This window comes from Bacillus sp. CCNWLW194, assembly GCF_037120585.1.
In the GTDB taxonomy this organism is placed as follows: Bacteria; Bacillota; Bacilli; order Bacillales; family Bacillaceae_G; genus Bacillus_A; species Bacillus_A basilensis.
Genome location: NZ_JBBBBL010000021.1, coordinates 1 through 91,479, shown reverse-complemented (window position 1 = coordinate 91,479; position 91,479 = coordinate 1). Strand labels below are relative to the sequence as shown.

Genomic DNA, 91,479 nt, shown 5'->3' with positions numbered 1-91,479 from the left:
CGGAAGGCAACAAAGTTGCTTTCAAAAAGAATTCAGCAGGAGAAATCACATATTTTCACTACACCTCTCCTAAAAGCTTTGATTTTGTAGCAGATGCTCAGAAAATTAACAACAAACTACCTTTTGATGACGTGCCACCAAAGAGTAAATATAGAAGTCACATTGATAATCTTCATGCTCTAAATATTATGGGTGCTAAGACAGATAATCTATTTAATCCGATGGACACCATGACACAAGGAGAATTTGCGGATATGCTGTTACTTGCTCACGGATGGAACGGTTTTCCAGACGAATCCAAGGAGGCAAGGGGAAAAATGATGAATGGAATTCCAGAGTATAACCATGCTACTCCGATTACCCGACAGGTCGCAGCAACCATGATTCAAAACGTAAAGCAAATTCAAGATTTGAAAATGATTCAAACTGATAAAACTATTAAAGTTAAATTACTTGATGCCGCAGATGATTGGGCAGTCCAATCTATTCAAGCACTTGCCTCCCAAGGAATTCTAGACCCTGATACTTCCATCAATGCTGATGGGTCCTTTATGTTCCGTCCGAAAGATCTGTTACTGCGTCAAGAAGCAAGTGCCTTGCTGGATTTATCTTTTGATTATTATGCACTGCCTATCAAACGACAGTAGATATTCATCCTAAATTGAATCAAAATAATTGGATGATGGTATCTCATCAGCATCAGGTAAAGAATAACAAGAAATTCAACTTTATAAGAGCTTTCTGGAAACGGTAACGATTTGAAACATAACCTGACACACTTGTAGTTTTTGCATTTAAAGAAGGAACCTATCATGAAGTATGATAGGTTCCTTCTTTGTTATATAAATAATTTTAACTTTGATATAAGAGGTTAATAATGCCAATTATCCGAGAAAAAGATCAACTTCCCTACCTTAAAACCATTATAAAATTGTGAAATAGTAGCTTTAGAATAAATGAAACGAGAAATAACCGCCATTATTTCTCGTTTCATTTACATATTTATTTTTGGAAAAACAATCTAACTCCAAATACTAATAGTACTGCGCCCGTAATACCCTCTATTGTACGGTTCACTCGTTCTTTTCTTAAAAAAGTTCTTAATTGACGTATGAGTGAGATATAAAGTAAATACCATATTGCTGTCAAAGCCGTAAATGTGACTCCTAACAAAAGAAATTGAAGGAAATGATTTTGATTACTCACAATAAATTGGGGTAGAAAACTAAGGAAAAACACAGCCGTTTTTGGGTTTAAAATTGCCGTAGTAAATCCTTGTCTAAAGCTTTTAAGCGTTCCACTATCCTTAGCATTCATTTCCACTGAAACTGACAAATCTTCTTTTTTAGAAAAAGCACTTTTAATTGACTTTACAGCTAAGTAAATTAAATAAAAAGCCCCAGCATATTTTATAAATATAAATAACATAGAAAATTTCATTAGGATGGCAGAGAGTCCTAGCGTCGCCATTATTGTATGAATCATCATTCCAGACATCGTTCCTAAGACCGTCTTTATTCCACCATTTTTACCATACGATATAGTATTTTTTGTAACTAGTGCAAAACCAGGGCCAGGCATTATTATAATTAGCATTGCTGTAAGGATAAATAATAAATAGTTTTCCATGTTCTAATATTTCCTTTCCAATTTTTAGTTTTGCTTACAGTATAGCTTTTTTCATTAAAACATTACATATAAAAAGCTTGATCAGAAGTATATCTAGGTTATTAATATCAATTTGGCTAAACATTCCCCCAAAGCCACATTGATAAAACACAGGGCAAACTTATATATCAAATTATAAGCTCAACTCTCACAAAAACAGGATAAAAAAAATAAACAGCAGAACTAGTCCACTGTTTATTTCACCACGCCTTCATGTAATTTTTCTGTATAATCTTTTACATCTTTCCAGCTATCTTTCGCTGTATTCAAATCTTCTTTTATAAACGTAAATTCTTCAGGACTGATTCCTTTTACGTTTTGTAGTAAATTATTATATTTTGCACCTACTGTATACCATTGATTTGATATATTTTGCAGTGCTGTAATCGCTGCATCAATTGTTTCTGTCATGTTTGTTGTTTTATTTTTTACATCAGTCAAAATTACGACTTCTGCTTGTGCTCCCGAAATTCTATCTTTTAAATTAGCTATTTCTCTTTCTGCATTTGCGATATCTTTTTTCGCAATCGCAATCATCGGTCCGCCAGCAAGACATGTTATTAATGCTACGCATAGTACACCACCAGCAATGACCATATCATTACTCTTTTTGATTGAATCGTTATATGTATTAATTTGTTGCTCTAGAGCTGGAATACCGGCATTCGTACTTGCCAAAATCGATGTTAATTGATTTGTATCCTCTTTAAAGCTATTTGTGTCTTTCGCCATTCTATCGCGAAAGGCTTTCAAATTCCCTAATAATACATCTACCTCATTTTGATTCTTTACAATATCCGCATACAATTTTTCTAAATCCGCTTTTAACTTTACGCTATCTTTTTGATCAATCGCAATTAGCATACTATTATAATACGCTTGAAAAGTATTATTGTAATTAATAATATTTTGATCTGTTTTCATAATTTGCGGCTTCATATGATCTAACCAATACGCCGCGTTAATTTTTGCATCTCTTTGGTGCTGAATCATATTCCCTTTAAACTCACTATTAATGGAACTTATTTTGCTCAAATCAGTCTCTTGTTGATTTTGAATTAATTTTGCATATGAATCCATTGCGAATATGCTCGATGTCGTTTGTGCCATTACATCTTGGAATCCTGCTGGTCCGAGAGAATAATTTTTGGCATTTTCTTGTAACACCTTTACATGTTGTTCTGCTGCAAAAGGATGTAACGGAAATGCATTACTCGTTGCTACTCCAGCAATCATTAACGTTAAAAGACATTTTTTATAAAATCTTTTCTGCATACTTTTCACCTATTTTCTTTATAAGGATATAAAAAGCTCCTGCTCACTACTGAACAGGAGCTCTCTATTATTTAAAAATCTCTTATCTATACGTAATGCTATAACCGTTTAATTGTTATTATGCTTTTTTCGTATCTACTACTTTAATATCTTCAGCATAGATCTTTTCTGCATAGTCTTTAATGTTTTTCCAGCTATCTTTCGCAATGTTTAAATCTTCTTTAATGAAAACAAGGTCGTTTGGACTAATTGATTCTACATTTTGAAGTAAAGAATTGTATTTTGATCCCATTGTATACCATTGATTTGATATATTTTGCAACGCTGTAATTGCAGTATCAATTGTATTTGTTAAATACTCAGTCTGTGTTTTAATGTTCGTTAACCCAGCTACTTCTAATTGAGCAGTTGTAACTTGTCCTGTTATTTTTTGAATTTCAGCTTGTGCATTATCAAGTTCTTTCTTCGCTAATACGATACCAGCTGTACCACCGCCTACAGCTGCTGCACCACCTGCAATTAATGCGACTCCTAGCGGCGTTCCTGCACCTGTAGCAATAACTACTGCACCACCGATAATTGCAATTGGCCCTAGAGCTGTCGCAACTGATGAACCGATAATAATTGCATTATATTTACTAATCGCTTCATTGTACGTTGTAATTTGATTTTGCAGAAGCGGAATTCCAGCATCTTGACTAGCTAATATAGATGTAATTTGATTCGCATCTCCCTTGAAGTTTTGCGTATCCGATGTCATTTTATTTCTGAATTTCTTCAAGTCTTCTACTAACTGATCTACTTGCGCTTTATTTTCATTAATACTACTTGATAATCTAGTTAAACCTTTCGTAAGAGTTGCTTTATCCTTTGCATCTACCGCAGTAACTAAAGTATCATAATAGTTTTGGAATTTTGTATTGTAGTTAATGATATTTTGATTCGTTGAAATAAGCTGTGGCTTTAATACATCTAACCATTGCTTCGCATTTCCTCTCGCTGTATCCTGGTGCTGAATCACTTTCCCTTTTAAAGCCGCATCAACAGACGATACATTACCAAAGTTAACATTCCCTTGTTTAATAATTGTTAAAGCGTACAGATCCATTACTAATGCGTTTGAACCTGTTCTTTCCATTGCATCTTTTAAGCCTTCTGGTCCTAATGAATATTCTTCATAGTCATTATAAGCTTTTGCTACCGCGTGAACTGGAGCTTGTTTCACTGTACTTTCAGCTGCATACGTATGGGCCGGCATAATATTTCCTGCTGCAAATACTGCCATAAGTGCTGATAGAGCCATTACTTTATAAGGTTTTTTTGTCATTTTTCTTCTCTCCCTATATCGTTACTTATTTTTAATGTACTTCAACGTTTGTAACGTAATCTTCAAATTGATTCGTTTGTTTATTCATTTCATCACTAACTTTTTTAATTTGATTGAAATGTTTTTGAAGTAAACTACTGTCTGTATACGTGCCTTCTTCAACATTCTTTTGAATTTGGATCATATTGTTGTTTAAAACTTTCCAATCCGTTAATAACGCTTCTAAAGTTGTAATTTGACGATCAATTAATTCTGTAAAGCTACTTACTTGATCTTCAACGAATGTAATTTGTGTCGCCTCGGCTTCAGTTTGTGATAATTTTTGAATAAGTGGTAGTAGCTCTTTTTGCTTTTGCTGAATGCGAAGAGCTGCTTCTCTCGTTTGACTATCTGCAGCATTTACAATTTCATTACTTAAAGTACCGATAGAAACGAAATCGATTGTTTTCGTCTGCGCAGTTTGATTTGTAATTGTAAACACTTGTTTACCAATATTAATAGAACCTTTAATAATTTCTTGGGGTCTATTCAAAATAGTCGTTAATTCAGCTTGAATTTCCCCTTGAATTCTTTTAATATCTTCTCTTAATTTCACAATATCTCCACTTGATCCTTGCAGTGTTTTTATTGCTTCATCAGCTTTAATTGATAAGTTGCTACTATCTTTGTCTAATACCGTTTTAAATCGATTTAACTCTAATAAATCTTGCTCCATACTCTCTTGGATGCTTTGTACTTGCAATTGTAATTTTCCATATGCACTTGTAAAATCTGCTTTTGACTGTTCATCTTCATTTATGTTTCCTGCTAGTTCATAGAGCTTACTATAATAACTATTAAATCTAGTACTATATCTCATCATCTCTTGATTTAAGTCAATTAGCTTCGGATTATATTCATCAATCCACTCTCTTACATTTGCCTTTGCAAACTTTTGATGATTCGTCAAACTACTCATCGCATTCACCTTAATATCTGGCTGTTGTAAAATAACTAGTCCATATGCTTGTATAAGTGGTGACTGTGATCCTAACATTCTAATTGAATTGGATAATGTATTTGGAGCAATTACATTTTGTGCATATACTGTTTTCACTTCTGTTTGCCCTTCCTTAGCGTAAGCGCTTACAGGAATAAAACAACTCGTAGATACTGCTGTAACCAATAACCCTGTAATTAAAGTTTTTTTCACTTTAACTCCTCCTATGTATTAGCAACTATTACTATCGCATTTTATTATTCTATTTTCTTGCACATAGTTTGAGATGGTTAAAATAGAGAACGTTCTCACCGCGATTCACGTACGAACCATCTCTCCTAATTTTTATTGCCACAGTACTTACTTATTGTTATAAAACATTTCATAACTTTTCACATATGCTTAGTATGAATAACACTGCATAAATTTTCTGTCGGATCTCATTTTCCACATTGATACAGTGAATATATTACATAAAAATATTATTCATTTTAAACTAAATAACGTAAGTAAATATGAAATTCCGTTTTGTTTTCATATAAGTTTTGTACTGTAAGGTCATTTAAACACAGCTATTTATCTATCGTAAAGAAGTATTTTCATTCCCTTTATTTTCAAGCTTTCCTGTCCTTATTTCAAAATATAATCCGCTTCACTTTTACAATTGAAATATCCATATATCACAACAAAAACCTCTACTTATTCATAGACACAAAAAATATATTAATATAATTTTCAGACCCATATGCAATTATGCATAGTGTATACACAAAAAGGATAGCTTCACTTTCGTAAAGCTATCCTTAAAAACCTTCTTATTTTTTCAAATGATATGGAACTGTCGTAATAACAACATTTCTTTTATAGAGTAAATACGCACGAATGAGTAAACTAGACTGATTATGAAGAATGTTATGCCAACCTTTTTTCGGAATGAACTGTGGTATAACTACAGTAACCCGGTAATTTGACTCACTCGCTTTATATTGTACTGTATCAATAAACTTTGTTAGTGGCTGAATAATACTTCTATAATGAGAATGTAAGGTAACAAGCCTTACTTCAGGTTGCCACTTCTTCCATTTCTCTTCAAATTTCTTTTCCTCTTCTCTGTCAAAAGCAACATATACAGCAATAACTTGATCTGCCGAAAGAGCCTTCGCATAGTTCAATGAATTTTCCACCACATGAGTCATACCAGCTACAGGAACAACAATTACATTTCCCTCAATTGGAACAAGTGGTTCACAAGTTTTTAAACTTAATTGATCACCCACCGCGTCGTAATGCTTCTTAATTCGATGGAACAAGAAGATGATGGCAGGTAAGAAAATAAGGATCGACCAAACTTGTGCAAATTTAGTTAAAAAGAACATGCTCATTACGATAAAACTAATAACTGCACCGATTAAATTAATCGTTAATCTCAAAGCCCATCCTTCTGGTTTTTCACGAAGCCATTTTAATACCATCCCAGTTTGAGAAAGTGTGAATGGAATAAATACACCTACTGCATATAACGGGATTAAATGTTCTGTTTGCCCTTGGAAGGCTACAATTAAAATAATCGAAGCGATTCCAAGTATAATAATACCGTTTGAGTAACCTAGGCGGTCTCCTCTAATCGTAAACATTCTCGGTATAAACTTATCTTTTGCAAGGTTAACTGCTAATAACGGAAATGCAGAATATCCTGTGTTAGCAGCAAGAATTAATATTAAAGCTGTTGTACCTTGTATGAAATAGTACATGAAATTACGTCCAAATGTTTGTTCAGCAATTTGAGAAACAACTGTTACTTCTTTACTTGGAGTAATTCCGTAATAATAAGCTAAGAAAACAATCCCTGAAAATAACACTGCAAGTAATGCTCCCATTGCAAGCAATGTTTTCGCTGCATTGTTAGGTGCAGGATCCTTAAAGTTTGGAATTGCGTTAGAGATCGCCTCTACACCTGTTAAAGCCGAACTACCCGATGCAAATGCTCGTAACAGTAAAAACAAACTAATTCCTGCAACCGGCGTTCCAATTGGCGTGTGTAAAGTCGGTGAAACGTGTCCCGTTAAAATATTATATATCCCTACACCAATTAATATAAATAGTGCTAAAACGAATAAATAAACAGGATATGCTAAAACGGAAGCTGATTCCGTTACCCCTCTTAAATTTAAAATAGTAATAAATATAACAAATATAATCGCAATGATTACATTATGTGCATGTAAACTAGGAAAAGCAGATGTTAGCGCATCTGTACCAGCAGACACACTTACCGCAACCGTTAAAATATAATCGACTAATAAAGATCCTCCAGCAATTAAGCCTGGGTTCATCCCTAAATTTTCTTTTGATACAACATACGCGCCCCCGCCATGCGGATAAGCAAAAATAATTTGTCGATAAGATAAAATAAGGGCTGTCAATAATACTAATACCCCAACAGCTATCGGAATAGAATACCAATAAGCGATTGCTCCAAGACCTGCTAAAGCAATTAATATTTGCTCTGGACCGTAAGCAACCGATGATAAAGCGTCAGAAGACAAAATTGCTAACGCCTTCGTTTTATTGAGCTTTTGTTCTCCAAGCTCAGTTGATTTTAACGGTCTTCCAATTAAAAATCTTTTAATAGATGAAACCACTGCTGTCCACTCTCCATTAATTTTGTACGAACTTTTCTGCTAGTTACAGCGGATAAACTATTTCTTCAGAAAACAAAAAATGTCTACAAGCCATAACGAAATAGACTTGTAGACATTATATTTTTTGTCGCACAAGCTCCACCTTCCTTCTCAATATAACGCTTACGAGGTTAGCTGTCGGATTCGGGCCTATGAGTAGCCCTACCTTTTTCAAGGATTCACCCCATTGGATTAAGTATTAATCCATAAGAACGGGTCCCCCGCACCATGCGGTTTCAGCGATTTAGAAAATTGAAACTGTGGATTATAATACTCCTTTATTTTCAAAATGTAAACAAAAATTTTGAAAAAGAAAAAATTTAAAATGATTGCGCATAATCCGCCGATAAATATACATAATGAATACTAAAAAATCGATAAAGGAGACCCATATGTCTAAAGAAAAGAAGCCTATTTTTTCCGATTCCTATTTAGATGCGTTAGCAAATGAAATTAATCAACTATACAGTAAACGTGAACAGGAAATAAATTTGACAGATAGAACGAAAAGAAATAAATAAATTGTCATAAAAAAGAAAGCAATACACTTATATATTGCTTTCTTTTTTATTTTTTCATACATCCAATTCTATTGCTGATCTGTTAAAGGTCATTTCTTCATACACTTTCAAATTTTGATATACTGCTTCTAATAATGGTGCTTCTATAGAAAATTGTTCTGCTACATCTAGTAAATATCCTTGTAAGTGCTTTCCTTCTATAGACGAACCTTTTTCCATATCCCGCTGCATCGATGACTTCATGTCATATGAAATTTTATCAATTGTTTTCATATGTTCCTTGGAAATCTCATCCTTAACTGGTGCCCCAATATATCTCATAATTTGCACACATTCTTCAAATAAGCTTCGGATAAAATCACGTCCACCTTCACTTTCACGGATTGGTCCTATTGGTGCACGCATTAATGTTGTCACACCTGACATTACAGTAATAAATAAATATTTATGCCACATATCTTGCGTAATATTTTCACTTAAAACAAAACTAGATTTCGTATCTGCAAATGCTTTAGAAATATGCTTTATTCTCTCTGGATCTTGAGACTTAATTTCTCCAAATACAAGTCTGTTGGCAGCGCTAGTTTGTACAATTTCTCCTTGATCGTTTAACGTCGTCTCGATAAAGCATAAACCGCCAATTACTTTTTCCTCGCCGAATTCTTTTTGTAATAATGATAAATGAGCGATACCATTTAACAATGGAATGATTACAGTATTTTTACCTACAAACAGCTTCAAATCTTGAATTGCCTCGTTTAAGTGATACGCTTTTGTTGAAAATAAAATAACATCAAATGGAGAAGTTCTATCTTCTTTCGTTATTAATTTCGGTTGGAAGGAAAAATCCCCGTTCATACTTCGGATTACAAGTCCTCCTTCCTCTAATTGTTTTTTCCGTTTACTACGAACAAGAAACGTAACATCTTCTCCCTTTTCAACTAATCGGCCACCAAAAAAGCCTCCGACGCCACCAGCTCCTAGTACTAAAATACGCATACAACATCCCCCTTTTCAAAATATAATCTTATACCTTTTAGTATACATAACATTATACATGTCCCCTACTAAATAAGCTGAATTTTCATTCTTTATATAGTATAAAACAGTGGTTATTTTCAAATGAATTTGGGCATGTTGTTTTTATAGCACATATGGAAAGGAAACAATGTAAATGGAGGCAATACAAACAATCGAGGAAAAAGATGTAACAACAGCTATATTTCAATTTATATTCCCGTTTTCTTTTAAAACTGGATATGAACAAAATATGTTCCCTTTCTTACAGAAAAATGATTTTCGCCCTTTTCGACTCGATCATCTTGAAAATGAAAATACATACTACGGAAAGTTTCAAGTTTCACATCAAAATATGGAAGCATACTATCTTTCATTTACAAATAAAATTCTATTTCCTCATTCAGCGCATCAAAAAGGATTACAGCGCTATTCTAAAGACCTTAATTCAAATGGATATTTAATAACAAATCTTATTTCTGTTCCATTCAAGATTCATTCTATTGACATAACACTTTGTCCTTATGAACTTGGCTTCTTAACCATTCGGACAGAAGTAGAAACAGCTCCAAAAATGTCATTATCAGAAGCAATCGAATTTGCCGCCCGCTTCCGTGTACTTGAAACTAAAAATGATACAAACGAAACGATTTGTATTGAGTGTAATGGAAAAAGATATTCCCAAGTGGAAAGGTTCATTTTCGGTTATTTATTTCATGGCGTAACAGACTTCTTTGAGAAGAAGAGATTAAGAAGCTCTTACTTTCAAACCTTTCCATTCTTTGAAGACCAAAGAATGTACGTTCAAACATTATTATCTATAAAAGAAGATATGGAACTTAATGAAGTGGATGTTTATCGTACTTCCAGTCTTTCCGGGTTAACAAGTGATGGTAGAGCATATGTGAGTGCAAATAATCTTCCTTATATTCATGATTATTTAAAACAACACGCTTACCAGAGATGGGCACCCAATCGCTATTTCATAATGGAAGAACATATTTTCACATGTGTAACAAATGAGGGAGAACACGAAATTACTAAACTTGCCAGTCAAATGTACGGGGAATTTTATTACGCTTTGTTATTAAATCTATTTCATAAAATCGTTTTATTAAAAATGGCAAACGCTTATGCTGAACTAAACATTGAACAAGATACAAATGAAATAGAGAAATTAATTTATTCAATCAATTCATTTACAGCGAATTACTTTTCTTTAGAGCTAGTATCCCAATCACAGAGTGAAGATATTTTCTTTCGCTTAAGAAAACTTTTTAACATCGAAATTTTATACTCGAACGCAAAACAAAATCTTGATAGTTTGTTTAAATATCAAGAAAATGTCGCTTCAAAAAAAGATAGCCTTTTGTTATTAATTTTAACCCTCTACTCTGTAGTAGGCCAAATGTTAGGATTTACTATGATTGATCTTTTAAGAAACACCGATTCAAACAAAATATCTTCGCCCCTTGAATTTTTCGCTCTTTTAATAGCAATTAGCGGTATAGTCATTTCACTTATTTTAGGTGCACAAGGGTTATATCAATGGGGGGTACAGCATAGAAGAAGAAAAGCATGGGTCAAACAAACAGTGTTATCTGCTGTGAAAGAGAAAGATGATGAGAATTAAAAAAGTTTATTTTCAAATTATCCATCTGTAGCGCGCTTCAGTACATGAAATTTTTACCAGCGATTTTTCAAATATATCAGCGAAACTCGAAATATATCAGCAAAACTCGAAATATATCAGCGATTTTTCGAACATATCGACTTACCGACAAAAACTGACAAAAAGAAGAAGTTACTCCAAAATGAACTTTGGAGTAACTTCTTCTCGTTTTGCTATACTCATTCGACTTACTTTCCTGCTTCGATTTGTTCTAACGCAGCAGCTACTTGTTCTTCAGTTAATTCATGTTGTATTACGTAGCGGTTACGTGGGCTTACACGGCATTCATGAGAACATGCACGTAAATATTTCGCTTCGTTTTCTTCAGAACATAAAATTTTCTTGTTACATTCTGGATTTGAACAGTTTACATAGCGCTCACAAGGTTCACCTGTAAAGTGGTCTTTACCAACAATAACATGTTCTTTTTGGTTTACTGGTACAGCGATACGCTCATCGAACACGTAACATTGTCCATCCCAAAGCTCACCTTGTACTTCTGGGTCTTTTCCGTATGTTACAATTCCGCCATGAAGCTGACTTACATCTTCATAGCCTTCTCGAACTAACCAACCAGAAAACTTCTCACAACGAATTCCACCTGTACAGTACGTTAAAATCTTTTTACCTTCAAGTGTTTCTTTGTTTTCTCTAATCCAGTCTGGTAATTCACGGAATGATTCGATATCTGGTTTGATCGCACCTTTGAAGTGTCCTAAATCAAACTCATAATCATTTCGTGCATCAATGATAACTGTATCTTCTTGTTTCATTGCTTCATAAAAATCTTTTGGCTCTAAATACTTCCCAGTTATTTCGTGTGGGTTAATGTCATCTTCTAGACGAAGTGTAACTAACTCTGGACGAGGACGTACGTGCATTTTCTTGAATGCGTGCCCTTCTTCTTCATCTATTTTAAATACGATACCGTCAAAACGTGGATCGTTGTTCATTGCTTCCATGTATTTCTCTGTTTGCTCTACAGTACCAGAACAAGTTCCGTTAATTCCTTCTTTAGCTACAAGGATTCTTCCTTTTAATTCAAGTGAATTACAAAATGCTAAATGCTCTGCCGCAAATTCTTCAGGATTTTCAATTGTTGTGTACATGTAATATAGTAATACTCTGTATGGTTTTGTAGTTGCCAATGTATTTCTACCACCTATCTAATTTTTAAAATCATGTATAAGTTAACGTTCATATCAAAACATATATAATAAGAAAATGTATCCAAAGTTTTATGCATCCCATTTTCTTCTCTTTATACTATTTTCTATCAGTTAACAAAAATAAAAAACAAGATTACATACCAAAACACTGTGGTTATGTTGTAATCCCAATATATTATATATCATACAAATTCATTTCCATCAATTAATATGCTGTATTATAGGCTTTATGTTCACATAAATTTCAAAAATAGCCCTTTAATTTATTATCTTCCCCCTTACACATCAACCATAAACTTCCAAAAAGATTTCGTATCTTCACACCATCGATTGCACAAAGTCATATAATTTGCATTAAGGAAACATTTATGTTCAAATGAAAATACACATATTATATTTAAATGTATTGAAATAATAAGTAAGAATAAATACAATAATTTCATCAAGTTAACATTTTAAAGGGGAAAACTACTATGAATAAAGATATATCAAAAGATGAACAAGTCCCTTCTCAAAGTACAACTGTTCAATCAGCGCATTTAGCATTAAGCGGGCAAACGAAAGGCTTAAAAAGACTATTACCATTCTTAGGTCCTGCTTTCATCGCTTCAGTTGCTTATATTGATCCTGGCAATTTCGCCACAAATATTGCTGCTGGATCACAATATGGGTATTTATTACTCTGGGTAATACTCGCTTCTAATTTAATGGCTGTATTAATCCAAACTTTATCCGCTAAATTAGGAATTGCTACAGGTAGAAACCTTCCTGAAATTGCTCGAGAAAACTTCCCGAAACCTGTTTCCATCGGTTTATGGATTCAAGGGGAGCTCGTTATTATGGCGACTGATTTAGCTGAATTTATTGGAGCGGCACTCGGATTGTACTTATTATTCGGGATTCCAATGTTACCAGCCGCTTTAATTACAGCCGCTGGATCATTTATTATTCTTGAATTTCAACGCAGAAGTTTCCGTCCATTAGAAGCTATTATAACAGGAATGATTTTTATCGTTGTTATCGCTTTTGGTGTACAAGTTTTCTATGCAAAACCGGAATTAAGTCCTTTACTTTCAGGACTATTCATTCCAAAATTCCAAGGCGTGGATAGTATCTTATTAGCAGCTGGTATTTTAGGCGCGACAGTTATGCCACATGCAATATATTTACATTCCGCCTTAACGCAGCGCCGCGTAGTCGGAACAAATGATGAACAAAAGAAAAAGATTTTCCGCTTTGAGTTTATTGATATTATTATCGCAATGGTTATCGCTGGAGCAATTAATGCAAGTATGTTAATTGTTGCTGCCGCACTATTCTTTAAAAACGGCTTACATGTTGAAGATCTTGATGTTGCTTTTAATCAATTTAGCAACTTAGTTGGACCTGCATCCGCTGCTTTATTTGGAATCGGACTTTTATCAGCTGGTTTATCTAGCTCTTCAGTCGGTACAATGTCTGGTGACATTATCATGCAAGGATTCATTCGAATGCATATTCCGTTATACTTACGCCGATTTATTACAATGATTCCACCATTAGTTATTATCGCTTTTGGTGTAAATCCAACTTACGCTCTAGTCATGAGCCAAGTCGTCCTATCATTCGGTATTGCTTTTGCATTAGTACCACTTATTATGTTTACAAGTAGTAAAAAAATTATGGGTGCACTCGTTAATCACCGCATAACTACCTTTATCGCTTGGATCATTGCTGCACTTGTTATCGTTTTAAATATTTTCTTACTGTATCAAACATTTGTGGGTTAATAAAAAGGGTATTCCAATTTCAATTTGGAATACCCTTTTTGTTTGAATTACTTTCCTTCTACTTACCACTCATGTATGTCCCTCTTTCTGGCATCATCGTACCTTTTTCAGTTTGAAAATACAGTGGCAATCCTTCCGCAAAAAACATACTTACCTTTGATGGATCCTGCCTTTGATGATGAATATGTAAATGTGGCTCACTTGAACTTCCTGAGTTACCAACTTGAGCAAGAACCTCTCCTTCATTTACATGTTGTCCTTCCTTCACTTTAATTGATCCTTCCTTTAAATGGGCAAGAATCAAAAATGTCCCTGTTTCATCTACTCGTAAATATATGTGATTCCCCGCCATCGACTGAAAATTATCCGATCCAGGAACTAAATCGTGGTCATTATTATTAATAGATACAACCGTCCCAGAAGCTGGTGCCATTACTTTCGCTCCGAATATTCCATAATCCTCTAACTTATTACTTTTTACTTCAGCAGGTGGAATGAGAATATCATATGCCCATCGTTCATTCGGCTTTATAACGTGATAGTTCGTTTCTAACCGATCACCACCCCAGCCTACTAGTGCTCGTTCATTTAAAGGAAAACGAACGACTATTTTAGGGTTCATAGACTGTACATCAGCTGGGTAAGCAAGTCCGCCTATGTTAGCGAACCATCCTAAGGGCCAAGCTCCAATTATAGAAAAAAGCACAATGAAGAGTAGCGTTCTATCTATTCGCTTTCTGAAAATACCTTTCCACACAAATAGTAATACTGATGCTATTAAAATAAAAATTGATACTAGGCTAAATGCTTGTATACTCCACCAAAAAACGATTGATATAACACCATCAGCTAAATAAATTACACTCCAACTTATAATTAAAAAAGCAACTACAATTACTAATACATATTTCTTCCACATGTTGTATCCCTACTCTCATATCTTTGTTCTACATGATACGAAGTGAAAATTACGGCATATAAAAGAAATACTTACGACTTTCTTACATTTCTTTATACTGTGGTAAAACGATAGTGAAAACTGTCTCTTTATCGTTACTACGTACAGTGATATCTCCTTTATGAAGTTCTGCTATACTTCTCGCAATTGCAAGTCCCATTCCTTTTCCACCAGTATGAGAACTACGTGATTTTTCACCCCGATAAAACTTCTCAAAAACGTAAGGAAGGTTCTCATTCGGAATACATTGTCCAAAGTTTTTAATTTCTATTTCAACATTCATATCTCTTTTAGAAACTTGAATAAGAATCTCCTTTCCGTCTTTCCCGTACATAATACTATTACTAATTACATTTTCGAATAACCTCACCATAAGCGCTACATCCATTTCCACATGTAACTCCTTATCACCCTTAATACAAAAGCTCATATCAGCATCATCTAGTTGTGGCACAAAATCAATCATAATTTGTTCAATAAAAGCTTTCATATTTGCTACACTTTTATGTAATTCAATCTCTCTATAATTTATTTGACAATATTCTAATAAATCATCTACTTGATTTTTTAATTCATAACTCTTTCGCTTTAATATACTTACATACTGTTCACATTCTTCTCTATTTGAATGAAGCTGATTTCCTAACAGGTCCACGTAACCGATTAGAGATGTTACAGGAGTTCGTAAATCATGAGAAATATTACTAATCATTTCATTTTTCATTTCCTGTGATTTTTTTTCATTCTCGATAGCCTCTTTTAAACTTTTCACCATTCTATTAACATTCGTCGCTAATTCACCAATCTCGTCATGTTTTGAAATAGGTATATGTATTTCAAAATTACCATTACTTATTTCCTTCACATTCCTATTAATTTCAGATAATCTTTTCATCATTGTTTTTGTCATACATGCAAAATATGTCGTAGTAAAAATCAAAAAAACTATAAAATATAAAAATGAATACTTTTCCTCTAACGCAGTAACATGACTATATATATTTCCAATTAACATTTGAAACGCTATTATGCTTACAGTTGCTAACAAGATGCTACATATGAATGCAATAAAAAATTTAGCTCTAATGCCTTGTAATGATTTAATCTTCAATTTTATATCCGACTCCCCAAACATTTTGAATAAACTTCGGTTCTTTTGGATTCTCTTCAATTTTATTTCTCAATCTTGCGATATGAACCATTACTGTATTATTACTTTCATAGGCTCTTTCTTTCCAAACACTCTCATATATTTCTTCAATAGTAAACACACGATTCTTTGCAGCTGCCATTAAGTATAAAATATCATATTCAGTTTTCGTAAGATTGATTGTTTCTCCATATAACATTACTGTTCTAGACACTTCATCTATTTCTAACCCTCTAATGTTTATTTTCTTTTCTATTTCTTGGACAGCATTTTGATTGAAATATGTATACCTTCTTAATTGAGCTTTCACCCTCGCTATAAATTCAATTGTACTGAATGGCTTCACAATATAATCATCTGCTCCAGTACTAAATCCTATTACCTTATCCACGTCCGATGATTTTGCACTTAAAAACATAATTGGTAAACTATGTTTCTCTCTAATCCTTCTACACAATTCTATTCCATCCATTTGTGGCATCATAATATCCAAAATAGCAAGTTGAATTCTGTTATTATTTATTATTTCTAAAGCCTCTTCTCCGTTATAAGCACTAAAAACTTTAAAACCTTCTTGCATTAAATTCACATGAACAAATCGAACAATATCTTTATTATCATCTACAATTAAAATTGAGTATGTCTCCATATGTAAACCTCTTTTTGTAATTTATTCCACAATCAATTTTATCATATATCAAAACCATACTTCCCTCTTGAATAATCTTTATTTTCAGACTAAATTATATAATAACAACACATTCTAGTTTCAGAAGAAATGGAGTGAAAGTATGTTTCCTATATTGAAAACCGACCGACTCATTTTACGAGAACTTACCGAAGAAGATGCACCGAGTATACTACAATGCTTTTCTAATACTGATGTACTGCGCTACTATGGCCAAAAACCATTACAGGATGTTGATCAAGTGAAACAAGTCATTCATAACTTTAAGTTGAGTTACCATGCAAGGAGCGGTATAAAGTGGGGAATCGAATTAAAAGATAAGAAAGAACTCATTGGAACAATCGGATTTCATGATTGGTCTTCCGAGCATAAACGAGCTAATTTAAGTTATGCCTTTTTCCCTGAATACTGGGGAAAAGGATATGCGACTGAAGCTGTTTCTGAGGTTATATCATACGGTTTCCATACCATTCATTTAAAGCGTATCGGGGCCATTGTATTTCTTGAAAATGAGGCTTCCAATAAAGTTCTATTAAAATTAGGTTTTGAAAAAGAAGGAGTTCTAAAAAATTATATGTATCAAGATGATATCCCCTATGACACGAATTATTATTCTTTATTAAAATCGGTTTAATAGAATTCATGTGTAAAAAACTTGTTTCAGAACAACAGATATAGGTAGTAAATTTTTAATGAAGGATGCGAAGTACTATACATTATAAGACATTAAAAAAGGGATATGGGCAAGCTCTTACTCATGTCCCTTTTTTACGTTCTTTTTCTGTTTTCGCAATGCTTTTGGAATGTATACACAGAAAGGTTCGCTTTCCATGTAATCCCCCGTCATTGCATATGCTCTAGAACGAGATCCCCCACAAACATATCGAAACTCACAAACACCACACTTCCCCTTATACTTGTCAGGATTACGAATATTTTGAAAAACAGGGGAGTTTCGATAGATTTCAGCTAGCGATGTTGTTCTGATATTCCCGGTTTTAATCGGCAATAACCCACTTGGATATACATCTCCAATATGAGAAATAAATACAAAACCGTTTCCATCATTCACCCCTTTTGGAGCACGCCCAAGCCCATCAACTCGCCCAGTCGTCCCATTCATCAATACATCCTGATATTGAATGACCTGATTTTCCTTTTTATGTTCTTTCATTTTTTCTTGAATCACAACACGTCTATAGTGCTGACCAGCTGTTGTTTTAATATCAAAAGAAACCTTTTTACTAAGCTGATATAGCCAATGGAATACCCTTTCATGTTGGGCTGGTGAAATCATATCTTTTTCCTTACCTCGCCCTGTTGGAACTAAGAAAAATATACTCCAAAGTACACATTCTAATTCTTCTATTAACATTGCCATCTCTTCAAGTACATCCACATTATAATTAGAAACAACAGTATTAATTTGAATAGGAATTTTTAATTCATGCAAATAACGAATCGCATTCATCGTTAATTGAAATGAGCCTTCTGTCCCTCTAAAATGATCGTGTATTTCAGCTGTTGGTCCATCTAAACTAAATGCCCATCTAGCAAGTCCTACTTCTTTTGCTTTTTGAATCGTTTCTTTCGTAACGTTCGGAGTAGCGCTTGGCGTCATAGATACTCGAACACCTTTTTTCACTGCATATTCCGCAATATCATATACATCTGGACGCATTAATGGATCTCCACCAGTAAATACAAGCATTGGATTTTCCATTTCATATATATCATCGATTAGTTTTTTTCCTTCTCCGAATGTTAGCTCTAGAGGATGACGATGATACTGTGCTTCTGCACGACAATGCAGACATTTTAATTGACATGCTCTTGTCAACTCCCATATTACAATAAATGGATTTTTATTAAAATCACGATTCATCAAGATTAACCCCCCCATCAATTGATATTCTAATTGTAAAGTTATATATGTATTTATGGTGTGAGATGCATCACATATCATACTCTTCCTGCCCTGTTGTTGATCTAATGTCTCTACCTTCCTCTTCAACAATTACAGAATCTCTTTTTTTCAATATAAATACCCCTTTAGACTAAATTATCTAAAGGGGATAAAACTATACAACTTTTTATAAACATCGCGGCTTTCTTCAACACATCAAATTTAAATTAAGTTTTTTAAAATTGTATTTTTAAAGGTTTTCAACAGCATTACCTCTTTTCTAAAACCATAAAGAACGTACTATCTGGCAGCGCAACTGCATTCCCAGACTCATCTGTAAAATCGATTTTCTCGCTAAGATGATTTGTATATCCATCCTGCAAATAGTTCATAGCTTGAACAATGTTTACTTTATCTCCAAAAATCCCCTTTACGAAATCCTTATAGTCGTTTGGTGTAAAGATTCCAAACTGCTCCTGCACTTCATGAACGAAGGAGTCCTCGCCCCAAGTATACGTATATAAAAACTCCATTGCATCATTAACAGGCATTTTGACTGTATTGTCTGCAAGTACCTCATAATGGATTATACGCCCCTTAAATTCTTGGACATACTGCTCTAAGAACTTCATTCCGCCTGCATCTTTAAAATGAATCACCCGCATTAACCTTTTATCTTCGGTCATGATGCCATCACGAATGATAATACGACCTCCTGGCTTTAACACCTCATAGGCACTCTGCAACCCTTTTTTAATTACTTCATGATTGAATTTCTTACCTTCATACTCGATATAAGAGAACAGCTCATGAAGGATAGAAGAATATACAATCGTATCAACCGATTCTTTTTCAAACGAGCTGCTTAAGTTGATTGCATCCCCTTTAATGACGTCCCAAGAACGCCCCTCGTTCTGCTTCTTCTTTTTCAACGTATCAATCACGTTTTCGGAAATATCGATACCGTAGATTCGTTTATCCTCGTTCTCTTCTTCGATCATGTCTAACATGACACCACCACCGGCTCCGACATCTACAATCGTATCTCCCTTTATATAATCAAGAATAATTCGTTTATCATCAGCTGAGCTATTCATATGTCCCAGATACACTTCTTCGTTATGGAATCTATCATATGCATCCTTACGTAATCCGAAGAAATCAAACAGCAGCACATTTGCCCGAGCATGCATCATATCTATCTTTTCTGCCTCTACACAGAAGGTAATTAAAGCCTCACCTACAGCAGAAAACTGAAACGACACATACGCAGTCTTCATATCTTCATCGACTTTAACCTCAAAAGAAACATGTGTTGTATTCGGCTTCTCGTTCTCACGGTACTCCCGTAGATACTTCTCAATAACCCGCTTACGATACACATTGTCCTTTTTCTCGCCTTTGAAATCATAGTGCAACTGCTGCATCAATTTCTCGAAATGTATATGCTGAACCTTTCTAGTGCCTATCTCGTTCTTTAACATAACAAAAACTGTCCAAATATCCTCAAAGCTAAGAGCATGCATAGACGGTTCTACATACCACAAATCCTTATCGGATAAGAATGTTTGAACGTCACCCTTCTCGCTCCCCATAATTATATCTTTTTCAAATGCTGACTCCTTATGTTTTGGCGTGAGTCTATGTATACGAGAAGTAAATGGCTCCACATAACCATCAAATAGACCATCAATTGTAATCTTCACATCGTTCTTTACTTCACTCCACAAGGATTTTGATACGCCCTCAATAATACATTGGTTAAGATAGTATAGAATATCTTTTAACCTAACGTCCCCGTACTCTTCTTTATACGTGTTAATCAAATCAACATGAGAGCCCAAACGAGCCTCCCCGCGTATATACTGCCCGATTAATCCATGTGTTCTAATTAAATCTCGAACAAACAAATACTCAGTAGAGTTTAAATTTGTCTCTATACGTTCGTTAAACTGAATATCACTAAAGATATCAGCAGAACCCTCGTTATGTACCAATAGATTAATCCCGCTTTTCTTCCATTGCTCCCGCTGTTTTAAAGATCCTACCTTTGCAAGCTCACTATACGTTAGTACCCTTTCAATAATACGATACGCTTCTTCATCTAAAGGCAACCCATCTAACACTTGCAGCGTACGGTGTACATAGTACAACACCGCATCTGTTTTTAATGCACCAAGTACTTGTACATTCTCATAGTTTTGATGTATCTCCTCTGCCTCGATTAGATGCTTTAACCACGTAGGGAGAGCATCAGAAATCCCTTTAATGTATGTATTTAGAACTTCAATGTTTTTCAACTTATTTACCCCCATATATAATCAATATCTGTAGTTAGTTCTGAGACACCTTCTCCAAAAAGAGCGTCACCTTATGTCCCTCCCCCTAAATGCTACTACTTGCTTTTTACCATCTACACCTCTTTCAAATACAAATGCATCAAACCCAGTCTTTTTATTATGTAAAAGAGAGTTATCAATTTCGTTACTAACATGCCAAGGTTGTAACACATTCTTTTGTTTATCTCTTATTTTATCTTCATTAGGAATTTCGGAGGATCACTTCTTAAATTGATAAACGTATGTTGTAACAGAATCCACTGAAAATTGAAACGGCAAGCGGGTGCACTCCACTTGCCGTTTTTTCATAGCTTAGTATGTACTTGAATTTCTTTTGCTTTCTCTTTTTCACCCTTCACGCGTACAATTAAATCATATGATCCGGATTTTGGCGCTTCAAAAGAAAGCAAGCCTTCTTTTTGAGAAGTGACTTCTTCTTCATAAATAACCTTATCACCTTTTGTAACTTGCAATAAAATCGTACCTTCTTCAACGGCTGCTTCATAAGGGATTTCCACATTTCCTTTTTCAGCTTTAAGCGTTTGTACATCGTAATACCCTTGCAGGGAACCAATTTTCAAAGTCGTTTCGCCATTTTTTTGAACCTTTGTAACTTGTGTTGCTGTATTGCACGCGCTTAACAATACAACAAGAGTGAGGATCATAAATACACGTAGTGATTTCATAGAAATTCTCCTTTTTTATGTATATGAATTAAGATTCATTCTTTAACTATTTCAAAAATACCAACATCTTAAAAGAATCGCTGCTTTTCTTCAATTTCTTTTTTAAATAATTTTTGAAACTCTAATTCTGTTTCATTAATAAAACCAAGATGTAACACACTAGAAATATCTTCATAATTCAAAAAGAAATTGCACTCTGAAGAAATATTACCACGAGGGGAATAACAACATACATAATCCCATGTTTTTTTGTTTCAGAATCCATCCGTCTTCTTCCTTAAACCATTAATGGATGTTCCCAATCTTTAAACATTACAACAGATCCTATTGGAAGTAATTCTAACTCTAAATTTTGTCCCATCTTATTTCCCACCTCTTAAAATAGCTTTTTTTACAATAAAATAAGTTATAGAGAATAGTAAACAAGCTCCAATTGTACCGAAAGTTGCAATTGAAATTTTCCCTGCTAATGATTCATTTGGATCTAATGCATTAGGTAAAACTGTCCCAAAAATTGCAATGCAAGCTAATATAACCATAAAATATTTTAAATTTTTCACTTTCTTATTCATACTAATTTTCCCCTTTATTCCTTAACATTAACTTCTAAACCAAATCACCGATATCCCCAAATTAATATCCCTCCAAGTATTATACATACCAATTAATTCATATAGAAAAAGCCCCGTTCCAATCGAACACTTAAGCTCCCATTATTTTTTATAATACTCAAATAATTACAAACAAACTTCTCTATCAATTCATCTTAATACTCCAAATTACCTTTTAAGTATACCAAGGACAAAATATATAATCTAATATTTTTTTTATATAATTAAAAACAAACATAGTTACAGCAAGAGAATGCTTGTATGCTGATTTGTACTGCATTCCCTTATTCCATGTATGCTATATTTCTATTCTTCTTCCGATATTAAAACCCTATAAAGAATAGCAACCATATTCAAGTAACTTCTTATGAATACGTACCTACAATTTTGCATTTATCTTCTTTATATACCGGGAACACTACCAAAGGATTTCCCTGCCCCTCTGTAAAAAACCTTACTTTTAAAAAGTAAGGTTTTTTGTATTTATTCATTAGCGATATAAGCATTCTTATAAGTATAAACACCACCAAATTGATGCTTTTCAATTCCCTTTACGTAATCCTTTTGTACATATGCTGAACCAATATGATACAGCGGTGCTACAGCTGCATCTTCTAATAATATCTGCTCAGCTTCTAGCAATGCTCCCCATCGCTTCTCTGGTTCTAGTACAAAATCAGTTTTCGCTTTCTTTATTAATTCATCGAAACGAGAATTAGAGTAATTCATTTTATTATTCTGATTACCCGTCGTAAATAGCTCTAAATAACTAATTGGGTCTTTATAGTCAGGTCCCCAATTTGCCATAGTTATATCGTAATCACCTGTTTGTTCTAACTGTAATTTTTGCTTAAATGGCTGTTGTTTAATTTGTATCGTTAATCCATGCAAATTCTTTTCTAAATCACCTTTTATATATTCTGCCATACGTTTTGCATTATCTTGTTCAAATGTTAAAAACTCGAAGTTTACTTGCTCTACTCCAAGTTCTTTTTTCGCTTCTTCCCAAATCTTTTTCGCATTTTGTAAATCGTATGAAGAAAGATCTCCGTTTTCTTTTCTAAAATCTTTACCAGTCTCTTCATTTACATGACCAACTGGTACAAGTCCGCTTGCAGATTTTGCCCCGTTATTAATAAAGTGAGCAACGAAGTCCTCTTTATTTAACGCTAATGAAATAGATTGACGTACCTTTTTATTTGCTAATGCATTATTTTTTTCATTAAAACGTAGCATAGCAATTCCAGGATCACTCGACATATGTAATTCCTTATTCCCTTTATACTTGTCTACAAATTGAGAATTAATAGGCACCCGGTCCAAATTACCAGCTTCGTATAAATTAACAGCCGTCATTGTATCTTTTACAATTTGAAAATTTATTTCATCTAATTTCACTTTCTTTTGATCCCAATATGTAGCATTCTTCTTTAGTTGAAACTCTTGTTCATGCTTCCATTTTTCTAATACAAATGGGCCATTATATATGAGATTACTAGATTCCAATGCATAATTCTTTCCTTGTTCTTTCAGAAATGATTCATGCTGTGGTAAGTATATAGGTAGTGCTAACAACTGTAAAAAATAAGGAATTGGCTGTTCTAGTTCAACCTCTAACTTATAATCATTTATAACCGTAACCCCAAGTTCATCAAGAGGCATCGTTCCCTTATTGATCTCTTTCGCATTTTTCACATAAAAGAGCATGGACGCATATTGAGACGCTGTTTCAGGGGTAATTGCACGTTTCCATGCAAACATAAAATCATTTGCTGTTACATTGTCACCATTTGACCATTTTGCATCTTTACGCAAATCAAATGTATATTTTTTACCATCTTCACTTCTTTTAAACGATTTTGCTACCGCTGGAATAGGCTGATCTTGATCATCTAATACATACAACCCTTCAAATATGTTTTGCATAACGTGCGCTGACGTACCATCCATCGTTTTCGCAGTATCAAGAGAAGGAATTTCTTCTGATACTGTTACATTTAATACTTGTTTTTTTGCCTCTGCATCACTTTTATTTTCCTTATTATTACAAGCTGTTAATAATAAAGATGTAACAAGTGCCATTACCATTAAATGGCTCTTTTTTAGCTTCATGAATTGTTCTCCTTAAATATAAAATATTATAAAGCGTAATATATTATAGCAGAAATACTAACAGAAAGATGCGACATTCTTTTGAATATTTATTCGTTCAAGAAAAAAGCTACCTGTCTAAAAAGGATAGCTAAAGATTGAATGTATAATCTGCGCTGTAAGCTCAAGTATTTATAACAAATCTCCTATTGTATACCTCCCTTTTTGCTTTAACTTTTCTTCTGTTTCATATAAATCCCCCCATAATTAACTTAATAGGCGTATAGGGTACAGTTTGGTTGGGATATCTTCGTATCTCCATTCAGCAATGCCGTTTTGTTTTTTGGAATCCAGGTCAAGTTATACACTTAAGGATTTTGTAAGAATCAAGTAAGAAAAACGAGAACTTTGTTTCGTATAGTCAAAATATAATGCGAAGGAAGAAAGAGAGATTAGGAGTTGCTAGAGCGATTACGACAAAACCAGAACTGTTGGTTTTAGATGAACATATCAATGGTTTAGACGTTTTTACAACAGAACCTTAATTATCATACCTGTTTTTTACCATCACATATTGGAGGTTAAAACATGAATAAAAAAAAGAAAATACAAAAATCAGTACTTTCCTTTACCCTACTCTTTTCTTTAGGTATTTCATCTTTTCCGCTTACAACAACAGCTATTCACGCAGATACACGTGAGAAACAACCTGTAGAAAAGAAACGAGTCTCTTTAACAGAGCGTACATCATTATTTCTTGAATATCTCCAGCAAGGTAAGTATGCAGAGGCACTTCAGTTAACGTCTGCTGCTTTTCAATCCAAGTTTACAGCAAACACATTACAAAACTGGTGGATACAAAGTGGCTGGAGCGGGATAAAAAGCATGGAACCCCCCTTGATAAAAGAACGAAACCTGGTCCATCAGACGGTGGAAATTTCAGGAACTATTGAAGGAACTACCATACCATTACTCCTTAAATTCACACCTGGCGGGAAAGTAGATGAAGTTGGGGTAAGGACGCCTCCGGAATCTTATATTATCCCGCATCCTAGATATGATCAACCTGCTTCCTATCAAGAACGTGAAATCGTCATTGGAAATTCTACCTATCCGTTACCAGCCTCATTAACAGTTCCAAAACATAAGCCTGGTGAAAAGGTACCCGTAGTTGTTCTTGTTCATGGTGCTGGCATCCATGATCGCGATAGTACATATCTGGGAACAAAAATCTTACGAGACCTTGCGGTGGGCCTTTCATCCAACGGAATTGCAGTGTTGCGCTATGAAAAACGCACCTTAGCACACACATTAAAGATGAGTGCAGAACCTGTTACGTTAGACCGTGATACTACAGATGATGCCATACATGCAGCAAAATCAGCAGCGCAGCAGGAAGGCATTGATCCAAATAACATTTTCATTCTTGGACATAGTCTAGGAGCTGGCGCAATGCCGCGTATACTAAGCAAATCACCTTCCTCACTTGTTAGAGGAAGTATCTTACTCGCACCACCTGCACGCCCATTGACTGACATTGCCATTGATCAGAATCAATACCTAGGGGCACCAAAGGAAGTAATCGATGAACTAAAAAGACAGGTCGCTTTTATCCAAGATCCTACTTTCAATCCTGACCATCCTCCATCTGGCTACAATTTTGGGTCGCCTCATTTTATGTATGATGTTTCTAGGTGGCGTCCAGTTGAAGAGGCAAGATCACGAAAAGAGCCTTTACTGATTCTGCAAGGAGCACGCGATTATCAAGTAACAGTAAAAAATGAATATACAAAATGGCAGGAAGGGCTTTCAAACCGCAGGAATGTTCAGTTCAATGAATACCCAAAATTGAATCATTTCTTCACGGAGGGTGATGGGGAATTAAGTCTTCCTAGTGAATATGAAATCCCTGCTAATGTTCCTGAGTACGTCATCCAGGACATTATTAAATGGGTCAACGAGACAAAAAATAAGTAGCATCAAAATACTTCATATAATCATTATTACGTAAAGGGTTTTTTGAAACTAGTGATTTTATCTAAATCATTCTCTTCTGTTTTATTAATCAACACTGATAAAAAATCTATCCTTTCCCTCTTTTTATCAATGTCGACACATAAAAAAAGTTCACACACAAAAACAGGATGTGGAGAAGACTTTCTCCACATCCTAAAAATACCTATCTTTGCAAACCTCGTTTATATCGACTTGCTTCAAATATAATACGCTCTTCATCTAACGTTTTACATTCGCCATTCCAAACGACACGTTTTCCGTTAATAATTACATCGCTTATATCTTTTCCACTTGCAGCATATACAAGGTGTGATAACACTTCATCCGCTGGTTGTAAATGCGGCTTATTAGATGGGTCAATCGTAATAAAATCAGCACACTTTCCAACCTCAAGTGATCCTGTTTGTTTCATACCGATTACTTCAGCAGCTCCTTTAGTCGCAAGTGAAAGGGCTGTTTCAACCGGTAACGCTGTTGCGTCTTGGTGAATACCTTTTTGTAATAATGTTGCTATGCGCATTTCTTCAAACATATCTAAATTGTTGTTAGATGCCACACTATCTGTTGCAATTCCTACTTTCATTCCTGCTTCTAGCATCGCTTTTACATTCGCTATACCAGATCCTAGTTTTAAATTACTATTCGGATTATGAGCTACTCGAACATCATTTTCTGCTAAAAATGCACGCTCATCTTCATTTAATACTACACCGTGTGCAATAACTGTTGGTCGTTTAAACAACCCGCAACTTGCCGCATACTCTACTGGACGTTTTCCATATTGTGCTTCAATATCACGTACTTCACGCTCTGTTTCCGAAAGGTGAATATGAACCATCGTTTGATTTTCTACTGCAATACGTGCACACTCTTCTAACAGTTCTGTACTGCATGTATATGGACTATGTGGTGCAACCATCGTAGTTAACATACCACTTTCGTTATAGTAACGCTTCACATATTTCTCAGCTTCTTCAATTGCTTTCTTTTCATCTTCTTTCGTTCCAAAGCTAAATAAAGTTCTTGAAACAGCAGCTCGCATTCCGCTCTTTGATACCGTTTCCATAATTGCATCTTGATCTACTCCAATTGGATTAAACATATCAGAGAATGCTGTTGTACCACTTTTCACCATTTCAAGTAATCCTAATTCCGTACTAGCGACCGCAAGCTCTGGAGTAAATTGACTTTCAAGTGGCCAAATTCTCGTCTCAAGCCACGGCTGTAATAACATATCGTCGCCAATACCTCTTAAGAGACTCATTACAACGTGTGTATGTGTATTTACAAGCCCTGGTAAAACCCACTTTCCTTTCATGTCAATTACTTCATCTACTTCAAAATTATTAGCAAATTCCCCGCTATTTACATCTATAATTTGATCATTTTCTACAATGATATATCCATTTTCTATCACTTCATTTTGTTCATTCATCGTTACGATTGTAGCGTTTACATAAGTTGTTTTCAAAAGTATTTCCCCTTTCAACTCTATGAAGTTCCCTTTAATAAGTTACCACCATTATAGTAACTTATTAAAGATTAAGAGTCAAAAGATAATTTGAATTCTTTCGTTATCTTTTTCTTCAAAATGCTATATTGTTTTTCATTTGTATCTGCAAATGCTTCTTCTCGCTTTGATTCTACATCCGTATAATTCAGTTTTTCATTAAATTGAGCCTCTGTAAAATCAAAGCGCTGACCATCTATACAGTTATAAAAGTGCCACGCCTCTCTTACTTTTGTCTTTTTAATCTCTCCTCCGTATATGTCTTGAGCGACTAGAGCTGTAACACCACATTGTCCCTTTGCTGGATTCTCAATTGTCCACTTTGAGCTTGTTTCAATCGACCACGATCTTATTAGTGCTTCACATATTTGCTTTCTCTTTACATTATCCATTCTCATCTTCTCCTGCTATTAATAGTTTTACACATCATATTTCAAAAGAGGCAGTAAACGACCCTTAAAAACAGTGGATGGTGTCTCTCCTATTAACTCTGCTCCCATTTTCAAGTAATATCCTTTTGCATTTGGATCACTATCAATCGTAAAACTTTTTAACCCTAGTTCATTTGCTTTTTCTATTACAAACTCCCAAAGTTTTTTCCCGTAGCCCTTCCCTTTGTAACGAGGATGAATGTATAGGAAATCGAGAGCTTTATCATTGCGTAAAAATGAGAAAAAACCAATCTTCGTATTATCATTTTCTAAAACATATACAAAATTATTATTTATATACTCTTCTGTAATTGTTAAATCTTCCTTACAAGCAAGTATGAATTCTTCGCTATAATTCCACGTTGCTTTTGAATGTAGTGCGAGTTCACTTAATTCATTTGCTTCACTAAATAACGCTTCTCTTATCTTCATGATTCTTTCTCCCCACCTTCGATATGTAAACTACTAAATTGATTCGGAAAGCACTTCAAAAAACCTTTTATTTTTATAAATTAGAGATTACTTTTATAAATCTTTATTATAATCAGTACGGTTTGTAACAATTTTTTTAAAGAAAAAGAACGCCATCTCTGAAAATTGGCGTTCTCTTTTTCTAAATTTCATCTTCAAACTCAGTCTTTCGTTTTTCTATTTCTTACGATACACACCTATACAGTTTCTACTACTGCTTCGAGCATCGTTCCATTTTTAGCATAATTCGTATGCCAAGAAAAAGCTTTCTCTAAAATATGAGGAGTTTGTCCGCCTCTTGTTTTTGCTTCCTTGTAATAAGCTCGTAGCTGATCACGATACATTGGATGTGCACAATTCTCAATAATGAGTTCCACTCTTTCACTTGGCGCAAGTCCTCTTAAGTCAGCAAACCCTTGTTCAGTGACAATAACATCTACATCATGTTCCGTATGATCTACATGAGAAACGAAAGGAACGATACTTGAAATGTTACCACCTTTCGCAATCGATTTAGTAACAAAGATAGCTAGACGGGCATTTCTTGCAAAGTCACCAGAACCACCGATACCGTTCATCATTTTTATACCTAAAACATGAGTAGAGTTTACATTTCCATATATATCTAATTCTAAAGCAGTATTAATCGAGATTAATCCAAGGCGACGAATGATTTCAGGGTGATTTGAAATCTCTTGTGGGCGCATCATTAATTTGTGACGATATTTTTCAAAGTTAGAAAATACTTTTTGCATTTTCTCCTCAGAAAGTGTGATTGAACAGCATGAAGCAAAATTGACTTTTCCAGCATCCATAAGATCAAATACCGCATCCTGTAAAACCTCAGAATACACTTCTAAATCTTCAAACTCGGAATCTAACATTCCATGAAGAACTGCATTAGCCACTGAACCAATTCCCGATTGTAACGGTGCTAAACGATTTGTTAATCGGCCCACTTTTACTTCTTCTCGAAGGAACTCTATTAAATGCTGTGCCATAATAACAGTTTCTTCGTCCGGAGGAACAATTGTTGATGGCGAGTCTAGTTGGTTCGTAAACACAATCCCCTTCACCTTTTCAGCATCGATAGGAATACCAATCGTTCCAATTCGATCATTCGTTTTCACAATTGGAATTGGAAGCCTTTCTCCTTGTTTACCTGGTTCATATAAATCATGTAGTCCTTCTAGCTGCGCGGATTGTGCCATATTCATTTCAATAATGATAGACTTAGCATTTAAAGAAAACGCTAAAGAATTTCCTATTGAAGTCGTTGGAATAATCATGCCGTCCTCAGTAATCGCAACCGCTTCCAAAATAGCAAAATCTACATCCATAACGTCAGCGCGAAGTAACTCTGCTGTATGAGACAAGTGCTGATCCACAAATAAAAAGTCTCCATTATTAATCCCTTTTCGCATAGTCGCATCTGCTTGGAAAGGCAATCTTTTCCCTAAAATTCCTGCTTCCGCAAATAATTTATCTACATCAGAACCTAAAGAGGCACCAGTATACACATTTACTTTAAAAGATTTATCATTCTTAACTCGGTTTACAAGCGCAAATGGGACTGCTTTCACATCACCTGCACGTGTAAACCCACTTAAGCCTAAAGTCATTCCACTTTCAATCCATGAAGCTGCTTCTTCAGGTGTAACTACGTGATCTTTCAGACGTTGATCCCTAATTCTATCCAAATTATTCTCCATATGTAATCCCTCTCCCTGTGAATATTCATAATTATTTTACACTTTAACAGTATCCAAATAGGGATTTCAGTATACAATGCCGAAAATTCAGATAAAACAGCGAATCTAGGTTCTAAAGCAGAATAATTTAGAATCCTAGAAGCTTACGAAAATAACTGGCGTATGATTGACTAACTGGTACCCTCTCTCCGTTATCCATCGAAAGTACAAAAGTAGAATGCGTATCAGGATATATCGCTTTAATATGATTTACATTTACAATAAAGGAACGGTGGCATCTAATAAATGAATCTTTCGGAAGCAAGTATTCGAATTCTTGTAGCGAGTATTTATGTGTTCCTGTTAACTCTTCTGTATTCACATACGTCTTTTTATCTTTCGCCTCTAAATACATGACCTTTGAAAATGGAACCGGAATCCAGCCATCTGTTGTTTTTAAAGTAACGACTGACTTTCCATCCGATAAAGCTGGATAAATAGCCGTCACGCACCCTTCAAGCTTTCCATTGTTTGAAAATGGTACGGCCATCCCATGATAAGGAATACCAAAAACATCCCGATTAATAAACTCAGAAGTTTTTTGGTTCGTCACCATTGCTTTATGAGCAATCGTTCCTTCCTTAATAGGATCCCCGGTGCTTATCTTTAAATCAATTCGTTTACTTGGCCGATAGTATATATATTCTTTCGTATTTGATACAGCAATTGAAATTTCATCTGAAAATAATTCCCCAACAACATCTAGTAGTAAACCTAATGTTTTATCTTCCATTCTATTAACACCTCATTCACTATTATACTACTATTATGAATAGACAGCTGTTGCCGTGTATAAAAAATGTGATTAGAAGTTCATCTTATAATATCGCAACTACAACTTTCAAAGCTATATCACATTTTAAAAATAGTTTCCTCAACTATTACTCCATTACCTTAAAAAACCTCACTTCAAAAAGTGAGGTTTCTTCTCATACGATATTTCTTTACTGTTTCACTAATGCTAATAACTTCTTAACAAAATGAATGGAATGATGAGAAGCAGAAACACAATTATCTTCAAACACTTCTATGCCAGACGCTTCTTCTGTATCTGTTATTGATCTCACTGCTAAAAACGGAATTGTATTTGCATAACAGACGTGAGCTATACTTGCAGTTTCCATATCTACACAAAGTGGATTGTATTTAGAGATTATTTCTGTACGGCCGCTTTCACTAATAAACGCCTCCCCAGTAACAACTTTTCCAAAATAAATATTTTGGGTAAATTGAGTGTTCTCAATCACTTCACGGCTCAATTCAAGAAGTGTACTATCTGTATTAAAGTACACACTTTCCATCCATGGATGATATTCAGTTAAGATCTCTTCATCAACATCGTGATATGCTATTTCTGTTGAAATTACTGTATCTCCAATTTTCAATACTTTATCAATCGCTCCTGCAACACCTGTTACAATAATATGAGTTACATCAAACTTATCGATTAATATTTGAGTTGCAATAGCTGCGTTAACTTTACATACACCACAATACAATGCAACAACTTCCACATTTTCATATTTCCCACTATGAAACGTTAACATCGCAAGGTTCGTTATTTCCTTATTAGTCATCTCTTCAATAAATGGCATAATTTCATCTTCTGATGGGCCGATAATTCCAAATTTCATATATTCATCTCCTTGAAACTATTTCTATATTTGTTTGAAGCAATTAAAAAAAACACTTTGTCCTTATCTCTAACGAATATATAAATACAAGCCCAAACTACAAACAGTTTGAGCTTAACTTTCTTATCTACTATGCGCATCTAACCACGAAAGCAAATCTTTAAATACTTCATCTCTATTCACTTCATGGAACATTTCATGTCTTCCATTTTCATACAAACGTAGTGTCACGTCTTTCACACCACATTTTTTATAGTTTTCATATACTTCTTTTACGCCTTTCCCCATATCTCCAACAGGATCACGGTCTCCAGAGAATATATGTATTGGAAGATTGCTTGGCGTCTTCTTGTATTCTTCTAGTTTATTTACTTCTAATACACCAGAAAATAATTCTCGATAGAAACTCGTCGTACAAATGAATCCACATAACGGATCCGCAATATATTTATCAACTTGATTATTATCTGAAGATAACCAATCAAAACTTGTACGATTTGGCTTAAAGTTCGAATTAAAGTTTCCGAAAGATAAAAAGTTTAACATCGGACTTTTCGTTTTTGCCCCGCGTAATTTCATTTCGATTGTTGCTACTTTATGACCAATGACTCCTAAAAATCCTGGACTCCCACCAGTTCCTGAAATAAGAAAACCATCATATAATTCGCCTCGAAGTTGCACTGCTCGTCTTGATAGAAAAGACCCCATACTATGACCAAGTATAAATAGTGGACATGTCTGCTCTTCTTTTATCATTTCCGAAACAAAGACCACATCAGACACAGCCTGATTCCATCCTATATCCGGTTCAAAATGACCATAATCTTCTTCTCTTTTTACTGTTTTCCCATGACCTTTATGATCATGCGCATAAACCCCATACCCTGCTTCTAATAACGCATCAATAAAGTCAGTATAAACACCTGCATGCTCTGTCATACCATGTGCAATTTGAATAATCCCTCGCGGATCTCCTTCTGGTAACCACTTGCGTAGATAAATTTCCGATCCATCCAATGCCGTAACGAAACTTTCCTGTACGTTCATTTCGTCAGCCCCCAAATCTTTTATGTATCTATTAAAAAAATGAATATACATTCATTTTTCTTATTATGTATTATATGCAATTGCTTTCATTATGACAAATGCCGCACTTTATCGATTAGCTGTCAAACTATTATGTTGACGAATAGGAAATAAAATTATATAGTTACTTACATAAAGTAACTATTATATTTTTAGGAGGTTTCTATTATGATGCCATCATTATTTTTAGCACATGGTTCACCAATGCTCGCTATTCAAGATACAGATTATACACGCTTTTTAAAAACACTTGGAGAAACATATAAACCGAAAGCAATTGTTATTTTTACTGCTCACTGGGAAAGTGAAGTATTAACGATTTCCTCCTCAGATAACGAATATGAAACAATTTATGATTTTGGAGGTTTTCCTCCTGAGTTATACGAAATTAAATATCGCGCAAAAGGTTCTTCTAGCATTGCATCTATGCTAGAAACAAAATTTAAAAATAAAGGTATTCCAGTCCATCATAATATGACGAGAGGTTTAGATCATGGCTCATGGACACTTCTGCATCGTATGTATCCAGAAGCGAATATTCCTGTCGTACAAATATCAGTTAATCCATTTCTTCCTGCAAAAGAACAATTTAAGATTGGAGAAGCATTAAAAGGACTTGGGCAAGAAGATATTTTAGTAATCGGTAGCGGTGTTACCGTTCATAACTTACGAGCTTTGAAATGGAATCAAACCACACCCGAACAATGGGCAATTGAATTCGATGATTGGATTATTAAACATATGCAGACTACTGATAAAGATGCATTGTTTAATTGGGAAAACAGTGCGCCTCATGCACAATTAGCAGTTCCAAGAGCAGAGCATTTTGTTCCTTTATTTATCGCTATGGGAAGTGGTGATAATAAGGGTGAAGTCATTCACCGTAGTTATGAGCTTGGTACATTAAGTTATCTATGTCTTACATTTTAAAGAAAAGGATGAAGCAATCGTTGCTTCATCCTTTTTTCATTCACTTAGTTAACTAACTTCCAAATGTCGTTTCTCTGATACTTCTTCGTTCTTATTATGAAAATAAACCCAAATGCACGCGATAAATAATAGTGATGAAGTAGAGAAGAACACATATTGGAATCCTGCATGTGCTGCAATTTGTCCACCAAGTACTGGTCCAATCATATTTCCTAAAAACTGAAACGATTGATTATATCCAAATATTCGTCCCGTTACATGGGTTGGTGTATGTTGTTTTAGTAGAGTTTGTACGGAAGGTAATAATCCTGCTTGTGCGATACCTAATAAAAATCGAAGAATTAATAGTTGCCAAGCTGAGGTTACAAATGCTTGCGGAATAAAGATAATTCCTGCAGCAAACAACGCTACAACTAATGTTTTTTGAGGACCGATTTGATCTGATAATCTTCCTAGTCTTGGTGCTGCCAAAATAACTGCTAGCCCTGTCGCTGACATGACTGCCCCTGCAATCATTTCGATATGAGATGTCCCTGCCCCTTCCAAATTCTTTACGTATAACGTAATAATAGGTTGAATTGACATATTCGCAAGTTGAATAATAAATGTTGTTACAAATAAACTAATAATTAAATGCTTTGCTGGAACCATCGTCCATACTTTTTTCGGCTGTGCTTTTTTTGCCTTGGCAGAGTGATTTTCTTCATGTAAGAAGAAAAAGACGATTAGAAAAGAAAGGAATAAAAAAGCTCCTGTAACAAGAAAGACATGGCGCATTCCAATCAATTCAGATAAATAGCCTCCAAGTAATGGTCCAAGTAATGAACCGCTCACGCCACCAGTTGAAATTGTGGAAATCGCCCAACCTGAATGCTCTGTCGGAGTTTCTGCTGCAATAAATGTCATCGCCGTTGAAAGGAATCCAGATACTGCTCCCATCAAAAATCTTAGTGCGACTAATTGATATACATCCGTTACAAACCCCATAAGCGTCATAATAATCGCCATACCAAGGCTCGCGCGAATCAGCATCAATTTCCGTCCATGTATATCACCAAGCTTTCCCCATATCGGTGATACGATCGCACCCATTAAAAACGTTACACCAAATGCCAGTCCCGACCACTGTGCAATACTAGAAGTGCCAGTCACCCCTAATTCCTCAATATAAAAAGATAAGAAAGGAATTACTAGGCTCATACCGGCCGCAGTGGTAAAACAACCTAGCCAACAAATCATTAAATTTCGTTTCCAGCTGGCCATTTTCACACCTTCTTTCATTCGATACCCATTCTACACCCTTTCTTGTAAAAAGTTTAGTAATTTGCTTTATTTGTAAGACTTACTACAAAACCCGCTATTTTCCAGTAAGAATCACTACATCTCTACATTATTTTCATAATAAAACCAACTCCCATATATGGAGTTGGTTACTTATCCAATATTGGTATTAAACGAGCATCACAATTTCTCTCGTAAAACTCAATCGGACCCGCTTGTCCAATAATTGCATATGCATATCCATCTTGCTTCATACTATGTAAACAACGATGTAACAATTGCTTTCCTACACCTTTCACACGATTTTGTTTCGCTGTGCCCATCGGACCAAACAATCCCTTCTTTCCTCTCACTACATCATAACAAGCAAAACCTACTATCACTTCTTCTTGTTCTGCTATGTAAATAGGTAAATTTTCTTTATATGTACGAAACCCATACGCTACCGAATGTAACCAACGTTCACCAAATTCCTCATTGACAAAGCTTGCTAATTTTTCAAAATCAGAAGAGTTAGCCTGTCTAACATGACAAGTTAAATGATTATAAGTAGGAACAAAACATTTTAAATCGACCGCTAAATCTCTTGGCTCAGCTATAATGCGTAATATATCTTTTTGTATTTGTGGATTTTCAATAAACGTATCCGTGCGAAATAGTGCATATATAACATGTCCTTCATTCATTAATACTTGCCGGAAACTTTCCATACGTTTCTTCGCTATTTGTAAAACTTCTAGCATCTTATAAGATAACTTATATTGCCCTATTTTTTTATACTCTTGATTCGTTAAATCAGTTTGTTTTTGTATTGAAAGTTTTTCTAAAAAATCCGTACCTATGTTACGAAACAAATACATATACAACTCGCCACAAATGCCAGTACCTTCTTTACACATACCGATAAACAGATGAACTGGTTGAATGATATTACATTCTGCTTCTTCTGCTGCAATCTTCAATATGTTATGCACACGTTTTGTAAATTGAAATTCCTCCATACGTATCTCCATCCCCTACTACTTTACTATTAAACCGTAACTATAAATAAGTGAAACAATGATTCCAACTACTAATATACCTGGAAGTAAATTTGCCACTTTAATTTTAATAAATCCTAGTAAATTCAATCCAATAGCGGCTATCATAATACCGCCTGTAGCTGTCATTTCCACTATAAATTGATTCATTAATTCTTTCGGGACAACACTATTAATTTGTGTTGCAAAAACTGCAATACCACCTTCATATAAAATGACTGGAATCGCTGAAAACACTACGCCAATCCCTAGAGTTGTCGTTAATATAATAGAAATAAATCCATCGATAATCGCCTTTGTAAATAAAATATCATGATTTCCGCGAATCCCACTGTCAAGTGCACCAAGTATCCCCATCGCACCAATTGCAAAAATAAGAGTAGCTGTTACAAAACCTTCTGATATGCTTCCTTTTCCTTTCGATCCAACTTTATGTTCTAGCCAATCTCCTAACAGTTTTAACTTTCCCTCTAATTGTAGCCATTCTCCGATGACAGTACCAATCACTAAACTTAAAATGACAACAAGAAAATTTTCACTTTTTAATGTCATTTGAAGTCCAAGCACAGTAACCGCTAAACCGATTGCGTGCATTATGGTTCCCTTCATACTTTCTGGAATCTTACTAAATAATTTACCAAGTAAAGTACCAAATATAATACAAATCCCATTTACAACTGCCCCTAATATAACCATATCTCGTTCTTCACCCTTCTAATTCTTTATTTCTATATTTTGGTTTATACATTGATTTACAGGTTATCTATATGTTAACTTAATATTGAGAATATTAACAAATGTTTTTCACTACATAATCCGCATTTTTTTGTATCTGCACATAAACCAATTACTTTTTATAGACTCATTGCTAATTTAATTGCGGGATAAACTCAAAAGGGAAGGTATTTATGAAAACTTTACTAAAACGATTTTTGTTAATAGCCTTTTGCATTACACCAATTGTTGTATTAATTAACCACTCTTTTACTTCAAAAGCGAACGACAAACCCGATTTCCAAAACAAATCTAACAAAACTGCTTCAACAAGCGAGAAGAAAATAGAAGACCCGGAAATTACACTCACCTTTTCTGGTGATACAATGTTCGATTGGCAATTACGTCCGGTAATCGAAAAAAACGGAGCTGACTACCCATTCCAACATGTAAAAGAAGAAATAAAAAAAGCTGATATTTCTTTCGTTAATTTAGAGTCAGCATTTACAACGAAAGAAAAGAAAGCACCTGGACAGCTATTTTGGATTAAAAGTGATCCATCCACACTACAAGCGATTAAAAATACTGGATATGACATCGTAAATATCGGGAATAATCATACACTTGATTATGGTCAAGAGGGATTATTAGATACAATCTCTCATGTAGAAAAATTAAAGTTCCCTTATATTGGCGCCGGAAAAAATGCAAAAGATGCATATACCGCACGAGAAATGACTGTAAAAGGAAAAAAATTTAAATTCCTTTCCTTCGTCCGATTTATGCCTGATTTTACTTGGGTAGCTGATGACAATAAACCTGGTGTTGCGAATGGATATGATTTAAATCTTGTAACAAAAACAATTAAAGAGCAAAAGAAAGATGCAGACTATTTAATTGTCTATATGCATTGGGGTGTCGAAAAATCAAATCGTCCGGTAGATTATCAAAAACAATATGTAAATAAAATGGTTACAGCAGGAGCCGACGCGATTGTCGGAAGTCATCCACATTGGTTACAAGGGTTTGAATATTATAATAACGTTCCTATTGCCTACTCGTTAGGAAACTTTTTATTCCCAAGTTATGTGAATGGAAAAAGTGCCGAAACTGGCGTATTAACTTTAACTTTTAAAGGAAAGGATGTCCAAATGTCATTCAACCCTTACATCATTCGTAATAATCAAATTTTCCCTGTAAATGAGGAGGAAAAGAGAAAAGCTCTACAATATTTACAAACAATTTCAATTGATGTAGAAATTGATGATACAGGGAACATAAAAAACAAACGAAACTAAACAACGCAAGATCTATTTCTCTGTAACATACTTTACAGAATAGGTGATGAACATGCTGAAAGACTTATTAGAAAATGTAAGTTTGTTAGAGAACATTTATAAAATGTCTATTGCGGTTCTACTTTTATGTTCAGTTTTCTCTGTTAGACTTCTAAAAAAAATAAAACGAGAACGAAAACTTACTACTTTTGAATTCACTATGTATGTAATCATTCGTATTGCGATACTCTTTTGGTTAACTAGCTTTATCCTTCTTGAATATGGAAATTATTTAGTTTAATTGTAAAAAAGATAGAACAAGCAGCGTTTCCCTTGCTTGTATCTATCTTTTTTGTTTCAATTACAACTGTATGCTAACCCTTTCCTTCTATTAAATAAGTAAATCAAACAAAACAGGATTTTTATTAAGCTCCACAAATTGAATATTATTTTCTTTAAAACGAGTAATTAATTGCTCATAATCCTCTTTATGTTTTAACTCTACTCCGACTAGTGCTGGACCATTTTCCTTATTATGTTTCTTAATGTATTCAAAGCGCGTAATATCATCTTCTGGTCCTAATCCTTTATCAAGAAATTCTCTTAGCGCTCCCGACCTCTGCGGGAATTCAATGATGAAATAATGCTTTAACCCTTCGTAAATGAGAGCACGTTCTTTCATTTCTTGCATTCTATCAATATCATTATTCCCACCACTTAATGTGCATACAACTGTTTTACCTTTAATTTCATCCCTATATAGATCAAGTGCTGCAATAGAAAGTGCACCAGCAGGCTCTGCTACAATTGCATTTTTCTTATACAGTTCTAAAATCGTCGTACAAACCTTTCCCTCTGGTACTAAAACAATGTCATCAATGACATCTTTACAAGTTTCAAATGTTAACTTTCCTACCTTTTTAACAGCTGCCCCATCAACAAAACTATCTATTTTCTCCAAAGCGACATTTTCATTTTGAAGAAAAGCCTCTTTCATAGATGCAGCTCCCATTGGCTCTACACCAATGACCTTTGTAGCAGGACTAACACCTTTTACATATGTACCAACACCTGATGCTAATCCACCACCGCCGATTGCTGTAAAGATATAATCAACCGATTTCTCCATATCATGCATAATTTCAACTGCCACTGTTCCTTGACCAGCAACGACATACGGATCATCAAACGGATGAACAAACGTCATTCTATTTTCTTCACAATAGCGCTGTGCTTCTTGGAAAGAGCTATCAAATGTATCACCTACTAATACAATTTCCGCAAAATCACCACCGAAAAATTGTACTTGTGATACTTTTTGTTTAGGTGTCGTCGTCGGCATGAAAATTTTTGACGGAATCTTCAATAAATTACACGTATAAGCTACCCCTTGTGCATGATTACCAGCACTTGCACACACAACACCATTTTGTAATTGTTCTTTTGATAAACTTTGAATTAAATTGTACGCACCCCGAATTTTGAAGGAGCGAATCAATTGTAAGTCTTCTCGTTTTACATAAACGTCACAATCATATTTCTCAGATAGAACTGTATCACGTTGTAACGGTGTTTTAATAACGATGTCTTTCATGCAATTATGAGCCATTAAGATATCTTCAATTTTCACTCTTTCCTTTACTTTCTGCACCATTTTATATCATCCTTATCTCTTTTAAATTGGCTCAATCAAAATTCGGAATTTTTAGGACTGCCCCCGTATTCGCCGATGTTACCATTTGCGCATAACGTCCAAGCCAGCCAGTTTTCACTTTCGGTTCTGGTCGTTTCCATTCTTTTTTACGCTTTTCTAATTCCTCATCACTCACTCTTACTTCTAGCAAGCGTTCCTCAACATCGATACAAACGATATCCCCTTGTTCAAGAAGTGCAATCGTTCCGCCCGCAGCTGCTTCTGGTGAAATATGCCCTACTGAAATTCCACGTGAAGCTCCAGAGAAACGTCCATCCGTTAATAATGCAACCTCAGCACCTAATCCCATTCCAGCAATTGCTGATGTTGGTGCTAACATTTCTGGCATACCAGGGCCACCTCTTGGTCCTTCATAACGAATGACAACTACATCTCCTTTTTTCACTTTCCCAAGCATAATGCCAGCAAGTGCCTCATCTTGTGAATTAAAAATAACGCAAGGTCCTTCAAATCGTTTTACTTCAGTTGCACCGCTTTTAATAACTGCTCCGTCTTTCGCAAGGTTGCCTTTTAATATACGCAATCCCCCTTCTTCACTATGAGGGTTTTCGAGAGAGTGAATAACTTCCTTATCTTTAATCTCTGCCTCAGCAATATTCTCTCTTAATGTTTGCCCAGTAGCAGTTATTCGATCAAGATGAAGTACTCCTTCTTTCCGGCTCATCTCTTTCAAAATTGCACTAATCCCACCCGCACGATCAATATCTTCCATATGCCAATTTGAGGCTGGACTTACTTTACATAAATGAGGTACACGTCTTGAAACTGCATCAATACGGTTCATATCATAATCTAGTCCTGCTTCTTGTGCGAGTGCTAGCGTGTGTAGTACTGTATTCGTTGATCCACCCATCGCCATATCAAGTGCAAAAGCATCGTCAATTGCTTCTTCTGTTACAATATCGCGCGGCTTAATATCTCTTTCAATTAAAATTTTCAATTTCTCTGCTGCTTGTTTAATTAACTCTTCACGTCTTGGATCAATTGCTAAAATACTCCCGTTTCCAGGAAGAGCTAAACCTAACACTTCACATAAACAATTCATAGAGTTCGCGGTAAACATACCCGAACAAGAGCCACAAGATGGACAGCCATGATCTTCAATATCTTTTAATTCTTCTTCTGAAATTTTCCCAGATTGATAAGCTCCTACTCCTTCAAAAACGGAACTCAGATCAACAACTTCTCCTTTAGATGTTTTTCCTGCTGCCATCGGGCCGCCTGAAACAAACACAGTCGGAATGTTAATACGAAGGGCCGCCATCATCATACCTGGTGTAATTTTGTCACAGTTTGGGATACAAATCATGCCGTCAAACCAGTGTGCATTTACAACCGTTTCTACTGAATCTGCAATAATTTCACGACTCGGAAGAGAATAACGCATACCGATATGTCCCATCGCAATACCATCGTCAACTCCAATTGTATTGAATTCGAATGGGACCATACCTGCCGCACGAACTGCCTCTTTTACAAGTTTCCCAAACTCGTTCAAGTGTTTATGCCCTGGAATAATTTCAATAAAAGAATTACAAATTGCTATGAAAGGCTTATCAAAATCTTCATCTTTCAAACCAGTTGCTTTTAGTAAACTACGGTGCGGAGCTTTATCAAAACCTTTTTTAATCATGTCACTTCTCATCTTGTCAAATCCCCTCTTACATATTTTTCATTTATACTCTCTTACTCTATTTCTTTACTAATTATTTCGATGTATGAATCCAGCTCATCATTTCACGAAGCTCTGCTCCCACTTTTTCTAATTGATGATTTTGTTCTGCTTTTTTCATTGCGTTATACGTCGGACGTCCCGCTTGATTTTCTAAAATCCATTTCTTCGCAAATTCTCCTTGCTGGATTTCTGTCAGAACACGCTTCATTTCCTTCTTCGTTTCATCTGTAACAATTCTCGATCCTGTTACATAATCTCCGAACTCTGCAGTATCTGAAATAGAGTGGCGCATGTTCGTTAATCCACCTTCGTACATTAAATCAACAATTAACTTTAATTCATGCAAACATTCAAAGTATGCAATTTCAGGACGATACCCGCCTTCCGTTAACGTTTCAAAACCAGCTTTCACAAGTGCAGTTACCCCGCCACAAAGTACCGCTTGCTCACCGAATAAATCCGTCTCCGTTTCTTCTTGGAATGTCGTTTCAATTACACCTGCACGTGTACACCCTACACCTTTTGCATACGCTAGTGCTACATTTAATGCTGTGCCTGTTGCATCTTGATGTACTGCGACTAGTGCCGGAACACCATTCCCTTCTTGGAATACACGACGAACGAGATGACCTGGACTTTTTGGCGCGACCATTGCTACATCTACGTAACTTGGGGGATTAATTTGTCCGAAATGAATATTAAATCCATGTGAGAAAAGTAACATTTTTCCTTCATAGAGATTCTCTTCTACTTCTGCTTTATACACATGTGCTTGCTGTTCATCTGGCAATAACATTTGTACAACTTGTGCGGTTCGAACTGCTTCTGAAACAGACATTACTTCAAATCCATCTGCTTTTGCTACTTCAAAAGACTTACCCTGCCTAACACCAACTACTACTTCCACACCAGAATCGCGTAAATTTTGCGCCTGCGCATGACCTTGAGATCCATAACCAATTACCGCAACTGTTTTCCCTTGTAATAACTCTACATTTGCATCTTTCTCATAATACGTTTTCATTTTCCATACACTCCTTATAATTTATTTACTTGCAGTACATCAATTAACTTTTTCAGTTGACTAACAAGTAATGTCGCTTCATTTTCAGTACAAACTGCTGTGAGTTTCATTTCAGAAACACCACTAGTATCTTTTTCGTTTAAATGTAAAGAAGAAATATAATACCCACGCCGAGCAAAAATTCCACTTATACGTAATAAGACGCTTGGCTGGTTATGAATAACGAGTGAAAAAGTATGACTCATTCTTCCCACCTCTTCATAATCATTTCGTTATTCCCTTTGTTTGGCGGAACCATCGGAAATACGTTTTCACCTTCTTCTACACAAAAATCAACTACGACAGGACCTTCATGAGCAAATGCTTCTAACATCACTTGTTTCGCCTCTGTTGCATTTGTCGCCCTTAATCCCTTCACTCCATAAGCTTCTGCCACTTTCACAAAATCTGGCGATCCAATCTTTGATTCTGATAAACGATTTTCATAAAACATTTCTTGCCACTGCCTTACCATCCCTAAAAATTTGTTGTTTATAATAAATACTTTTACAGGGATGTTATTTTCAGCAATTGTTTGTAGTTCTTGAATGTTCATTTGAAAAGAGGCATCGCCTGCAATACAAATGACGAGTTCTTCTTCTTTCGCAAGCTGAGCACCAATAGCTGCCGGGAAACCAAATCCCATCGTTCCTAGCCCGCCAGATGTAAGAAAAGTCCGAGGTTTTCTCGCTTTATAGAAGTGAGCAGCCCACATTTGATGCTGTCCTACCTCGGTGGTGACAACCGCTTCACCATTTGTTAATTCACTCACTAAGTTAATAACATGCTGTGGTTTTAACTCACCTTCTTTTTGAATATAGGAAAGAGGGTATTCCGCTTTCCACTCCTCAATTTTCGTAAGCCATTCATCTGTTTGTGTATAAATTGGCATATGTAACAGCATGTGTAACACTTTTTTTACATCTCCAACAATCGGATACTCTACCGTTATATTTTTATGAAACTCTGAAGGATCTATATCAATATGTACCTTTTTCGAATGCGGAGAAAAGAGTTCTAATTTTCCTGTTACACGATCATCGAAGCGAACACCTAAAGCAAGTAGTAAATCGCATTCTGTTACTGCCATGTTTGCAGCGTACGTTCCATGCATACCGAGCATTCCTAAAAATAATGGATTTCCCGGCGGATATGCACCCAGTCCCATTAAAGTTGACACGACTGGAATACGATTCTTCCTCGCAAATTTGATAAGTTCATCAGATCCACCTGAATGAATGACACCTCCTCCAATATAAAGAAGTGGGCGTTTCGCTATTGAAATTTCTTTAGCTATCTCTCTAAGCTTCATACTGTCTGGCATAGGCTCTAGTTTGTACCCTGGAATCTCAATTACTTCATTATAAAAACTTGTTACTTTTTCATTTTGAACATCTTTTGGAACATCAATTAATACAGGTCCCGGTCGCCCACTTTCAGCGATGTAAAAAGCTTCTTGTACAATACGTGATAACTGATTCACCTCACGAACTTGGTAATTATGCTTCGTAACAGGTACTGTAATTCCGACAACATCAGCTTCTTGAAACCCGTCTTTTCCGATGAGTGGTGTTGCAACTTGCCCTGTAATGACAACTAAAGGAATCGAATCCATATAAGCATCTGCTAAGCCCGTAACTAAATTCGTCGCCCCTGGGCCAGAGGTAGCAAATACTACCCCGACCTTTCCAGAAGCTCTTGCATAACCTTCAGCCGCATGAATGGCAGCTTGTTCATGACGAGTTAATACGTGCTTTAATCCACTTCCGTATAACGCATCATATACTGGCAAAATAGCTCCGCCCGGATAACCGAAAACAGTCGTTACGCCTAATTTCTTTAAGCATTGAATAACGTGTCCTGCTCCTGTCACTTCTTCACACTGAAATTTCTCATAAGTTGTATACTGCTGTTCCATTTCAATTAACTCCTCTCCCTATCTACATTAAGCTTTCCGCCAGTCCTGGAACACGTACGCCTCTTTCTCTCGTTAACTTTTTAAATTCCTCTGTCAATTGTTTCGTTACACTTCCTGGTTTCCCATCTCCAATTTCTCTTGAATCAACCTTTACAACTGGAATTAATTCTGCTGCCGTTCCTGTTAAAAACACTTCATCCGCTACATAAACGTCATGGCGAGTGAATGGTCTTTCATCACACGGAATACTCAGTCGCTCACATAACTCAATAACACTATTTCTCGTAATGCCTTCTAACGCTCCTAAATATGAAGGAGGTGTTAGCACTTTTCCATCTTTCACAACGAAAACATTATCTCCAGATCCTTCACAAACATATCCTTGCTGATTTAACATAAGGGCCTCTAGCACTCCTGCTTGTGCCGCTTCAATTTTTACAAGTACGTTATTTAAGTAATTCATTGACTTAATACGTGGATCTAATGCATCTGGCGTATTACGTCTTGATGCAACAGATACAACACTTAGTCCATTATCATAAAATTCCTGTGGGAATAATTTTAATTGTTCTGCGATGATAATAACGCTCGGTTTCACACAACTTCTCGGATCAAGTCCTAAGTCCCCTTTTCCTCTTGAAACAATTAAGCGAATGTAGGCATCTGCATACTCATTTTTTTGAAGTGTCTGTAAAACCGCTTCTTCCATTTCTTCAACCGTCAGTGGGATTGTAAGTAAAATAGATTTTGCCGATTCATATAATCGTTTTACATGTTCTTTTAAACAAAATACATTTCCACCGTAACTACGAATTCCTTCGAATACACCGTCTCCGTATAAAAAACCGTGATCATATACTGAAACAACTGCCTTTTCTTTTTCTACAAATTCCCCATTCATATAAATGTACTGGTTTCCCATCTCACATCGCTCCTCTTTTTCTCTCTATTTTTGCAATCAATTTCTATATCGATTGCTGAGATGAGTATTTTTAACAGAATATTCAGTATATAAACCTTAAAAATATACTCGTCTCAACAATCGATTACATAATACATACTAGTAGCAATCCATTGCTGAGACGAGGGAATCGTGGTACCACTCAGCTTCCTTACACTTCTCACGAAATGTAAGCTCTGCAAGTCCAATTAGACTTTTGTTTTTCTATCGGAAACAACTCCGCTACTTTTTACTATTTTCAAAAGTAGTGCTCCGAGGTGATCTTCAATGATTCGATTGTTACCACCCTCACAGCCTTGGGGCAGCTCTCTGAAACAATGTATATCATTTACTCTCCTCTTCTACGCATTCTCTTATTCTATTTTTTAAAATAAAAACTCTCGCCTCAGCAATCAACTACTACAATTTAGTAGCTTTGATTGCTGAGGCGAGAGTTTCGCGTTACCACTCAGCTTCCTTATACTTCTCACGAAATATAAGCTCTGTAGGTCCAATTAGACCCCCGTCCTTTTACCGGAGACGATGCCGCCGCTCTCTACTCAGTTTCCCTTTCGCAAGCGATGCTCCGAGGTGATTTTCAACGATTCGATTGTTACTACTCTCACAGCCTAGGAGTAGCTCTCTGAAACGATCATAATCATCTACTTTCCTCTTCTTTGCATATACAACATATAAAGTTAGAAAATTCTTAATTCACTTTTATTTGTTAAACGTATTATAGGACGTTGTTCTTTTCATTGTCAATATGTTTTTCTAAAAAAAAATAAAATTTAATCAATTTAAGAGAAGTATATTTATTTTTTTCTCAAAACAAAATCGGAATGAACTTCTTACAAATACTCATATATTACTTAAGTATGTTCGCATTACTACATAAAGAAAAATAACTTAAAAACATTTAAAATTTATGAGGAGATGAGAAAACTATGTTAAAAGGAAAAGTAGCATTAGTTACAGGGGCAAGCCGAGGAATTGGACGTGCTATCGCAAAACGTTTAGCAAACGAAGGTGCATTAGTTGCTGTTCATTATGGTAATCGAAAAGAAGATGCTGAAGAAACTGTTTATGAAATTCAATCAAATGGTGGATCAGCTTTTTCTATCTGCGCAAATCTTGAATCTTTACATGGAGTAGAGACCCTTTATAGTTCTTTGGATAACGAATTACAAAAAAGAGCTGGTGGTACTAAATTTGATATTTTAATAAACAACGCTGGAATTGGTCCTGGTGCTTTTATTGAAGAAACGACTGAACAATTTTTTGATAGAATGGTTTCAGTAAATGCAAAAGCACCATTTTTTATCATTCAACAAGCTCTATCTCGTTTACGTAACAATAGCCGAATTATTAATATTTCATCCGCTGCAACTCGTATTTCTTTACCTGATTTCATTGCATATAGTATGACGAAAGGCGCTATTAATACAATGACTTTCACACTAGCAAAACAGCTCGGAGCACGTGGAATTACAGTGAATGCAATACTTCCTGGATTTATTAAAACAGATATGAATGCAGAACTCTTGAACGATCCAATGATGAAACAGTATGCTACGACTATTTCTGCCTTCAATCGCTTAGGTGAAGTAGAAGACATTGCCGATACTGTTGCATTTCTTGCTTCTCCAGACAGCCGCTGGGTTACTGGACAATTAATTGATGTGAGCGGTGGATCTTGTTTATAAAAAACATATATTTTCAAATCTTTTTTATTGCGCAATAAAATAAATTGTATAATACTATATAAAACATATATATTTAGGAGGATTACAGTAATGTCCGAAAAAACATACGAACTCGCAACCTTCGCAGGTGGTTGCTTTTGGTGCATGGTAAAACCATTTGATGAACTTCCTGGTATTCATAAAGTACTTTCTGGCTATTCAGGTGGTCATGTAGAAAACCCAACATATGAACAAGTAAAGGCTGGAACATCTGGGCATTTAGAAGTTGTACAAATTACATTCGATCCTTCTATTTTTCCGTATGAAAAATTACTAGATTTATATTGGCCACAAATCGATCCAACTGATGATGGCGGACAATTTTTTGACCGTGGTCCATCTTATCGCACTGCTATTTTTTATCATAATGAAACGCAAAAAGAGCTTGCTGAAAAATCAAAACAAGCTCTTGCTGAAAGCGGTACGTTTAAAGATCCAATCGTAACTGAAATTCGCCCGGCTGCACCTTTTTATGAAGCCGAAGAATACCATCAACATTTCTATAAAAAGAACCCTGAAAAATATGCTATCGAGCAAAAAGAATCTGGCCGTGCAGACTTTATAAAAGAAAATTGGCAAAAAAAATAATAAAAACGCATCGTGCTCTCTTTTCAAAGTGCGATGCGTTTTTACCTTTGAAAAAAGTACCATACAATGATAAAAAACACAGCTGTTAATGTCCAAAGTATTATCTCGTTTTTCACTCTACTCTTTTTCTGATTCACTTCATCCCCTCCTAGTAACAATTAAACATAGTCAAGACTTCTTTTGTTTAATTGTCCACGTAATAAAAGTAAATAAATCCTTACATATTCTTATAATAAGGCCACCTATTATTCCGATTACACTTGAAATTAATAACATCTGTCCAAAATTAAGAGAAGTTGTATATGTTATGTAGAGAACGATACATATAAGTGAAAGATCCGGTAAAAAAAGTAAAAACTTTTCAAACATTTCTTCAGCTCTCCTATGCTTTATTTATATGTTCTACTGTAACTTTGAAATAAAGTTTGTTCAAAAATTCCATTTAGACCCTTATTTTACGAAAAATAATAAGAATCCCTTTTCAAAAGAGATTCTTATTCAGCAGATTTAAGTTTAATTATTTTCTACATATCCTATTCCATAACTACTCCTAAAATAGTTTAATATTACTAATAATTTATTGTAAATTGACTATTTGCCAGGCAATCGAATGTTGTGCCAGCTACCTACATCGCATTGGCCAAATTCATTATTCCCTGCCGCGACCACCGTGCCGTCTGATTTAAGTCCGACCGTATGCGCACAACCAGCCGCTATCGCTACAATATCTCGCCAATCACTTACATTACATTGACCATACTCATTCCAGCCCACTGCCACCACGGTACCGTTTGATTTAAGTCCGATTGTATGATTCGTACCAGCTGCTATCCCTACAATACCTCGCCAGCCACTTACGTCACACTGGTTATGTTTACCATTCCCCACTGCCGTCACTGTGCCGTCCACTTTCAGGCCAACAGTATGAAGATACCCAGTCGCTACCGCTACAATATCTCGCCAGCTGCTTACATCACATTGTCCATATCGATTATTCCCCACCGCCGTCACTGTGCCGCCCACTTTAAGACCGACTGTATGCCAGTCACCCGCCGCCGTAGCCACAATATCTCGCCAGCTGCTTACATTGCATTCTCCTTCTTTATTTCGCCCCACTGCAACTACCGTGCCATCCGGTTTAAGGCCAATGGTACGACGCCACCCTGCCGCTATCGCTACAATATTATGCCAGTCGTTCACATCGCATTGATCATGCTTATTCCATCCCACCGCTTCCACAGTATTATCACATTTCAGAGCGATTGTATGAGCATTTCCTGTGTTTGTCGCCATATGAACATTGCCCGCTCCGACGGCTTCAATACCGCACCAGCTACTTACATTGCATTCTCCTTCTTTATTTCGCCCCACTGCAACTACCGTGCCATCCGATTTAAGCGCAACGGTATGACCACGCCCCGCTGCTATCGTATGTTTAGGCCACCTTTTCACTTTTAACACCTCTTCTTTCGGTGAAATGTAAGTCATGTTTTACCTCCTTTCATATAAGCAACTATATCTAATTAGATTTTTTTATTAAATTTCATTATGCAGCCTATTATTACTTCTTCAAAAAATAAAACCTCCAGTTTAAGCACTAGAGGTCTTTCATTTTATTTCTTTAATCTCTCAATAAAATCCTGTAATTTATCAAGTGATTTCATATTCTGATTGCAAGCTACACCATCTTTACAAATATAGTTTCCCTTTCTAACGAAAGTTCCTGGTACATCACCTTTAATTTCAACTAAAAACATTCCTACTTCTTCATGCCCATGACATAATGAACAAATACTTTTTTTATTTAAACTTTGAAATGTTCCTTGCAGACCAACAAACTTATTTTTATCATTTTTCGTTATAATAAATTTCCTGCTTGATCCTTTATCAATCCAGCTTAAATAAGATAATTCTTTCATATCCAGTGTTTCCATGTCAGGAAGTTTTAACTTTTTTGCTTTAGGAAATAGTTTTTTTAATGTTTGTGCTGTAACTTCCTGAAACGGGATGACATACGGATTTATTTTCATTAAAAACGATTCTGCATCTTCTCTATTTTGAACTGTTAATACCGTATCGATTAACTCTTTCTGTTCATCCGTTAAATTCTCAAATACATGTATTATCTTTTCAATCGCAAGTGATTTTAACGCCTGAATTACACCTCTATCATTTGCCGTTGCATGCCCATTTGCTAAAATATAAGCTTGTGACTTTATAAAATTGTATTGATCACTTCTAATAAAAGCTTCCATCTTTATCACTCCATACAAATTGTTGATCTAGTCTTATTGTATACAATGATTCAGCTTTTTGATATGTAAAAGATAACTTAGAAATGAACATTACATACTCTGACTATGTTCTACCGAGGTATTTCCTGACAAAAGAAACCATCGTCTGTTTTCCATTCAGCATATAATACATCCTCAAATTTAGTAATCCCTTTTTGCTTTATTTGTTTATAAAGCCATCCTTCATCAAAACCAGCTTCCCTCAAATTATCTTTCACTACTTTTCCATCACTAATTAATGAAATTGGTAAGTATACAGGCTTATGTTTTAAACTTAAATCATTTATAGTAGGAGATTCATATTTGCTCTTTTTCAGAACACTTATGTTTCCATTAGGTTCCAAAATCATATATTCAACTTCTCGAATTGAAAATATGTCTTTCTGTTGCCTAAGCATTTGTTGTAATTGATTAATATCCAAATGATTCGATTTTAATTGTTCTCTGTCAATATGCCCATTACGAATGATAATAGAAGGGTATCCTTCAAAGAACTTTCTTGTCCTTCTAAATTTTTGTGTTATCACTTCTATTGCGTAAATTAATATTACCCATACAAAAACAGCGTATAAAATAGACCATACTCTCACCTCAGGATCATATACAGTGTTTCCAACTAATTCTCCGATTACAATGGCAGAAATAAAATCAAAAGGGGTTAGCTGCGATATTTGTGTTTTCCCTAATATTTTAGTAGCAATTAATAAAACAAAAAAACCAACAAAAAGTTCTATCGTTATTTGTCCAAGATGATTCATATGTGTTCACCTTTCTGTAATATGAAATATAACGTTTTTATTCCTATTCACATTTCTATACGATACAATTGCGATTCATTTTTTCTATTATGATGCCCATTCACACCCTATATATCCAATACACACAAAGCAAAAAAAGTCTAGTTCAAAATAATCTTTGAACTAGACTCTTTTATTTTTATTTAGAATACACAATCTTTTTAATCGTTTCTCCGGAAAGAAAATACTCTTCTGCAAGTTGATGAATAGCAATTCCGCTTTTAAACGCTTCTTTAATAGCTTTGTTTCTTTCATCTAACTGTTTTCTTCCTCCAGATCGTGTACCCCATTTATAATGTTTCGTTTCTTGTTTTGGAATATAAATGGTTTCACCTTGTATATACTTTTGAATTTCAGTAATTAAACTTTCTGGTAAAACCGTCGCAGCTTTTACGTATTTCATTTCTGCTCGCCCCTTATTTTTTATGGTTCATTTCAATAAGGTGCAAAGCCAAATATAAAAAATGATACGAGCTCATTTAGGCGATTGTATATTACTTGTCTACCTCACGCAAAGTATCGCCATTTCCATACTTGGCTTTGCATGAGACGCTGCAGTGTCCGGCAATTGAATTATAATCGCCATGTAAACACCTCCTAATATACCTTTTGCATTTTATTATATGATAAATTCCTTTCCCTTGCATCCACATCCTTTTTTAAAGCATGAAATTACTTAGTTTGGTATAATACTTTTTAGTCCAATCAAAAACTATAGTGAGGTTGCGTTATGAAGAAGAAAATAATCATTACAATCGTTACAATATTCATTATTACTGTAGCATTATTCGGAACATATAAATTGATGAATGCAAGAAGCTTTCAATTATTTGGAGATTTAACAAATCGCGTAGAAACAAATGAAAAGGTGATTGCTTTAACTTTTGATGATGGTCCTACTAACAATGTAAAACAAATATTACCGCTACTAGATAAATACAATGCAAAAGCTACTTTCTTTTTAATCGGAAATGAATTAGAGAAAAACCTATCGTTAGGAAAAGCTATCGTACAATCTAGGCACCAAGTTGGAAACCATACATATTCTCATAATAGAATGGTTTTCAAAACACCTTCTTTTATTAAAGATGAAATAGAAAAAACGAATTCATTAATCCGCCAAACAGGATTTACAGGCGAAATTGATTTTAGGCCACCTAATGGAAAAAAATTAATTGGACTACCATATTATTTAAATAAAAATAATATCGAAACGATTACATGGGATCTTGAGCCTGATACTTTTTATAAATCTGCGGCAGATAAAATTGACTACGTTAATAAAAATGTAAAACCAGGTTCTATCATTTTACTGCACTCTATGTATGATGAGTCTAATGAAAGTTTACAGACCATTGAAGGTATTTTAGACTCTTTATCTAAGAAGGGCTATCAGTTCGTAACAGTAAACGAACTACAAAAAAGAGCAAAATAAAAAGGTAGCGTATCATAAAACGATACGCTACCTTTCTTTTTAAATAATGCCAAGTACATTTAAGAATACGATAATAATCGCAATTGGTGCGATAAAGCGAAGTAAGAATAACCATAATACGAATAATTTATAGCCCTTATTTTTACTTACACCAAGTTCTTTCATTAATACATCTTTCTTCATTTTTAAAGGAACAAAGATGGAAACTAATAAAACACCAAGTGGCATTAGTACGTTACTAACTGCATAATCCGCTAAATCAAAGACTGTCTTTCCGAAAATCTTCAGATCACTTAATATACCAAATGACAATGCTGATGGTACTCCAACAACGAAGATTAATAATCCTACGATTAAAGCCATTTTTTCACGTTTTCCTTTACCTTTTGCAGTTAAAGATGCAACGCTAATTTCTAACATCGAAATTGCCGATGTAATAGTAGCAAAGAAGAATAGTAATAAGAAAACGATGAAGAATAATTTTCCAAATGCCATTTTACTGAAAATAGCTGGCAGTACGATAAATAATAGCCCCGGTCCTTGAGATGGTTCCATTCCAAATGCGAACACTACTGGGAAAATTGCAAGTCCTGCAAGTAATGTAATCACAAGCGTTAAAGCTACGATAGAAAATGCTGAACGCGGTAAGCTTTCTTCCTTCGGTAAGTATGAACTATACGTTACCATTACTGCTACTCCGACTGATAATGAGAAGAACGATTGACCCATCGCATATAAAATAACTTCTGATGTTACATGTGAGAAATCAGGTTGTAAGAAGAAACGAACTCCTTCTCCAGCACCATCTAACGTAAGGGCACGAACGATTAATACAAAGAATAAAACGAATAGTGCTGGCATGAAATATTTATTTACTTTTTCAACACCATTTTGTACACCTTTACTTACGATAAAAATAGTAATAAGGATGAATAATAGCTGTGATCCAACTGCTAAATACGGATTGGAAATGATTTCACCAAACGTAGCTTCGTATGCGCCATTTCCTTCCCATAGTCTACCTGTAATTGCATTCCATAAGTATAATAAAATCCATCCCCCTACAACGCTGTAGAAAGAAAGTAATATGAAACAAGTTACAATCCCCAATTTCCCTAACCATGGCCATAGTGTTTTTGGTGCGATTTCTCTATACGCATCAACAGCCTCTTTTTGTGTACTTCTTCCGATAACGAATTCAGCTAATAATAGCGGTAAACCAATTAATAATGTGAAACCGATGAAAATAAGGAAGAACGCGCCGCCCCCTCCAATTCCGGCCATATACGGGAACTTCCAAATCGCTCCTAGGCCAATCGCTGAACCTGCTGCAGCTAATACGAAACCTAATTTTGATGTCCATTGCTGTGAATTCATTTGTTAATCTCCTCTCTGTCTCTTTTTCTTTGTTTCAGTTCAGTATTTATATTGTTCTATCAATACTCTTTTCTAATACGTTCACTTCCTCCCTAATAATAAAAAAACGCCCCTACGCACATACGTAGGGACGACAAAAATATCGCGGTACCACCCTAGTTATGAAGATATACCAAAGTTAGGACCTAAATAAAAAACGTCCCTACGCACATACGTAGGGACGATAAAATATCGCGGTACCACCCTAGTTATGAAGCCACACCAAAGTAAGACCTAAATAAAAAACGTCCCTACGTAAATACGTAGGGACGATAAATATCGCGGTACCACCCTAGTTGTGAAACAATCTTCACCACTTTATTTGATAACGGTATAAACTACCGTCTTTCATTTCCTCACAATGTGAGATTTATGAAAGATGCTCCAGGACGAACTTCATGAATAATCTATATACTGATTCACACCAACCATCAGCTCTCTGAAATAGGGAGATATTCACTACTATACCCTTTCATTGCCCAAATATTATTTTCCGAATTGATTACTATCATTTTTATCATACATTAAAAATAGTGTCAACTTATATTTTGAATTTTTATGTATTATATTCTATTTAAAAATTTAAAATGTAAGTGTTATTTTAGAAAATAAGTAGATTAGTGTATAAAGAATTCAAGAAGGCATGAGAAAAAATTGCACATTATTGATACTTATTCCCAAAGAAAAATCATCTGAAAACATAAAATACCCCTATTTGTTATTAGCTTTTAAGAGCTTGATGGATACCAAGAAAATTTCGTATCACTATCCAATGGTTTATTCTTCGTTTCTCTTTCAATTACATTAAACCATTCATTTAGAATTCGAGTTTTTGGTAATTGAGCAGCAAGATTATCTTCCCAAATTATATGTGAGAACCAGGCTTTCGTTTCCCATTCAAACTGTAATTGTGCGAACGAGATTATAGGGTGGTCAGCTTCACGAAATTGCTGATTTACTGCATTTGAGACTTCTGGAGCTTGAGGTAACAACTCGTTCTGAATTCTATTTTTCATCACCTCATCTTCTAACTGATCCCAGAAATACAATTGCCCATTTATTTGATAAAAAATATCAAATGAAGCCTCACCTTTCTTCAAGTTCAGTAATACGAAGGCACGTTCCACATCATTGTCAGCTGCCTTTACAGCATTGATAATTATATTTTGTGCCAGCGATACCCAATAACTAGTCGCTTCTTCTACCGTAGATTCAACATACAATTCTTCATTTAATTCATGTAAAGTGGCTTCTTGCTCATTTACTTTTTCAACTTTTTTGAAAAACCTATTAAAAAAGCCCATAACTTCCTCCTTATTTCTATTTTCTATTTAACAAAATAGAAAATAGATTTTTCTTGCTCATCGACATTTACTTCCGGAGCGAATATATGAACTTGTTGCAACACTTCTTCTATTAGCAACTCTAACTCCTGCACACTATTTTCCGGATTCCCTATTAACGTTTCCGCCATACGCTCATAGAAATTCTCAGGTTTAATCGTCATTAGTTCCACATTATTAGGCATCCATTTAAATGCTGGATGATGTACATACATTTTATTCAAACCAAATAAAACACCGAATACATTCCTTTGCACTTCACAAATAACATCATAAAGCATAAGCCAGTCTTTTCGTTTTAAAAGAGCCTTTCGATTATGCCAGCGATTGCTTAACCAAAGATTTTCTGAAATCATCCGTTTCGCTAGATTTTCTGGATATGCTATCACTCTATCTTTTAATTCATTCACTTTCTCTTCTCCATACAAACTAACACCATCATGAACAGATGATACGATACATTGTTTTTCATAACTTATATCATATTGATCCACCACATCCGAAATAACTTTCTCTACTGTTTTTGTTAAAAAGTTACTAATCTCTAATTTAATTCCTTCTTTCGTCAAATAGGTTTCTGACCATTCTTCTTCCTCGTAAGGATGATATGATAAAATCGTTCCACCAATATGATTTATAGGCCCTTTTCGATCCTCATCCTCTAGTGGTGCTGACCATAAAATATGCAACTCAATATCTGAATGTTCATCTTCTAGCTTTCTAGCTACTGAACCCGCTAAAATAATAGCCTCCACCTTCGGATTTCCCCTATAAATCTCCGAAATTTCTATTGCTTTCTCTTTTAATCCCACTTCATTTCCCCCTAAAATTGCAATACATCATTACTTTTTCATTTATCTATTTCGATATAACCTTTTCAAATTCCTACTAAATCATATTTCTACCCAATAACGCTGAACAATTTCACCTGTATAAGAAGAAACCACTTCATTTTCTAACACACCGCCAACCTTTTGAATCGTTTTTGCCGATGCGATATTAACTTTATCGCAAGTTATTAACACTCTCTGCAACCCTAACTTTTGCGCTTCATCTAATGCGAGTTTCAATTGTTTTGTCGCGTAACCTTGGCGACGTTTATTCGGATGGACACTATATCCAATATGACCACTTTCCCGCAATAATTCTTCGTTTAATCGATGTCTAATATTTACAAAACCTATAAGTTCTCCTTTTTCAAAACTTAAAAACTGACTAGATGGTACTCGATTAGCGAGTAAATTTTCTCCTATTTCTTGTTTATTCACTTTTTCAAACCATTCATCGAGAAAATCATAATTTTGTAAAGAACTACTGCCGTGTGGTTGTTCATCAGTATGTAAAAATGCATCCCGGTATTCTATAATTTGTTCACTAAATTCATGTATTGGTTTTAATAGTTTCATTGTCATCCTCCCCCTCTTTACAACCTAAAACAAACACCTTAATCGTAACAATTTCACGATTAAGGTGTTTCTATCAGTTTCATTCAAATAATCCCATACTCAAATAACGTTCCCCTGTATCAGGTGCAATACATAAAACTTTTTTACCTGCGCCTAAGCGTTTTGCTATCATAATTGCTGCGTAAACAGAAGCTCCAGAAGACGGCCCAACTAATAACCCCTCTTGTCTAGCTAAGTTTCTCATTGTCGTTAAAGCCTCTTCGTCTGCAATTTGAATAATTTCGTTATACACTTCGGTATTTAAGTTTTTTGGGATAAACCCTGGACTTGTTCCTACTAGTTTATGAGGACCTGGGACACCGCCTGATAAAACGGGAGATCCTTTCGGTTCTACTACTGCAATATATAAGTTTGATAGTTTTTCTTTTAACGTTTCCCCAGTCCCTGTAATAGTTCCACCAGTTCCTGCCGTTGCTACAAACGCATCAAGCTCTCCATCCATTTGTTCATAAATTTCAAGTGCAGTTGTATAACGGTGAATATTTGGATTCGCCGGGTTTTCAAATTGTTGTGGAATAAAACTATTCGGTATCTGCTTTTGTAATTCCAACGCCTTCGCAATTGCTCCTGGCATTCTTTGTTCTGCTGGTGTTAAAACTACTTCTGCTCCGTATGCTTTTAATAAATTTATACGCTCTTTTGACATATTATCTGGCATTATTAAAATCGCTTTATATCCTTTTGCGGCTGCATTCATCGCTAAGCCTATTCCTGTATTTCCACTTGTCGGTTCAATAATTGTATCTCCTGGTTTGATGAGACCATTCTCTTCAGCGACGTGAAGTAAATTATAGGCGGCACGATCTTTCACACTGCGTGATGGATTAAACATTTCCAGTTTTACATACACATCTGCTGCGTCTTCTGGAATAAATTTAGATAATCGGACGACAGGCGTATTTCCTATTAGTTCTGTAACATTTTCACATAATTTCATAGTGCATCCCCTATTCTATCGTTTTCTTATCACTTGGCAGTAACCAAGAAGTAAGTCCAATTAATGGTAGACAACTACATAGTAACATAATGAATTGTAGACTATATATGTCAGCCAATTTCCCAAGAACTACAGATCCTAAAGCTCCGAGTCCAAACGCAAGCCCTACAATTAATCCAGATACCATTCCTACTTTTCCAGGTACAAGTTCTTGCGCATATACAACAATTACACTAAAACTACTTGAACTAATAAAACCGATACATAGAAATAACGGTACGACCCACGCGAGCGAAACGTGAGGTAGTAAAAGTGCAAGTGGCGCCGAACCTAGCATTGAAAATACAATAATTGTTTTCTTTCCAAATCGATCTGCTAACGGTCCACCAAAGAAAGTTCCTAATACACCGGCAATCATAAATGCGAATACGAAATACTGGGCATTTTTTATAGATAAACCGTAATGCTCAATTAAGTAAAATTGATAAAAATTCCCGATACCAGCACCATACCAAGAGCGTACAAAAGTAAGGAAAACAAGAAGTAAAATAACAAATTTAATATGTGTACTTACAATCGCATTTTCCGCCTCAAGCGCAGCCCTCTTTTTTCTTCTCACAGCGCCAGTCGCTAATTCATTCCTATACCAATTTGATACGAAAATTAATAATACAATCCCTACCGCTGCAAAGGCTGTAAAACCTAAAGAACCAATTTGGCCGAGCGGGACAAAAATTAACGCTGTAAAAATTGGAGCTAGGGAGTTTCCTGTATTTCCTCCCACTTGATAAATTGCTTGCGCTAAACCACGTTTTGCACCGGCTGCCATATAAGCAACTCGGGCGCCTTCTGGATGAAAGACTGCGGAACCCAATCCGATAAATAAAACAGAAATAATAACAATAATAAAATTCGGTGCAAACGCGAGTCCAATCATCCCAAGCATACTTGAAAACATACCGAGCGGTAATAAAAATGGTGACGGTTTCTTATCCGAATACATACCAAAAACCGGTTGCATAATCGATGATGTCATATTTAACGCAAACGCAATCCACCCTACTTGCATATAGGATAAATTCATCGTTTTTTCCAAAATAGGAAACAACGCGGGCACAACTGCTTGCATCGAATCATTTAAAAAATGACCGAAACTAATCGCAAATAGTATTCGGTATATTGTCGGTGTTTCTACTGTGTTTTTTTGCGAAACTGCCTGCATATATGAATCTCTCCTTCCTGTACAAAATATATATTTATTACAGTAGGTGTAATAAATTCTGACTTTTGAAACATTTCTATTCTATACTGGTTTCATTTCTTTTTCCAGAAATATCACTTCTTACATAATATATTTTTTCTATACGTTTTATCGGGTTTATTTATAGAAATTTTCTATATTTTCTTTTATACTAAGGCAGAGATGAAGGGAAGGATGACAGCTATGAAGAAAAAAACTAAAGGAATCGTTGCACTCTCAATCACATTATCTATGTTTTTAACAGCATGTGGCCAAAAACAAGAGGCAACAACTACCAGAGAAAAGAAAAAAGATTCTTCAAAACAAGTATTAAACATTGTAGAAGCCGGGGAAATTTCTACACTTGATTCATCTATCGCAACCGATGGGTTCTCTTACGCTGCTTTAAACAACGTAATGGAAGGATTATATATGCCTGGTCCGGATAACAAACCTGTTCCTGCAGCAGCTGAATCATACAAACTGAGCGAAGACGGAAAAACATATACATTTACATTACACGATTCAAAATGGTCAAATGGCGATCCAGTAACTGCTCATGATTTTGAATATGCATGGAAACGTGCCGTTAATCCAGAAACTGCTTCTGAATACGCACATATTATGTTCGATATTAAAAACGCAGAAAAAGTAAATAAAAAAGAATTACCAATTGATTCATTTGGTGTAAAGGCAATTGATAATAAAACTCTTGAAGTACAGTTAGAACACCCTGTTCCATACTTTTTAGGTTTAATGGGATTTGCAACATTTTATCCTCAAAACCAAAAGATAGTAGAAGCGCAAGGGAAAAATTACGGGCTTGAAGCTGCAAATGTAGTTTATAATGGGCCGTTCCAATTAAGTGAATGGAAACATGATACAAGTTACAAAATGACGAAAAACCCGAACTACTGGGATAATAAAAATGTGAAATTAAATGAAATTAATGTAAATATCGTAAAAGATACTTCAACAGCTGTTAATTTATTTGAAAGTAAACAAGTAGACCGTATTACGATCAATTCAGAGTTTGTTGATAAATATCAAAAAGATCCGAGCTTAAAGAAAATGGAACGTCCTTCTGTGACGTTTTTCCGATTTAGTCAAAAGAATCTTTTATTAGCAAACAAAAATGCTCGTAAAGCTATTTCGCTTGCTTTTGATAAACAAGGAATCGCAACAACGATTTTAAACAATGGTTCTATACCTGCAAATGCATTCGTTCCGAAAGGATTCGTAAAAGGACCTGACAATAAAGATTTTCGCAGTACAAGTAATGTAAAAGTAGAAACAAATGTGAAAGAAGCTAAAACACTATGGGACACTACGAAAAAAGAAACAAATTTACAAAACGCTTCTCTTTCAATCATAACAACTGATGAGTCTAACGATAAAAAAATTAGTGAATTTTTAAAAGGTGAACTGGAGAAAAACTTACCTGGACTAAAAATCACATTACAACCCCTTCCAGTAAAAGCATTTTTAGATCGTGAAGGAAATGGTGATTTTGAAATTTCACTTTCTACTTGGGGACCAGATTTTCCTGATCCTACAACATTTTTAAATATGTTCGTCACAGACGGACCGTTTAATAAGATGAGTTACTCAAACAAACAATACGACGAATTAATTGAGAAAACGAGCTCTACTTTAGTAACTGACTTACCAGCACGTTGGAAAGCGTTCCAAGATGCAGAGAAAATCTTACTTGAAGATGATGCAGCTATCGCTCCAATCTTCCAATCAGGACTTGTATATTTAGAACGTCCAACCGTAAAAGGTGTTGTTGTTCGTCCATTTGCAGGAATTTATTCTTATAAATGGGCCTCTATTACAGAATAAGAAAAAGGCGATCCTAACATATATTAGGATCGCCTTTTTTATTAAATTGAAAAACGCTTATACTTTTCGTAATCGCTCGTCTTACATTCTACTTCTAGTTTCGTACCTTCGTTTTCATAACTCGTCGATAGAACGTGTGCATGATTATTGAAATAAGAAACTACCTGTCCTTGATCATACGGAATTAACATTTCACACTTCGTATACTCTTTATAGATGTGTGAGCGAATCATTTCTACAAGTTCTTCAATTCCAACATGTTTCTTCGCTGATAAATAAACTCGGTCTTCTTGTACTTTCGGAATTTCAACATCTACCATATCTGATTTGTTATAAGCATAGATTGTTGGAATATTTTCTACTCCAATTTTCTTTAACGTTTCATTTGTAATATCAATTAACTGTTCATAATTTGGATTTGCGTAATCTACAACATGAATAAGTAAGTCTGCTTCCGCTACCTCTTCTAATGTTGAACGGAATGCTTTCACAAGATGATGTGGTAATTTACTTACAAACCCAACTGTATCTGTTAATAAGAATGATTTGTTATCTGGTAAATCAATGTTTCGCACCGATGTTTCTAACGTCGCGAATAACATATCTTTTTCAAATACTTGTTTTTCTTCTGTACCATTATAAATTTCAAGCATTGCATTCATCGTCGTTGACTTTCCTGCGTTCGTATAACCTACTAATGCTACAACAGGAATTTTATTTTTCTTACGTTGCTTTCGCTGCGTTTGACGCTGTGCAACAAGTGCTTCTAGGTCTTTATTTAATACTGAAATCTGCTCTTCAATTTTACGACGGTCTAACTCTAACTTTTTTTCACCGACACCTTTATTTTTCGTACCAACGCCGCCACTCTGTCTTCCTAACGATTCACGAAGACCGATTAAACGAGGCATCATATACTGAAGATGAGCTACTTCTACTTGTAGCTGCGCTTCTTTCGTTTTCGCACGTTGCGCAAAAATATCTAAAATTAAAATGGTACGATCAATAACTTTACAATCTAAATCCGCTTCTAAATTTCGAATTTGTGAAGGAGATAATTCGTCATTAAAGATGACCATATTCGCATCTACTTCATTTACGTAGGCTGCTACTTCTTCAATCTTTCCTTTTCCAATATAGTGAGATGGATTTACTCGTTGTAAATTTTGCGTCACTTGTCCAATTACCTCTACATCACAAGCTTCCGCAAGATTTGTTAGCTCTTCCATCGAATATGCAAAATCATCTTCATTACCTAAATTTACTCCAACTAAAACTGCTCTTTGTAATAATTCTTCCATATATTTATTCCTCCATTTCGATTACGTAAAATAAAAAACACAGGTCGCTGCCTGTGTTTTCGTAAACGGATAAGGGTTCACCAAAGAAATAGAAGAAAGCTGTGCTTTCATCCTATCTCATAGTCAAAAAGTCCCAAGATCATATACATATCCACAATAAGTGTTCACCTATACGATCCCATTCTATTTATAAAGGCAAAACAAAAAGAGGGCGTATTCGTCCCTCCCTCTTTTTCACATATAAGCTTAATAAAGGGTTCCTTTAAAATAGGCAGACCAATCCCGTTCACTCTGCACACAGACAGAGCCTTTGAGCGCTATTCAATTATTGGCACAAAGTATTGAGACGTAATCTGATTAAGATCAAAGGAAGCCCCTCCGTTCATTTTAAGTTACATAAAGTGTAGCATAAGTAATTCGCTTTCACAAGATTAAACCACCTATAGAAACAGAAAGAAATTCTTTATATATTTACTTTAATCGTCATTTTTTGCGCATTTTTCTCACAATAAAATAACAACAGCAATAATCAATAACAGACCTATGGAAATGATAGCAACTTGCTACCAACTGAAACCACTCACCATTTCTCCTTTTAAATCCATTTTCTTCGTCGGAGCAAATTCTTTTGCAATTTGACTTAAAGCCACTTTGTCCACCCCTGCCTCATCCAATCTCTTCGTTCTACTACAACTATGTGTGTGTAATTGTTTTTCTGATCCTCTTTGAGAAGAAAACACTAAGTACTCTCCTCCCTCTACAAAGTGAAACACACAATCACCACCATTTGTATATACGATAATTTGCGAAGAAGTTGTCCCTTTCCATATTTTCTTCACTTCAAATAATACTTCAATCCCAATCCCTTCTTTCCTTCCAACCTCAATTACCTTCCCCTCAAACACTACATCGTTTTTTTTAAAGGCATCTTCTGCCGATACGTTAATACAATCACAAGCATAAGATTTCTCTGGAAAAATAATAAGAATAAAGCTACAAATAATGACAACAGGAAACATATGTAAAATTCTATTCAAGGAGCTCAACTCTCTTCATTATCAATTTTGAAACTTCTCGTATATTATTTTTACAACACTCACCAAATTCCTTCATTGTAAGTTAAGCATTATCGTTTCAATACAACAAAAGTCTTTATTGACATTTTTATAACCTGGTATTAATATCAGGTTATAAAAATAAAAGTTAGGAGCTGTTCCTATGCATTCTAAATCCCGTATTACTGCAATTGGTACTCATGTTCCAGATCAAATATTGTCTAATAACGATTTAGAAAAGATGGTTCATACGAATGATGAATGGATTGTACAAAGAACAGGAATGAAAGAAAGAAGGATTGCTAGCGAAGACGAATACTCCTCACACTTAGCCATTAAAGCAATTGAAAATTTATGTACAACATTTAAAAAGAACTTAGTAGATATCGACTGTATCATCGTCGCTACAACAACTGCTGACTATGTTTTTCCTAGTGTTGCATGTCAAATACAACAACATTTCAACATACCCCATACAATGGCATTTGATTTAAATGCCACTTGCGCTGGTTTCACATATGGACTACACGTAGCTAATAGTTTAATCACTTCTGGATCACATGAAAGAGTACTTGTCGTAGCGACAGAGACATTATCTAAAGTTACTGATTACACCGATAGAACGACATGTATTTTATTCGGTGATGGTGCTGGAGCCATTTTATTAGAAAGAGATGAAAACAAACCAAGCTTTATCGCTGCTCATATGGGAACAAATGGTGACGGCGGAATTCATCTATACCGAACAAACTTATCTACTACTATGAATGGCACGCCACTGCAAACAAATGAAAAAATCGTTCAAAACGGGAGAGAAGTATATAAATGGGCAACACGCACAGTACCAGCAGGTATAAAAGAACTATTACATACCGCAAATATGCAAATAGATAATATAGACTGGTTCGTACCACACAGTGTAAACTTACGAATGATTGAATCTATTTGTGAGAAAACCGAAATTCCAATTTCAAAAACTTTAACGAGTGTAAAATACATGGGGAATACCTCTTCAGCTTCCATTCCACTCGCTTTAGATTTAGCTAGAAAAGCAGAAAAATTAAATAACGGAGACATACTTTTACTATACGGGTTTGGCGGTGGTCTTACGCATTTAGGGCTTATTGTAGAGTGGGATTTAAGCTAAACGTATAAAAAAGAGGTTCTAGTCAGTAACTAGAACCTCTCTTTAATTTCTTACTTCTTTTCGAGACCATATCACTACAGGAATGAGCATGAAAGCTAACACTCCTCCCGCTAATGACAATGCCGCATAACTCGAATTCGCCACTACCATTCCTGACATCGCTCCGCCTGAAGCTCCAGCTAGCGCAATAAACACATCGATCTTTCCTTGTGTTTTTGCACGTGTGGAAGGGATAGTTGCATCAACAATTTGAGCAGTACCACTTATTAAACCGAGGTTCCATCCTAATCCAAGTAAAGACAAAGCAACAATTAATAGTATTAAAGAATCACTCGGCGCTATCGCAGCTATGACACCTGCCACTAGTAAAATTACTCCACCAGCTATACTCATTGTAGTTCTGCCAATTTTATCAATTAACATTCCCGTAATGAGAGATGGAAGATACATTGCACCTACATGAAAACCAATCACAAGTCCTACTGCACTTAAAGCATGACCGTGATGTCCCATATGAACTGGCGTCATCGTCATAATCGCAACCATCACGATTTGCGTAAGTATCATTACGATAGCTCCAACAGTAATGCCTTGTTTATTTTCTGTCGCTTCTTCTGTTACTGGTTGCCCCTTATATGTATGCTCTTGTTTATATGTTTCTATCATATTAGCAACAAGTAACGGATCTGGACGAAGCATAACAAATAAGACAAGACCAGCCAGTATAAATGCCGCTGCTGATAATATGAACGGACCAGCAAGTTCAGGAATTCCAATTGAATGAGCAAACCTTCCCATTACACCTACTAAATTCGGACCTGCGACTGCACCAAAAGTCGTCATTACCATCGTAATACTAATAGCAGTTGCTCTTTGTTTCTTATTCGCTAAATCCGTTCCAGCATAACGCGCTTGTAAATTCGTAGCTGTACCCGCGCCATATATAAGTAAAGAAACTAATAAAAGAATAATGCTATTTGTTAAAGCTGCCCCCACAACTCCAATAGCCCCTAGCCCGCCTACTATAAAACCAGCTGCAAGCCCTATGCGGCGACCATGTTTTTGTGATAACTTCCCGACAAAGAAAGCCGCTACCGCCGATCCCATCGTAAACATAGCAGCAGGTAAACCTGCAAATGCATCTGTCCCAAGCATTTGCTGCGCAAGAAGTGCACCTACTGTAATTCCAGCAGCTAATCCTGCTCCGCCGAACATTTGTGAAATGCTTACGATTATTAATGTTCTTTTGTATAATTTTTGTTGCTCTTCTTCTGTATACATACGATTACTTATTGAAGCACCTGCCGTATCTATCATTTCCTCACCCTCTCTATAAGACTAATACCTCTTGTTAATGTACTATAGAACAACAAAATCCCCAAATTTAAAATGCTGAAATTTATTTATACATGTAAAGAACCCCACGGTTTATGTTTTTCCCATTACCGAGGGGTTCCCAAAATAATTATACTAATTTTATCACAGCTTGCATTCCATCATTTGAATATAACTCACCTTTAGATTAATTCCCTTAGACTCCCTCTACAACTCTTTCCCCTCTCTTTTTACTCAAAGTCTTTCCTTCCCAAAATAACAAACTCACTAAAGCAAAAACTAAAATAATTGGCACACTCACTTTATATAAATCTGTAAAACTCATAGCCATCTGATTCTTAGCATAATGATTCACATCATTCGAAAATGCGAGTACTTCTTTCTTTATACTTTCTTCTTGTTGTTCAACTTCATTTGTTACTTGACTCATAACTTCTTCTCTTTTTACATCTCTATATTCTACTGGAACTTCTCTTAATACTTCATCCACCTTTTGGTGAATTAATTCGTCTTTTTTCTCTTTATTTAATCCTACAAATGTTTCATTTTGATGCTTTTCTACATTTTTATCTATACTTTGATTCTCTATTTTTTCTTTTGTTACTTGTAATATCTCCGCTTGCTCGGCACTACTCACATGAATATTACGAACTTTTTCTTCTGCATAACGATATACATTCTCTTTATTTACAGTTAAGTTGTGAGTTAAGTTAGATACAAATATTGCGATCGCTAAAACAATACCTACTTGCCGCAACATTGATATAACACTTTGAGAAGCAGTTAATAATTCCCCTTCAAACGAAGATGCACTTAAAACTGTAATTGGTCCCACTACCAAACCATATCCAATCCCTAATATCATACATGGAATAATAATTTCTATATTTGTTGAATTAACATCAATCATTTGCAACCAATAGTAGGATAGACCCATAACAAGAAATCCTGACATAATAATAGTTACTTTGCCAAGCTTTTTAATTAATGTTGCTGCAACTGGTGAGACCAAAAATATCATTGCTGAAATAGGTGTCACTAAAAAAGCTGCTTCAATTTCCGTTCGACCTTGTATTTTCGTCAAGAACGTTGGAAGTAATACAGTTACTCCAATTAAAAATAAATTACTTAATATTACAACGATAGATGCTCCAACAAACATTCGATTTTTAAATAAATTCAAATTCACCATTGGATTATGAATCTTTCGTTCCACTAGAACAAATAGAATAAGAGAAATAGTGCTAATTGCATAACAAGACAAAGCTATATTACTTTGCCATCCCCATGTATTTCCTTTTACTAATATGAGAGTAAAAGAAAAAATTGCTAAGCTACTTAATAGTAGTCCTACCCAATCTATTTTTGAGATAATACGTTCTTCATTTTTTATTTGTAGCATAATGCAGCATAAAATGATTCCAAGAATACAAATTGGAACATTTACGAAGAACACCCATCTCCAACCGAAATTTTGTGTAATAATTCCACCTATTACTGGTCCCATCGCAGCTGATAGTCCTTGTGTTACTCCTAAAATCGCAAGTGCAACATGCCTCTTTGCTAATGGCATAGCTGATACACCAATTACCATACTAGTTGGAAATAAAATCGCTGCACCTACACTTTGTATAAAGCGAGATAAGATAAGAAAATCGCCCGTATTAGCAAAAGCACAAAGTACTGATCCACCACCAAAAATTATCAAACCAAGAATATACATCTTTGCTTTCCCAAAAATATCAGCTATCCGTCCTAGCGGAATAGCAAGTACAGCTATTGTCATTGTATAAACATTTAATACCCAAGACATCTTTTCTAATGAAGTATTTACACTCGTTTGTATCGCTGGTAAAGCTATATTCATAATTGTCGTATCAATCATACAAAGAAATATACCTAAGCACATTAAAAAGACAATCTTAATACCCTTTGATTGTTCCATGTTCTTCTACCCCTTTATTTATTATGAACGTTTTTTCACTCTTCCATTTTATTGTGTTCTTTTGCTTCTAGTTGCTCTAGTTTTCTTTTCAAAGTCTCTACTTGAGCACTATACGATGCGATTCCTACATCAAGTGAAATTTCCTCAACAAAAGTAATACCTTCTCTCCACTTTTCATATTTCAGACGTAGATCCGCAATGTATGCTTCTTTCCTTTCAATTTCGTCCTTAATCCATTTTTTTATCGTCTGATCATCGCTGTAATTACCGAAATACATCCTCATTAAAAAATCTGAACGTAAAACATCTTTCTCTACATGCGTTTGCATGTATTGATAAAACTCTTCACGCCCTGCATCTGTAATAAAGTACATTTTCTTATTCGGCTTCCCTTCTTGCATAACAACTTCTTTTTTTATTTTCCCCTCTTTTTCCAACTGACGTAACGTTGGATAGATCATCCCAAAACTTCCATCAAAGAAATGAGTAAATACGTCTTCAAACACAATTTTAATATCATAACCAGACAATTCTTTTCCCATTAACAAGCCTAAAACAACATCTCTTCCTTTCAAAATAAGACCCCCGCATAGTATATAATCAATAATCATATTAACATTGTTAATATGATTATTGATTATATACCTTATTCTGTTATTTGTAAAATGTTTCTAAATAAAAAAAACCTGTAATTTTATTGTTCAAAATTACAGGGTTTTTCTACTTTATATTTCATAAACAAACTTTGTACTATTTTACAACTACATCTTGATTCGTTCCAAACTCTTCTGTCTTACCTTCTTTTATCTCATAATAATACGAAGGTAATTCTATATTATGATCTAAGAGGTAATCCTCAATTAATGAAATAATCACTTTCAATGTTCTCAAACGAGCGTATAATTTATCATTACTCGCGATAATTTGCCATTTCGCATTTGGCTTATTTGTTTTTTCAAACATTTCTTCCATTGCTTCAACATACTCGTCCCATTTTTCACGATTACGCCAGTCTTCGTCTGTAATTTTCCATCTTTTCAAAGGATTTTTCTCTCTATCTTTAAACCTCTTTAACTGTTCATCTTTACTAATATGATAGAAAAACTTCCCGATTATATAATGGTCATCTGTTAATAGTTTTTCAAAGTAATTAATCTCATCATACGCTCTCGTCCACTCTTCCTTTGTAGCAAAATCTTCAACACGCTCAACTAACACACGACCGTACCATGAGCGATCAAAAATAGTAATTTGCCCGTACTGAGGAAGTTTCCGCCAGAAACGTTGCAAGTAATGGTACCGTTTTTCATGAGGTGCTGGTGCTCCAATTGGATTTACTTGAAAACCACGCGGATCAAGGTGTTCCGTCACTCGTTTAATCGCTCCGCCTTTTCCAGCCGCATCCCAGCCTTCCATAACGAGCATAACAGCGATTTTTTCTTCTTTTACAATTTGCTGCAGCGCTAATAAGCGCCTTTGATATTTTTCAAGTTTCTTATTGTATTTAGATTTCGATTCAATTCTTTTCGTCAAATCTACTTTAGCAAGATGTCCATTTTCCATAAAACAAATCCCCCTTGTTGTATGATAATGTTATTTTAACATATAATTGGAAAAATTTCCCATCAGAAAAAGCTGTGTAGAAAAATCTCTACACAGCTTTCATAAAGAATACAGCAGTTAATATCACCATAATAACTGCACCTATAATATAAGATGTGTTCAACGGAATATTAAAACAAATTTTTGCATTTAAAATGTAAATTACATTCATGAGTGCCATAAATATCACCTTACATTATGTGGTATATACTCACATAAAGAGAAGATAATAATAAATAAATCCGTTACAGAATGGGAGCTCTCTAAAAATGAAACGAAAAATATTTTCTTTCTTTGCACTAATCTGTTTAACACTACCAATACAAGCTAGTGCATACACATTTCAATCACTACCAATTGAATCAAAGTCAAAACAGTGGTATATCGAAATTGACAAATCTCATAACGCAAACAAGCAAGCATTGCAGCCAAAACAAGGCGTGTATGATACATATCGTTTACTCGTTAAAAACATTGGGAGTGATGTATCCAATGTATCTGTAGAAATACTTGATAACAATGCCACTTCTAAAGCTACTATTAAACCTGCGACACCTAATATAAACATTTCTAAAAGCCAGACAAGCTCTGACTACATCGTATTCCCATTAGACTTTAACAGCCATAATTTCAAAGTCGTCATCACTTGGGAAGAAAAGGATTTCTCTTACAACGGTCATCCGGTAAATGAGGGGAAACAAATGAAAGAAACATTTGTGTTTAATGAAGAGTAAGCCCTAATTTGATTAGGGCTTACTCTTCATTTACAAAACCAGATTGAATTGCTTCTGTCACTTCTTTTGTGATGTCCAGTTTTGTTACATCGGTGCTAATTTTCTTATGCCAAATATGCACGGAAGGCTTTTCGTTACAAAATGTTTTATTAATACTAGTTGGTTATATGCTAGCTTATTTTCTCTATGGGTAGCAATATAGACTGTGAAATTTTTTGCTTCAAAGATCTTTTCCTGCAAAGTATATTGGTTGTCTAATTCCTTTGCGACTATATCTTTCAAATCTTCTATAATCATATAAATCGTTCCCCCTCCTCTTATATCATCAATCAAATCTTCGAATACTCGGCACACATAATGCTACTCCAATTGTTACAAGTACTAAAATAGCTAGTGTTATAATCGTTATCTCGCCACCTATTACATTTGCTAACCAGCCAACAACTACATATCCTAATGGTAATAAAGCAAAAGATCCTAACATATCAAGGCTTGCTACCCTCCCAAAGGCTTCTTCTGGCACAAGCTCTTGTAAACTTGTTTCCCAAATGAGTCCAAATACCATCATACCGAACCCTTCAATTGCCATTAATCCAATTAAAACAGGTGCCCAAGCAATAAACGGCATTATTAGAAGTGCGCAACCACTTATTAAAACACCACCATAAGCAAGTAATCCTCGCTTACTCCACCGTTCCCTCCCGCCAAATATTAGCGCGGCAATTACAGCTCCAACACCAGAAGATGCGATTCCTAGTCCATATACGTATGCTTCAAAATGATGATGAACATTAAATAGCCATGGAATTAATACGACGATAATTCCTGCATAACAAATATTTATGAAAGAAAAGACTAAAATTGTAATCCATAGCCACGGATGACTTTTTAAAACGAAAACCCCTTCCATAAACTCTTGTTTGTAAACGATTTTACTCTTTTCAATAGGTTTTACTTTTTTAAACTTTATTTCTCTTAAAAATAGTAAACAGAAAAATGATAGCAAATACGTTACTGCATCCAGTCCAAACCCTATTCCGGCAGAGGCAACTGAAACGATCAAGCCTCCAAGGGCCGGTCCAATTAGTCGTATGCCTTGATTACTCATTTGAGTTAATGCATTAGCTGCATTTCGAATTTCCGGTACAAATACTTTCGCTCTTACGGCCACATACGCTGGCTGAAATATGCCTTCCATAAGCCCATATAATGCTACGAGTACATATAGAAGTGGGATTGTTAAAACATCCATAAATATAAGTATTGCAAGTAATAGCATTAATATGCAGCGAATGATATCTGTAAATAACATTACTTTCACCCGATCAATCCGATCTACGACTAATCCAGCAAACGGTAATGCAAGAATATTAGGAAGCATGTACATTGCCATAGTCATGCCCATTACAACTGTTGAACCAGTTAATGAATATACAACAATTGGCAGTATGACCATAGTTATTGAACTACCTAAAGTCGAGAGTAATTGTCCAATCCATAAAAACTTAAAGTGTGGTGATACTTTAACTGGTAATAATAATTTACCGATATAACTTAAACTTTTCTCTGTTGGTATTTCTCCTTGCATATATCTCTCCTCTTTTCAAATTAAGTTAACACTAAAATTAAAACAGAAAATTCAATCTTTAATACTTTTAATTATATATGAAACGGTTTAATGATTGGTAAAAACATAAAAAAAGAAACTCATAATGAATCTAAAAATATTACATGTTAAATATAAATAAAAAAGGTGTTTTCATAAGTGAAAACACCTTTTTTATTTATATTTTTAAGTTCTTCTTCAATGTCCAATACTTTTCTTGAGTATTTTCAAATGAAAATTCTACAAAGCCGTTTGGATCTTCGCGATATACATTTACTTTCTTACCATTTTCTAATTTTCCAACTTCATTTTGTGTAATATTTGGTACACTCTTAATTGTATAGCCAAATGGATATGGTACTTGATAGTAAGAACCTACTAATTGAATAGTAGCTGTTGCACCTTTTGCATAATCTTTATATGGAATCGCTTCACCTAGTGCATTTACATTTAATGTATTAGGGTTTTTCGATAATCGTTTTACATTTTGATAATCTTTCTTGTTAAACGGTTTAATACGCTCCATAATATTAGCGATTTTACCAGCCCATTCTTTATCTGTTGCATACTTAACATTCATAGCAGGTAACGTGTAACCATTGAAATGATTAGCACCTTCTTCTAAGTAGTTCTTTCTTACATAATCAGCATTGTACGAAATACTATGCCCGTAAGACGGTAGATATTTCGCATAGCCAAATGGATCCCAATCAAATGCCTTTAGTCCAAATAGATTATGTTTACGATATGCAATTTCTGATTTCCCGTATCCAGATTCTAAGATTGCATGTGCAGCTAAGTATAATGCGCTCACACCGTACTCATTTTGTGCTTGAATAAAATCTTTTCCAGTTCCAATAAGAGGACTGTCAGGATGCCATTTTTCAATAAAATTATCAATCTCTTGTGCTGTTATATTAGATGGTAACGTTATATCTAGATTGATATACGATGCCATAGCATTAAATAAAAATTGTGCATATTCTTCACGTGTTAAAACACTAGTTGGATTAAATGCACCTGCTCCGTTACCTGCTGTAATGCCGTTAGATTCTAATGCACTAACTGCATCATTTGCCCAATGCGTGCTTGGTACATCATTAAACGTATGTTGAGCCTTTATTTTAAACTTAAAAGCATTCTGTATAATTACTGCCATCTCAGCACGAGTTAACGACTCTTTCGGCCTAAATGTCCCTTTACCATCACCTACGAAAATCCCCATATCTGTCAATGCCAAGATTTCTTTTGGGAACATCGTCGTTCCTGCGCTAATATCAGAGTATGGATTTTTATAATCGCTTTTTGCTTCTGGTTTTAATACGCGATACATTAATGCTGCTACTTGCTCACGAGTTACAACATCTCCGAACCCGAATTTACCATTATCGTACCCTGCAATAACCCCTTTTGACGTTAAATCAGTAATCGCTTCAAATGACCAATGATTTTTCGGAACGTCTGGAAATTCTTTTGTAGATGCAAACGAAGTTGCTGGAGCCATCACTACTTGAAGTGCGACTGTCACTGCTAACACATTAGAAATAACTTTTTTCATAAATTTTTTAACACGTTATGTATATGCTTGTCCCGTGTTAACTTGCCTCCCTTTATCGTATAATTTTCCCTATTAAACTAACAAACTCTTAAATAGTCAACAGTAAAAGTATACGTGATAAAAATAAACTAATCTACCATTATTTTATTCATAATCAGCATAATACGATATATCTTTTTATTCCGATACAAAATTACATAAACTCACAAAAAAGCCCACCTCTATGTAGACGATGGGCTTAGCAATCAGCATTGTTATTTAGCTAAACGATATTTTGCAACATCGAAACCTTTCCACTCATAATAATCTAAAATCCCAGCATAAACTGCCTCAGCAGCAATTTGTCTTCCTGATTCAGTAGCTAATTTACCATTATCTATATTATTATCAATAAAAGCAAGCTCTGTTAAAACTGCTGGTACTGTATTATTATTTACTACATAAAGTGAGTGATTGTCTTTTATATTTCTATCTCTTGTATGTAGTGCTTCTACTACTCGTGTTTGAATTTTCTTCGCTAATACTTCACTATCCTTTTCAATCTGTGTCTCTTCTCCACGCTTGGATTTTTTATAATAATATGTTTCCGTTCCATGACCATTATGATTTTCAGAAGAATTTGCATGAATGCTTACAAATATATCTGCATTGTTCTCTTGACCAAATTTCACTCGATTCGCAAGAGATTCATTTTTGTTACTTCCTGGATTTCCGTTCTCTTCACGTGTTAACAAAGGTCTTAAAGGTGTATTTTTTTCTAGCAACTTCTGTAATCTTAAAGATGTATCAAATACAATTTTACTTTCCTCTACACCTTGCCCTGGATTCCCTGGATCAAATCCTCCATGACCAGGATCAATAATAACTACCTTTTCTAATAAAGGGTTACCTATTTTAAGGGAATCTGCATTTTTAATAAATTGAGCGGCTTCTGCTTTAGTTAGAATTTTTTTAGGTTCCCATTTATCACCAGTACCAACAGAGATTCCTAATTCAACTAGGATGTTAGCTTTTTCTTTACCCCAGTTTAATGTTTCTAAATCTTTGAATTTAGTTGCTGGAGTACCGTTTACTTTAGACTCTAATTTGTAAGCTTCTACAATAAGAGATGCCATTGAAACGCGGTCGATTTTTCCATCTGGCTCAAATCCATTGCCTGTACCTTTAACAACACCAGCTTTTTCTACTGCTGCGATTATTGGAGTAGCCCAATGTTTTTGAGAATCAGCGTAGGATGGTTTAGCATTTGTATCGATTGGTAAGTTTAAGATTTTAGCCATCATTGTAGCGGCTTCTGCACGAGTGATTTCTTTTCCTGGCTCAAACATTCCTTTATCATTACCCGTAACTGCACCCTTATCTACTAAATAGTAAATAGAATCTTCTGCCCAATGTTTAGCTGGGACATCTGGAAATTTTTTTGTTTGTGCGAAACTACTAGATGAATAAGATAATATACTAACTGCAATTATTCCTGCTGCAATTATTCTATTTTTCATAGAACATATTCCCCTCTCAAGTACAATGTATTTATATAACAGACTAATTATAGTTCTGAAAATTAGTAATAGTCAATTGAAATTTGTATAATTTTGTATTATTATTGTATTTTTTGTCATAAGTAACTATAGTTAAAAACTATAAGGTTTTATAAGAGGAGAGATTCATATGAGCAAGAATTGGAAAGATATAGAACACCGTATGTATACAATGAGTATGATTCAGCGAAATAACGACGTATTGCTAATACAGCGCCCCAATCATCTAGGCTTCCCTGGTTACATCGCTCCTGGCGGTAAAGTGGATTTTCCAGAAAGTATCGTTCAAGCTGCTAAGCGAGAAGTAGAAGAAGAAACTGGATTACTTGTTTCAAATTTAATTTTTAAGGGATTAGATGAATACGTAAACCCGAAAGAAAATGTTCGATATATGGTATTTAACTATTGGACAGATTCAGTTGAAGGTGAACTCCTTTTGAATCCTCCTGAAGGCGAATTATTATGGGTACCAATCGATACAGCACTAAATCTCCCTATGCAAGATTGGTTTAAAGAAAGATTTCCATTATTTTTTGAAAAAGGTACGTTTGAAATTCAACGTGTTTGGGACAATGACTTAGATAAACAAGTTGCTATGACCATTACCCATACATAAAAAGCTTGGAATCTCTCCAAGTTTTTCTTACTTCTCCTCTAATCTCTTAATCTCATAATCAATTTCTAAAAACTTGATTCCGAATATCCACATTTTATGGTTAGCTTCTAATATTTGATTTGCGCCCTCTTTAATAATAAATGTCTCTGCTAACGGTAAACGGATTGTAAAGTAGCGAGTGTGTAAATAAATCCCCTCATCTCCCTTACCATTTCTTCTCAGCTTACTAGTAATAATTAAATCATTACTCCTATTACATAATTTCAAAACCCCCGTCATATTCGAATATGGTAAAGGTAATCCGATATTCATATACGTCTCATTCTTATATGTATGTTTTGAGTAAAGAGCTGCAAAAATAGACTCTCCTGCTTCATTTTTTCTTAGCCAAGCCCTTACATTCTCTCTTCCATCCTTCTCATCTATTACCCCTAGGATAGAACCATGCATCGTTTCCCACTTGTCGCCCATTCCTAAATGTATTTGTCCTACACGCTTACTCATTTTCTCATAACAAAATGCAAAGGGGCGAAACCAACGAGTCCATTTAATATGCGCTTGTAACTCATACTCTTTTGTATTTTCATAAAAACGAATAATACTTACAGGAATCTTGTCCGTGTCAAATGCCTCACTATGAAAATCCTTCATATTATCAACTAAACCTGTGTATTCCTTACTTTCTACTAAATTTCTACTATGTAAAAACACCTCACCAATTTTCACATTTCCTCTTAACCTGCTCATTGGTTTCCCGTAGTATTTATAATTCGGAGCACTCTTTTCAATCATCCAGCCGACAAATGCCGGTAATGCTACTCCAATTCCGTTAACAACACCGTGAATCCAAACCATTTGAGCAATTGTAATCGTCATTACATGTTTCAAATTCCCATACGAGTATATAAGTGAAAACATAATTGTTACCATGAGTGTACTAGACGATATGACTAGGAGGATTTTTGCGCTGATAGCATTAAATTTCGTGCGCCAAACATAAATCCCATACCCATAAATCGCACATAAATATAGGCACACTGCAAAAAATTCAAATACCCTTGAGTATGTAATTCCAATCGCAACTGTCATAGGTGAAATGACAATGATAGACATAATCGCATCATATACTTTACTGCTCTTTTCTCTCTTCCGCCCTATTAAACCAGCTGATAATGGCAATAGAAACGCCGAATAATGAAAGTGTGCAGCTGTGAGTAAAACAATGTCAGAAGTAAACTGCATAATCGAAATCTTTGCTACAGAAGCAAAAAACCAGAAACCACCTAAAAACAAATAAATAAACGCACTATCGATAGCTGTCTCTTCTAACGGTTTCCATCCTCTTTCTAGTAATCTATTTATACCAAATAACGCAACAATTCCTGTGTATACAAACCAAAGTAGCGCAAAGAAAAAGTGATTTGTTACGAAAGCCAGCATTGCACTAATTGCTGCGATTGGATATAAAATCGATACAAATTTATAAAAGAGTACATACGATCCATTTCTTATTTTCTTATCAATAATGCAAAATGACATCGGTATAAATAACAAAATAGATAATAAAATAATTGCTTCAACTGGGTTTACATTTGACCACTCACATATTAGAAAAATAATATAACAAGCAAGCCCGACTATTATATTTTTCATATCATTTATTTCCTTTCCACAAATGTTCCCTTATATGAAAATAGCGAACCCATTAACGGATTTCTTACTTGAACATGAATTCGAAAACATTGTAATTCGTCATCATAACTTTCAACAATTTTTGCCTCCCCATATAAAAGTTTCGGTAAAGAGATTTTTCTTCCAAACATACAAAACCATTGTTTCTTCGAAGAAATATGCATTGCCCCTAACTCATCAATATGAAAATTTAATGTAGAGACGAGTATATGTGGTTCACCAAAATAATCTACAATTTCATTTTCATCAATTTTCATTACCGCATTAAAATATCTTTTCTTATTATGAAAATAAAAAGTACGATTCCACCGCACAAGTTCATGTCCATGTTCATCACGCTCAGCGGTATTATGTATTGTAAATGGCACTTCCTTACCTCTCTCAGAGAAAAACATTCGAAACTTCGATGCAATTTTTAATATTAATTTTACGAAAAAAGAACCACCGTAAATTTCATCCATCTTTCCTTCTCCAGTAAAGCTATTTTCTTCTGTAATCTCATAGCGTTTCTGTAATTTCGGATGAAGTTTTTTATAAGAATCTCCTAATAGTTTTTCATAAATATTAGCCATACACTATCCCTTTCTCTTCCTCTTGCAATTTTTTGCACTTAGTAAATCAAAACTATTTATATAACCGACAATCGATAACCCCATTAGTAGAACGTTTAATGTAATTGGATTAAACGGCTCTGTAAAGCTTGCGATATTCGTAAAGCCTGCCACTAGCGTTAAGGCTATTAACATAAAAATATGTACTATAAATACTTTTCGTTTTGGAAATGGTAACAGCCATATGATACCAAAAATAATTTCTAGTATTCCAATTATTTTAAGTACAAAAATACTATGTGAAGTTGAACCAATCATCACAGAGAGCATTTTTACTTCTTCTGAATGAGTAAACACTAGTTTCGGCACTATTCCTTGATACATCCATACAAATGCAAATAAAAAACATACGATCCAATATGTCATCGTTCTTCTCATTAGCAACCTAGGATGCAGTCCTTTTTCTAACCATATTTTTAAAGCATCAAAACTCCAAGCAGTCGCCCAGCCTAATAACGGTCGAAAAATACATGAATCTATTACATTCCCTAGACGACCATACCTAGTATCATAATCATATTGCGTCTCAAAATGAATGTATTTTTTACGCGGTGTATACTTCCAATAACCACGTCCAATTTGTATAAGTGATAATTGATTGTCTGTCCAAAATTTTAAAGAAGAAATTCTTTCACCTGTTTCTTTTCTTATTTCACCTATCGATTCCCCTTCCCCAGCTATTTCAAGTCCAAATCCGATTTTTGTTTTATATAAAAACTTCTGTGGTTCTCCTTCTTTTTTCTCTAAATATGAAATTTCAGTAAAGCGAGCATCCCATTCTGTATGTAAATCTGGTTCTTGCGTATACTCCCATAATTTCTCCATTGTTGTTTTCATTTCTGCCGAAACATAAATAGGCTTTTTCCTCTGCATTCTTCCACCTCCAATGGACTATAATGTTAATGTACATGTAATAAATTTATTTTGCTACATTTTTCACAAACTTTCTCAGTAATAGAAAGAATTTTTAAAATATATATAAAACACTTGATTCCACGAAAAATTTAAATTATTATAAAACAAATGTTACCAACAATTTCATAAATCAAACACTCTCGCCTAAAACGTGAGATAGAGGTTGCGATACTTATGAGTATTCTAATGGAGACACAGAGATGTCTAGGAAATTAGATGAAAGGAAGTATTGCCGAAATCGATACATTTCTCTGCATATATCGATTGGGGCTGTTTTCGAATAGAAACAGAACTGTCATATGTACAGACGTGTACGTATGAAGAGCTATCTACAAAAAAGAGATATCATTTTTATGGTATTCCTTTTTTGGCGGTTTTTTTATTAGCTCCGTTTTCTGTTTCCCTTTTCCTGTAACAGCACCATCCTCACTTATTTGAGATGGTGTTTTTTGTTTTTCTCTGGTAACTACAGGAATATTGGGATTTATATATGTCCTAATCTATTCTTAAAAATGGATGAAAGAAGGAATTCGTAATGGAAATGATTGTACAAAAATTTGGTGGCACTTCTGTCGGAAGCGTTGAGCGCATTCAACATGTAGCAAATTTAATTATTGAAGAATATGAACGAGGACATAGTATCGTCACTGTCGTTTCGGCAATGGGAAAAAGTACAGATGAACTTGTAGCACTTGCTAACGCTATTACAGAAAATCCGAGTAAACGCGAAATGGATATGCTTCTATCAACAGGAGAGCAAGTGACTATTTCATTATTAACGATGGCATTACAAGCAAAAGGTTATAACGCGATTTCATTAACAGGATGGCAAGCTGGTATTACGACAGAATCTGTACATAGTAGTGCACGGATTACTGAAATTAATACGGATCGAATTCAGTCTTATCTTACTAAAGGCACGATTGTTATTGTAGCTGGTTTCCAAGGAGTCAGTGAAGATTTTGAAATTACAACGCTTGGACGAGGTGGTTCTGATACAACTGCTGTTGCATTAGCTGCTGCACTGAACGCAAAAAAATGTGATATTTACACAGATGTGACCGGCGTATATACGACGGATCCACGAGTTGTAAAAGATGCTTATAAATTAGATGAAATTTCTTATGACGAAATGTTAGAACTTGCAAACCTCGGTGCTGGTGTATTACACCCGCGTGCTGTTGAGTTTGCTAAAAATCATAATGTCATTTTAGAAGTTCGCTCAAGTATGGAACAAGAAAATGGAACAATTGTAAAAGGAGAATGTAACATGGAACAACAATCAATCGTTAAAGGTATTGCATTTGAAGATAATATTACACGTATCACAGTGAAAGGATTGGAACAAGGCTCGCTTTCAACTGTTTTCTCTACATTAGCAGCGGCACATATTAATGTAGATATCATCATTCAAAGTATTACAAATGAAGGAACTGTTCATCTCTCCTTCTCCATCCACTCTAATGATTTAAGAGAGACTTTAGAAGTATTGGAACAAAACAAAGAGGCACTTCACTATGAATCAGTAGAATATGAAAATCATTTAGCAAAAGTATCAATTGTAGGATCTGGTATGGTCTCTAATCCTGGTGTTGCTGCGAATATGTTCACTACTTTAAAAGAAGAAGATATTCATATTAAAATGGTAAGTACATCAGAAATTAAAGTGTCTGTCGTTATTGATCGCCTTCACTTAGTAACAGGTGTCGAGGCGCTGCACCAATCATTTATGGCGAAAATTGAGCCTTTAGTGCAGATGAGTTAATTTCCACTCGTAAAACTTAAAACAAATTATATGAATCTAGTTCCTTCCTATATAAATAAAAATAGAATAGGAATGTTTTGCGAGAAAGTCAAAATTGTTCTATCGAATAACAACTACAGTATCAAATTTTTAAAACTACTTGAACATAATAACATTCACGAAATAAAGTTCATGCGTACCTCAATAGCAGAAGATTTTTGAAGTGTTGTTCGTTAACAAGATATTATATACTTATACCCGAAAACACCTTGTCACATTTTCCTACACTGTGACAAGGTGTTTTTTGTTTAGAAGAGATTTTAGTATAATTATGAGGATAATTATATAATAAATTTATACATATAAGGAGATAAAGACTATGGCAAACAACAGATTACTAAGAATGGACAATGTTAGCATCGTTGTAGAATCCCTTGATAATGCAATCTCTTTCTTCGAGGAGATTGGTTTGAAACTCGAAGGTAGAGCAACTGTCGAAGGTGAATGGGCTGGTCGTGTAACAGGACTCGGTTCTCAGTGCGTAGAGATTGCTATGATGGTTACGCCAGATGGCCATAGTCGAATTGAACTTTCGCGATTTCTCACCCCGCCTACTATAGCAGATCACCGGACAGCTCCTGTAAACGCCCTCGGTTATTTACGCGTCATGTTCACCGTTGAAGACATTGACGAAATGGTATCCAGACTTACTAAACATGGTGCTCAGCTCGTTGGCGAAGTAGTTCAGTACGAGAACTCGTATCGTCTCTGTTACATTCGGGGAACCGAAGGCATTTTAATCGGTTTAGCGGAAGAACTCGGTAACAAGTAAGTGATGTATTATAAATTAAACCACTATATTATTAACCACGTCCTAACTTTAGAACGTGGTTATACTTGTTTGAGCTTTTAAAAATATATTATCATTTTACACATAGATTTCAAGACTCTATCCAAATCGTTCTTTAACATATTATCAATATCCTAAAATCAATATAAAATGATTTTATTATTCGTTATATCCTTTCCTAGGAAATATAACTGACCCTTCTCATTTTATATTTTACCGCTCTTTTCCATGAAAAAACGATCTATATTCATTCAAAATAACTTTCTTCACATCCGAGTAAAATACCATCATGAATAGGGAAACTCCTAATAAAATCTCTTGAACTCCTTCATAATCAATGAAAGCACTTAAAATTAGCAAACTACATCCAATATAAAAACCAAATTCATTCCCTTTCTCAAAACCCTCATCTTCTTCATCAATATGTATTTTCTCTTTAAAGCTTTGATTCCCTTTTATTAACTCATCTATCGTAACATCCTCTTGTGAAAATCCCTTTGACTCTCGTAGTTTTTTTAACTGTTCTCCTAAGCTCATAACGTCCCCTCCTTTAACAAATTATTACATAAAAGGAGATAAAAAAGAAAGAAACCATTAGTAACACCCACTGCAAACCACTAGTTTACACAATAAAAAAGGGAGAGTAACTCTATTTTCAAGCTACTCTCCCTCACATTTATATTAATTAAAACAGATGAATGTTTTCTTTCTTGCAAGCTTCACGTAAATCATCAGGCCATACAGAAGATTGCACTTCACCGATATGTGCTTTACGTAAGAAGTACATGCACATTCTTGATTGTCCAATACCACCACCAATTGTTAATGGTAGTACATCTTCTAATATACCTTTATGGAAATCATACTCACGTTTAAAGTCATCACCAGTTTTCGTTAACTGCTCATCAAGTGATTTACTATCAACACGAATTCCCATTGATGATAATTCGAACGAAGCTTGTAGTACTGGGTGCCAGAATAGAATATCACCGTTTAATTTCCAATCATCATAATCAGCTGCGCGTCCGTCATGCTTTTCACCTGAACGAAGTGCATCACCAATTCCGATAATGAAAACTGCACCGTGTTCTTTCGCAATTGCATGTTCACGATCTTTCGGTGTTAATTCTGGATATTTATCTTCTAGTTCTTGAGAAGTAACGAACACGATTTCTTCTGGTAAATACTTTCCAAGGAACGGATATTTTTCAAATAAGTGACCTTCTAAATCTTTGAATATTCCATAAATTGTTTGTACTGTTTGTTGTAAGTAATCTACAGTACGCCATTCTTTTTGAACGATTTTTTCCCAATCCCATTGATCAACGTAAATGGAATGTGTTGCATCAAGTTCTTCATCACGACGGATTGCGTTCATGTTTGTATATAAACCTTCACCAGCTTCATATCCGTATTCATGTAATGCGAATCTTTTCCACTTCGCTAGTGAATGAACAATTTCTAATTCTTCTCCTGAATGTAACATATCAAATTCAATTGGACGTTCTACACCGTTTAAGTGATCGTTTAATCCTGATTTTTTCGTTACGAATAATGGTGCAGATACGCGGAATAGTTCAAGGCGTTTTGCTAATTGATCCTCGAAAAATGTTTTAACTTCCTTAATTGCGATTTGAGTCTCTCTTACTGTCATTAATGATTGATACATGGTGGTTTCCTCCTAAAATGTTTGGATGTTGTGAAAAGAAGCCAACAAAAAAAGCCCTTCTTTCCCAAAAAACTGGGACGAAAGGCTTTGGTTCCGCGGTACCACCCAAATTAGCAACAGAGGTTGCTCACTTATACAATACGGAGATGAAATATCTCGATACTGTTCTTCTTGTAACGGCGAAGTTCCCGGCTAAGTCTACTTTCCTATAAAGGGTTTCGGTTAGCAACTCCAGGAGGTTCTTCATAATAGGCTTCGTATCAGGCTCACACCACCCCTGACTCGCTTAGACTACGTCCTACTACTACTCGTCCTTTCATAGTCGTTTTGTTGTCACATCTCTGAAACATTTTATTAATGATTATTCTATACAAAAAACAAAGAAAGTCAACAAAAAGTTTTAAAATATTTTTCAATTCTTTATTTTATGGCTTTATTGATTGTTTCCAATATAACTTCTTTATTTCTTTTGCCTAGACATTCCAAACACTGTCTCACTAACTGAAACTAACGTATATACAACAATTAATGTAATTGTTCGAAATATAGAATCCGCAGTATTTCGTATTATTTTCATTTTCTTTGTAATTCCTTTCAGTTTACTTACAAATTCATGATATACTATAGCATTCAAGCAGTTTTTTTACTTAAAGCAAATATAGTCATTTATAAAGAGTATTTTCTAAATCATTGACTATTATCAAATTAGATTTTTATATAACGGAGTGATCATATGAGTAAAACGAAAGCAAAACCGAAAAAAGGTGTAGGACAAGGTACAGGAAGTAAAGGGTGGAACCGTTGGCAATCAAGCGCAAAGAAAAAGCAAGCTGCAAAGCCATACAAAAGTAAAGGTACAAAGAAATAATCTAAATAACATTTGATTTCTTTACTTTGTACAAAACAAAATATAATTATTACAACAAAAAAGCTATGCCCTCATACGTTTGAAGGCATAGCTTTTTATATTAAATCATTAAAATATCTCGAATTTCTTCCTCCGTGATGGATGATAATTTCTCTTCTCCCGGCTCAATCACTTCAGCAATTAAATTTTTCTTACTCTCTTGCAGTTCATGCATTTTTTCCTCAATTGTTCCGTGTGCTACTAATTTAATAACTTGTACTGTATTTTTTTGTCCCATTCGATATGCCCGATCTGCCGCTTGTTGTTCAACAGCTGGATTCCACCATAAATCGTATAAAATAACCGTATCGGCACCCGTTAAGTTAAGACCCGTACCACCAGCTTTTAATGAAATGAGAAATAGATCCCCTTCTCCTTCGTTAAATCGATTACATAGCTCTACTCGTTCTTGCGAAGGTGTATTTCCGTCTAAATAAAAGTATGGAATCGCTTGACGATTTAACTCACGACCAATAATGGACAGCATCTTCGTAAATTGAGAAAAGATTAAAATTCTCTTACCAGTACTTCTGCATTCCTCTAGTATTTCTAGCAGTTGTTCAAATTTAGCTGAGCTCCCCTTGTAATCATCAACGAATAAAGCAGGATGATTACAAATTTGTCGCAATCTCGTTAAACCAGCTAAAATTCTAATTTTATTTTTACGTAACGTATCTTTGTCTAAATGCTTTAACGTTTCTTCCCTTAATTTCGCTAAATAAGCAGCATATAGTCTCTTTTGATCTGGTAATAATTCCGATGACTGTAAATGTTCTATTTTATCTGGAAGCTCCTGTAATACGTCCCCTTTTAATCGTCTTAATACGAAAGGTTTTACGCGCTTCGCAATATCTTCACGCCTTAAATCACCGAATTCTTTTCTTCCTGGTAATAATTCTGGAAATACGACATGAAAGATAGACCATAGCTCTTCTAATGAATTTTCTACAGGCGTTCCCGTTAGTCCGAAACGATATTCAGCTTGAATTGTTTTCACTGCTTTTGCAGTTTGCGTTGTAGGATTTTTAAACGCCTGTGCTTCATCAAGAAATAGTGTATGAAACGGCCTCGCATACGATCTTATATCTCTTCTCAGTAATGGATATGACGTAATTACGACATCAAATTCCGCTATGTCTTTTAAGATTTTTCGTCTTTCCGCTTGATTTCCATCTGCAATAACTGCTCTAATATGCGGCGCGAATTTTTTCAACTCGCTTAACCAGTTGTAAACTAGAGACGATGGAGAAACGACTAATATAGGTAGTTTCTTTTCTCGAATTTCTGGCAACACAGAATCTATATAAGCAATACTTTGCAGCGTTTTTCCAAGTCCCATATCATCTGCTAAAATACCGCCCAAACGGTAATATGCAAGTGTTTTCATCCACTCGAATCCGTATACTTGATACTCTCTCATTACAGCATTTAAAGTTTGCGGCACTGTAAACTTTAATTTTTTGGGATTTTGAATGCTTTCCACTAAATCTTGAACAGACCCATCTAAACTTAAAACATTACCTTCGTGAAGTCCGTTCATCCATTTCACACTTCGAATAAGTGGAACATTCACTTCTTCCCCATGTAAAAATTCTTTTCGAATACCCGATTCTTTTACAAACTGATTAATTTCATTAAATTCTTTGCCCTCTAGTGATAATAAAGAACCATTCGCTAATCGGTAATATTTGCGTTTCTCTTCAAGAGCGACTAATACACCTTTAATTTCCGCTTCCGGTATTCCTTTTATATCAAAACGAAATGACAGCCAATCAATTCTTTCTTTTCTTCTCACCCTAATAAGAGGAGCTGTATCCCCTTTATGAATTCGTAATTTGATTGCTGTCGTCGCATAAATATCAACTAAACCTTTTAACGTTGGAACGACATGATATAAAAAGTTATACTCAGCCTCTTCATTATGTATAAAATAACCACCTTCTGTTTTCGCAAAGGCACTTTCACTCATAATGTCTAAAATTTCTTTTTCCTTTTTCTCATCACGATTAAAAACAGACGGCTGTCCGTCCTCTTCTAGCGGATTAATCATGACGTTTCCATAATGGAATTCGAGACCTGCTAACAAACGATTTTTCACGCGATCTAAATACAATTTCGCTTTTAGCGAAGGCGTTTCAACCCGATCTGATATTACTTCATCAATGCGTACCGTTCCAAGTTTCATTAATCCAGGCACAACTTTCCCTACGAAATGTTCCATCTTAGTTTCAGGAATATAAAACTGATTGCTATTTGAGCGACTCATCATCTTTTGTAGTTCAATAAGTCGCATACAATCTTCCATAGGTAAATGATATAATTTCCCATCGTAAAGAGCGTTGTTATACATCTCCATAACTTGAACATGATTTAGGCCGTCTATATGAAGTGTAAACCCGCCATTATTCCCTTTCGTGAACTCAAAATGTAATGGCAATAAACCTTTTGAAATTTGTAAGCCATGAAACAGTTGCTCACTTTGTTTCAGCTTTACATGTTCAACTTTAGAAAGTGAAGAGAGCATATCATTCCACGAAGCTGGCGGTATAAATATCATACTTTCATCTTGTTTCGCATGTACTTCTAGTGCATCTTCATACATTTTTTCGTTATGATATATTTTAATGAGTTGTTGTATAATCGCGTCTGTTTCTTGTTTAAAACTGTGTACATCTGGCGTGTATGTAAATTCATTGGAACAATGAAAAGTTTCTCTTTTCTCCACTTTAGAAAGAAATTCTCTAATATGATTTATGAAATACACTTTGGCAAGTTTCAATTGAATTCCAAGAAGAGCCCCACCACTTTTCGTCGCTACTGGTGAACATATAAACTCCACATCTACTATTTCACGTGTATCAAAACGATGTTGTTTACTTTTTGGTCTCAGTGGTTTGTCTGCAAACAGCTGAAACATCCCGTTTGTTAATTGATCATTTCTGCTACTAACAGAGCCCATTCCACCTGTTTGCTGATTATAGTTGATTTGTATTAATACGGCTGCAACATGTTGACAGTACGTTTGAAAAGACGCTAATGAAGGACAACTGCATCTCGCAACTACATCACCTTTTTTAGCTTTTTCTACTGTAACATGGAAATCCTCGTTCCCTTTTACCGTCGCCTCGCAAATTTCTTTATTTTCATCATAATGATTCACGATTACTTTATTTGCTTTATAATAAGCTTCGCCTCTTTTATATGAGGTCTCTCCGCATACTTCTTTAATAATCGATTTATTTAATGTAAAACTCATTGTTTTGACACTTCCTTAATGTAAAACCATTTTCTCTTACTTAACATTTTACATGCTCCACGAGAAAATATAAAATGTTGATTGAACAAAAAAAGATGCTTTTTTATAAGCACCTTTTCACTCTATCTCCATCAACCGTTTCGCCTCAAAATACAACACTTGAATAAATTTTTTCGTATTAATTCGTATGTGGCCAGAAGTTGCTATTTCATCCTTTGTCATTTCTGTCATCCGTTTTCTAACTACAGTGAAATCAAAAAACTTCGGAGCATAACTTTCAAATTTCGGATTTGAAAAGTCTGTTAGTCCGAGGGAAGCTAAATGATTCAATGATTGATAAATCGCTCTTCTTACACGTTGTTCAGATGCTTTTTTCTCCTTCTCTATATCTGCATCCGAAGCTATATGATCTAATTTTTTTAATGTGATTTGGTGAAAGATATCTTTTAACGCAGGAAATCCAAATTCAAATGTTTGCGCCTTTTCTTGTCCATATAAATATTCCAGCATACTAAGTAAATCTTTACTTCCGTTCTCTCCCGCAATACCGAGTTCTGATAGTAAAAAGCGTCCTGAATCTGATATCTTTTTTCCTTCTTGCACTGTTTCACTACGCATTTGCGGCTTTTCCCACTGAAATACATTATTTAATGATTTTTGAATGTCATATATAGAACGTTCCAAACGAATACGCTCTATCACTTTTTGTATAACAGATACTACTTCTATTTTATTTAGTGGTTTCGTAATATAATATTCCACCCCAAGTGTATACGCCTCACCAATGAGTTGTTTCGATTCCACTTGGGAAATCATAATAATTTTCCCAGTGAATGAAGACGCTATTTGGCGAACTGTTTCAATGCCGTCTCTCATCGGCATTAATAAATCAATAAATAAAATATCCACTTTTTTATAATTTAGCTGTTCTGCTTCAATAAACGCTCCATCTTCCGACTCTCCAATTACTTCCCCAAGATCACCATCCTCAATAATTTGCGAAAGCATTGAACGGAAAACTTCATCATCATCTACAATATAATAAAACAAATCTATTCCCCTTCCCGCTTTAAACTACACTCCGGTAAACAAACGACAAACTTACACCCTTTTCCAGTTTCATTGTCTTCTAACCTTACTTCTCCGCCAAGCTCTGTTACCATTTCGTGTATGTAAGAAAGTCCAATACCTGTGGACGGTGTTCCCGTTTGATCATACTTTGAAGTAAACCCAGGCTTAAATACTAATTTCTTATACTTTTGTGCAATACCAGGGCCATCGTCAACTACTTCAAAGGTTACATGTTGATCCCGTTTATATAACTTAATACGAATAAGACCTCTATCTTCAATTGCTTCAACTGCATTGGCAACTAAGTTATTAAAGATTGATAGCACTGTATATACGTGATATGCGGCGTGCTCACCTTCTATATGTTTAGAAAAACGTATATCTTTCTCTAACATTTCAGCATACTTTTCATTTATTCTTACAATCATTTCTGTAAGTTCATGTCCTTCTACATACTCAGCCACATTTTTATCTAATAACAGTTTAGATAACCCTGCAAAAATCCTTTGATTATCCTTTTTAATTTCGTGCACTTCTCCTGCTATTTTCAATGCTGTTTTACTACTGGAATCGTCGTCTGCCTGTAAATTTCGATATAGTTCATATGCTTCTTGTGTAATCAATTCTGCATTTTGTAACGTTTTTTTCAAATGAACTGATTCTACATACAAATTTGAAAGGTGCATTAACATTTTTTCATTTTCTTTTCGAACTTGTGATTCTTTTAATTTCGTTTCATACAAATTCATCATATTTAAAAAACCAAGCGCAAAGAAACTACGAAAAATAGCAATAATAATTAACTTATTCACTTCAGAAACTGTTATCGTTGTACCGAGCACTACCATATGATATATCGCTAGTTCTGACATACTTGCGATAATTTCAATTGTAATCCCAAGGCACCCAATAACAATCGGATTCTGATGAAACTTATTCACCCTACAAATTGAAAAAAGACTTCCATAAATAAAATAATAAAAGAACACAGGATAGCGCAAATAAAATGATTCTGTCATATGAAATGAGCCTTGCATGATCCAGTCAAGACATACACGGAATAAAACAACACATATACCGACAAGAATACCTGCAGCGGCTGCTGGTATTCTTCTTAAAAATAGTAATAAAAAGAAGAATAATGGCGTTCCAAAGCTAACGCGAAACATATCATTAAAAGGATGAAAATTAAGCTCTCCAGCAATCGGAACAACAACCATTAATATAATTAAAAGGGATATATCTTTCTTCCATAATTCATTCCAATTCAAAGATGCCACTTCCTATACTCTTTTTTCAGTAATAAAAGTGAAAGCCCGCTTATTATTTATAAACGGGCTTTATTTCTATATTCTAACCTTTTCTACCGCTTTTATTTGGCGATACTCGGGTTCCCATATTGCTTCTTTCACTGCAGTCTTAATATCGTTATCACTTAATTTCTCTCTAGCAACACCTTCTGCAACTGCAACTTTCGCTACTTCAATTGCAACCATTTCCGAGATATTACGTAACTCTTCAACTTCTGGCAAAATAGGTGCTCCTGGCTGACTTGTATCTACCATGCTTGCAACTGCTTCAGCTGCTGCTGCGAACATGCCATCCGTCATAACGCTTGCACGTACTACAATTGTTCCAAGGCCTAGCCCTGGGAAAATAAGTGCATTATTTGATTGTCCAATCACATACGTTACACCGTTGTATGTAACTGGTTCAAAAGGACTTCCCGTAGCAACTAATGCTCTCCCTTCTGTCCACTGGATTAAATCAGCTGGTTTTGCTTCAGCAAGTGGCGTCGGATTCGACATTGGTAAAATGATTGGTCTTTCTACGTGAGAAGCCATTTCTTTTATAATCTCTTCTTTAAATGCGCCTGCAACAGTTGATGTACCAATTAAAATTGTCGGTTTCACATGCTTCACAACTTCAGCAAGTCCGATTACATCATTTTGCTTCCACTCACTTACTTCCGCTTCTTTTCTTGCATACGGAATTTGGAAATCAAGAAGATCTTCCATGTTATCTGTAACTAACCCGTTACGATCAATACACCAGAAACGCTTATATGATTCTTCTTCTGATACGCCTACACGGACCATCGCATCTCTAACTTGATCTGCGATACCGATTCCAGCCGTACCAGCACCAAACACAACAACGCGGTGTTCGCTTAACGGTACACCAGAAGCTTTTACTGCCGATAATACAGCAGCAAGCGAAACTGCACCTGTTCCTTGAATATCATCATTAAACGTACACACGTCATGGCGATATTTATCTAAAATTTTTCGTGCGTTACGAGAACTGAAATCTTCCCAATGTAAGAGTGCTTTCGGGAATTGTTTATTTACCGCTTGAACAAATGTATCAATAAATTCATCATAAGCTTCCCCTGTTATACGAGGGTGACGATTTCCAATATAAAATGGATTATTTAATAACTCTTCACGATTTGTACCTACATCTAAAATTACCGGTAATACACGACTAGGATCGATTCCAACTGCGGCCGTATAAACAGCTAATTTTCCGATTGCAATGTTAATACCACCAACGCCCCAGTCACCAATTCCTAATATACCTTCTCCATCTGTTACAACGACTAAATCGATATTTTCTGCTGTTGCACCGATATTGGCAAATGCTTCTTCAATACCTGACGGATCGTTAATTGATAAATACACACCACGTGGTTTACGATATTCATGACTATATCTTTGAATTGCTACACCGACAGTTGGTGTATATACGATTGGTAACATTTCACGTAAATGATCTGTTAAAATACGATAAAATAATACTTCATTTCGATCATGTAACGCTGTTAAGTATACATTCTTTAATAAATCATCCGGCTGAGAACAAAATTGTTCGTATGCTCGGCGTGCTTGTTCTTCTAATGTTAAAACTGCTGGCGGTAATAACCCTTTTAAACCTAATTCTTCTCTCTCTTCTTGCGTGAAAGCGACCCCTTTATTTAAAAGTGGTGTTGATAATACTTCTACTCCTCTTAATGTCGTTTCTAATGAACCATTAGAAGCTACTGTAAACTTACTCATAACATCCCTACCTCTATTCATATATGGCATTTCTATATTGTAAACAAAAAAGAGGGGCTTGTCCCCCCTCTTCTTTTAATTTTTCTTTAAAAGTGTTGCTCCTGCAATCCCTGGATGTGTCATTTCGAATGGATCTAGAATTAACTCTAAATCTTCTTGTGACAATACACCATTTTTCACACAAAGTTCTCGAACGGATTGCCC

Annotated in this window: 78 protein-coding genes, 6 pseudogenes, 2 riboswitches and 4 other annotated features; of the genes and pseudogenes, 20 read left to right on the top strand and 64 right to left on the bottom strand. The window is 35.0% G+C overall.

The window, feature by feature from the left end; all coding sequences use genetic code 11:
* Positions 1-647: S-layer homology domain-containing protein (locus V7S50_RS29960; RefSeq protein ID WP_336376712.1), on the top strand; the 647-nt coding region annotated here is incomplete at its 5' end.
* 355 nt (positions 648-1,002) lie between these two features.
* On the opposite strand, the gene V7S50_RS29955 is transcribed toward V7S50_RS29960, so the two are convergent.
* The 5 genes from V7S50_RS29955 to V7S50_RS29935 all read right to left on the bottom strand — a co-directional run bounded on the left by V7S50_RS29955 (position 1,003) and on the right by V7S50_RS29935 (position 7,891).
* Positions 1,003-1,629, bottom strand: coding sequence for a LysE family translocator (locus V7S50_RS29955; protein WP_063224263.1), 627 nt, complete (start codon positions 1,627-1,629; stop codon positions 1,003-1,005).
* A gap of 234 nt (positions 1,630-1,863) precedes the next feature.
* The gene (gene nheC, locus V7S50_RS29950) at positions 1,864-2,943 is read right to left on the bottom strand and encodes a non-hemolytic enterotoxin NHE subunit C (RefSeq protein WP_242251464.1); all 1,080 of its coding nucleotides are present in this window, start codon (positions 2,941-2,943) and stop codon (positions 1,864-1,866) included.
* Positions 2,944-3,061: 118 nt separating this feature from the next.
* Positions 3,062-4,270: a non-hemolytic enterotoxin NHE subunit B gene (gene nheB, locus V7S50_RS29945; RefSeq protein ID WP_242251462.1), complete on the bottom strand. Its 1,209-nt coding sequence runs from the start codon at positions 4,268-4,270 to the stop codon at positions 3,062-3,064.
* 31 nt (positions 4,271-4,301) lie between these two features.
* Positions 4,302-5,462: a non-hemolytic enterotoxin NHE subunit A gene (gene nheA / locus V7S50_RS29940; protein ID WP_242251460.1), complete on the bottom strand. Its 1,161-nt coding sequence runs from the start codon at positions 5,460-5,462 to the stop codon at positions 4,302-4,304.
* Between the two features lie 602 nt (positions 5,463-6,064).
* Positions 6,065-7,891, bottom strand: a complete 1,827-nt coding sequence (locus V7S50_RS29935; protein WP_242251458.1) for an APC family permease — start codon at positions 7,889-7,891, stop codon at positions 6,065-6,067.
* A 144-nt stretch (positions 7,892-8,035) separates the two neighbouring features.
* Positions 8,036-8,182, bottom strand: a riboswitch (cyclic di-AMP (ydaO/yuaA leader).
* 140 nt (positions 8,183-8,322) lie between these two features.
* Between V7S50_RS29935 and V7S50_RS29930 the strand changes: the two genes are divergently transcribed.
* Positions 8,323-8,451 (top strand): hypothetical protein, encoded by a 129-nt coding sequence (locus tag V7S50_RS29930; protein WP_255446740.1) that lies wholly within the window; start codon positions 8,323-8,325, stop codon positions 8,449-8,451.
* 54 nt (positions 8,452-8,505) lie between these two features.
* On the opposite strand, the gene panE is transcribed toward V7S50_RS29930, so the two are convergent.
* Complete coding sequence (panE, locus tag V7S50_RS29925; protein WP_242251456.1) at positions 8,506-9,450, bottom strand: 2-dehydropantoate 2-reductase; 945 nt, start codon at positions 9,448-9,450, stop codon at positions 8,506-8,508.
* A 175-nt stretch (positions 9,451-9,625) separates the two neighbouring features.
* Between panE and V7S50_RS29920 the strand changes: the two genes are divergently transcribed.
* Positions 9,626-11,101, top strand: a complete 1,476-nt coding sequence (locus tag V7S50_RS29920; RefSeq protein ID WP_242251455.1) for a hypothetical protein — start codon at positions 9,626-9,628, stop codon at positions 11,099-11,101.
* 227 nt (positions 11,102-11,328) lie between these two features.
* On the opposite strand, the gene trhO is transcribed toward V7S50_RS29920, so the two are convergent.
* Positions 11,329-12,288: an oxygen-dependent tRNA uridine(34) hydroxylase TrhO gene (gene trhO / locus V7S50_RS29915; protein ID WP_063224270.1), complete on the bottom strand. Its 960-nt coding sequence runs from the start codon at positions 12,286-12,288 to the stop codon at positions 11,329-11,331.
* A gap of 494 nt (positions 12,289-12,782) precedes the next feature.
* Between trhO and V7S50_RS29910 the strand changes: the two genes are divergently transcribed.
* Complete coding sequence (locus V7S50_RS29910) at positions 12,783-14,078, top strand: Nramp family divalent metal transporter (RefSeq protein WP_242251453.1); 1,296 nt, start codon at positions 12,783-12,785, stop codon at positions 14,076-14,078.
* Between the two features lie 58 nt (positions 14,079-14,136).
* Here V7S50_RS29910 and V7S50_RS29905 read toward each other — a convergent pair whose 3' ends face one another.
* From V7S50_RS29905 to V7S50_RS29895, 3 genes are all read right to left on the bottom strand, one after another.
* A complete protein-coding gene (locus V7S50_RS29905; protein WP_242251452.1) occupies positions 14,137-14,997 on the bottom strand; it encodes a M23 family metallopeptidase in 861 nt (286 codons plus the stop codon).
* 82 nt (positions 14,998-15,079) lie between these two features.
* Complete coding sequence (locus tag V7S50_RS29900) at positions 15,080-16,147, bottom strand: HAMP domain-containing sensor histidine kinase (protein ID WP_242251451.1); 1,068 nt, start codon at positions 16,145-16,147, stop codon at positions 15,080-15,082.
* Positions 16,137-16,835 (bottom strand): response regulator transcription factor, encoded by a 699-nt coding sequence (locus V7S50_RS29895; protein WP_242251450.1) that lies wholly within the window; start codon positions 16,833-16,835, stop codon positions 16,137-16,139. Before V7S50_RS29895 ends, V7S50_RS29900 begins: the two co-directional genes overlap by 11 nt.
* Before the next feature lie 142 nt (positions 16,836-16,977).
* On the opposite strand from V7S50_RS29895, the gene V7S50_RS29890 reads away from it, so the two are divergent.
* Complete coding sequence (locus tag V7S50_RS29890) at positions 16,978-17,508, top strand: GNAT family N-acetyltransferase (protein ID WP_063224275.1); 531 nt, start codon at positions 16,978-16,980, stop codon at positions 17,506-17,508.
* A 117-nt stretch (positions 17,509-17,625) separates the two neighbouring features.
* Here V7S50_RS29890 and V7S50_RS29885 read toward each other — a convergent pair whose 3' ends face one another.
* The 6 genes and pseudogenes from V7S50_RS29885 to V7S50_RS29860 all read right to left on the bottom strand — a co-directional run bounded on the left by V7S50_RS29885 (position 17,626) and on the right by V7S50_RS29860 (position 24,528).
* Entirely contained in the window at positions 17,626-18,759 is a 1,134-nt protein-coding gene (locus V7S50_RS29885; RefSeq protein WP_242251449.1) for a TIGR04053 family radical SAM/SPASM domain-containing protein, read from the bottom strand.
* A gap of 290 nt (positions 18,760-19,049) precedes the next feature.
* The gene (locus V7S50_RS29880) at positions 19,050-21,080 is read right to left on the bottom strand and encodes a class I SAM-dependent methyltransferase (protein WP_242251448.1); all 2,031 of its coding nucleotides are present in this window, start codon (positions 21,078-21,080) and stop codon (positions 19,050-19,052) included.
* A gap of 344 nt (positions 21,081-21,424) precedes the next feature.
* Positions 21,425-21,805 carry a BA_1872 family lipoprotein gene (locus tag V7S50_RS29875; protein WP_063224278.1) on the bottom strand — a complete coding sequence of 127 codons (381 nt, stop codon included), beginning with the start codon at positions 21,803-21,805 and terminating at the stop codon, positions 21,425-21,427.
* A 68-nt stretch (positions 21,806-21,873) separates the two neighbouring features.
* A pseudogene (locus tag V7S50_RS29870) lies at positions 21,874-22,166 on the bottom strand (DUF4176 domain-containing protein).
* Position 22,167: 1 nt separating this feature from the next.
* On the bottom strand, positions 22,168-22,377 hold the full coding sequence (locus V7S50_RS29865) for a hypothetical protein (protein ID WP_063224279.1): 210 nt from the start codon (positions 22,375-22,377) through the stop codon (positions 22,168-22,170).
* A 522-nt stretch (positions 22,378-22,899) separates the two neighbouring features.
* The gene (locus V7S50_RS29860) at positions 22,900-24,528 is read right to left on the bottom strand and encodes a peptide ABC transporter substrate-binding protein (protein ID WP_242251447.1); all 1,629 of its coding nucleotides are present in this window, start codon (positions 24,526-24,528) and stop codon (positions 22,900-22,902) included.
* 422 nt (positions 24,529-24,950) lie between these two features.
* Here V7S50_RS29860 and V7S50_RS34195 point away from each other — a divergent pair.
* Both V7S50_RS34195 and V7S50_RS29855 read left to right on the top strand, forming a co-directional pair.
* Positions 24,951-25,031 (top strand): annotated as a pseudogene (locus V7S50_RS34195) (hypothetical protein); the annotation flags it as partial.
* 64 nt (positions 25,032-25,095) lie between these two features.
* Positions 25,096-26,484, top strand: coding sequence for an alpha/beta hydrolase (locus V7S50_RS29855; protein ID WP_242251446.1), 1,389 nt, complete (start codon positions 25,096-25,098; stop codon positions 26,482-26,484).
* A 202-nt stretch (positions 26,485-26,686) separates the two neighbouring features.
* Here the strand turns inward: V7S50_RS29855 and V7S50_RS29850 are convergent, their stop codons facing one another.
* The 7 genes from V7S50_RS29850 to V7S50_RS29820 form a co-directional block, all read right to left on the bottom strand.
* Positions 26,687-28,012 (bottom strand): bifunctional S-methyl-5'-thioadenosine deaminase/S-adenosylhomocysteine deaminase, encoded by a 1,326-nt coding sequence (locus V7S50_RS29850; protein WP_242251444.1) that lies wholly within the window; start codon positions 28,010-28,012, stop codon positions 26,687-26,689.
* 53 nt (positions 28,013-28,065) lie between these two features.
* Positions 28,066-28,425 (bottom strand): YunG family protein, encoded by a 360-nt coding sequence (locus V7S50_RS29845; protein ID WP_242251442.1) that lies wholly within the window; start codon positions 28,423-28,425, stop codon positions 28,066-28,068.
* A gap of 27 nt (positions 28,426-28,452) precedes the next feature.
* A complete protein-coding gene (locus tag V7S50_RS29840; protein WP_242251440.1) occupies positions 28,453-28,896 on the bottom strand; it encodes a GNAT family N-acetyltransferase in 444 nt (147 codons plus the stop codon).
* Positions 28,897-29,132: 236 nt separating this feature from the next.
* Positions 29,133-30,647, bottom strand: a complete 1,515-nt coding sequence (locus tag V7S50_RS29835; protein ID WP_242251438.1) for a succinate CoA transferase — start codon at positions 30,645-30,647, stop codon at positions 29,133-29,135.
* Positions 30,648-30,774: 127 nt separating this feature from the next.
* The gene (locus tag V7S50_RS29830; protein ID WP_242251437.1) at positions 30,775-31,419 is read right to left on the bottom strand and encodes a LytTR family DNA-binding domain-containing protein; all 645 of its coding nucleotides are present in this window, start codon (positions 31,417-31,419) and stop codon (positions 30,775-30,777) included.
* A 211-nt stretch (positions 31,420-31,630) separates the two neighbouring features.
* Complete coding sequence (locus V7S50_RS29825; protein WP_242251436.1) at positions 31,631-32,320, bottom strand: 5'-methylthioadenosine/adenosylhomocysteine nucleosidase; 690 nt, start codon at positions 32,318-32,320, stop codon at positions 31,631-31,633.
* Between the two features lie 123 nt (positions 32,321-32,443).
* The gene (locus tag V7S50_RS29820) at positions 32,444-33,367 is read right to left on the bottom strand and encodes an alpha/beta hydrolase (RefSeq protein WP_242251435.1); all 924 of its coding nucleotides are present in this window, start codon (positions 33,365-33,367) and stop codon (positions 32,444-32,446) included.
* A gap of 207 nt (positions 33,368-33,574) precedes the next feature.
* On the opposite strand from V7S50_RS29820, the gene V7S50_RS29815 reads away from it, so the two are divergent.
* Positions 33,575-34,336: a DODA-type extradiol aromatic ring-opening family dioxygenase gene (locus V7S50_RS29815; RefSeq protein ID WP_098557105.1), complete on the top strand. Its 762-nt coding sequence runs from the start codon at positions 33,575-33,577 to the stop codon at positions 34,334-34,336.
* 48 nt (positions 34,337-34,384) lie between these two features.
* Here V7S50_RS29815 and V7S50_RS29810 read toward each other — a convergent pair whose 3' ends face one another.
* The 3 genes from V7S50_RS29810 to V7S50_RS29800 all read right to left on the bottom strand — a co-directional run bounded on the left by V7S50_RS29810 (position 34,385) and on the right by V7S50_RS29800 (position 37,353).
* A complete protein-coding gene (locus tag V7S50_RS29810; protein WP_063222682.1) occupies positions 34,385-35,599 on the bottom strand; it encodes a multidrug efflux MFS transporter in 1,215 nt (404 codons plus the stop codon).
* A 167-nt stretch (positions 35,600-35,766) separates the two neighbouring features.
* On the bottom strand, positions 35,767-36,618 hold the full coding sequence (locus V7S50_RS29805; protein WP_242251434.1) for a GNAT family N-acetyltransferase: 852 nt from the start codon (positions 36,616-36,618) through the stop codon (positions 35,767-35,769).
* 18 nt (positions 36,619-36,636) lie between these two features.
* Positions 36,637-37,353, bottom strand: a complete 717-nt coding sequence (locus V7S50_RS29800) for a DUF554 domain-containing protein (protein ID WP_242251433.1) — start codon at positions 37,351-37,353, stop codon at positions 36,637-36,639.
* Between the two features lie 212 nt (positions 37,354-37,565).
* On the opposite strand from V7S50_RS29800, the gene V7S50_RS29795 reads away from it, so the two are divergent.
* Complete coding sequence (locus V7S50_RS29795; protein WP_242251432.1) at positions 37,566-38,669, top strand: CapA family protein; 1,104 nt, start codon at positions 37,566-37,568, stop codon at positions 38,667-38,669.
* Positions 38,670-38,721: 52 nt separating this feature from the next.
* A complete protein-coding gene (locus tag V7S50_RS29790) occupies positions 38,722-38,949 on the top strand; it encodes a hypothetical protein (RefSeq protein WP_063222678.1) in 228 nt (75 codons plus the stop codon).
* A 90-nt stretch (positions 38,950-39,039) separates the two neighbouring features.
* Here V7S50_RS29790 and ilvA read toward each other — a convergent pair whose 3' ends face one another.
* The 6 genes from ilvA to ilvE form a co-directional block, all read right to left on the bottom strand.
* Complete coding sequence (gene ilvA / locus V7S50_RS29785; RefSeq protein WP_242251431.1) at positions 39,040-40,302, bottom strand: threonine ammonia-lyase IlvA; 1,263 nt, start codon at positions 40,300-40,302, stop codon at positions 39,040-39,042.
* A gap of 31 nt (positions 40,303-40,333) precedes the next feature.
* Positions 40,334-42,007 carry a dihydroxy-acid dehydratase gene (gene ilvD / locus V7S50_RS29780; RefSeq protein WP_242251430.1) on the bottom strand — a complete coding sequence of 558 codons (1,674 nt, stop codon included), beginning with the start codon at positions 42,005-42,007 and terminating at the stop codon, positions 40,334-40,336.
* Between the two features lie 61 nt (positions 42,008-42,068).
* Complete coding sequence (gene ilvC, locus V7S50_RS29775; RefSeq protein WP_242251428.1) at positions 42,069-43,061, bottom strand: ketol-acid reductoisomerase; 993 nt, start codon at positions 43,059-43,061, stop codon at positions 42,069-42,071.
* A gap of 14 nt (positions 43,062-43,075) precedes the next feature.
* Complete coding sequence (locus V7S50_RS29770; protein ID WP_242251426.1) at positions 43,076-43,306, bottom strand: ACT domain-containing protein; 231 nt, start codon at positions 43,304-43,306, stop codon at positions 43,076-43,078.
* Positions 43,303-45,018 carry an acetolactate synthase large subunit gene (gene ilvB / locus V7S50_RS29765; RefSeq protein ID WP_242251424.1) on the bottom strand — a complete coding sequence of 572 codons (1,716 nt, stop codon included), beginning with the start codon at positions 45,016-45,018 and terminating at the stop codon, positions 43,303-43,305. Before ilvB ends, V7S50_RS29770 begins: the two co-directional genes overlap by 4 nt.
* A gap of 22 nt (positions 45,019-45,040) precedes the next feature.
* Positions 45,041-45,940 carry a branched-chain-amino-acid transaminase gene (gene ilvE, locus V7S50_RS29760; protein ID WP_063222672.1) on the bottom strand — a complete coding sequence of 300 codons (900 nt, stop codon included), beginning with the start codon at positions 45,938-45,940 and terminating at the stop codon, positions 45,041-45,043.
* 153 nt (positions 45,941-46,093) lie between these two features.
* Positions 46,094-46,332, bottom strand: a binding site (T-box leader).
* Between the two features lie 67 nt (positions 46,333-46,399).
* Positions 46,400-46,645 (bottom strand) — a binding site (T-box leader).
* 260 nt (positions 46,646-46,905) lie between these two features.
* Here ilvE and V7S50_RS29755 point away from each other — a divergent pair.
* Positions 46,906-47,664, top strand: a complete 759-nt coding sequence (locus V7S50_RS29755) for an SDR family oxidoreductase (RefSeq protein WP_242251422.1) — start codon at positions 46,906-46,908, stop codon at positions 47,662-47,664.
* Positions 47,665-47,754: 90 nt separating this feature from the next.
* A complete protein-coding gene (msrA, locus tag V7S50_RS29750) occupies positions 47,755-48,291 on the top strand; it encodes a peptide-methionine (S)-S-oxide reductase MsrA (protein WP_242251420.1) in 537 nt (178 codons plus the stop codon).
* A gap of 168 nt (positions 48,292-48,459) precedes the next feature.
* On the opposite strand, the gene V7S50_RS29745 is transcribed toward msrA, so the two are convergent.
* The 5 genes from V7S50_RS29745 to V7S50_RS29725 form a co-directional block, all read right to left on the bottom strand.
* The gene (locus tag V7S50_RS29745) at positions 48,460-48,660 is read right to left on the bottom strand and encodes a hypothetical protein (protein WP_242251419.1); all 201 of its coding nucleotides are present in this window, start codon (positions 48,658-48,660) and stop codon (positions 48,460-48,462) included.
* A 222-nt stretch (positions 48,661-48,882) separates the two neighbouring features.
* Complete coding sequence (locus tag V7S50_RS29740; protein ID WP_242251418.1) at positions 48,883-49,779, bottom strand: RCC1 domain-containing protein; 897 nt, start codon at positions 49,777-49,779, stop codon at positions 48,883-48,885.
* A 125-nt stretch (positions 49,780-49,904) separates the two neighbouring features.
* A complete protein-coding gene (locus V7S50_RS29735; protein ID WP_242251416.1) occupies positions 49,905-50,546 on the bottom strand; it encodes a FusB/FusC family EF-G-binding protein in 642 nt (213 codons plus the stop codon).
* Between the two features lie 110 nt (positions 50,547-50,656).
* A complete protein-coding gene (locus V7S50_RS29730; RefSeq protein ID WP_063222666.1) occupies positions 50,657-51,343 on the bottom strand; it encodes a DUF421 domain-containing protein in 687 nt (228 codons plus the stop codon).
* Positions 51,344-51,521: 178 nt separating this feature from the next.
* On the bottom strand, positions 51,522-51,785 hold the full coding sequence (locus V7S50_RS29725) for a CD3324 family protein (protein WP_000878308.1): 264 nt from the start codon (positions 51,783-51,785) through the stop codon (positions 51,522-51,524).
* Positions 51,786-52,112: 327 nt separating this feature from the next.
* Between V7S50_RS29725 and V7S50_RS29720 the strand changes: the two genes are divergently transcribed.
* A complete protein-coding gene (locus tag V7S50_RS29720; protein WP_242251415.1) occupies positions 52,113-52,817 on the top strand; it encodes a polysaccharide deacetylase family protein in 705 nt (234 codons plus the stop codon).
* Between the two features lie 39 nt (positions 52,818-52,856).
* Here V7S50_RS29720 and V7S50_RS29715 read toward each other — a convergent pair whose 3' ends face one another.
* The 6 genes from V7S50_RS29715 to V7S50_RS29690 form a co-directional block, all read right to left on the bottom strand.
* Positions 52,857-54,194, bottom strand: a complete 1,338-nt coding sequence (locus tag V7S50_RS29715) for a sodium-dependent transporter (protein ID WP_001088183.1) — start codon at positions 54,192-54,194, stop codon at positions 52,857-52,859.
* Positions 54,195-54,495: 301 nt separating this feature from the next.
* Positions 54,496-54,718, bottom strand: a binding site (T-box leader).
* 243 nt (positions 54,719-54,961) lie between these two features.
* Positions 54,962-55,537 (bottom strand): hypothetical protein, encoded by a 576-nt coding sequence (locus tag V7S50_RS29710; protein WP_242251413.1) that lies wholly within the window; start codon positions 55,535-55,537, stop codon positions 54,962-54,964.
* A gap of 23 nt (positions 55,538-55,560) precedes the next feature.
* On the bottom strand, positions 55,561-56,388 hold the full coding sequence (locus V7S50_RS29705; protein WP_242251411.1) for a DUF4037 domain-containing protein: 828 nt from the start codon (positions 56,386-56,388) through the stop codon (positions 55,561-55,563).
* 81 nt (positions 56,389-56,469) lie between these two features.
* Complete coding sequence (locus tag V7S50_RS29700; protein WP_242251410.1) at positions 56,470-56,982, bottom strand: GNAT family N-acetyltransferase; 513 nt, start codon at positions 56,980-56,982, stop codon at positions 56,470-56,472.
* Between the two features lie 79 nt (positions 56,983-57,061).
* Positions 57,062-57,979, bottom strand: coding sequence for a cysteine synthase A (cysK, locus tag V7S50_RS29695; protein WP_063222661.1), 918 nt, complete (start codon positions 57,977-57,979; stop codon positions 57,062-57,064).
* Between the two features lie 10 nt (positions 57,980-57,989).
* Positions 57,990-59,201 (bottom strand): MFS transporter, encoded by a 1,212-nt coding sequence (locus V7S50_RS29690; protein WP_001149421.1) that lies wholly within the window; start codon positions 59,199-59,201, stop codon positions 57,990-57,992.
* A 222-nt stretch (positions 59,202-59,423) separates the two neighbouring features.
* Between V7S50_RS29690 and V7S50_RS29685 the strand changes: the two genes are divergently transcribed.
* On the top strand, positions 59,424-61,064 hold the full coding sequence (locus V7S50_RS29685) for a peptide ABC transporter substrate-binding protein (protein ID WP_242251408.1): 1,641 nt from the start codon (positions 59,424-59,426) through the stop codon (positions 61,062-61,064).
* Positions 61,065-61,105: 41 nt separating this feature from the next.
* Here the strand turns inward: V7S50_RS29685 and hflX are convergent, their stop codons facing one another.
* Together hflX and V7S50_RS29675 are read right to left on the bottom strand one after the other, a co-directional pair.
* On the bottom strand, positions 61,106-62,365 hold the full coding sequence (gene hflX, locus V7S50_RS29680) for a GTPase HflX (RefSeq protein WP_242251406.1): 1,260 nt from the start codon (positions 62,363-62,365) through the stop codon (positions 61,106-61,108).
* 483 nt (positions 62,366-62,848) lie between these two features.
* Positions 62,849-63,402: pseudogene (locus V7S50_RS29675) on the bottom strand (cobalamin biosynthesis protein CbiN).
* A gap of 181 nt (positions 63,403-63,583) precedes the next feature.
* Here V7S50_RS29675 and V7S50_RS29670 point away from each other — a divergent pair.
* Positions 63,584-64,567 carry a ketoacyl-ACP synthase III gene (locus V7S50_RS29670; protein ID WP_242251404.1) on the top strand — a complete coding sequence of 328 codons (984 nt, stop codon included), beginning with the start codon at positions 63,584-63,586 and terminating at the stop codon, positions 64,565-64,567.
* Between the two features lie 42 nt (positions 64,568-64,609).
* Here V7S50_RS29670 and V7S50_RS29665 read toward each other — a convergent pair whose 3' ends face one another.
* The 5 genes and pseudogenes from V7S50_RS29665 to V7S50_RS29645 all read right to left on the bottom strand — a co-directional run.
* Positions 64,610-65,884, bottom strand: coding sequence for an MFS transporter (locus tag V7S50_RS29665; RefSeq protein WP_242251402.1), 1,275 nt, complete (start codon positions 65,882-65,884; stop codon positions 64,610-64,612).
* Between the two features lie 214 nt (positions 65,885-66,098).
* The gene (locus V7S50_RS29660; RefSeq protein WP_242251400.1) at positions 66,099-67,847 is read right to left on the bottom strand and encodes an MFS transporter; all 1,749 of its coding nucleotides are present in this window, start codon (positions 67,845-67,847) and stop codon (positions 66,099-66,101) included.
* A 35-nt stretch (positions 67,848-67,882) separates the two neighbouring features.
* Entirely contained in the window at positions 67,883-68,422 is a 540-nt protein-coding gene (locus V7S50_RS29655; RefSeq protein WP_063222653.1) for a PadR family transcriptional regulator, read from the bottom strand.
* A gap of 175 nt (positions 68,423-68,597) precedes the next feature.
* Positions 68,598-69,410 carry a polyphosphate kinase 2 family protein gene (locus tag V7S50_RS29650; RefSeq protein WP_242251399.1) on the bottom strand — a complete coding sequence of 271 codons (813 nt, stop codon included), beginning with the start codon at positions 69,408-69,410 and terminating at the stop codon, positions 68,598-68,600.
* Positions 69,411-69,498: 88 nt separating this feature from the next.
* Positions 69,499-69,636, bottom strand: a pseudogene (locus V7S50_RS29645) (carbon starvation CstA family protein); the annotation flags it as partial.
* A gap of 82 nt (positions 69,637-69,718) precedes the next feature.
* On the opposite strand from V7S50_RS29645, the gene V7S50_RS29640 reads away from it, so the two are divergent.
* Positions 69,719-70,183: a hypothetical protein gene (locus V7S50_RS29640; protein ID WP_242251398.1), complete on the top strand. Its 465-nt coding sequence runs from the start codon at positions 69,719-69,721 to the stop codon at positions 70,181-70,183.
* A gap of 19 nt (positions 70,184-70,202) precedes the next feature.
* Here the strand turns inward: V7S50_RS29640 and V7S50_RS29635 are convergent.
* From V7S50_RS29635 to V7S50_RS29620, 4 genes and pseudogenes are all read right to left on the bottom strand, one after another.
* Positions 70,203-70,480 (bottom strand): annotated as a pseudogene (locus V7S50_RS29635) (hypothetical protein).
* A 28-nt stretch (positions 70,481-70,508) separates the two neighbouring features.
* Complete coding sequence (locus tag V7S50_RS29630; RefSeq protein WP_242251397.1) at positions 70,509-71,771, bottom strand: MFS transporter; 1,263 nt, start codon at positions 71,769-71,771, stop codon at positions 70,509-70,511.
* Positions 71,772-71,967: 196 nt separating this feature from the next.
* On the bottom strand, positions 71,968-73,347 hold the full coding sequence (locus V7S50_RS29625) for an S-layer homology domain-containing protein (RefSeq protein WP_242251396.1): 1,380 nt from the start codon (positions 73,345-73,347) through the stop codon (positions 71,968-71,970).
* Positions 73,348-73,601: 254 nt separating this feature from the next.
* Entirely contained in the window at positions 73,602-74,846 is a 1,245-nt protein-coding gene (locus V7S50_RS29620) for an N-acetylmuramoyl-L-alanine amidase (RefSeq protein WP_242251395.1), read from the bottom strand.
* Between the two features lie 169 nt (positions 74,847-75,015).
* Between V7S50_RS29620 and V7S50_RS29615 the strand changes: the two genes are divergently transcribed.
* Positions 75,016-75,501: an 8-oxo-dGTP diphosphatase gene (locus V7S50_RS29615; RefSeq protein ID WP_242251394.1), complete on the top strand. Its 486-nt coding sequence runs from the start codon at positions 75,016-75,018 to the stop codon at positions 75,499-75,501.
* A gap of 27 nt (positions 75,502-75,528) precedes the next feature.
* Here V7S50_RS29615 and V7S50_RS29610 read toward each other — a convergent pair whose 3' ends face one another.
* Genes V7S50_RS29610 through V7S50_RS29600 form a run of 3 tightly spaced genes read right to left on the bottom strand, consistent with a single transcriptional unit; the run spans position 75,529 to position 78,677 of the window.
* On the bottom strand, positions 75,529-77,154 hold the full coding sequence (locus V7S50_RS29610) for a YndJ family protein (RefSeq protein WP_242251393.1): 1,626 nt from the start codon (positions 77,152-77,154) through the stop codon (positions 75,529-75,531).
* Between the two features lie 5 nt (positions 77,155-77,159).
* A complete protein-coding gene (locus V7S50_RS29605; protein ID WP_242251392.1) occupies positions 77,160-77,765 on the bottom strand; it encodes a DUF4166 domain-containing protein in 606 nt (201 codons plus the stop codon).
* A 3-nt stretch (positions 77,766-77,768) separates the two neighbouring features.
* Entirely contained in the window at positions 77,769-78,677 is a 909-nt protein-coding gene (locus tag V7S50_RS29600; protein ID WP_336376713.1) for a DoxX-like family protein, read from the bottom strand.
* Positions 78,678-78,868: 191 nt separating this feature from the next.
* A riboswitch (Lysine riboswitch) is annotated at positions 78,869-79,055 on the top strand.
* 199 nt (positions 79,056-79,254) lie between these two features.
* Here V7S50_RS29600 and V7S50_RS29595 point away from each other — a divergent pair.
* A complete protein-coding gene (locus V7S50_RS29595; RefSeq protein ID WP_309259983.1) occupies positions 79,255-80,484 on the top strand; it encodes an aspartate kinase in 1,230 nt (409 codons plus the stop codon).
* 358 nt (positions 80,485-80,842) lie between these two features.
* Positions 80,843-81,295: a VOC family protein gene (locus V7S50_RS29590; RefSeq protein ID WP_242251387.1), complete on the top strand. Its 453-nt coding sequence runs from the start codon at positions 80,843-80,845 to the stop codon at positions 81,293-81,295.
* 231 nt (positions 81,296-81,526) lie between these two features.
* Here the strand turns inward: V7S50_RS29590 and V7S50_RS29585 are convergent, their stop codons facing one another.
* Both V7S50_RS29585 and asnA read right to left on the bottom strand, forming a co-directional pair.
* On the bottom strand, positions 81,527-81,850 hold the full coding sequence (locus V7S50_RS29585) for an XRE family transcriptional regulator (protein WP_242251384.1): 324 nt from the start codon (positions 81,848-81,850) through the stop codon (positions 81,527-81,529).
* A gap of 148 nt (positions 81,851-81,998) precedes the next feature.
* A complete protein-coding gene (gene asnA, locus V7S50_RS29580; RefSeq protein ID WP_242251382.1) occupies positions 81,999-82,982 on the bottom strand; it encodes an aspartate--ammonia ligase in 984 nt (327 codons plus the stop codon).
* 70 nt (positions 82,983-83,052) lie between these two features.
* Positions 83,053-83,311, bottom strand: a binding site (T-box leader).
* A 404-nt stretch (positions 83,312-83,715) separates the two neighbouring features.
* Between asnA and V7S50_RS29575 the strand changes: the two genes are divergently transcribed.
* Positions 83,716-83,850 carry a DUF3934 domain-containing protein gene (locus V7S50_RS29575; protein ID WP_063222638.1) on the top strand — a complete coding sequence of 45 codons (135 nt, stop codon included), beginning with the start codon at positions 83,716-83,718 and terminating at the stop codon, positions 83,848-83,850.
* 100 nt (positions 83,851-83,950) lie between these two features.
* Here the strand turns inward: V7S50_RS29575 and V7S50_RS29570 are convergent, their stop codons facing one another.
* The 5 genes and pseudogenes from V7S50_RS29570 to V7S50_RS29550 all read right to left on the bottom strand — a co-directional run.
* Entirely contained in the window at positions 83,951-87,145 is a 3,195-nt protein-coding gene (locus tag V7S50_RS29570) for an SNF2 helicase associated domain-containing protein (protein WP_242251378.1), read from the bottom strand.
* A 117-nt stretch (positions 87,146-87,262) separates the two neighbouring features.
* Positions 87,263-88,195 (bottom strand): response regulator, encoded by a 933-nt coding sequence (locus V7S50_RS29565; RefSeq protein ID WP_242251377.1) that lies wholly within the window; start codon positions 88,193-88,195, stop codon positions 87,263-87,265.
* A 2-nt stretch (positions 88,196-88,197) separates the two neighbouring features.
* Complete coding sequence (locus V7S50_RS29560; RefSeq protein ID WP_242251375.1) at positions 88,198-89,496, bottom strand: sensor histidine kinase; 1,299 nt, start codon at positions 89,494-89,496, stop codon at positions 88,198-88,200.
* A gap of 66 nt (positions 89,497-89,562) precedes the next feature.
* Complete coding sequence (gene malS / locus V7S50_RS29555; RefSeq protein WP_242251373.1) at positions 89,563-91,275, bottom strand: oxaloacetate-decarboxylating malate dehydrogenase; 1,713 nt, start codon at positions 91,273-91,275, stop codon at positions 89,563-89,565.
* Positions 91,276-91,350: 75 nt separating this feature from the next.
* Positions 91,351-91,479 (bottom strand): annotated as a pseudogene (locus tag V7S50_RS29550) (aspartate ammonia-lyase); the annotation flags it as partial.

Excerpts from the sequence above, each read along its gene's own strand:
- V7S50_RS29575 (WP_063222638.1), top strand. The coding sequence starts at position 83,716 with ATGAGTAAAACGAAAGCAAAACCGAAAAAAGGTGTAGGACAAGGTACA.
- V7S50_RS29755 (WP_242251422.1), top strand. The coding sequence starts at position 46,906 with ATGTTAAAAGGAAAAGTAGCATTAGTTACAGGGGCAAGCCGAGGAATT.
- V7S50_RS29710 (WP_242251413.1), bottom strand. The coding sequence starts at position 55,537 with ATGGGCTTTTTTAATAGGTTTTTCAAAAAAGTTGAAAAAGTAAATGAG.
- V7S50_RS29860 (WP_242251447.1), bottom strand. The coding sequence starts at position 24,528 with ATGAAGCTAAAAAAGAGCCATTTAATGGTAATGGCACTTGTTACATCT.
- V7S50_RS29885 (WP_242251449.1), bottom strand. The coding sequence starts at position 18,759 with ATGAATCGTGATTTTAATAAAAATCCATTTATTGTAATATGGGAGTTG.
- V7S50_RS29865 (WP_063224279.1), bottom strand. The coding sequence starts at position 22,377 with ATGAATAAGAAAGTGAAAAATTTAAAATATTTTATGGTTATATTAGCT.
- V7S50_RS29590 (WP_242251387.1), top strand. The coding sequence starts at position 80,843 with ATGGCAAACAACAGATTACTAAGAATGGACAATGTTAGCATCGTTGTA.
- V7S50_RS29800 (WP_242251433.1), bottom strand. The coding sequence starts at position 37,353 with ATGGTTATATTAGGGGCAGTTGTAAATGGGATTTGTATTATATTTGGT.
- V7S50_RS29815 (WP_098557105.1), top strand. The coding sequence starts at position 33,575 with ATGATGCCATCATTATTTTTAGCACATGGTTCACCAATGCTCGCTATT.
- V7S50_RS29835 (WP_242251438.1), bottom strand. The coding sequence starts at position 30,647 with ATGGAGAATAATTTGGATAGAATTAGGGATCAACGTCTGAAAGATCAC.
- V7S50_RS29665 (WP_242251402.1), bottom strand. The coding sequence starts at position 65,884 with ATGATAGATACGGCAGGTGCTTCAATAAGTAATCGTATGTATACAGAA.
- V7S50_RS29735 (WP_242251416.1), bottom strand. The coding sequence starts at position 50,546 with ATGGAAGCTTTTATTAGAAGTGATCAATACAATTTTATAAAGTCACAA.
- V7S50_RS29740 (WP_242251418.1), bottom strand. The coding sequence starts at position 49,779 with ATGACTTACATTTCACCGAAAGAAGAGGTGTTAAAAGTGAAAAGGTGG.
- V7S50_RS29855 (WP_242251446.1), top strand. The coding sequence starts at position 25,096 with ATGAATAAAAAAAAGAAAATACAAAAATCAGTACTTTCCTTTACCCTA.
- V7S50_RS29615 (WP_242251394.1), top strand. The coding sequence starts at position 75,016 with ATGAGCAAGAATTGGAAAGATATAGAACACCGTATGTATACAATGAGT.
- V7S50_RS29845 (WP_242251442.1), bottom strand. The coding sequence starts at position 28,425 with ATGGATAATGTAAAGAGAAAGCAAATATGTGAAGCACTAATAAGATCG.
- V7S50_RS29920 (WP_242251455.1), top strand. The coding sequence starts at position 9,626 with ATGGAGGCAATACAAACAATCGAGGAAAAAGATGTAACAACAGCTATA.
- V7S50_RS29670 (WP_242251404.1), top strand. The coding sequence starts at position 63,584 with ATGCATTCTAAATCCCGTATTACTGCAATTGGTACTCATGTTCCAGAT.
- V7S50_RS29890 (WP_063224275.1), top strand. The coding sequence starts at position 16,978 with ATGTTTCCTATATTGAAAACCGACCGACTCATTTTACGAGAACTTACC.
- V7S50_RS29725 (WP_000878308.1), bottom strand. The coding sequence starts at position 51,785 with ATGAAATACGTAAAAGCTGCGACGGTTTTACCAGAAAGTTTAATTACT.
- V7S50_RS29795 (WP_242251432.1), top strand. The coding sequence starts at position 37,566 with ATGAAAACTTTACTAAAACGATTTTTGTTAATAGCCTTTTGCATTACA.
- V7S50_RS29690 (WP_001149421.1), bottom strand. The coding sequence starts at position 59,201 with ATGCAGGCAGTTTCGCAAAAAAACACAGTAGAAACACCGACAATATAC.
- V7S50_RS29910 (WP_242251453.1), top strand. The coding sequence starts at position 12,783 with ATGAATAAAGATATATCAAAAGATGAACAAGTCCCTTCTCAAAGTACA.
- hflX (WP_242251406.1), bottom strand. The coding sequence starts at position 62,365 with ATGGAAGAATTATTACAAAGAGCAGTTTTAGTTGGAGTAAATTTAGGT.
- msrA (WP_242251420.1), top strand. The coding sequence starts at position 47,755 with ATGTCCGAAAAAACATACGAACTCGCAACCTTCGCAGGTGGTTGCTTT.
- V7S50_RS29715 (WP_001088183.1), bottom strand. The coding sequence starts at position 54,194 with ATGAATTCACAGCAATGGACATCAAAATTAGGTTTCGTATTAGCTGCA.
- V7S50_RS29595 (WP_309259983.1), top strand. The coding sequence starts at position 79,255 with ATGGAAATGATTGTACAAAAATTTGGTGGCACTTCTGTCGGAAGCGTT.
- cysK (WP_063222661.1), bottom strand. The coding sequence starts at position 57,979 with ATGAAATTATGTGAAAATGTTACAGAACTAATAGGAAATACGCCTGTC.
- V7S50_RS29640 (WP_242251398.1), top strand. The coding sequence starts at position 69,719 with ATGAAACGAAAAATATTTTCTTTCTTTGCACTAATCTGTTTAACACTA.
- V7S50_RS29840 (WP_242251440.1), bottom strand. The coding sequence starts at position 28,896 with ATGAAGATAAGAGAAGCGTTATTTAGTGAAGCAAATGAATTAAGTGAA.
- malS (WP_242251373.1), bottom strand. The coding sequence starts at position 91,275 with ATGAGTAAGTTTACAGTAGCTTCTAATGGTTCATTAGAAACGACATTA.
- V7S50_RS29660 (WP_242251400.1), bottom strand. The coding sequence starts at position 67,847 with ATGGAACAATCAAAGGGTATTAAGATTGTCTTTTTAATGTGCTTAGGT.
- ilvC (WP_242251428.1), bottom strand. The coding sequence starts at position 43,061 with ATGAAAACGTATTATGAGAAAGATGCAAATGTAGAGTTATTACAAGGG.
- ilvD (WP_242251430.1), bottom strand. The coding sequence starts at position 42,007 with ATGAGAAGTGACATGATTAAAAAAGGTTTTGATAAAGCTCCGCACCGT.
- V7S50_RS29685 (WP_242251408.1), top strand. The coding sequence starts at position 59,424 with ATGAAGAAAAAAACTAAAGGAATCGTTGCACTCTCAATCACATTATCT.
- V7S50_RS29600 (WP_336376713.1), bottom strand. The coding sequence starts at position 78,677 with ATGCAGAGGAAAAAGCCTATTTATGTTTCGGCAGAAATGAAAACAACA.
- V7S50_RS29810 (WP_063222682.1), bottom strand. The coding sequence starts at position 35,599 with ATGGCCAGCTGGAAACGAAATTTAATGATTTGTTGGCTAGGTTGTTTT.
- V7S50_RS29895 (WP_242251450.1), bottom strand. The coding sequence starts at position 16,835 with ATGGAGACATACTCAATTTTAATTGTAGATGATAATAAAGATATTGTT.
- V7S50_RS29720 (WP_242251415.1), top strand. The coding sequence starts at position 52,113 with ATGAAGAAGAAAATAATCATTACAATCGTTACAATATTCATTATTACT.
- V7S50_RS29585 (WP_242251384.1), bottom strand. The coding sequence starts at position 81,850 with ATGAGCTTAGGAGAACAGTTAAAAAAACTACGAGAGTCAAAGGGATTT.
- V7S50_RS29930 (WP_255446740.1), top strand. The coding sequence starts at position 8,323 with ATGTCTAAAGAAAAGAAGCCTATTTTTTCCGATTCCTATTTAGATGCG.
- V7S50_RS29630 (WP_242251397.1), bottom strand. The coding sequence starts at position 71,771 with ATGCAAGGAGAAATACCAACAGAGAAAAGTTTAAGTTATATCGGTAAA.
- V7S50_RS29770 (WP_242251426.1), bottom strand. The coding sequence starts at position 43,306 with ATGAGTCATACTTTTTCACTCGTTATTCATAACCAGCCAAGCGTCTTA.
- V7S50_RS29625 (WP_242251396.1), bottom strand. The coding sequence starts at position 73,347 with ATGAAAAAAGTTATTTCTAATGTGTTAGCAGTGACAGTCGCACTTCAA.
- V7S50_RS29605 (WP_242251392.1), bottom strand. The coding sequence starts at position 77,765 with ATGGCTAATATTTATGAAAAACTATTAGGAGATTCTTATAAAAAACTT.
- V7S50_RS29805 (WP_242251434.1), bottom strand. The coding sequence starts at position 36,618 with ATGGAGGAATTTCAATTTACAAAACGTGTGCATAACATATTGAAGATT.
- V7S50_RS29570 (WP_242251378.1), bottom strand. The coding sequence starts at position 87,145 with ATGAGTTTTACATTAAATAAATCGATTATTAAAGAAGTATGCGGAGAG.
- V7S50_RS29790 (WP_063222678.1), top strand. The coding sequence starts at position 38,722 with ATGCTGAAAGACTTATTAGAAAATGTAAGTTTGTTAGAGAACATTTAT.
- ilvB (WP_242251424.1), bottom strand. The coding sequence starts at position 45,018 with ATGGAACAGCAGTATACAACTTATGAGAAATTTCAGTGTGAAGAAGTG.
- panE (WP_242251456.1), bottom strand. The coding sequence starts at position 9,450 with ATGCGTATTTTAGTACTAGGAGCTGGTGGCGTCGGAGGCTTTTTTGGT.
- V7S50_RS29875 (WP_063224278.1), bottom strand. The coding sequence starts at position 21,805 with ATGAAATCACTACGTGTATTTATGATCCTCACTCTTGTTGTATTGTTA.
- V7S50_RS29610 (WP_242251393.1), bottom strand. The coding sequence starts at position 77,154 with ATGAAAAATATAATAGTCGGGCTTGCTTGTTATATTATTTTTCTAATA.
- nheB (WP_242251462.1), bottom strand. The coding sequence starts at position 4,270 with ATGACAAAAAAACCTTATAAAGTAATGGCTCTATCAGCACTTATGGCA.
- ilvA (WP_242251431.1), bottom strand. The coding sequence starts at position 40,302 with ATGGTGCAGAAAGTAAAGGAAAGAGTGAAAATTGAAGATATCTTAATG.
- nheC (WP_242251464.1), bottom strand. The coding sequence starts at position 2,943 with ATGCAGAAAAGATTTTATAAAAAATGTCTTTTAACGTTAATGATTGCT.
- V7S50_RS29820 (WP_242251435.1), bottom strand. The coding sequence starts at position 33,367 with ATGAACGTACAGGAAAGTTTCGTTACGGCATTGGATGGATCGGAAATT.
- V7S50_RS29905 (WP_242251452.1), bottom strand. The coding sequence starts at position 14,997 with ATGTGGAAGAAATATGTATTAGTAATTGTAGTTGCTTTTTTAATTATA.
- V7S50_RS29650 (WP_242251399.1), bottom strand. The coding sequence starts at position 69,410 with ATGGAAAATGGACATCTTGCTAAAGTAGATTTGACGAAAAGAATTGAA.
- V7S50_RS29620 (WP_242251395.1), bottom strand. The coding sequence starts at position 74,846 with ATGAAAAATAGAATAATTGCAGCAGGAATAATTGCAGTTAGTATATTA.
- V7S50_RS29830 (WP_242251437.1), bottom strand. The coding sequence starts at position 31,419 with ATGGAAGATAAAACATTAGGTTTACTACTAGATGTTGTTGGGGAATTA.
- ilvE (WP_063222672.1), bottom strand. The coding sequence starts at position 45,940 with ATGGGAAACCAGTACATTTATATGAATGGGGAATTTGTAGAAAAAGAA.
- V7S50_RS29700 (WP_242251410.1), bottom strand. The coding sequence starts at position 56,982 with ATGAAACTATTAAAACCAATACATGAATTTAGTGAACAAATTATAGAA.
- V7S50_RS29955 (WP_063224263.1), bottom strand. The coding sequence starts at position 1,629 with ATGGAAAACTATTTATTATTTATCCTTACAGCAATGCTAATTATAATA.
- asnA (WP_242251382.1), bottom strand. The coding sequence starts at position 82,982 with ATGTATCAATCATTAATGACAGTAAGAGAGACTCAAATCGCAATTAAG.
- V7S50_RS29730 (WP_063222666.1), bottom strand. The coding sequence starts at position 51,343 with ATGAATCATCTTGGACAAATAACGATAGAACTTTTTGTTGGTTTTTTT.
- V7S50_RS29825 (WP_242251436.1), bottom strand. The coding sequence starts at position 32,320 with ATGAAATTTGGAATTATCGGCCCATCAGAAGATGAAATTATGCCATTT.
- V7S50_RS29745 (WP_242251419.1), bottom strand. The coding sequence starts at position 48,660 with ATGTTTGAAAAGTTTTTACTTTTTTTACCGGATCTTTCACTTATATGT.